This window comes from Mucilaginibacter litoreus (genome assembly GCF_042676805.1).
GTDB classification, from domain to species: Bacteria; Bacteroidota; Bacteroidia; order Sphingobacteriales; family Sphingobacteriaceae; genus Mucilaginibacter; species Mucilaginibacter litoreus.
Window position 1 is genome coordinate 115,344 of sequence record NZ_JBHTHZ010000005.1, and the last position, 115,343, is coordinate 230,686.

104 protein-coding genes (2 of these 104 cut by a window edge) are annotated in these 115,343 nt (G+C 41.6%); 56 read left to right on the top strand and 48 right to left on the bottom strand.

Annotated elements, in window-relative coordinates; all coding sequences use genetic code 11:
• From ACFQZX_RS08620 to ACFQZX_RS08630, 3 genes are all read left to right on the top strand, one after another.
• A protein-coding gene (locus tag ACFQZX_RS08620) for a M16 family metallopeptidase (RefSeq protein ID WP_377113830.1) crosses the window boundary here: on the top strand, positions 1–700 show its 3' portion. It extends 581 nt beyond the left edge of the window; the window shows 700 of its 1,281 coding nt (coding positions 582–1,281); its start codon lies off the left edge, out of view; its stop codon occupies positions 698–700.
• Positions 701–839: 139 nt separating this feature from the next.
• On the top strand, positions 840–2,309 hold the full coding sequence (gene guaB / locus ACFQZX_RS08625) for an IMP dehydrogenase (RefSeq protein ID WP_377113833.1): 1,470 nt from the start codon (positions 840–842) through the stop codon (positions 2,307–2,309).
• Between the two features lie 99 nt (positions 2,310–2,408).
• Positions 2,409–2,993 carry an LOG family protein gene (locus ACFQZX_RS08630; RefSeq protein WP_377113835.1) on the top strand — a complete coding sequence of 195 codons (585 nt, stop codon included), beginning with the start codon at positions 2,409–2,411 and terminating at the stop codon, positions 2,991–2,993.
• Here ACFQZX_RS08630 and ACFQZX_RS08635 read toward each other — a convergent pair.
• The gene (locus tag ACFQZX_RS08635; protein WP_377113837.1) at positions 2,990–3,592 is read right to left on the bottom strand and encodes a hypothetical protein; all 603 of its coding nucleotides are present in this window, start codon (positions 3,590–3,592) and stop codon (positions 2,990–2,992) included. The two genes, ACFQZX_RS08630 and ACFQZX_RS08635, sit on opposite strands and share 4 nt — an antisense overlap.
• Before the next feature lie 59 nt (positions 3,593–3,651).
• On the opposite strand from ACFQZX_RS08635, the gene ACFQZX_RS08640 reads away from it, so the two are divergent.
• From ACFQZX_RS08640 to ACFQZX_RS08655, 4 genes are all read left to right on the top strand, one after another.
• Positions 3,652–4,824: a dipeptidase gene (locus ACFQZX_RS08640; protein ID WP_377113840.1), complete on the top strand. Its 1,173-nt coding sequence runs from the start codon at positions 3,652–3,654 to the stop codon at positions 4,822–4,824.
• Positions 4,825–4,930: 106 nt separating this feature from the next.
• Positions 4,931–5,887 carry a thioredoxin-disulfide reductase gene (gene trxB / locus ACFQZX_RS08645; protein WP_377113843.1) on the top strand — a complete coding sequence of 319 codons (957 nt, stop codon included), beginning with the start codon at positions 4,931–4,933 and terminating at the stop codon, positions 5,885–5,887.
• A gap of 190 nt (positions 5,888–6,077) precedes the next feature.
• Complete coding sequence (locus ACFQZX_RS08650; protein WP_377113845.1) at positions 6,078–8,390, top strand: family 20 glycosylhydrolase; 2,313 nt, start codon at positions 6,078–6,080, stop codon at positions 8,388–8,390.
• 11 nt (positions 8,391–8,401) lie between these two features.
• A complete protein-coding gene (locus ACFQZX_RS08655; RefSeq protein WP_377113847.1) occupies positions 8,402–9,145 on the top strand; it encodes a hypothetical protein in 744 nt (247 codons plus the stop codon).
• A 3-nt stretch (positions 9,146–9,148) separates the two neighbouring features.
• Here the strand turns inward: ACFQZX_RS08655 and ACFQZX_RS08660 are convergent, their stop codons facing one another.
• Positions 9,149–9,916 (bottom strand): DUF72 domain-containing protein, encoded by a 768-nt coding sequence (locus tag ACFQZX_RS08660; protein WP_377113850.1) that lies wholly within the window; start codon positions 9,914–9,916, stop codon positions 9,149–9,151.
• Positions 9,917–10,018: 102 nt separating this feature from the next.
• On the bottom strand, positions 10,019–11,572 hold the full coding sequence (locus ACFQZX_RS08665; RefSeq protein WP_377113853.1) for a M20/M25/M40 family metallo-hydrolase: 1,554 nt from the start codon (positions 11,570–11,572) through the stop codon (positions 10,019–10,021).
• 98 nt (positions 11,573–11,670) lie between these two features.
• Between ACFQZX_RS08665 and ACFQZX_RS08670 the strand changes: the two genes are divergently transcribed.
• The 4 genes from ACFQZX_RS08670 to ACFQZX_RS08685 are packed head-to-tail and all read left to right on the top strand — an operon-like array spanning position 11,671 to position 16,256.
• Positions 11,671–13,725 carry a BatA domain-containing protein gene (locus ACFQZX_RS08670; RefSeq protein WP_377113856.1) on the top strand — a complete coding sequence of 685 codons (2,055 nt, stop codon included), beginning with the start codon at positions 11,671–11,673 and terminating at the stop codon, positions 13,723–13,725.
• Positions 13,726–13,747: 22 nt separating this feature from the next.
• Positions 13,748–15,001: a dihydroorotase gene (locus tag ACFQZX_RS08675; protein WP_377113859.1), complete on the top strand. Its 1,254-nt coding sequence runs from the start codon at positions 13,748–13,750 to the stop codon at positions 14,999–15,001.
• A gap of 7 nt (positions 15,002–15,008) precedes the next feature.
• The gene (locus ACFQZX_RS08680) at positions 15,009–15,677 is read left to right on the top strand and encodes a hypothetical protein (RefSeq protein WP_377113862.1); all 669 of its coding nucleotides are present in this window, start codon (positions 15,009–15,011) and stop codon (positions 15,675–15,677) included.
• A 27-nt stretch (positions 15,678–15,704) separates the two neighbouring features.
• Entirely contained in the window at positions 15,705–16,256 is a 552-nt protein-coding gene (locus ACFQZX_RS08685; RefSeq protein ID WP_377113865.1) for a DUF4199 domain-containing protein, read from the top strand.
• Between the two features lie 78 nt (positions 16,257–16,334).
• Here the strand turns inward: ACFQZX_RS08685 and rseP are convergent, their stop codons facing one another.
• The 6 genes from rseP to ACFQZX_RS08715 all read right to left on the bottom strand — a co-directional run bounded on the left by rseP (position 16,335) and on the right by ACFQZX_RS08715 (position 23,116).
• Positions 16,335–17,666 carry an RIP metalloprotease RseP gene (rseP, locus tag ACFQZX_RS08690; RefSeq protein ID WP_377113867.1) on the bottom strand — a complete coding sequence of 444 codons (1,332 nt, stop codon included), beginning with the start codon at positions 17,664–17,666 and terminating at the stop codon, positions 16,335–16,337.
• Between the two features lie 20 nt (positions 17,667–17,686).
• Positions 17,687–18,886 carry a 1-deoxy-D-xylulose-5-phosphate reductoisomerase gene (locus ACFQZX_RS08695; protein WP_377113870.1) on the bottom strand — a complete coding sequence of 400 codons (1,200 nt, stop codon included), beginning with the start codon at positions 18,884–18,886 and terminating at the stop codon, positions 17,687–17,689.
• A 4-nt stretch (positions 18,887–18,890) separates the two neighbouring features.
• Entirely contained in the window at positions 18,891–20,390 is a 1,500-nt protein-coding gene (locus ACFQZX_RS08700) for a GH3 auxin-responsive promoter family protein (RefSeq protein WP_377115314.1), read from the bottom strand.
• 2 nt (positions 20,391–20,392) lie between these two features.
• Positions 20,393–21,097 (bottom strand): hypothetical protein, encoded by a 705-nt coding sequence (locus tag ACFQZX_RS08705; protein ID WP_377113872.1) that lies wholly within the window; start codon positions 21,095–21,097, stop codon positions 20,393–20,395.
• A gap of 9 nt (positions 21,098–21,106) precedes the next feature.
• Complete coding sequence (locus tag ACFQZX_RS08710) at positions 21,107–22,075, bottom strand: glycosyltransferase (RefSeq protein ID WP_377113875.1); 969 nt, start codon at positions 22,073–22,075, stop codon at positions 21,107–21,109.
• Between the two features lie 90 nt (positions 22,076–22,165).
• Positions 22,166–23,116 (bottom strand): glycosyltransferase family 2 protein, encoded by a 951-nt coding sequence (locus ACFQZX_RS08715; protein WP_377113877.1) that lies wholly within the window; start codon positions 23,114–23,116, stop codon positions 22,166–22,168.
• Positions 23,117–23,373: 257 nt separating this feature from the next.
• On the opposite strand from ACFQZX_RS08715, the gene ACFQZX_RS08720 reads away from it, so the two are divergent.
• Both ACFQZX_RS08720 and ACFQZX_RS08725 read left to right on the top strand, forming a co-directional pair.
• Positions 23,374–25,875: a T9SS type B sorting domain-containing protein gene (locus tag ACFQZX_RS08720; protein WP_377113880.1), complete on the top strand. Its 2,502-nt coding sequence runs from the start codon at positions 23,374–23,376 to the stop codon at positions 25,873–25,875.
• Between the two features lie 17 nt (positions 25,876–25,892).
• The gene (locus tag ACFQZX_RS08725; protein WP_377113883.1) at positions 25,893–26,867 is read left to right on the top strand and encodes a TonB family protein; all 975 of its coding nucleotides are present in this window, start codon (positions 25,893–25,895) and stop codon (positions 26,865–26,867) included.
• 37 nt (positions 26,868–26,904) lie between these two features.
• Here the strand turns inward: ACFQZX_RS08725 and ACFQZX_RS08730 are convergent, their stop codons facing one another.
• Entirely contained in the window at positions 26,905–28,404 is a 1,500-nt protein-coding gene (locus tag ACFQZX_RS08730; RefSeq protein WP_377113886.1) for a malate:quinone oxidoreductase, read from the bottom strand.
• A gap of 307 nt (positions 28,405–28,711) precedes the next feature.
• Between ACFQZX_RS08730 and ACFQZX_RS08735 the strand changes: the two genes are divergently transcribed.
• Together ACFQZX_RS08735 and ACFQZX_RS08740 are read left to right on the top strand one after the other, a co-directional pair.
• Positions 28,712–29,230 (top strand): hypothetical protein, encoded by a 519-nt coding sequence (locus ACFQZX_RS08735; protein WP_377113889.1) that lies wholly within the window; start codon positions 28,712–28,714, stop codon positions 29,228–29,230.
• Between the two features lie 270 nt (positions 29,231–29,500).
• Positions 29,501–30,511, top strand: coding sequence for a glutamine synthetase beta-grasp domain-containing protein (locus ACFQZX_RS08740; RefSeq protein WP_377113892.1), 1,011 nt, complete (start codon positions 29,501–29,503; stop codon positions 30,509–30,511).
• A gap of 22 nt (positions 30,512–30,533) precedes the next feature.
• Here the strand turns inward: ACFQZX_RS08740 and ACFQZX_RS08745 are convergent, their stop codons facing one another.
• The gene (locus ACFQZX_RS08745) at positions 30,534–30,965 is read right to left on the bottom strand and encodes a gamma-glutamylcyclotransferase family protein (protein WP_377113894.1); all 432 of its coding nucleotides are present in this window, start codon (positions 30,963–30,965) and stop codon (positions 30,534–30,536) included.
• Positions 30,966–31,231: 266 nt separating this feature from the next.
• Here ACFQZX_RS08745 and ACFQZX_RS08750 point away from each other — a divergent pair, with 266 nt between their 5' ends.
• The 10 genes from ACFQZX_RS08750 (at position 31,232) to ACFQZX_RS08795 (ending at position 41,909) form a co-directional block, all read left to right on the top strand.
• Positions 31,232–32,590, top strand: coding sequence for a glutamine synthetase family protein (locus ACFQZX_RS08750; RefSeq protein WP_377113897.1), 1,359 nt, complete (start codon positions 31,232–31,234; stop codon positions 32,588–32,590).
• A gap of 109 nt (positions 32,591–32,699) precedes the next feature.
• Positions 32,700–33,737, top strand: coding sequence for a hypothetical protein (locus ACFQZX_RS08755; RefSeq protein WP_377113899.1), 1,038 nt, complete (start codon positions 32,700–32,702; stop codon positions 33,735–33,737).
• 57 nt (positions 33,738–33,794) lie between these two features.
• On the top strand, positions 33,795–34,664 hold the full coding sequence (locus ACFQZX_RS08760) for an HAD-IIA family hydrolase (RefSeq protein WP_377113902.1): 870 nt from the start codon (positions 33,795–33,797) through the stop codon (positions 34,662–34,664).
• 3 nt (positions 34,665–34,667) lie between these two features.
• Positions 34,668–35,702 carry a glycoside hydrolase family 43 protein gene (locus ACFQZX_RS08765; RefSeq protein ID WP_377113904.1) on the top strand — a complete coding sequence of 345 codons (1,035 nt, stop codon included), beginning with the start codon at positions 34,668–34,670 and terminating at the stop codon, positions 35,700–35,702.
• A gap of 19 nt (positions 35,703–35,721) precedes the next feature.
• Positions 35,722–36,900, top strand: a complete 1,179-nt coding sequence (locus ACFQZX_RS08770; RefSeq protein WP_377113907.1) for an aldose epimerase family protein — start codon at positions 35,722–35,724, stop codon at positions 36,898–36,900.
• Positions 36,901–36,992: 92 nt separating this feature from the next.
• Positions 36,993–37,979 carry a GTP 3',8-cyclase MoaA gene (gene moaA / locus ACFQZX_RS08775; RefSeq protein ID WP_377113910.1) on the top strand — a complete coding sequence of 329 codons (987 nt, stop codon included), beginning with the start codon at positions 36,993–36,995 and terminating at the stop codon, positions 37,977–37,979.
• A gap of 3 nt (positions 37,980–37,982) precedes the next feature.
• Complete coding sequence (locus tag ACFQZX_RS08780; protein ID WP_377113913.1) at positions 37,983–39,188, top strand: molybdopterin molybdotransferase MoeA; 1,206 nt, start codon at positions 37,983–37,985, stop codon at positions 39,186–39,188.
• Positions 39,189–39,224: 36 nt separating this feature from the next.
• Positions 39,225–39,695, top strand: a complete 471-nt coding sequence (gene moaC / locus ACFQZX_RS08785; RefSeq protein ID WP_377113915.1) for a cyclic pyranopterin monophosphate synthase MoaC — start codon at positions 39,225–39,227, stop codon at positions 39,693–39,695.
• Complete coding sequence (locus ACFQZX_RS08790) at positions 39,682–40,848, top strand: NTP transferase domain-containing protein (protein ID WP_377113918.1); 1,167 nt, start codon at positions 39,682–39,684, stop codon at positions 40,846–40,848. Before moaC ends, ACFQZX_RS08790 begins: the two co-directional genes overlap by 14 nt.
• Positions 40,845–41,909 (top strand): ThiF family adenylyltransferase, encoded by a 1,065-nt coding sequence (locus ACFQZX_RS08795; protein ID WP_377113921.1) that lies wholly within the window; start codon positions 40,845–40,847, stop codon positions 41,907–41,909. Before ACFQZX_RS08790 ends, ACFQZX_RS08795 begins: the two co-directional genes overlap by 4 nt.
• An 87-nt stretch (positions 41,910–41,996) precedes the next feature.
• Here ACFQZX_RS08795 and ACFQZX_RS08800 read toward each other — a convergent pair whose 3' ends face one another.
• The 4 genes from ACFQZX_RS08800 to ACFQZX_RS08815 form a co-directional block, all read right to left on the bottom strand.
• On the bottom strand, positions 41,997–42,416 hold the full coding sequence (locus ACFQZX_RS08800; protein WP_377113924.1) for a molybdenum cofactor biosynthesis protein MoaE: 420 nt from the start codon (positions 42,414–42,416) through the stop codon (positions 41,997–41,999).
• A gap of 1 nt (position 42,417) precedes the next feature.
• Positions 42,418–42,660, bottom strand: a complete 243-nt coding sequence (locus ACFQZX_RS08805) for a MoaD/ThiS family protein (protein ID WP_377113926.1) — start codon at positions 42,658–42,660, stop codon at positions 42,418–42,420.
• Positions 42,661–42,719: 59 nt separating this feature from the next.
• A complete protein-coding gene (locus tag ACFQZX_RS08810) occupies positions 42,720–43,124 on the bottom strand; it encodes a pentapeptide repeat-containing protein (RefSeq protein ID WP_377113929.1) in 405 nt (134 codons plus the stop codon).
• Positions 43,125–43,213: 89 nt separating this feature from the next.
• Positions 43,214–43,636 carry a secondary thiamine-phosphate synthase enzyme YjbQ gene (locus ACFQZX_RS08815; RefSeq protein ID WP_377113931.1) on the bottom strand — a complete coding sequence of 141 codons (423 nt, stop codon included), beginning with the start codon at positions 43,634–43,636 and terminating at the stop codon, positions 43,214–43,216.
• A gap of 101 nt (positions 43,637–43,737) precedes the next feature.
• Here ACFQZX_RS08815 and arsN2 point away from each other — a divergent pair, with 101 nt between their 5' ends.
• The gene (gene arsN2, locus ACFQZX_RS08820; RefSeq protein ID WP_377113933.1) at positions 43,738–44,175 is read left to right on the top strand and encodes an arsenic resistance N-acetyltransferase ArsN2; all 438 of its coding nucleotides are present in this window, start codon (positions 43,738–43,740) and stop codon (positions 44,173–44,175) included.
• A gap of 29 nt (positions 44,176–44,204) precedes the next feature.
• The gene (locus ACFQZX_RS08825) at positions 44,205–44,477 is read left to right on the top strand and encodes a DUF4342 domain-containing protein (protein ID WP_377113936.1); all 273 of its coding nucleotides are present in this window, start codon (positions 44,205–44,207) and stop codon (positions 44,475–44,477) included.
• Here ACFQZX_RS08825 and ACFQZX_RS08830 read toward each other — a convergent pair.
• Positions 44,474–46,444, bottom strand: a complete 1,971-nt coding sequence (locus tag ACFQZX_RS08830) for a tetratricopeptide repeat protein (RefSeq protein ID WP_377113938.1) — start codon at positions 46,442–46,444, stop codon at positions 44,474–44,476. The genes ACFQZX_RS08825 and ACFQZX_RS08830 overlap by 4 nt on opposite strands.
• A gap of 215 nt (positions 46,445–46,659) precedes the next feature.
• Between ACFQZX_RS08830 and ACFQZX_RS08835 the strand changes: the two genes are divergently transcribed.
• From ACFQZX_RS08835 to ACFQZX_RS08845, 3 genes are all read left to right on the top strand, one after another.
• Positions 46,660–46,962 (top strand): hypothetical protein, encoded by a 303-nt coding sequence (locus ACFQZX_RS08835; RefSeq protein ID WP_377113940.1) that lies wholly within the window; start codon positions 46,660–46,662, stop codon positions 46,960–46,962.
• A gap of 400 nt (positions 46,963–47,362) precedes the next feature.
• Positions 47,363–47,581 carry a hypothetical protein gene (locus ACFQZX_RS08840; RefSeq protein ID WP_377113943.1) on the top strand — a complete coding sequence of 73 codons (219 nt, stop codon included), beginning with the start codon at positions 47,363–47,365 and terminating at the stop codon, positions 47,579–47,581.
• Positions 47,582–47,944: 363 nt separating this feature from the next.
• Positions 47,945–48,544: an FISUMP domain-containing protein gene (locus tag ACFQZX_RS08845; RefSeq protein WP_377113946.1), complete on the top strand. Its 600-nt coding sequence runs from the start codon at positions 47,945–47,947 to the stop codon at positions 48,542–48,544.
• Between the two features lie 13 nt (positions 48,545–48,557).
• On the opposite strand, the gene ACFQZX_RS08850 is transcribed toward ACFQZX_RS08845, so the two are convergent.
• The 8 genes from ACFQZX_RS08850 to ACFQZX_RS08885 form a co-directional block, all read right to left on the bottom strand.
• On the bottom strand, positions 48,558–49,172 hold the full coding sequence (locus ACFQZX_RS08850; protein WP_377113948.1) for an SOS response-associated peptidase family protein: 615 nt from the start codon (positions 49,170–49,172) through the stop codon (positions 48,558–48,560).
• 67 nt (positions 49,173–49,239) lie between these two features.
• Positions 49,240–50,493 carry a Y-family DNA polymerase gene (locus ACFQZX_RS08855; protein WP_377113950.1) on the bottom strand — a complete coding sequence of 418 codons (1,254 nt, stop codon included), beginning with the start codon at positions 50,491–50,493 and terminating at the stop codon, positions 49,240–49,242.
• Positions 50,477–50,911 carry a LexA family protein gene (locus ACFQZX_RS08860; protein ID WP_377113952.1) on the bottom strand — a complete coding sequence of 145 codons (435 nt, stop codon included), beginning with the start codon at positions 50,909–50,911 and terminating at the stop codon, positions 50,477–50,479. Before ACFQZX_RS08860 ends, ACFQZX_RS08855 begins: the two co-directional genes overlap by 17 nt.
• Positions 50,912–51,037: 126 nt before the next feature.
• On the bottom strand, positions 51,038–51,151 hold the full coding sequence (locus ACFQZX_RS08865; protein WP_377115317.1) for an SDR family oxidoreductase: 114 nt from the start codon (positions 51,149–51,151) through the stop codon (positions 51,038–51,040).
• A gap of 35 nt (positions 51,152–51,186) precedes the next feature.
• The gene (locus ACFQZX_RS08870) at positions 51,187–51,312 is read right to left on the bottom strand and encodes a hypothetical protein (protein ID WP_377113955.1); all 126 of its coding nucleotides are present in this window, start codon (positions 51,310–51,312) and stop codon (positions 51,187–51,189) included.
• A 161-nt stretch (positions 51,313–51,473) separates the two neighbouring features.
• Positions 51,474–51,752, bottom strand: coding sequence for a UBP-type zinc finger domain-containing protein (locus ACFQZX_RS08875; RefSeq protein WP_377113957.1), 279 nt, complete (start codon positions 51,750–51,752; stop codon positions 51,474–51,476).
• Between the two features lie 90 nt (positions 51,753–51,842).
• Positions 51,843–52,922 (bottom strand): DUF3667 domain-containing protein, encoded by a 1,080-nt coding sequence (locus ACFQZX_RS08880; RefSeq protein ID WP_377113959.1) that lies wholly within the window; start codon positions 52,920–52,922, stop codon positions 51,843–51,845.
• Positions 52,923–52,930: 8 nt separating this feature from the next.
• Complete coding sequence (locus ACFQZX_RS08885) at positions 52,931–54,190, bottom strand: nucleoside permease (RefSeq protein WP_377113962.1); 1,260 nt, start codon at positions 54,188–54,190, stop codon at positions 52,931–52,933.
• A 148-nt stretch (positions 54,191–54,338) separates the two neighbouring features.
• On the opposite strand from ACFQZX_RS08885, the gene ACFQZX_RS08890 reads away from it, so the two are divergent.
• Positions 54,339–54,956 carry a porin family protein gene (locus ACFQZX_RS08890; RefSeq protein WP_377113965.1) on the top strand — a complete coding sequence of 206 codons (618 nt, stop codon included), beginning with the start codon at positions 54,339–54,341 and terminating at the stop codon, positions 54,954–54,956.
• A gap of 55 nt (positions 54,957–55,011) precedes the next feature.
• On the opposite strand, the gene ACFQZX_RS08895 is transcribed toward ACFQZX_RS08890, so the two are convergent.
• The 3 genes from ACFQZX_RS08895 to ACFQZX_RS08905 are packed head-to-tail and all read right to left on the bottom strand — an operon-like array spanning position 55,012 to position 57,385.
• A complete protein-coding gene (locus ACFQZX_RS08895; protein ID WP_377113968.1) occupies positions 55,012–55,611 on the bottom strand; it encodes a bifunctional nuclease family protein in 600 nt (199 codons plus the stop codon).
• A 29-nt stretch (positions 55,612–55,640) separates the two neighbouring features.
• Positions 55,641–56,618, bottom strand: coding sequence for an electron transfer flavoprotein subunit alpha/FixB family protein (locus tag ACFQZX_RS08900; protein ID WP_377113971.1), 978 nt, complete (start codon positions 56,616–56,618; stop codon positions 55,641–55,643).
• 29 nt (positions 56,619–56,647) lie between these two features.
• Complete coding sequence (locus tag ACFQZX_RS08905; protein ID WP_377113974.1) at positions 56,648–57,385, bottom strand: electron transfer flavoprotein subunit beta/FixA family protein; 738 nt, start codon at positions 57,383–57,385, stop codon at positions 56,648–56,650.
• Between the two features lie 67 nt (positions 57,386–57,452).
• On the opposite strand from ACFQZX_RS08905, the gene ACFQZX_RS08910 reads away from it, so the two are divergent.
• Entirely contained in the window at positions 57,453–57,797 is a 345-nt protein-coding gene (locus tag ACFQZX_RS08910; protein ID WP_377113977.1) for a tetratricopeptide repeat protein, read from the top strand.
• Between the two features lie 97 nt (positions 57,798–57,894).
• On the opposite strand, the gene dnaB is transcribed toward ACFQZX_RS08910, so the two are convergent.
• Positions 57,895–59,454: a replicative DNA helicase gene (dnaB, locus tag ACFQZX_RS08915; protein ID WP_377113980.1), complete on the bottom strand. Its 1,560-nt coding sequence runs from the start codon at positions 59,452–59,454 to the stop codon at positions 57,895–57,897.
• Between the two features lie 283 nt (positions 59,455–59,737).
• Between dnaB and rlmB the strand changes: the two genes are divergently transcribed.
• A complete protein-coding gene (rlmB, locus tag ACFQZX_RS08920; protein WP_377113982.1) occupies positions 59,738–60,502 on the top strand; it encodes a 23S rRNA (guanosine(2251)-2'-O)-methyltransferase RlmB in 765 nt (254 codons plus the stop codon).
• A gap of 91 nt (positions 60,503–60,593) precedes the next feature.
• Here the strand turns inward: rlmB and ACFQZX_RS08925 are convergent, their stop codons facing one another.
• Positions 60,594–61,679 carry a mannose-1-phosphate guanylyltransferase gene (locus tag ACFQZX_RS08925; protein WP_377113984.1) on the bottom strand — a complete coding sequence of 362 codons (1,086 nt, stop codon included), beginning with the start codon at positions 61,677–61,679 and terminating at the stop codon, positions 60,594–60,596.
• A gap of 236 nt (positions 61,680–61,915) precedes the next feature.
• Here ACFQZX_RS08925 and recQ point away from each other — a divergent pair, with 236 nt between their 5' ends.
• Together recQ and ACFQZX_RS08935 are read left to right on the top strand one after the other, a co-directional pair.
• On the top strand, positions 61,916–64,108 hold the full coding sequence (gene recQ, locus ACFQZX_RS08930) for a DNA helicase RecQ (protein ID WP_377115320.1): 2,193 nt from the start codon (positions 61,916–61,918) through the stop codon (positions 64,106–64,108).
• A gap of 87 nt (positions 64,109–64,195) precedes the next feature.
• Positions 64,196–64,630 carry a hypothetical protein gene (locus tag ACFQZX_RS08935; RefSeq protein WP_377113987.1) on the top strand — a complete coding sequence of 145 codons (435 nt, stop codon included), beginning with the start codon at positions 64,196–64,198 and terminating at the stop codon, positions 64,628–64,630.
• A gap of 21 nt (positions 64,631–64,651) precedes the next feature.
• Here the strand turns inward: ACFQZX_RS08935 and ACFQZX_RS08940 are convergent, their stop codons facing one another.
• Both ACFQZX_RS08940 and ACFQZX_RS08945 read right to left on the bottom strand, forming a co-directional pair.
• Positions 64,652–66,556 (bottom strand): OmpA family protein, encoded by a 1,905-nt coding sequence (locus ACFQZX_RS08940; protein WP_377113989.1) that lies wholly within the window; start codon positions 66,554–66,556, stop codon positions 64,652–64,654.
• 42 nt (positions 66,557–66,598) lie between these two features.
• Complete coding sequence (locus ACFQZX_RS08945) at positions 66,599–67,222, bottom strand: 7-carboxy-7-deazaguanine synthase QueE (protein ID WP_377113991.1); 624 nt, start codon at positions 67,220–67,222, stop codon at positions 66,599–66,601.
• Between the two features lie 170 nt (positions 67,223–67,392).
• On the opposite strand from ACFQZX_RS08945, the gene ACFQZX_RS08950 reads away from it, so the two are divergent.
• Positions 67,393–68,172 (top strand): hypothetical protein, encoded by a 780-nt coding sequence (locus ACFQZX_RS08950; protein WP_377113993.1) that lies wholly within the window; start codon positions 67,393–67,395, stop codon positions 68,170–68,172.
• 6 nt (positions 68,173–68,178) lie between these two features.
• A complete protein-coding gene (locus tag ACFQZX_RS08955) occupies positions 68,179–68,511 on the top strand; it encodes a Rieske (2Fe-2S) protein (RefSeq protein WP_377113996.1) in 333 nt (110 codons plus the stop codon).
• Positions 68,512–68,593: 82 nt separating this feature from the next.
• On the opposite strand, the gene ACFQZX_RS08960 is transcribed toward ACFQZX_RS08955, so the two are convergent.
• Both ACFQZX_RS08960 and lepA read right to left on the bottom strand, forming a co-directional pair.
• A complete protein-coding gene (locus ACFQZX_RS08960; protein WP_377113999.1) occupies positions 68,594–69,475 on the bottom strand; it encodes a bifunctional 5,10-methylenetetrahydrofolate dehydrogenase/5,10-methenyltetrahydrofolate cyclohydrolase in 882 nt (293 codons plus the stop codon).
• 67 nt (positions 69,476–69,542) lie between these two features.
• Complete coding sequence (gene lepA, locus ACFQZX_RS08965; RefSeq protein ID WP_377114002.1) at positions 69,543–71,330, bottom strand: translation elongation factor 4; 1,788 nt, start codon at positions 71,328–71,330, stop codon at positions 69,543–69,545.
• 84 nt (positions 71,331–71,414) lie between these two features.
• On the opposite strand from lepA, the gene ACFQZX_RS08970 reads away from it, so the two are divergent.
• Positions 71,415–72,278 carry a fructosamine kinase family protein gene (locus ACFQZX_RS08970; RefSeq protein ID WP_377114004.1) on the top strand — a complete coding sequence of 288 codons (864 nt, stop codon included), beginning with the start codon at positions 71,415–71,417 and terminating at the stop codon, positions 72,276–72,278.
• Here the strand turns inward: ACFQZX_RS08970 and ACFQZX_RS08975 are convergent.
• From ACFQZX_RS08975 to ACFQZX_RS08995, 5 genes are all read right to left on the bottom strand, one after another.
• On the bottom strand, positions 72,275–73,924 hold the full coding sequence (locus ACFQZX_RS08975; protein ID WP_377114007.1) for a hypothetical protein: 1,650 nt from the start codon (positions 73,922–73,924) through the stop codon (positions 72,275–72,277). The genes ACFQZX_RS08970 and ACFQZX_RS08975 overlap by 4 nt on opposite strands.
• Before the next feature lie 90 nt (positions 73,925–74,014).
• Positions 74,015–75,349: a DNA polymerase Y family protein gene (locus ACFQZX_RS08980; RefSeq protein ID WP_377114009.1), complete on the bottom strand. Its 1,335-nt coding sequence runs from the start codon at positions 75,347–75,349 to the stop codon at positions 74,015–74,017.
• Positions 75,350–75,395: 46 nt separating this feature from the next.
• Positions 75,396–75,920 carry a DinB family protein gene (locus tag ACFQZX_RS08985; RefSeq protein ID WP_377114011.1) on the bottom strand — a complete coding sequence of 175 codons (525 nt, stop codon included), beginning with the start codon at positions 75,918–75,920 and terminating at the stop codon, positions 75,396–75,398.
• 48 nt (positions 75,921–75,968) lie between these two features.
• A complete protein-coding gene (locus tag ACFQZX_RS08990; protein ID WP_377114014.1) occupies positions 75,969–77,408 on the bottom strand; it encodes a TonB-dependent receptor in 1,440 nt (479 codons plus the stop codon).
• A gap of 79 nt (positions 77,409–77,487) precedes the next feature.
• Positions 77,488–78,870, bottom strand: coding sequence for a sigma-54-dependent transcriptional regulator (locus ACFQZX_RS08995; protein WP_377114017.1), 1,383 nt, complete (start codon positions 78,868–78,870; stop codon positions 77,488–77,490).
• Positions 78,871–79,070: 200 nt separating this feature from the next.
• Between ACFQZX_RS08995 and ACFQZX_RS09000 the strand changes: the two genes are divergently transcribed.
• Positions 79,071–79,595 (top strand): DUF4142 domain-containing protein, encoded by a 525-nt coding sequence (locus ACFQZX_RS09000; protein ID WP_377114019.1) that lies wholly within the window; start codon positions 79,071–79,073, stop codon positions 79,593–79,595.
• Here the strand turns inward: ACFQZX_RS09000 and ACFQZX_RS09005 are convergent.
• The 3 genes from ACFQZX_RS09005 to ACFQZX_RS09015 are packed head-to-tail and all read right to left on the bottom strand — an operon-like array spanning position 79,587 to position 83,378.
• A complete protein-coding gene (locus ACFQZX_RS09005; RefSeq protein ID WP_377114021.1) occupies positions 79,587–80,789 on the bottom strand; it encodes a DUF763 domain-containing protein in 1,203 nt (400 codons plus the stop codon). The genes ACFQZX_RS09000 and ACFQZX_RS09005 overlap by 9 nt on opposite strands.
• Positions 80,790–80,808: 19 nt before the next feature.
• Positions 80,809–81,270: a DUF4268 domain-containing protein gene (locus tag ACFQZX_RS09010; RefSeq protein WP_377114023.1), complete on the bottom strand. Its 462-nt coding sequence runs from the start codon at positions 81,268–81,270 to the stop codon at positions 80,809–80,811.
• Positions 81,270–83,378, bottom strand: coding sequence for a glycoside hydrolase family 3 C-terminal domain-containing protein (locus ACFQZX_RS09015; protein WP_377114025.1), 2,109 nt, complete (start codon positions 83,376–83,378; stop codon positions 81,270–81,272). The genes ACFQZX_RS09010 and ACFQZX_RS09015 overlap by 1 nt, the downstream gene beginning before the upstream one ends.
• Positions 83,379–83,531: 153 nt before the next feature.
• Between ACFQZX_RS09015 and ACFQZX_RS09020 the strand changes: the two genes are divergently transcribed.
• From ACFQZX_RS09020 to ACFQZX_RS09030, 3 genes are read left to right on the top strand one after another with little or no spacing between them, the layout of a single operon-like run.
• On the top strand, positions 83,532–85,010 hold the full coding sequence (locus ACFQZX_RS09020; protein WP_377114027.1) for an alpha-L-fucosidase: 1,479 nt from the start codon (positions 83,532–83,534) through the stop codon (positions 85,008–85,010).
• Entirely contained in the window at positions 85,010–85,342 is a 333-nt protein-coding gene (locus ACFQZX_RS09025; protein WP_377114030.1) for an SMP-30/gluconolactonase/LRE family protein, read from the top strand. Before ACFQZX_RS09020 ends, ACFQZX_RS09025 begins: the two co-directional genes overlap by 1 nt.
• 5 nt (positions 85,343–85,347) lie before the next feature.
• Positions 85,348–85,896: an SMP-30/gluconolactonase/LRE family protein gene (locus ACFQZX_RS09030; protein WP_377114033.1), complete on the top strand. Its 549-nt coding sequence runs from the start codon at positions 85,348–85,350 to the stop codon at positions 85,894–85,896.
• Here ACFQZX_RS09030 and ACFQZX_RS09035 read toward each other — a convergent pair whose 3' ends face one another.
• The gene (locus ACFQZX_RS09035; RefSeq protein ID WP_377114035.1) at positions 85,897–86,343 is read right to left on the bottom strand and encodes an acyl-CoA thioesterase; all 447 of its coding nucleotides are present in this window, start codon (positions 86,341–86,343) and stop codon (positions 85,897–85,899) included.
• Between the two features lie 134 nt (positions 86,344–86,477).
• On the opposite strand from ACFQZX_RS09035, the gene ACFQZX_RS09040 reads away from it, so the two are divergent.
• The gene (locus ACFQZX_RS09040; RefSeq protein ID WP_377114037.1) at positions 86,478–86,915 is read left to right on the top strand and encodes an Hsp20/alpha crystallin family protein; all 438 of its coding nucleotides are present in this window, start codon (positions 86,478–86,480) and stop codon (positions 86,913–86,915) included.
• Positions 86,916–87,020: 105 nt separating this feature from the next.
• Here ACFQZX_RS09040 and ACFQZX_RS09045 read toward each other — a convergent pair whose 3' ends face one another.
• Entirely contained in the window at positions 87,021–87,512 is a 492-nt protein-coding gene (locus tag ACFQZX_RS09045; RefSeq protein ID WP_377114039.1) for a YajQ family cyclic di-GMP-binding protein, read from the bottom strand.
• Positions 87,513–87,663: 151 nt separating this feature from the next.
• Between ACFQZX_RS09045 and ppk1 the strand changes: the two genes are divergently transcribed.
• The 13 genes from ppk1 (at position 87,664) to ACFQZX_RS09110 (ending at position 104,308) form a co-directional block, all read left to right on the top strand.
• A complete protein-coding gene (ppk1, locus tag ACFQZX_RS09050; RefSeq protein ID WP_377114041.1) occupies positions 87,664–89,715 on the top strand; it encodes a polyphosphate kinase 1 in 2,052 nt (683 codons plus the stop codon).
• A complete protein-coding gene (locus ACFQZX_RS09055) occupies positions 89,712–90,599 on the top strand; it encodes a Ppx/GppA phosphatase family protein (protein ID WP_377114043.1) in 888 nt (295 codons plus the stop codon). Before ppk1 ends, ACFQZX_RS09055 begins: the two co-directional genes overlap by 4 nt.
• Positions 90,600–90,762: 163 nt before the next feature.
• Complete coding sequence (locus ACFQZX_RS09060; RefSeq protein WP_377114045.1) at positions 90,763–91,326, top strand: UbiX family flavin prenyltransferase; 564 nt, start codon at positions 90,763–90,765, stop codon at positions 91,324–91,326.
• A gap of 172 nt (positions 91,327–91,498) precedes the next feature.
• Complete coding sequence (locus ACFQZX_RS09065) at positions 91,499–91,990, top strand: DUF6265 family protein (protein WP_377114048.1); 492 nt, start codon at positions 91,499–91,501, stop codon at positions 91,988–91,990.
• A gap of 259 nt (positions 91,991–92,249) precedes the next feature.
• The gene (mtaB, locus tag ACFQZX_RS09070; protein ID WP_377114051.1) at positions 92,250–93,569 is read left to right on the top strand and encodes a tRNA (N(6)-L-threonylcarbamoyladenosine(37)-C(2))-methylthiotransferase MtaB; all 1,320 of its coding nucleotides are present in this window, start codon (positions 92,250–92,252) and stop codon (positions 93,567–93,569) included.
• A gap of 29 nt (positions 93,570–93,598) precedes the next feature.
• The gene (locus ACFQZX_RS09075) at positions 93,599–94,771 is read left to right on the top strand and encodes a prolipoprotein diacylglyceryl transferase (protein ID WP_377114054.1); all 1,173 of its coding nucleotides are present in this window, start codon (positions 93,599–93,601) and stop codon (positions 94,769–94,771) included.
• 12 nt (positions 94,772–94,783) lie between these two features.
• A complete protein-coding gene (locus ACFQZX_RS09080) occupies positions 94,784–95,578 on the top strand; it encodes an inositol monophosphatase family protein (protein WP_377114056.1) in 795 nt (264 codons plus the stop codon).
• Between the two features lie 318 nt (positions 95,579–95,896).
• A complete protein-coding gene (locus ACFQZX_RS09085) occupies positions 95,897–96,766 on the top strand; it encodes a hypothetical protein (RefSeq protein WP_377114058.1) in 870 nt (289 codons plus the stop codon).
• Positions 96,763–97,938 carry a Kelch repeat-containing protein gene (locus tag ACFQZX_RS09090; RefSeq protein ID WP_449288928.1) on the top strand — a complete coding sequence of 392 codons (1,176 nt, stop codon included), beginning with the start codon at positions 96,763–96,765 and terminating at the stop codon, positions 97,936–97,938. Before ACFQZX_RS09085 ends, ACFQZX_RS09090 begins: the two co-directional genes overlap by 4 nt.
• Positions 97,886–99,859 (top strand): hypothetical protein, encoded by a 1,974-nt coding sequence (locus ACFQZX_RS09095; protein ID WP_377114063.1) that lies wholly within the window; start codon positions 97,886–97,888, stop codon positions 99,857–99,859. The genes ACFQZX_RS09090 and ACFQZX_RS09095 overlap by 53 nt, the downstream gene beginning before the upstream one ends.
• A gap of 99 nt (positions 99,860–99,958) precedes the next feature.
• Positions 99,959–102,229, top strand: a complete 2,271-nt coding sequence (locus ACFQZX_RS09100; RefSeq protein ID WP_377114066.1) for a GH92 family glycosyl hydrolase — start codon at positions 99,959–99,961, stop codon at positions 102,227–102,229.
• Positions 102,230–102,245: 16 nt separating this feature from the next.
• Entirely contained in the window at positions 102,246–103,373 is a 1,128-nt protein-coding gene (locus ACFQZX_RS09105; RefSeq protein ID WP_377114069.1) for a glycoside hydrolase family 76 protein, read from the top strand.
• Positions 103,374–103,522: 149 nt separating this feature from the next.
• Positions 103,523–104,308 carry an alpha/beta fold hydrolase gene (locus ACFQZX_RS09110; RefSeq protein WP_377114072.1) on the top strand — a complete coding sequence of 262 codons (786 nt, stop codon included), beginning with the start codon at positions 103,523–103,525 and terminating at the stop codon, positions 104,306–104,308.
• 58 nt (positions 104,309–104,366) lie between these two features.
• Here the strand turns inward: ACFQZX_RS09110 and ACFQZX_RS09115 are convergent, their stop codons facing one another.
• The 5 genes from ACFQZX_RS09115 to ACFQZX_RS09135 all read right to left on the bottom strand — a co-directional run.
• Positions 104,367–105,812, bottom strand: a complete 1,446-nt coding sequence (locus ACFQZX_RS09115) for a TolC family protein (RefSeq protein ID WP_377114076.1) — start codon at positions 105,810–105,812, stop codon at positions 104,367–104,369.
• Position 105,813: 1 nt separating this feature from the next.
• Positions 105,814–108,981, bottom strand: a complete 3,168-nt coding sequence (locus ACFQZX_RS09120; protein WP_377114079.1) for an efflux RND transporter permease subunit — start codon at positions 108,979–108,981, stop codon at positions 105,814–105,816.
• A gap of 46 nt (positions 108,982–109,027) precedes the next feature.
• The gene (locus ACFQZX_RS09125) at positions 109,028–110,176 is read right to left on the bottom strand and encodes an efflux RND transporter periplasmic adaptor subunit (protein ID WP_377114081.1); all 1,149 of its coding nucleotides are present in this window, start codon (positions 110,174–110,176) and stop codon (positions 109,028–109,030) included.
• Positions 110,177–110,270: 94 nt separating this feature from the next.
• A complete protein-coding gene (locus ACFQZX_RS09130) occupies positions 110,271–110,660 on the bottom strand; it encodes a hypothetical protein (protein ID WP_377114084.1) in 390 nt (129 codons plus the stop codon).
• 260 nt (positions 110,661–110,920) lie between these two features.
• Positions 110,921–115,343 carry the 3' portion of a chemotaxis protein CheB gene (locus tag ACFQZX_RS09135; RefSeq protein ID WP_377114087.1) on the bottom strand. The gene runs 416 nt beyond the window's last position, so the window shows 4,423 of its 4,839 coding nt (coding positions 417–4,839); its start codon lies off the right edge, out of view; it ends in the stop codon at positions 110,921–110,923.

Below are 115,343 nucleotides of genomic sequence, written 5' to 3' on the forward strand. Positions count from 1 at the left end.
GTATCAACCGGCCAATTGTACAATAATTATAGCTGGTAAGGCAGGCAATGAAGTTGTAACGGCTGTTGCCAATACATTTGAAAATAGTTGGAGTGATAATAACGAATCAGCGGATATATCGCAACCTGCTACACAACCGGCTACAGAAAAGTTTATTTACCAGGAGCGGCCGGGCGCTTTACAATCGGCTATCCGTTTGGGGATGCCTATTGTACAACTCTCACATCCTGATTTTCCGGCATTACAAGTACTTAATACAGTTTTAGGCGGTTACTTTGGCTCAAGGCTGATGAGTAACATTCGTGAGGATAAAGGTTATACCTACGGCATTGGCTCAGGTATGGCTTCTTTTAAACAGGCAGCTTCATTCTTTATTGCATCAGAAGTTGGCGCCGACGTTTGTAAAGCCGCATTAACTGAAGTTGAAAAAGAAGTTACAGGATTAAAAAACGAGCTGATACCTGATGATGAACTTTCTTTAGTACGCAATTTCATGTTGGGCTCGTTATTAGGCAGTCTGGAAAATGTAATGTCTCATGCCGATAAATTTAAAAGCCTTTATTTTTCCGGCCTGGGTTATGATTATTACGATCGTTATACCGAGATCGTAAAAAATGTGACTGTTGAGCAATTACAGCAGCTTGCAAATAAATACTACAACTTCGACGATTTTTATAAAGTAATAGTAGGTAAATATTAAGTACCTAAGATTTTTAGAAGTACGATTTCAGATTTATCAAGAAACTGTAAGGTTTATCAAATCTGAAATCGTAATTCGTAAATCCAAAATAAAAGACTATCTTTGCCCGGCAAATAATAACTCCAAATAATTATTTGCTATGCAGTTAGACCCATCAAAATTTGTCGCCGAAGGATTAACTTATGACGACGTACTTTTACTCCCCGCATACTCTGAAGTACTACCACGCGAAGTAGATACCAGTTCATTTTTAACGAAAAAGATAAGGGTTAAAATACCTTTGATATCGGCAGCAATGGATACTGTTACCGAATCAAAACTGGCTATTGCCATTGCACAGAATGGTGGTATTGGCATGCTGCATAAAAACATGAGCATACAGCGCCAGGCCGACGAAGTACGCAAAGTAAAACGTTCAGAAAGTGGGATGATACAGGAGCCGGTAACGCTGCATGAGGCTGCTACTGTAGGCGATGCCTTAAAGATCATGAAAGAATATCACATTGGTGGTATTCCGGTGGTTGATAACGAGGGTAAATTGAAGGGAATCCTGACTAATCGCGACCTGCGTTTCCAGAAAGACATGAAAATGCCTATCGACGGCATAATGACCAAAGAAAACCTGATAACCGCGGTAAAGGGAACTACGCTTGGCCAGGCTGAAGAAATACTGCAGGAGCATAAAATAGAAAAGTTGCCGGTTGTTGATGGAGACGGTATGCTGATCGGTCTGATCACCTTTAAAGATATTCAGAAATTTAAGAATTACCCTGATGCCTGTAAAGACGAGCATGGCCGTTTACGTGTAGGCGCTGCTGTTGGCGTTACCGCCGATACCATGGAGAGGGTAGATGCGCTTGTAAAAGCAGGTGTAGATGTAATAGCGATAGATACTGCTCACGGTCATTCAAGGGGGGTTATTAACCAGGTAAAAGCGGTAAAAGAAAAATATCCTGATCTGCAGGTTATTGCAGGAAATGTTGCTACCGGTGATGCCGCTAAAGCACTTGCTGAAGCAGGCGCCGATGCTGTTAAAGTAGGTATTGGCCCGGGTTCTATCTGTACTACACGTATTATTGCCGGTGTAGGTGTTCCACAATTATATGCGGTTTATGAATGCGCCAAAGCGCTCGAAGGAACCGGTATACCGGTAATTGCCGATGGTGGTATTAAGCATACCGGCGATATAGCGAAGGCTATAGCTGCAGGAGCAAGCACGGTAATGGCAGGTTCACTGTTCGCAGGGGTTGAAGAATCGCCCGGTGAAAGCATTATTTATGAAGGCCGCAGGTTTAAATCATACCGTGGGATGGGATCTATAGAGGCTATGGAGCAGGGTTCAAAAGACCGGTACTTCCAGGATGTAGAAGATGATATTAAAAAATTGGTACCTGAAGGTATAGTTGGCCGCGTTCCTTACAAGGGTATGCTTGCAGAAGTGATCTACCAGTTTGTTGGCGGTTTACGTGCCAGCATGGGTTACTGCGGTGCAAAAGATATTACCACGTTGCAAAAAGCGAGATTTGTACGTATCACTACGGCCGGTATGCGCGAGAGCCATCCGCACGATATCACAATAACTAAAGAAGCACCTAATTATTCAAGATAAGTAATTAGTGAATGGTTGATTAAGTGAGTAGTTTTACTTTTCATTTAATCAACCATTTTTTTTAACAACCATTTTCCACTCACCTAATCAACTACTCACTTGAAAAGTATTTGCGTTTTCTGTGGCGCCAACTTTAATGGCAATCCTGTCCTTCAACAAGCAATAGAACAACTGGCAGAGATATTTGTAGCAAAGCAGATCAAACTTGTTTACGGAGGGGGTAAGGTAGGTGTTATGGGCTTGCTTGCCGATGCTGTACTTGGTCGCGGCGGAGAAGTAATTGGCGTTATTCCTCAATTCTTAATGGATAAAGAAGTTGGGCATACCGGCATTACGGAGTTGCACGTGGTAGACAATATGCACCAGCGTAAACAGTTGATGAACGATCTGAGTGATGGTATTATTATGCTTCCTGGTGGTTTTGGCACGCTTGAGGAATTTTTTGAAGTACTGACCTGGCTGCAACTTGGCTTGCATAACCATCCCGTAGGGATTTTAAACGTAAACGGCTTTTACGATAGTTTGCTTATGCAAATGGATGTTATGGTTGAGCAACGTTTCCTGAAGCCGGCCAACCGGCAACTGGTATTAACCTCGGCCGATGCGATTGAACTGGTTGACCTGATGGAGAAAATCGACATTAAACCGGATGAAGTTTGGTTTAAAGACCGCAACCTTACTTAACGGCTGTCGGTATTAGTTTGCCGTACATACATCCTAATGCGGTGTGTAGGCATTATGCTTACAATACCGTTATTTACTTGTTTGTTAGACAGGGCGATATACATCTCTACTTCAATTCCATTTTTAACAAAAATATCCTTTCTTTTGAACCTCCCGGTTTCAATTAATGAAGTATTATCCAAAGAGCCGGTAGTTTCCGGGTTGCCAAAATCAGCGCTAACTTTAGCCAATAAGGCTTTGTATCTACTAATATACTGCTCCAGCTTAGCCGCCGGTTGTTTAACCGCCTGTGCATCTTTAGCGAAATTTGCCTCGTCCCACTCATATAAAATATAATTGATGGTAGAGTCTTGCACGTTCGGGAAATAATAAACCAACAGATCGGGTACATTAGCCTCTGCACGACGGTAAACTACAGGTTGGGCTACATCCGGAGGGTTAATGTAATGTGCAGATAGCGTAGTGATCTTTCCTTTTGCTGACTTTTCAAAGCCTTTTACATAACTGAGATTTTTTCCTTTGATATCAAATATAAATTGGGCGAATGATGCCTTGCAAATAAATAAAAGGAATACTAAAGCGAATAACTTACGCATCATGGCACAAAGGTATGATATTGTACTGCCATATAAATGCAGTAAATTACTAACTTAACAGCATGAAAACGCTTTTATTGTCCTTATTCATATTGTTATCCACAGTAACTTTTGCTCAGCAGGCAAATAAAATCCACAATAAAGCCATATTAGTTGATACTCATAACGATGCTTTATCCAACGAGTTAATAACAGGTGTGGATCTGGCCAAGTTGCAGGCCGATGGTAATTTCGATCTTGTTCGTGCTAAGCAGGGCGGTTTAGATGTACAGGTATTCTCAGTATGGTGCGGCGAGCAGCATGCCGATAAAGACGCTTATGCCTTCGCTAACCGGGAGATTGATTCATTGTATGCGCTTATACAGCGAAATCCAGACAAAATAGCAGTGGTTACTGAAAAGTCGGGCTTAAAAAAGGCGGTTAAACAAGGCAAGCTTGCAGCGATGATAGGGGTGGAAGGTGGTCACATGATTGAGAACAGGCTGGACTATATCGATAGCCTTGCCAAGCGTGGAATGATCTATTTAACGCTGACCTGGAATAACAGCACCACCTGGGCTACCTCTGCCCGAGATGAGACTTTAAGAGGCGACTCGTTACCACATAAAGGCTTGACTGATTTTGGGAAACAGGTTATAAAGAAACTGAACGACCTGGGGGTGATGATAGACCTTTCGCACCCCGGCGAACAAACATTTAAGGATGTAATGGCGCTGACCAAAAAGCCTGTCATCGCATCGCATAGCTGCGCTTATGCATTGGCTCCGCATCGCCGTAACTTAAAAGACTACCAGTTAAAAGCCATTGCAAAAAATGGTGGCGTAGTATTCTTAAACTTTTACAGTGGTTTTCTGGATAGCACTTATGAAGCTAAGCATGAAGCGTACCTGAAACGGCATGAAACACAGCTCGATTCACTTATTAAGATTTATAATGATTACGATCTGGCAAGCATTCGCCTGAATGCTATCAATAAAACCGAGGCCGACCAAATGCGGCCGCCATTGAGCTTGCTAATTAAGCATATCGACTATATGGTAAAGCTGATGGGGGTTGATCATGTAGGCATAGGGTCTGATTTTGATGGCGCCGAATCTTACCCCTTGGGTTTGGACAGTGTTACCGATTATGCAAAAATAACTGCTGAATTGCTCAAATTGGGCTATAGTGAAAAAGATATTAAAAAGATTTTAGGAGATAATTTTTTGAGGGTTTTAAAGGCAAACAGAGGTTAGAACCTGTGATTGTTAACATAGTACATAGTAACGTTAATAAGTTTTACTAAGGCTTGACCTTCGTTTTTTTACTTTTTGTTAAATTCGCATCTTATTTAAGAAATACATGTCACAAGATACCGAACACGTTAAATGTTTAATTATAGGATCAGGCCCTGCGGGGTATACCGCGGCGATTTATGCTTCACGTGCCGATCTTAAACCTGTTATGTACACCGGTATGCTTGCCGGTGGGCAGCTTACCCAAACTACCGAAGTAGAGAACTTTCCGGGTTACCCAAATGGTATTATGGGGCCGGAGATGATGGAAGATTTTCGTAAACAGGCTGAGCGCCTGGGTACCGATATCCGGTTTGGTTACGTAAGCGCTGTTGATTTCTCTTCATTGCCGCACAAAGTAACCGTTGACGAAAGCAAAACTATTCTTGCTGATACGGTAATTATTTCAACCGGTGCTTCTGCAAAATGGCTGGGTTTGGAGTCTGAACAAAAATACAGTGGCTTTGGTGTATCAGCCTGCGCGGTATGTGATGGTTTCTTTTTCAAGGGACAGGACGTGGCTATAGTAGGAGCTGGCGATACAGCGGCAGAAGAAGCTACTTACCTGGCAAAAATGTGTAATAAGGTTTACATGATCGTTCGCCGCGATGAGTTTCGCGCGTCGAAAGCAATGGTACACCGCGTATTGAACACACCAAATATTGAAGTGCTTTACAATACCGAAACCTTAGAAATAATGGGTGATGGCATGAGTGTGAATGGTGTAAAAGTGATAAATAATCAAACAAACGAGGATACCGTGCTTGATGTTACCGGTTTTTTTGTTGCCATTGGCCATAAACCTAATACTGATGTTTTTCGCGGCTGGATAAACATGGATGAAACAGGATATATTATTACCCGCCCTGGCTCTACAGAAACCAATGTAGAAGGCGTATTTTGCTGTGGCGACGCACAGGATCATATTTACCGCCAGGCGGTAACAGCAGCAGGTACAGGTTGTATGGCTGCTATTGATGCGGAGCGTTACCTGGCAGCTAAAGAGCACGTGGTAACTGCGTAAATTTAAATAGCGACTCGGTACTAAGCGTATTAAGAATATCAAAGGCGCCGGGTATAGCGTCCTTATAAAGGCAGATCTGCATTAACAGATCTGCCTTTTGTGTTTAAACGTGTAATTTTTAGGTGATAATAGCTCATTATTTTCAAATAATGTTAATTTCACGGCTCTTATAACCAATAGTCGTCAAATTATGAATTTGAAGCGTATAGCTCTATTATCTGCTCTTTTATTTGTTTGCTCGTTAACCAAAGCCCAGGATACCGACCCTTATGCAGGTATCATACCGGCGCCCGTTTCATTAAAGAAGAATGCCGGTGAGTTTATACTGAGCCAGGAAACAAAAATACAGGCTGATACACCGGACAATAAAGCTGTAAAGTTCTTTTCATCATACCTGGCCGATAAAATGGCTTACAATAAACAAGTAGCTTTACGTAATGCCAGTGTGAGCACAACTACTATTTATTTAACATCCACAGGTACCGAAAACCTGCCTGCTGAGGGTTATCGTTTAACCATTACTCCAAAACAAGTTACAGTTGCCGGTAAAGGCGCTGGTTTGTTTTATGGCATCCAAACGCTGATACAACTAATCCCTTCCGAACGCGCCGCTACCGCTAAATTACCTTGTGTACAGATAGAAGATTACCCGCGTTTTGGTTATCGTGGGATGATGCTTGATGTTTGCCGCCACTTTTTTACGGTAGAGTTTGTAAAGCGATATATCGACCTGATGGCAGCCTACAAGCTGAATACTTTTCACTGGCACTTAACCGACGACCAGGGATGGCGCATTGAGATCAAGAAATATCCCAAGCTTACTTCGGTAGGTAGCTTTCGTAAAGAAAGCGTGATAGGCAACTATAAAGATCGCCAGCCATTACAATACGATGGGGTGCCGGTGTCTGGTTACTACACTCAGGACCAGATACGGGACGTTATTAAATATGCTTCTGAGCGTTACGTTACTATCGTGCCCGAAATTGAAATGCCAGGCCACGCATTGGCCGCTTTGGCTTCTTATCCCGAATTAAGCTGCGACCCAAGCCAGAAATATGAAGTAACCGGTAAATGGGGCGTATTTAATAATATCTTTTGCCCATCAGAACAAACATTTAGCTTTCTGCAGGATGTACTTACAGAGGTTATTGATCTGTTCCCGAGCAAATATATCCATATTGGGGGTGATGAAGCTCCAAAAGAGGTTTGGAAGCGATCTAAATATTGCCAGGATCTGATCAAACGTCTTAAACTTAAAGATGAGCACGGCCTGCAAAGTTACTTTGTACAGCGCATGGAAAAATTTGTTAACAGCAAAGGCCGCAGCATTATCGGCTGGGATGAGATTTTGGAAGGCGGACTGGCACCTAACGCCACCGTAATGAGCTGGAGAGGTGAACAAGGTGGTATTGAAGCTGCTAAACAACATCACGATGTGATCATGACCCCAAGCAGCCAGGCACTGTATTTTGACCATGCTCAAGGCAAAATTAATCAGGAGCCTGTAGGCATAGGTGGCAATGCGCCAATCCAGAAAACCTATGCTTATAACCCAACACCCGCCGCTTTAACGCCCGATCAGCAAAAATACATCAAAGGCGTGCAAGCTAACCTTTGGACAGAGTATATCACTACTGAAAACAAGGTAGAGTATATGATACTTCCGCGCATGCTGGCATTATCAGAAGTAGCCTGGACACCGCTATCCAACAAAAACTTTAAAGACTTTTACGAAACCCGCATGCCCGAACACCTGGCATGGCTTGATAAAGAAGGCTATAACTTCCGGGTGCCGCCAGCAATAGGGGCGACCGATACGGTGATGATCGGCTCTGCCATGACGGTGAATTTAAAATCGCCGGTAAAAGGTGCTAAAATATATTACACCATAGACGGTTATACACCGCGCGAAACGGAATTGTTATACACCAAACCGATGACCTATACTGTTCCGCTGAACGAGTACCGGGATCTGAAAACCATTGTTATCACACCCGCGGGCCGCCGAAGCGTGATCACCGCTGCAAAGGTGTTTAATAAAAACCCGTTGCCCCCGGTTTCTTACAATGGTACATCGCAAGGCTTAAAATACCAGGTATCAGAAGGTACTTATGTAAATACCACCCAGATCAATCCGGCTGCGGTTATAGATACCGGTGTGGCAAAAAGTTTCAGCACCGCACTAAGCGCATTCAAAAAAACGTTTGATAAATACGGTGTTGTCTTTAATGGTTATTTGCGTGCAGATGTTGATGGAAATTATGGCTTCTCAACAGCTTCATCCAACGGATCGGTATTACTGATTGACGATGTACCAATTGTTGACAATGATGGCCGCACCGGTCAGGTTGAGCAGCAAGGTGTTATACCGTTGCAAAGAGGTTTCCATAGGATAACTATCAAGTATGTGGATGCCAATTCATCTGCAAGCGGCCTGCGGGTTTATATGACCATACCGGCCAAGCCCAAAGGTGAAATTTCGCCGGACATGATGTACTACTGATTAATTTAAATATGTTTAAAGGTAACTATTGGTTGATAGCTGCGGCATGTACCCTAATTACAGCCTGCAGCAGTAATGATCAAAAACCTGCTGTAGCAGTTAAGCCTGCAAAAGCCGTGCTGATGGCCCCTTTCAGGTATCATAAAGCCATTGAGGTATCTCCTGGCCAAACGTATGATATTGTGAGTTGGGGCAGGGGGGCTACTGATGCAGGGGCCTTTGCTATATTGCATTCCGACTCGGCAGCTATTAAGTATACAACTACCACCGGCGATCTGGATGGCAGTATCAGCGACGTTTATAATGCCGATATGGATAATGATGGTAATCCAGAGATACTTATCCAATCCAAAGGAAAAGACACGGTTAATTATTCTAAAATTTACGCCTTTGAGTTTAATGGCAGCCAGGCAAATAAGCTCGATTTCCCTAAACTTACTTCTTCGCAACGCAAAGGATATCGTGGTAATGATAATTTTTATATACGCGAAGGCAAACTGATACGTGAATTCCCAATTTATGATAGTAATGACTCAACAGCTAAACAAACAGGTGCTAAGCGCCAGTTAGAATACAGCCTTCGTAGTAATAGTTTTTCTGTTAAGCAATTAAGTAAGGATTCTACTGATAATAAAAACACCGCTGCTGCACAACAGGCAAAGCAAGCCGAACCTGAAAAGAAGCAAACCGTTTCCAAGTCAAAAAAGCGCAGGCAAACAGAAAGCAGAAGAAAGCGTCGCAGAAGAAGAGGATAACCGCTATTTAAACAGGCCTGCTGTTTCTGTTACTTGATGTTCTGGTTTGGTTAAGCCCACCATTTCCATCATTTCTTTTGCATTGTAAATGGCATGGGTTTCCACATCGTTATTGAAATAGAACCACGCTTGCTTAATTTTGTGGTTTGCTTTAACTGCGTTCACAATATCTTGTAATTCTTTAGTGGAATATCGTGAGCGATACAATTGCTCCAGGCCATGAAACCTGTAATAAATAACCGGCGTGTTCTGTATGATATCCTGCGGCAGGGTAGGATGGCTCATGCCACTGAAAGCAATATTATGATCGGCTAAGCTTTTATATACATCGTCCCGCCACCAGCTGCTGTGCCGTGGCTCAAGCACATTGTTAAATGCCGGATTTAAAGCGTTAATTATCTTCTCCAGCTTTTCCTCAGTGTAATTATAGCTTGGCGGTATCTGAAAAAGCACTGGCCCAAGTTTGTCCTGTAAGCCTTCGCCAATGGTATCATAAAAACTGCTAAGTAACTCAAACGAATTGGTGAACTTTTTATAATGCGTTATAGCTCTTGGCGCCTTCACAGCAAATCTGAACTCCGGTGGAGATTTCTTGTACCAGGTTTGCAAAAACGAGAGTTGCGGAAAGCGGTAAAATGTAACGTTCAGCTCCAGTGTGCTAAAGTGCTGCGTATAAAAATCGAACCATTTTGTCATGGCAAGCTTTTCAGGATAAAATGTACCCCGCCAGTGTTTGTAATGAAAACCCGAGCAGCCGATATGCCATTCCATATTTCAATAAGAACTGGCACCGTACTTTTGTTTCCAAAAAATACCAAACAAAAAACCCGGCTGTTCGTGCCGGGTCTTTTGTTTGGTAAGTAAACGCAGTGCCTACAATCCGTCGAAAGCAAATATTTCTTTTGTTAGCGGTTTACGTGGCAGCATGTCTTTTTCCACACTGGTTTGATAAACAAATGATGCAATAATAATGGCTGCCTGTTTCAGGTCTTCAATCTGAAGGTGGTCGTAGTTATCCTGGTTACTGTGATGCGTTTTTGTTTCGTAATCAATAGGATCCTGTATAAACTGGAAGCCCGGAATGCCTGCCCAGTCGAAAGAAAGGTGGTCTGTAGAGCCGGTGTTTTTATCTGTAACGGTTTTAGCGCCTAAATCGTTAAACGGAGCAAACCATTTTTCAAAAATCGGCATCACCGCCTTATTATTCTGAGTAAATATACCGCGGATCTTACCGGTACCATTATCTAAGTTATAGTAAGCCGATACTTTTGCCTGTTCGGGCTTAAGTTTATAATCGGTACCCATAAAATGGTTTTTAGCATAACCATAAGAGCCATATACGCCCTGCTCTTCGCCGCCCCACAAGGCAATGCGTATGGTGCGTTTTGGCTTTAGGCCTAATGAGTCAAGCAGACGGACAGCTTCCATCATTACAATACATCCGGCGGCGTTATCCGTAGCGCCGGTAGCCGCTTGCCATGAGTCGAGGTGGCCACCAAGCATTACCAGTTGCGATTTTAATTTGGAGTCGGTACCCGGTATTTCGCCCACTACGTTATAACCCTTAGTATCATCTGTAGAGGTCTTAGCCTGTATATTTATCGCAAGTTCTACAGGGTGGCCGCTTTCAATAAGGCGTTTTATCTTCTGCCCATCCTCATAAGCCATGGTTAATTTAGGGACGGTTTCAGGTGCTGTAAGCTTATGCGCGCCATGCTCCTGTACAAACACAGCGCCATTGTTGTTGCTGGCCTGCGCGCCGATCATGCCCAGTGCGCCCGCCTGCTTAACCAGCTGATCAACTTTTGCAAATATTTTAAAGTAACCTGCGTAGCTTTCAATTTCTTTGTGGGTTACCATGTAGGTATCGGTCATCTTAGCCAGTTCGTCATCAGTTAAACGTTTGGCAAGTGGTTTAAAATTTACCAGCTTGTTGGCACCGCTACTGGTAGCTACCAAAATAAACTTTCCTTTAAAGTCATTCAAGTGTTGAGCCATGTAAACAGTATCCATGGCCTGCGCGGGTGTTATCAGGGTGACTTGCCCTTGCTGTAAGCCGTTGGTGCTGGCGCTCCATGGGTTAGGATAAGCCATAACCGGCTGCATGTATGGGGTTTTCATTACAATGCTGAAATCCTGCAGGTCCCACTGCTTGCCAAACTCGCCCCATGGTTCCATGGCAGCGTTTTTAAGGCCCCATTTGTTCATGGTTTCAACCGCCCAGGTGGCAGCACGTTTATAACCAGGGGAGCCGGTAAGGCGCGGGCCTGATACCTCTGTAAGATAATGGGCAATTTGAGGGATCTGCGAGCTGCTCATTTCCGCCTTGCGTATACGGTTAAAAACCGCGGTATCCGGCAATTGGGCAAAAGCAGTTACGCTGCCAAGCAAGCCGGCGGCAATTAGTTTAAAAGTTAGGTTTTTCATCTATTTTGGGTGCAGTTAAGTTTGTTTCTAAAATAAGTTATTAGGGGCATATTCACAAACAGGCTTAAATTATCCGCATTAATTTGCAAATTTGTTTAATGCATTTTGTTTACCCCGCTTTCCTGTTTGCGTTGGTTTCACTGGCAATACCCGTTATCATTCACCTGTTTAATTTCAGGAGGTACAAGAAGGTATATTTCAGTAATGTGCAGTTCTTAAAAGAGGTGGAAGAACAGCAGGCGGGTCGGCGTAATTTAAAAGATCGCCTGGTACTTTTAGCACGGTTACTTACACTTTTATTTTTGATACTGGCTTTTGCAAAACCACTTATAAGCAGTAATGATGCAGCCAGTGCGGGCAAACAGCATATCATCAGTATTTTTGTAGATAACAGTTACAGTATGCAATCCCTAAACCGGGAAGGCCCGCTGCTTGATCAGGCTAAGCAAAGGGCCAGGCAAATAGCCGCTGCATATAATGTAAACGACAGGTTTCAACTGCTTACACAGGATTTTGAAGGCAAACATCAGCGTTTATTAAATCGGGATGAATTTAATAGCGCTGTTGATGAGATAAAGATCAGCGCCCAAAGTCGGCATATAGACCAGATTGTTTCGAGGCAGCAAAGCTTACTCGGTGAAAGGGCCGATGCTGTAAAACAAAGCTATATCATATCTGATTTTCAAAAAAACATAGGCGTTAAAACTCCTCTTGATGTTGTAACAGGTACGGTTAACCTTGTCAGGTTGGCCGCTAACAAAGCACCTAATGTAACTGTCGATTCCGCCTGGCTTGTTAATGCAGTACACCGCCCCGGCCAAACAGAAAAATTAGTGGTAAAACTGGTCAATTACGCCGATAAACCAGCGGATAAAGTGCCGCTTAAGCTCACCATCAATGGCGTGCAAAAAGCTGTTGCCGGTTTCAGCATCGGGGCACATTCATCACAAACAGATACGCTTACTTTTTCTGGCTTGCAGGCAGGTTGGCAACGCGGTATGATCGAACTGCAGGATAATCCGGTGGTATTTGATAATCAATTTTATTTTTCATTTAAAACTGCCGGCCAGTTACCTGTTTTGCTTATCAACGGCGGTGAACCAAACAAATATCTCGGTGCTGTATTCGCCACCGATGGGTTTTTTAAAACCACTCAGGTACCATACGGTAATGTAAATTATACCGGTCTTGGCAGTTATCCCTTAGTTGTTTTAAGCGATGTAAAAAGCATTTCAGCTGGTTTAGCCCAGCAATTAAGAGATTATGCAGGCAAAGGCGGCACTTTGATCATCTTTCCGGCCGATAATGCTGATCTAAGCAGTTATCAGTCATTACTACAGCCGATGGGTGCTGCTTCCCCTCAAAAACGAATAACAGAAGCAACAAAGGTTTCATCGTTGAATATGCAAAGCAAGGTATTCAGCGATATTTTTGAGGCGCAGCCACAAAACCCCGATCTGCCCATTGTAAAAAAGTATTATCAACTGAGTAGCGCAAGCAACGGCGAGTATTTAATGAAACTGCAGAACGGACAGCCATTTTTATCGTCGTTTAAATATAAAAAAGGTAAAGTTTATACCTCGGCCGTTGCGCTTAGCGAAGATTACAGTAACCTGGTAGCACATGCCTTGTTTGTGCCCATCATGTTAAAAGTTGCCCTGTTGAGCGGGCAGGAGCAGCCTGTGTTTTATACCATAGGTAAAAACACTGCAATTGAAACAGTGCCTTTACAAGCCACAGAGAAAGAACTTGTAAAACTGGTAAGGAACAACGAAGTGATTATTCCGGAAGTAAGGCAGCAGGATGGAAGCACTGAACTTTATTTTCCTGATCAGTTGATAGGGCCCGGCCTATACAACCTGAAACAGCAGGATAGTACTGCAGCCGTACTGGCTTTTAATGATGATAAAAGCGAGTCGGACTTGACTTATTTAAGCAGTGCTGAGCTTGATAAAATGGTTGGTAAACATTCGCGGCAACTTAACGGCGAAAAGTTAACTGCAAGCGCCATTGGTACGGCTGCAAATTCGGGCATCCAATTATGGAAACTTTGTATAATTTTGGCGTTGGTATTTTTGGCTGCTGAAATTTTGCTGATAAGATATTTTAAGATAGCAGATAGAAGCGTTTTAAAGCCAATTGATGTTAGCTAAACCCACCTATAAAACAGCGCTGATGAATTTACTCGTTAAATCCGCCACAATAATTGACCCTCAATCGCCATTCAATAACCAGGTTGCCGATATTTTTATTAAAGATGGGCTAATCAGTAAGATTGGGCCTTCTTTGGATGAGGACGCAGACATCGTTGATGCCAAGGGCTACAATATCGCTCCCGGTTTTTTTGATTTGAACTGCAACATTGGCGAACTGGGTTTAGAAACAAAAGAAGATCTGCAAACCGGTACTGCAGCTGCGGCTGCCGGTGGTTATACAGGTATAGCGCTGATGCCCAATACACAACCTCCTGTACACTCAAAAACAGAGGTAGAATATCTGCTTAACCGCTCGCAAAAATCATTGGTAGACATTTATCCGCTTGGTACTATATCCCAAAAACGTGAGGGAAAGGACCTTGCCGAAATGTTTGATATGTTTAAAAGCGGCGCCAAAGCGTTTACAGACGGCAACCGCCCGGTGCAGGACGCCGGCTTGATGGAACGCGCTATGCTTTATGTACAAAACTTTGGGGCTAAGGTGATATCTTACCCGGAGGATACCTCTATTGCCGGTAAAGCAAAGGTGAACGAAGGCATTGTGAGTACCATGTTGGGCATGAAAGGTATACCGGCGCTTGCAGAAGAATTAATGATAGCCCGAGACCTTTACCTGGCTGAAGAGACAGGGGCCGCTATTCATTTTACCACGATATCCACCAAGCACGCGGTCGAGCTGATCCGCGAAGCTAAGCGTAAGGGCTTAAATGTTACCTGCGATGTAGCAGCGCATAACCTGGTGCTAACAGATGAGGCGTTAATGGGCTTTGACAGTTTGTATAAGGTAAAACCACCACTACGCACCCAAAAAGACGCTGACGCGCTTATTGAGGGCCTTAAAGACGGTACAATAGATGCCATTGTATCACAGCATACACCCCAGGAGATTGAATTTAAAGATGTGGAGTTTGAGGTTGCTGAATATGGTATGATAGCATTTCAAACTACACTCGCCTTATGTTTGCAAGCCGGCTTACCGGCTGAATTATTAGTGGAAAAACTGGCTGTCAATCCGCGGAAGATACTGAATGTTGATGCAGCCGCGATAACCGAAGGCGCCGTGGCAAACCTGGTTGTATTTAGCGTTAACACCAACTGGGATTATACAAAAGACAAAAATTATTCAAAAAGTTATAATTCGCCGTTTATAGGGCAGAACTTAAAGGGAAAAGTATTGTTAACGTGTAATAACAATCAAGTATTTAAATTTTAAATTTTATATGACAGACCCTAAAGTAAGCTCGGCTGTTGCGGCAGCATTACAGGCCTTCACAAAATATGGCAGCTTTGATGCTGTTTCGTTAAACTCCAGGTTCAATGATGTTTTCTTGTCTGATGAAAGCTTTATGAACAAAGTTGACCTGCTTGATGCAGTGTTTGATGATAATCCTCAGATTGAAGAATTGCGCGAAGTTTTTTTTGATCTGCTGATGATCAATTTTTTCAGTGAAGATGTAAAAAAACTTGAGGATGATTACCTGGAAACCCCGGAATGGGAGAGTATAGAGGAGCAAACATTGGATCGTGGTACAGAATTATTGAATTTGCTATTGTACCTGAACGAGTGCGAGGATGAAAATATCGATCCGGAATTGGAAGATTACCTGAAAGAGTTTTTACTGGTGGATGAAGATGAGTTTCAGGATGAGCACCGTATTTATGAGCCGGTAATTGCACACCAGATATTGGTTGAAAGCCCTGTAAGCGAAATTCACAAGATAGCTGATACCGTACCGGATGACTCGGAGGTTAAAGAGTTATTTTACCCGATGATGGTGTTTTTCCAGAATACAGATCCTGATGCGGAAGATAAGGCTTCAGTTGCAGACAACGCGGTAAATAAACCATTTGATATGGCTGTATTAGAAATATTGCTTAGCTTTAACTAATAAATAAATCTAAACACCTAATTAATTATGGAAACCGTTACGCCTAACCCTACCAAGATTGCCACTAAATGGGCTTTAATCTATGTATTGGTATCAATCGTGATTACTTATACTTTTCAATTTTTAGATATTGATCAAAACTCTGGTGCTAAATGGATAGGTTATCTGCCCTTTATTGCCTTCTGTTTTTTAGCTCAAAAAGAATATAAAGAACAATTGGGTGGCTTTATCACTTTTGGGCAGGCATTTAATCCTGGTTTCAGATATGCATTATTCGGTGGATTGCTTTTAGGGGTATTTGTGTTCATCTACCTGGGCTATTTAAGTCCGGAGATGCTCGTAAAAGGAATGGAGCAACAGGAGTCGCAAATGGCTGAGAAAGGTATGTCGCAAGAGCAGATTGACAAGGCGATTGAAATGGGTAAAAAATTAGGCCCTATGCTTGGTGGTGTTTTTACTGCCCTCAGCACCTTGATCTTTGGTTGTATAGTTAGCCTTGTAGGTGCAGCTATCCTTAAAAAGGAACGTACTGCTTACGATTTTCCAGACGATACACAACCAACTGAACCAACTGTATAATAATTAATTGACATTTAATACAAAAGCCCATCTGAATTGCTCAGATGGGCTTTCCTGTTTCACGGAATAAGCTATTGCCTATTTTTTCATTACCTGTTTAACTATATCGTTTCCAAAGGCAAATACCATAAGCGATATCAATAATACAAAGCCCACTATTTGAGCCCTCTCCAAAAATTTATCACTCAAGGGTTTTCCTTTTATCATTTCAATAATCAGGAATACGGTATGGCCGCCATCAAGGCCTGGGATAGGTAACAGGTTGGTTAATGCTAAAACCATCGAAAGAAAGCCTACAAGGCTCCAAAACCTGATCCAGTTGATATGACTGCCAAACATTACTGCGATGCCTATAGGGCTTGAAATAGCTTTACGTGCCTTTACCTGGCCGGTAAATATCTTGCCTATGCCTTTGGCATTATCAATAAACATTCCCCATGCCTTGGTTGCACCCACCGGTATAGCGGCAAAAAAACCGTAGTTAATGGTGGTATCTTTTGGCAGTACAACTTTAGGGGTAAAGCCCAAAACACCTTCATTGGTTAGCTGTGCAGTAAGTTGCTTTAAAGCTGTATCGCGTTTTATGGACAGGTCTATCTTCTTTCCTTTGTTTTGCTTCAAAAGCGCCTGCATTTCGTCGTAATAAACAACCTTTTTACCGTTTACAGCCAAAACGCTGTCGCCTCTTTTTAAACCCGCGTTAAAGGCCCCGCTTCGTGGTGCAACAGAGTCTATAGCAAACCTTGAGCGTGGTAAACGGCTGATAAACTCATCAATCCCGTAATCAGAAAGATCATTGAGTATAGTAGGCGGTACGGTTATATCAATATTTTTATCGCCTCGCTGCACATTTAATACGGTTTTATCCAGCAATACTTTGGAGCTGATAAGGTCTTCAAATTTATCTACCGGTTTGCCGTTAACGGCATAAATTTTATCACCGGCCTTAAGGCCCATTTTTTGGCCTATAATTCCGGGTACTATACCATTTTTTATTTCAGAATTTGGTGTGTATGTTTCGCCGAAGCGGATGGTAAGCACCCAAAATATGAAAATACCTACTATAATATTTACAATAATACCTCCAAGCATAACAATAAGCCTTTGCCAAGCCGGTTTAGCCCTGAACTCCCACGGCTGAGGAGGGCCCGCCAATTGCTCGGTATCCATAGATTCATCTATCATACCGGCAATTTTTACATAACCACCCAATGGCAGCCAGCCAATACCATATTCAACATCTTTATACTTAAATTTGAACAGGCTTACATTCCATGCATCAAAAAACAAATAAAATTTCTCCACTTTTATTCCGAAAGCCCGGGCAGCTATAAAATGCCCAAACTCGTGCAGTATCACTAAAATTGATAGGCCAAGTATTAATTGGCCGGCCATTATTAAAACGCTCATTAGTTGTCTTTATTAAGATATTAAGCCTTTAACGGCATATTTTGTATTAAATTTTGCGCAAATATGCGTGTTTCTTTATCAGTATTCAAATAATCTGACAGAGAAGGGCTTTCTAAAAATATTATTTGTTGCATACAGCTTTCAATAATATCACTCATATCCGTAAAACCGGTTTCATTTTTCAGAAAAGCATCTACGGCAACCTCGTTTGCGGCATTGATAATGCAGGGCATATTACCGCCATTTTCCAATGCCCTAAAAGCCAGTCCGAGGTTACGGAAGGTATGCATATCCGGCTTTTCAAACGTAAGATGCGGGTAATCTATAAAATTGAAACGTTTAAAACTTGTTTTTATACGGTTTGGATAGGTTAAGGCATATTGTATAGGCAGTTTCATATCCGGCAAACCCATCTGCGCTTTTATTGAGCCATCTTCAAACTGCACAAGCGAATGTATAATTGACTGCGGATGTACAATGACCTCGATTTGTTCGGCTTTAAGATCAAACAGCCATTTTGCTTCAATAACTTCCAGCCCCTTATTCATTAATGATGCCGAATCTATAGTGATTTTGGCACCCATAACCCAGTTAGGATGTTTAAGGGCATGTTCGCGGGTAACGGTAGCTAAATAATCACGGTCTCTCCCTCTGAAAGGCCCTCCGGAGGCGGTAAGGATGATTTTTTCAATCGAATTGTTTTGCTCACCTACAAGACACTGGAAAATGGCCGAGTGTTCACTATCTACAGGTAGTATATTGACACCGTTTTCCTTTGCAAGGGAAGTAATTAATTCACCGGCAACCACAAGCGTTTCTTTATTGGCCAAAGCGATATCCTTACCTGCTTTAATGGCATTTATGGTAGGCTCAAGACCGGCAAAACCTACCATTGCAGTAAGCACTACATCAATTTCCGGATGGGTTACCATATCCTTTATAGCCTGATGACCGGCCATGACTTTCACAGGCAGGTGTGCAAGGGCGCTCTTTACTTCCTGGTATTTACTCTCATCGCAGATGATAGCATACTCGGGCACAAACTCAATAGCCTGCTGAATAAGCAGGTAAGCATTAGAGTGTGCGGTAAGCATAAAAGCCCTGAACAATTGCTGGTTATCCTTAATAACCTCAAGTGTTTGTGTACCTATGCTTCCGGTAGACCCGAGTATAGCAATGGATTTAGGGGTGTTATATGGTTTGATTGTTGTATTGTTCAATGTACTAAGTTATATATGCTTTTAACTGATCAGCTATTTTCCGGTCGTTTGATAAACGGGGCACTTTGTTTTGCCCGCCTAATTTACCCTGTGAGCGCATATAATCTATAAAAGCATCTTTCTTTAAACTCCTGACGATTAAGGGTTGTAATATGTTACCCTCTATAAGGTCAAAATAGTAAATATTTTTTTGTTGTAAAGCCTTATCCACTTTTAGTGCAAAGGCTGGTAAATCTGCCGGCTCTCTTCCAAACTCAATAAACCACTCATGGTAGGGCAAGCTGCCCTGTGCAGGCGCTACCTGCGGGGCCACGGTAAATTCTGTTACTTCAACGCCTTCTGCGGCGGCTACAGTCATCAAAGCCTGTTCAACCTCTTCACCAATTACATGCTCGCCAAATGCTGATATATAATGTTTTATGCGGCCGGTAACTACAATCTTATACGGGTCTTTAGATACAAATTTAACCGTATCCCCCAAACTGTAACCCCACAGGCCGGCACTTGTATTTAATATCAAAGCATAGTTTTTGTTTAGCTCTACTTCCTTTAAATTGATACGGGTTGGGTTATCATTATAATATTCATCAGCCGGGATAAATTCGTAAAAAATACCGGCGTCAACCATTAACAGCAAGCCCTTTTCTTTTTGCGAATCCTGGAAAGCTATAAATCCTTCAGAGGCCGGGTAGGTTTCAATGGTGTCGATCTTGAAGCCTATGGTTTCTTCCATGCGCGCGCGGTAAGGCTCATAGTTAACACCGCCGTGCACATACAGCTTAAAATTAGGAAAGATATCTTTGATTTTTTTACCACCAGAAAGGGCCGACAGCCGGTCGAAATACATTTGACACCAGGGTGGAATACCCGATATCAGGCGCATATCCTCTTTTATGGTTTCATTCACAATGGCTTCAACCTTTTGCTCCCAGTCTTCAATGCAATTGGTTGAGTAGGATGGAAGCCTGTTTTTTTGCAGATAACCGGGTACATGATGCGCTACTATACCCGACAGACGACCGGTTTGTATACCGGCCTTTTTATCCAGAACCGGGCTTCCCTGTAAAAAAATCATCTTACCGTCTGCAAAATCTGCATTGCCGGTTTCATGAATATAACTTAGTAAAGCATTGCGGGCGGCTTTAATGTGCTCGGGCATGCTTTCTTTTGATATCGGGATATATTTAACACCCGATGTAGTGCCTGATGTTTTGGCCAGATAAGCAGGTTTGCCGGGCCAGGTTACATTTGCTTCGCCATGTACAATGCGCTCTATGTAAGGCCTTAGATCTTCATAATCGCGTACAGGTACCAGTTTTTTAAAGTCATCATAGTTATTGATCTTATCAAAACCATGATCGGTACCAAATGCTGTAGCTTTTGCCTGATGAATAAGCTGACTGAAGGTTTTTTGCTGCATGGCAATGGCATTTTGCCTGATGTTATCCAGTTGCCTGTTCACAAAAAAAGCGAACACTTTGCTTAAGGTTGCTTTTAAACCCATCATCAGTTGGTTTCGGCAATGTCGTCATCAACATCCTGATGGCTGTAAACCAGTTTACGGTAAGTAACTGCCAAAATGATGTTTACGAATGGTATTACCAGCACAATACCCACTACGGTTAATGAGCCGATGAAGATCAAAGCTTCAATCACCACAAAAAGTATCAGGTATTTAATAATATTTCCTTTGATCAGATGAAAGCTTTGAGCGACAGATTCAAACGGACCGGATTGATCATCGACTATATAGCACGTGCATAATGGAAAGTAAAACAAAAAGAAAAACTGAAAAAAGTATCCGGCAACTATTCCAAGTACACTTTGTGTGATACCTTCGCCTAAATTATCCTGTATGCCGTTGGATATAAAAACAGTTAAAGCACTCATCAACAATAGCAGCAAAACATAACTGCCAACCATGCGAAACGTTGGGATTATATCTTTTAGAGAAATTTCATGATACTGGTTATCCATCAGCTGAAAGATCAGCTTAATAAATGCTAAAAAGTTATAACTGATAATAATGAGCAAAAGCAAGGCCCCGGCTAACGCAATTGCAGTTTCTGACAGAAAAAAATAAACCAGGAAGGCAAATATAAGCACCACAAAAAGTGATATAACAGAATAAACTATTATAGTGATGAAATTCTTTTTTAACACATCCCATGCAGATTTTAAAGTATCTGCAACAGAAAAAGGGTGGTACATACTACGCTACTATGATCTTTTTAACACAACACGCTTCCAAAAATCCTGCATAAATCCTAACCCGTAGGCAACCAGTTGAGTGAAGGCGGATACTATGCTCAAAAATGCGATTTTTAACGATTTGTTTTTAATAAGCGAATGAAAAAATATTAAAATAATGTAAACAAGCACCAACAGGTTACATAACAAGGCAATACGCCAACGGGCAACATTAGCTATAATAGTAAAAAAAAGTCCAAGGGTTACAAGTGCCGGGAAAAAATGGACCGGTTTAAGCTGAGACGGGAAAAATTTATAGATATTGATACGTGCCCGCCCAAAAAAGTGTAGTTGCTTATAAAACTTTATAAAATCTGTACGGCGCTTATGATAAACAATAGCCTCCGGTATCAGCCCGATTTTAAAGCCCGCCGAATGAATACGTATGCTGTACTCGATATCTTCGCCCAGGCGGGTAATTATGAAACCGCCAACCTTTTGCCATACCTGCCTTGATACCCCCATATTGAAGCTGCGGGGATGAAACTGCCCTATACTTTTTTTGTTCCCCCGGATGCCGCCCGTGGTAAAAGGGGATGTCATGGAATAACTAATGGCTTTTTGTACAGGAGTAAAGGATTGATGGGCACCATCCGGCCCGCCATAAGCGTCCAGCCAGTTTTGGTTAAGCGAGCTGTTTACAATTTCCAGATAATCAGCCGGTATAAGGCAATCGGAATCAAAAATAACAAAGTAATCACCATTGGCCCGCTCAAAGCCAAAGTTACGGGTAAAGCCCTGGCCTTCATTTGGTTTTTCAAAATACCTGATGTTGATCTTATCTGCATAGCTCTTTACTATATCATCGGCTTTCAACTTTGAGCCATCTTCAATAACCAGTACCTCAAAGTCTTTATAAGTTTGCCTTGTAAGCGAATCAAGCAGTTCGTCAATCTCTTTCGGGCGGTTATATAAAGGGATGATGATGGAAAAAAACATTCGTATAAATAAGCAGATGGCTGATGTGCAAATGTGCAGATGTTTAGCTGCAAGTTAAAATTTGTTGATAACTAAGCTCATAATGAGCAACTACACCGTTTCTTCTATCTGATAATTATTCCTGTCTACCGAGTTGCGCGACACCAGCTCGGCCACAAAGCCGGTCAAAAAAAGCTGTGACCCTAAAATCATAGCTACAAGCGCTATGTAAAACAATGGGTTGTCTGTAACGTTGCGATATGCCCTGTTATGAGCAATGAGGTACAATTTTTCGCTAAGCATCCAGATGGTGATCACTATGCCTGCTAAAAAACTCAGTGTGCCCATGGCGCCAAAAAAATGCATCGGGCGTTTGCCAAACTTACCTACAAAGAATATCGAAAGCAGGTCCAGAAAACCATTGATGAACCGGCTCCAGCCAAACTTGGTTCTGCCATATTTGCGTGCACGGTGTTCAACAACCTGTTCGCCAATTTTTGTGAAACCCGCCCACTTGGCCAATACCGGGATATAGCGGTGCATTTCGCCGTAAACCTCAATGTTTTTAACAACAGCTTTGCGGTATGCCTTTAATCCGCAATTAAAATCATGCAGGTTATTAATGCCGCTCATTTTACGGGTAGCAGCATTAAAAAGCTTTGTAGGTATGGTTTTAGATAAAGGGTCATAACGTTTTGCCTTCCAGCCAGATATAAGGTCGTACTGATCGTCGGTAATACGGCGGTAAAGGGCGGGTATTTCATCCGGGCTGTCCTGCAGGTCGGCGTCCATGGTGATAATTACATTGCCATTAGCTGCAGCAAAACCAGTATTTAAAGCGGCCGACTTACCATAATTGCGCCTGAATTTGTAACCTTTAATAAAAGGATTGTTTTCTTTTAATTTCAGGATCATATCCCATGATCCGTCCTTACTGCCATCATCTACCAGGATAATTTCGTAGGTAAAACGGTTCTCATCCATTACCCGGCTTATCCAGGTGGTAAGTTCGGGTAATGATTCTACTTCATCATAAAGAGGTACAACAACAGATATATCCATTTATTTGACAGCCTTTAATAAAGGCAGATGCAAAAGTATAAAAAATAGGGGACGGTTGATAAGCTATATAAATGCTGAAAAAAGTCTTTTTGAGATTGATTAATTATTTGCATATTTAAGCTGTTGATTAAACCTTAATTCACATGAATAAACTGGTATCCTGCCACTACAAAAACTTATCATATCCTGATAAGGATTACTCCCGTTTTTGTTTGATTACTTCAGGTAAATTATAATACCCGCTTAAATTTAAATACTTGAAAAAGTTAATCATACTGGTACTTTTTTTCAGTACTATATCCACTTACGCGCAAAAGCAGGGAAACATCTGGTATTTTGGTTCTAATGCCGGTGTAAACTTTAATACCTCACCACCCACAGCACTAACCGACGGGCAGATTTCTACCTGGGAAGGTTGCGCAACCATTGCAAACGACGATGGTAACCTGTTATTTTACACCGACGGCATTACGGTTTACACCAAAAACCATACTGTTATGGAAAACGGATATGGTTTATACGGCGACCCATCATCCACACAGTCGGGGGTGATTATACCGCATCCTACTAACAAAAACCTTTATTATGTATTTACTGTAGCTTTACAGGGCGGCTCGCTGTATTATTCTATTGTGGATATATCCAAACAGTCAGGGTATGGAGAGGTAATCGAAAAGAATAATAAAATCCTCGACCTTTCTACCGAGAAAATAACTGCGGTTAAGCATAAAAACGGTACCGACATGTGGGTAATAGCGCATGAATATCTATCCAACAAATTTTATGCTTACCTCATTACAAAAGATGGTTTTCAGCCTACCCCTGTGATTACTGCAGTAGGTAGTGTAATGGGCATGAGCTATACAAGTACTATTGGTTACCTTAAAGCTTCACCCAAAGGTACCAAACTTGCAGCTGCCGTATATTTTCCGGATAAGCTGACCGAAGTTTATGACTTTGATAAAGGGACAGGAGTAGTATCTAACCCGGTGACCCTTACAAACTTTAATGGGTTTGGTGCTTATGGCGTAGAGTTTTCACCCAACGAAAAATTCTTGTATATAACTGAACATGATTCGGGCATTCCTTGTAACCTTTACCAGGTAAAACTGCCTGTTACCAGCGGCGATATCAAGGACCGCAGTGTATCTATTGCCAAGTTAGATGGCTTTGGGGCATTACAACTTGCTTCGGACGGTAAAATTTATGTAGACCAGGTTTACAGTCAGTATTTACATGCCATAGAAGAGCCTAACGAAGAAGGTGCAAAAAGTAAATTTAAAGAAAACGCGATCTATCTGGAAGGCCGTACCTGTACTTATGGGTTGCCTACCTTTAACCAAAGTTTTTTCGCCGAAGTTGGATTTAGCAATTCAGGCCAATGTTTGGGGGATATTACAACATTTAAACTTAAGTCATCCGTTAGTAACATTGATAGTGTAAGGTGGAATTTTGGAGATGCGGCATCCGGTAATAAAAACTCATCAAAGCAGCAAAACCCTACTCACCTTTATGAAAAGGCCGGCACCTATAATGTTACTGTAAATGTTTATTATCAAGGCACATTTGCAACCTATTCCAATAGTGTTAATGTATATGAATTGCCGGTTGTGAGCCTTGGAAATGACACTACGTTATTTTATGGACAATCCTTATTGCTTGATGCAGGCAACCCTGGCAGTATATATAAATGGAGCGACGGCAGCACCCAGAGAACCCTCCTGGTAAAATCACCCGGCACATATATCGTGCAATTGACAAGCCCTACGGGCTGCGGGGGTGCAGATACTATAAATGTTCATTACGACCAGGTCATCAATGTAGGTTTGAAGGCCGATACAACCATATGCGTTGGTGAAACCATTCAACTGAATGTTGCTTTACCGGGTGCAAGTTATCTTTGGTCTGACGGCAGCACCAATTCTTCTATAACAGTTAACCAAACCGGTAAGTACTGGGTAAAAATCACTAATGCTTATCAAAATCGTGTTAAAACAGATACCATCACTGTAAAGCACTATCAATTTAGTAGCATCGGCATTGTAAGCGACACCATTTTGTGCGAACCCCAATTGGCTACCATCACTGCAACCGGTGCAAAAAGCGGAGAAACCTACTCGTGGTTCGACAGTAACAAAACTTTCCTTGAAAACAACAACGGTACATTCCATACCGGGTTAATAAAAACCAATACCAACTTTTATGTACAGCTTACCAATGGTAAGTGTGTAGGCGATATGCGTAAAGTAAGTTTGATTTTTGATAAACCGGTTGCCACCATTGTTAATAAAGATACAATTATAGTACTTGGCTCAACAGTGAAACTCAACGGAAAAGGTGGTAAATACTACCATTGGGAGCCTGCTTTATATCTGGATGACACGGATATCCCTAACCCTGTATCGGCACCTGGAGATGATATCACTTATCAATTAATAGTTTTAAATGATAACGGATGTACAGACACCGCGACGGTTAAGATACTTGTCAGGAAACAGGTTTCTATACCCAATACGTTCACACCTAATGGCGATGGCGTAAATGATACCTGGACGATAAGGTATATAGACCGCTTACCCGATAACCAGGTATATATTTATAGCAGGCAGGGAAGTTTGATACGTAACTTCAGGAACTACAGTAACACCTGGGATGGTACAGGCAGTAACGGCCAGCCATTGCCTGCAGGGGTATATTACTATGTTATTTATTTAGACAAAAACACCAGGCAATCCGGTTATATCACTATCATCAGATAAGCCTGTTTAGATAACTTATGCGTAAACTGTTTTACTTTACATTATTACTCTTTGTTTGCGTCAAAAGCTACGCGCAAGAAGCAGATGACACAGCATGGCTTAAACATGATACTGTTGCTTACTACATGGCTGATGATTCTGTAATGGCCTATAGTGAGGCCGATGCGAAATTTTTAAGGTTAATTATAAAAGGGGATACTGGTTTATACCGAATAGAGGAATATTACCTTGATGCGAAACCTAAATTACTTGCAACTTCATATACACGGGATTTAAACTACCAGTCGGGCATGCAAGGTCCGTGCACAGAATTTTTTCCAACAGGTATTAAAAAAAGTGAATCTTACTATAAAAAGGGCAATTTAACAGGGTATCAACGGACTTATTATCCAAATGGAAAATTAAGCAATATCATTGAGCACCGGAATGACAGCCTTTTTTTAATTAGATATTCGGATTCTATCGGTAATGTGCTCGCTAATAACGGGGAGGGGAGATGGCGATTAAGAAACGATTTTTATTATGAGGAGTATTGGGATGGGCAAATTACTAACGGATTACCTAATGGTATTTGGAAGCAATATTTAACAGATACAGTTTTTAGCGCAGTTTATGATCACGGAAAGCTGATTTCTGGTCAGGGCCCCTTCATTGAAGGAAAGAAACTTTCATTTATTGCTGCAAAAGAACCTCCTAGATTTCCTGGCGGCGAAAAAGCATTTGGACATTTTTTGGGAAGGTACATAAGATATCCCCAAGCCGCTCGTGAACATAATATTCAAGGAAGGGTCATTTTAGCATTTTTAATAGATGAGGACGGATCACTCAAAGAAATTAAAGTCATTAGATCTGCGGGCAAAGAATTAGACGCAGAGGCTATTAGGGTGTTATCCATGTCTCCTAAATGGATACCTGCCCGAACAGATAATCGTCCTGTTAAAGTAAGATACAGTATGCCTATAGGCTTTGCACTTGAAATTGAGGAATTTTAAGGCTTCCTTTTGTATGTATTGAAACCATAGTAAGTTATTACCCCAACCCCAAAACCTTACTCGTCCGCTCACGTGTAGCATCGGCCAAAGCTTCATCCTTTGTAAGCGATTGTCCATAGGATGGTATCATCTGCCTGAATTTTTCTTGCCATTGCGCGCTTTGGGCGTGTTGCTTAAAACAACGGCTTATCAGATCAAGCATGATGGGCACCGATGTTGATGCACCTGGTGAAGCTCCTAACAAAGCAGATATGCTCCCATCGGCACTGGTTACCACCTCGGTGCCAAATTCAAGCACTCCGGTACGTTTTGCGTCCTTTTTAATGATCTGCACACGCTGACCTGCAATATCAAGTTGCCAGTCCTGCTGTTTAGCTTCCGGGAAATATTCCTGCAAAGCTTTTAACCTATCGGCGGGGGATTGCATTACCTGCGAGATCAGGTATTTGGTAAGCGCCATGTTGTCGCGTCCAACTGCTAACAGTGGTAATATATTAGTCAGCTTGATTGATTTGAACAGATCAAGCAATGAGCCTTTCTTTAAAAAGCGGGTAGAGAAACCTGCATAAGGGCCAAACAGCAGTGCTTTTTTGCCATCGATCATCCTGGTATCCAGGTGCGGTACCGACATTGGGGGCGAGCCCACCGAGGCTTTACCATAAACCTTTGCGGCATGCCTGTTAATTACCTCAGGGTTAGTGCAAACCAACCACTGGCCACTTACCGGGAAACCGCCAAAACCTTTACTTTCCGGTATTCCGGATTTTTGAAGCAGGGGCAAGGCACCACCGCCGGCACCAACAAAAACAAATTTAGCATTAAGCTTCCGGCTGCTGCCACCGGCGTTGTTGGTTACCTTTATTTGCCAGCTATTATCTTTATTACGTTTAATATCATCCACCTCGTGGTTTAAATTCAAATTTACCCCGGGTTTTTGTTTAAGCTTATCAAAAAGGCTGCGGGTAAGCGAACCGAAATTTACATCGGTACCAATATCCATATACGTAGCAGATACCTTTTGGCCGGGTTCACGGCCTTCCATAATAAGCGGGATCCATTTTTTTAGCTGGTCATGGTTTTCAGAGTATTCCATGCCTTTAAAAAAATGATGTTTGGTAAGCGCCTGCTGGCGTTTCTGTAGATATTCTACATTTTCGGCCCCCCAAACAAAACTCATGTGAGGTGTTTTGTTAATAAAGCTTTGAGGAGAAGCAACGTAACCGTTCTCAATCAAAAATGCCCAAAACTCTTTTGATATCTCAAATTGTTCGGCTATTTTAATGGCTTTGGTAATTTCTATCGAGCCATCTTTAAGTTGCGGGGTGTAGTTTAATTCGCAAAAAGCAGAGTGGCCGGTACCGGCATTGTTCATTGCATCAGAACTTTCGGCTGCAACGGTATCAAGTCGTTCAAAAATCTCAATGCTTAGGTCAGGCTGCAATTGCTTTAGCATTACTCCTAATGTCGCGCTCATTATGCCTGCGCCAATTAAAACTACATCAACCGTTGTGTTTGTACTGATACTGCCGTTATTCATGATATTATTGAATGCTAAAGATACATTCAAATAAATAATTAGGTGGATTTAATACTTAAAATACAGATCAAGCTATATAAAGTTTACAATTAATCTTTATTTACAAACTAAAGAAAATTAACGTAAGCCTCTACAACAAAATCAGGCAATTTTAATAATTTTTATAGAAAAACTTTCTGTTTATAGATGAATATTGAATAAAAACTCAATGTTTTTACATTACTACTAATCTAAATTAATTGAGCGTGTTTTATAAATAACACAAAATAACATACATAAGTGTTTAATAACAAACATTATACGAGCCATGGTCAGATATATCAGCTTATTCGCATTTTTAATTATTATCGGCACATCCTGCAACAATAGCACTAAACCCAAACCTGTTTCTGACGATATTACCAAAACTGCAGTAACCGTTAATGGGAAAAAAGACAGCATTATAAATAATCCACAAAAGAAATACACCAGTGTTGCCACCGTGCCCGATCCATGTATTAAATGCCTTATAGGGGTTATACAAAATACCCCTGAGTTTAAACAGCTTAAAAGCGGTGATCCTGGAAACATCAACTATATTATCAACTGGGAAAAAGCAGCTACCAGCGCCGATAGTGTAAGTAAGAGTAAAAGCACAAATGGATTACAAATAGTTTTGCAGGATAAATCTAAAAACATCCGCATGCCCCAATCTTTTATATATAGCAATAGCCAATTGAAACTTTACTCGGTGAATAATAACACTAAAACAGAAATTGCTGTAAAAAAAGCAGATTTGAACAGGATAAGAAATACTTGTTATTGGGGAGTGGCATCAGCAAAATAATAGTTAATCTCCATACTCATTCTTGTAACTGATATTTAAGTTAAATGCCCTATGTTTTATGTTAAAATTAAGTTGAGTTTATACTTAAAGCACTAACTACCCCTTACTAAGAGCATTTTTTTATTATTTTTAATTTTTATTGTAATTTTTTATAAAATTTCTCATAATTGCTACAAGATTTTAAAAAATAATCTAAATTAGCATTGTAAAAACTAACTGATCTTATAAAGAACTATATTAAACTTAAAAAATTACAAACAATCATTAAAAATGGCAACAAAACTCGAGTACATCTGGCTTGATGGCTATAAACCAACTCAAAGCCTTCGTAGTAAAACAAAAATTGTTAAAAGTTTCAGTGGCAAAGTAGAAGATCTTGATAACTGGAGCTTTGATGGTTCATCAACCGAGCAGGCACCGGGTGGCTCGTCAGATTGTATCTTAAAACCGGTTTTTGTTGTTCCGGATCCGCAAAGAAGAGATGCTTATCTGGTAATGTGCGAAGTGTTGGATTCAAAAGGCCAACCGCATGAATCAAACGGCCGTGCGCACATTGAAGATGACGATAATGATTTTTGGTTTGGTTTTGAGCAGGAATATTTTCTTTGGGACCCAGAAACCAACAAACCTCTTGGTTTCCCTGCAGGCGGTTACCCAGGTCCGCAAGGCCCTTACTATTGCTCTGTAGGTGCTAAAAATGCTTACGGGCGCGAAATTGTTGAAGAGCATTTAGACGCTTGTTTAGATGCAGGCCTTAACGTTGAAGGTATCAATGCAGAGGTTGCTGCCGGACAGTGGGAGTTCCAGATCTTCGCTAAAGGTGCTAAAGAAGCAGGCGACCAGATATGGGTTGCCCGTTACCTGCTTGAGCGTATCGGCGAAAAATACGGAGTTGCTATCAACTGGCATTGTAAACCGCTTGGCCAGTTAGACTGGAACGGTTCTGGTATGCACGCCAACTTCTCAAACTCGCTGCTACGTTCTGCTAACAGCGAAGAAAAATTCAAAGCGGTTTGCGAAGCGTTCCGCCCTGCAGTTGCCGATTGTATTGCAGTATATGGTGCTGATAACGATCAGCGCTTAACCGGCAAGCATGAAACTGCTTCTATCCATGATTTCAGCTATGGCGTGTCAGACCGTGGCGCTTCTATCCGTATCCCTCTGTATGCTGTTGAGCATAACTGGAGCGGTTACCTGGAAGATCGTCGCCCTAACTCTGCTGCCGATCCATATAAAGTAGCTGCGGTGATTATTAAAACAGTAAAATCTGCTAACGTTTAATATCCCTATACCTATTTGAAAATTAATCCCCCGCCTTATTAAGGTTGGGGGATTTTTTATTTAAATAGTTTATATAATCGCCGTCGGTTATCTTATATAAATTAGCAATGCTGCGGTTATAAATATATACCCATGCCTCTGCTGCATCCCCATCCGCCGAATTAACTATCACCTTCTGCCTAATATATAGGTTAGGCTGCTCCTCATTTGGGCCAACACCTTCGTACCAATCAAGCTGCTTTAAAACGCCATCAACATTGTCCATTTTATAAATACTTCCATAAACAAACTCATCCGGCAAATCAGTAAGTACAAGTCCGGGATAATCGCCCAAATCGTAAAGTTCGCCGTTTATTTTCCCTGTTGAAACAAAAGTGCAGTTAGCGCGCAGGTAAGCAGCAAAATCATTATCGGTTTGCAGCAATGTACCGTAAACAAAAAGCAGGCTGGTCATATTTTAAATATAATAAATTTAATTTTTTATGATTAATAACCATGCTGGAGTTATTAATGACACTGTTGTGTCACCGAAATTTTAAAATGTCTGACTATCAATTAATTACTCGTGTTCACGATGTTCGTATGTGTGTTCGTGAACAACCGGAAAAGTTGGCCTTTGTGGTTACATTAATATTCCCCAGTGCCGCCCGGAATTATAGAAGCACTAGTTTTGCCAGAATTCAATTTTCTTATTTAAATTGCCAATTCTATCCTATTACAATGAATAAAGAGCAGGTTATAGCCTATATAAACGATAACAATATTCAAAAAATCAAATTCGCCTTTGCCGATATTGATGGTGTTTTGCGAGGAAAGGTGATCAGCAAACAAAAGTTTTTAGATGGTTTGCAGGGTGGTTATGGTTTTTGTGATGTAGTTTTCGGGTGGGATATCAGCGATGCGCCTTACGACAATGTTGCGGTTACCGGCTGGCACAGCGGCTACCCGGATAAACAGTGTTATATAGATCTTTCAACCTTCCGGATGATACCATGGGAGGATAACATACTTTTTTTTCTGGCTGATTATACCAGGCCCGATAGAAAGGCTTTAGATGCCTGCCCACGTAGCCTGCTTAGGAAAATAGTAGCGGAGTGCGACGAACTTGGTTATCATGCCGAGTTTGCACAGGAGTTTGAATGGTTCAATTTCCTTGAAACGCCGCAAACACTGCAGGACAAAGGTTTTGCCAACATGCAGCCATTATCGCCGGGCATGTTTGGGTATTCGATCATCAGGCCTTCCCAAAACAGCGGCTTTTATAACGACCTTTTTAATCTGTTAACACAATTTAACATACCTATTGAGGGTTTACATACAGAAACCGGCCCAGGCGTTTACGAGGCAGCCATAACACATGCCGAAACCCTTGAAGCTGCCGACAGGGCGGTGCTATTTAAAACAGCGGTAAAAGAGATAGCAGCCAGGCATGGTATAACCGCCACCTTTATGGCCAAATGGAATGAAAACCTTCCCGGCTGCAGCGGGCATATACATCAAAGCCTGTGGACGAAAGATCTGTCGCAAAACCTGTTTTATGATGCTGCCGATATCCATAAAATGAGCGAGCTGCACAAGCAGTACCTGGCCGGTCAGTTGTATTGCCTGCCACACTTATTGCCCATGTATGCGCCAACCATCAATAGTTATAAACGCCTGGTAGAAGGAGCTTGGGCGCCAACCACTATTACCTGGGCTATTGACAACCGCACTACAGCATTGCGCGTTATCAACACTTCAGAAAAATACACCCGACTGGAAACCCGCATACCCGGATCTGATACCAACCCATACCTGGCCATCGCTGCGGCATTAGCCTCTGGTTTATATGGAATAAAAAATAAGCTGACACTTGATGTATCGCCTACCCAGGGAAATGGCTACGCTGACAAAGCCAACGGTAGCCTGCACACCAATCTTTACGATGCTGCGGTGGCCATGCAGCAATCTTCAGTAGCTAAAAATTTATTTGGTGAGGGCTTTGTGCAGCATTTTACCCAAACACGCCTATGGGAACATCGGCAATATGCTAAAAGTGTAAGTGACTGGGAGTTGAAAAGATACTTTGAAAGTGTGTGAAATTGATGTTTAACAAAAGTTACAAACAATAGTATCTTAGCCGTATTAACCAATATCAACTTAGGGCAACAGTATAAGTTATTGTATTTGCAGTCCCGGTTCAAAAAAAATGGATTTTCACCTAATCATCAGATCTGCCTGGGAGGGCTATGATAACTCAAAAATCATCAAAAGCATTGATGATATCAGTGCGATGGTATCCACCAATCATGTGTATCGCATCACATTTGATGACGACGATATAGTGATAGCCAAACTTTCCTTTTTCGGTAAATTTGAGCATTTCAAAGAAGACCATCGCATCATACAGTCGTTGTCAAACAATTTGTTGTATCCTTTCGAAAACCTGCTGTCAAAATCGTTATTAAAAAATAACCGTGTTTACATTTACAGGTATAAGCAGGGTAAAGACGATGCCTGGGTGGTGTTTTATAATCCCACACGCATGATGGAGCGGCTGCCACGGCGCCTGAATGATGACATGATCAGGAAATTAGGCAGCCAGTTAGGCAAGTTTCATAAAGCATGCTCAAGGGTAAAAAACGTATTGCCAAAGTCTTCCAAAACGTTGCGTACAGATATTTACGACCTGCAGCGCCGTTTAGAAAAAAATGGCGACGATTTTGGGACACCTGCACAGGTTGAAACTTTAAAACATCATTGTGAACAGTTTTTGAAAAACCGGTCGCGGTACACGATGAGTTCGTTCGAGATCATCCCGGTATTCATTGACTGGAATATTGGTAATTTCTCGGTTACGCCTGATCTGGAGCTTTACTCCCGCTGGGATTACGACTGGTTTAGGATGAGTTACCGCCTGCTTGATTTTTATTTTTTCAGCAGGGTAGTGTCTGATATCGGCGATCGCACAGTGTTTAGTTATGTGATAGGGCCTATGATGGAAGACCGTTTTATTCTTTTTTTGAAAGAATACCATGCGGTTAACCCAATCACCGCCGATGAGATAAGATTTTTAAAAGAAGCATACCGTTTTTTTATACTCAACTATGTAATAAAGGACGGGCAATACTTTTTTAATGAACAGTATGCAAAAAAACTTCAAGCTGAAGCCTTTGATATTTATTTGCCATCGGTAGATCGGGATTTTGATGCTGAAAAAATAATACAAGCACTTGAATTGCATTAATGTTGATTACAGATGGTTTTGTTATCTTGAACGACTCGATCAAATTATAACTGACAGATGAAGCGCATTGAGGATTTTAAATCGATTATTGACCGTTACGAGATTATATTTTTTGATGCATTTGGCGTTTTAAAAACACATAGTGGGTTGTTGCCTGGGATCGAGCGTACTTTTGCCTACCTGGAAGATCAAAAAAAAGAATACTATATAGTTACTAATGATGCGTCGCGCAGCCCGGCTCAATTGGCAGATTCCTATCATGTAAAGGGCCTGCACGCTATATCTGCCGATAGGATCATTTCATCCGGCCAGCTCACAAAAGAGTATCTGGAACTTAAGGTAGAGGGTGATTACGTAGCTTATTTGGGTACAGATGAGTCGGCGCACTATATTGAAAGCGCGGGTTTAAAGACTTTGCCGGTACGTGATGTCAATAACAGTAATATTGATAAAGTGAACGCGCTTGTTTTTTTAGATGATGAGGGCTTCAACTGGTTTGACGATCTGAACAAGGCTGTAAATATTTTACGAAAACGCACCATACCGGCAATAGTTGCCAATACCGATTATGCCTATCCGGTATCTAAACAGGATGTAGGCATAGCCATTGGCGGCTTGGCAGAAATGATAGAAACCATTGTGGGTAAAAAATTCATTCGTTTTGGTAAGCCCGACTCACAAATGTTTATGTTTGCGTATGACCTCATTCGCGAATACCGGCCAATTACAAAAAAAGAGATAGTGATGGTTGGTGATACTTTGGAAACAGATATAGTAGGGGGCAACAAATTTGGCTTGGATACAGTACTGGTGCTTTCAGGCAATACCTTGCCAAAAGATGCGGATAACCGCATACAAACTACCGGCATAGTGCCTACCTATATCTGCGATAGCGCAGTTTTGGGTCCGGAGGCATTAAATTTATAAATCATGAAAAAAGCTTTAACAAGCATAATATTCACTTTACTATCCTTAGCGGTTTTTTCGCAGCAAAAAACGTTTACAAACCCTTTACTGCCGTCAGGTGCCGACCCATGGGTTATCTATCATAAAGGTTATTACTATTATACCAATTCAACAGGGCATAACCTGGCGATATGGAAAACAAAAAACATGGCAGATCTTGCATCGGCTGAAAAAAAAGTGGTTTGGACTCCACCGGCTAATACCGAATATTCTAAAGAATTATGGGCGCCCGAACTGCATTTCCTAAATGGTAAGTGGTACATGTATTTTGCTGCTGATGATGGCGATAACAATCATCACCGTATGTATGTAATTGAAAACGCTTCTGCAGACCCAACACAAGGCAACTGGACGTTTAAAGGTAAAGTAGGTGACGACACCAACAAGTGGTCCATAGATGGATCTGTGTTTACACATAAGGGGCAATTATACATGATATGGTCTGGTTGGGAAGGCGATTATAATGGACAGCAGGATATTTATATCGCTAAAATGAAAAACCCCTGGACTATAGACGGCCAGCGCTCTAAAATTTCGGGGCCGCTTTATGATTGGGAAAAAAATGGCGATCTGGGTAAGGACAGTAATCCGCCGCATGTTAATGTGAATGAGGGGCCGGAGATACTGATGCATGGAGATAAGCTTTTCCTTATCTACTCCGCCAGTGGTTGCTGGACAGATTTTTATGCGCTGGGCATGTTGACCGCTTCTGCAAACAGCAACTTACTTGATCCAAAATCATGGACAAAATTAACAAAACCGGTATTTGAACGGTCTGTTAAAAATGCAGTATATGCTCCCGGCCATAACTCGTTTTTTAAATCTGCCGATGGTAAGGAGGATTGGATAATATATCATGCTAATTCAAAACCGGGGCAGGGTTGTGGTGGTTTCAGATCACCTCGCATGCAAAAATTTACGTGGAATGCAGACGGCAGCCCGATTTTTGGAGAACCAATAGCAGAAGGTGTTAAATTAGTTGCACCAACTGATAAATAAGATACATCAACAAAAAATTATGAGAAACACATTTAATAAAGCAACTTTGGCCGTGATGATCGCAGCCGGAGTTACATTTGCAGCCTGCAATCAATCTGCACAAAAAAAAGCATCTACAATGACAGACAGCACTAAGACCGAACCTCAATTACCGCCAGCATCAGCATTTGAAAAGACCATAAATGGCAAACAAACCCATTTATACATTATAAAAAATAAAAATGGAGTTGAAGCCGCCGTAACCAATTATGGCGGCCGCATAGTTAGCCTTTTAGTGCCCGATATAAATGGTAAGATGACAGATGTGGTCTTAGGTTTTGATAGTGTGGATGGTTTCATTAACTCTAAAGAACCTTATTACGGCGCCACTATCGGCAGGTATGGTAACCGCATTGCCAAAGGGAAATTTAAGCTTGATGGTAAAGAATACACTTTAGCTACCAATAATGGGCCTAATACTTTACATGGCGGCCACCCGGGCTTTCAGGAAGTAGTATGGGATGCTAAGCTGATAGACAGCGCTACTTTAGAATTAAGCTACCTGGCTAAAGATATGGAAGGTGGTTTTCCGGGTAACCTCAATGTTAAAGTAACCTATCAGATTACCGATGATAACGCCATGAAAGTGAACTACTCTGCTACTACAGATAAGAATACAGTGGTTAACCTTACCAACCATGCCTTCTTTAACTTAAATGGCGAAGGTAGCGGTACTATCTTAGATCATTCTGTACAAATAAATGCCGACAATTACACACCGGTTGATAGTACTCTTATTCCTACGGGAAAAATTGAAGCAGTAGCCGGTACCCCATTTGACTTTACCAAACCAACTAAAATAGGCGATCGCATCAACCAGGACAATATACAGTTGAAACATGGTAAAGGATATGATCATAACTTTGTACTAAGCGCCCATGATCTTACTGTACCTGTTGCAACCGTTATTGGCGATAAGAGCGGAATTAAGATGGAGATATTCACAGAGGAGCCGGCCTTGCAATTTTACAGCGGTAACTTTATGCAATCGCAAAACGCCATGAAGGGCGGTAAAAAAGACGACTTCCGTACATCTTTTGCGATGGAAACACAGCATTACCCGGATTCACCTAATCAGCCAACATTTCCATCCACTGAATTGAAACCCGGGCAGACATATAAAACACTGTCTATCTACAAATTTTCAGTTGTAAAATAAGGGTAAAAATCATTCTATTACAACACCTAAAGAGACGCGAATTAGTGTCTCTTTTTTTATATGTTACTTTGCGTAACTTGCGTTAATACATTATGCTGTTAGATAATCACGGAAGAAAGATCAATTACCTGCGCCTGGCCGTAACCGACCGGTGCAACCTGCGCTGCTTTTACTGTATGCCGGAGGAAGGATTAGACTGGCTTTCACGTACTGAACTAATGAGCTACGAGGAAATACTGCAAACATGCACATTGCTTGTTAAAATGGGCATTGATAAAATACGCATTACCGGCGGTGAACCCTTTGTACGTAAGGACATCATGCAGTTATTGACCACACTTTCAAAGTTGGATGGTTTAAATGAGCTGACATTAACCACAAATGGCGTGCTAACAGCGCCATTTGTACCTGAACTTAAGAAGATTGGTGTACGTTCGGTAAACTTAAGCTTAGATACGCTTGATGCGAATCGTTTTTTCTCGATAACCCGTCGTGATGAGTTTGCCAGCGTTATGGAAACCCTGGAGATGTTGTTGAAGCACAACATCGAAGTAAAAATAAACACCGTTGTAATGAGCGGCAAAAATACACAGGATATTATTCCGCTTGTAGAACTAACAAGGGTTTTGCCTGTAAGCGTTCGCTTTATTGAGGAAATGCCTTTTAATGGGGATGGTCATACACACAGCGGCATTGCATGGAATTATGTGCGAATATTTGAAGAGATGAGACACAGTTTTCCGGCTATTCAAAAAATCTCTGATCCTCAATTTTCAACATCATATAATTATCAAATACCCGGTCATAAAGGTACGGTCGGCCTTATAGCAGCTTACTCACGAACGTTTTGCGGCTCCTGCAACCGTATTCGAATTACTCCGCAAGGTGTGCTTAAAAACTGCCTGTATGATGATGGGGTTTTAAATATCAAAGATCTGTTACGCTTAAGTATCACTGAAAAAGAGTTGGAAAGAACATTACTTGCAGCCTTAAATACCCGAGAAAAAGACGGGTGGCAGGCAGAACGGAAGCGGCTCGAAAATCCGGCAAGCGAGTCTATGGCTACTATTGGTGGTTAAATAATGGATATGATATCGGTAGAGGAAGCTGAAAAAATTATCCTGGCGCAAGAACAGGAGTACGGTACGGAGGTTGTTCCTTTTGAGCATGCTTTAGGCCGGGTACTGGCCGAAAATATTGTTGCCGATCGTGATCTGCCACCATACAATCGCGCTACAATGGATGGTATTGCTATAACTTATCAGGCTTTTGTACAGCAAATAAATACTTTTACAGTTAGATCCACTCAAGCGGCGGGTGAAAGTCCGGTTAATATCATTAACATCAATGAGTGCGTTGAAATTATGACAGGTGCAGCGCTTTCAGCTTCAGTTGACACAGTTATTCGTTACGAAGACATTGAAATAAAGGGAGGTTTGGTTTTTGTGTTGATTGATCCTGCCAACATTAAACAAGGCCAAAACATCCATCAAAAAGGGAAGGACAAAAAACAGGGAGATATAGCAGCTAAAGCCGGCCTGCGTATTACCCCGGCCATTATCAGCTTGGCAGCATCGGTTGGTAAAACACGTTTAAAGGTGAAAAAGCTGCCAAAAATAATTGTTATATCATCTGGGGATGAATTGGTTGATGTGGTTGCTGAGCCTTTAACATACCAGATACGACGTTCTAATAACTATATGGTTAAAGCAGCACTAAGTCAGCATGGAATAATTGCAGATCTGCTGCATATACCGGATGATCCATTGATCATAGCAGTGAAATTAAAGGACTGCCTGCAAAAGTATGATGTGATATTGTTAAGCGGCGGCATCTCTATGGGTAAATTTGATTATATACCTGCCGCACTTGAAAATTCTGGGGCTGCAAAGCTTTTTCATAAAGTAACGCAGCGGCCCGGTAAACCCTTCTGGTTTGGCAAACACCCGGTCGGTACCCTGGTGTTCGCGTTTCCGGGCAACCCAGTTGCAACATTTATGTGCCTGCACCGGTATTTTTTGCCATGGCTTAATAGATCATTAAACCTTCCGCAACCTCCAACTATTTATGCACGTTTGGCAACAGATTTCACTTTTACACCGCCGTTGCAGTATTTTTTGCAGGTAAAGCTTAACTTTACTCATGAGGCTGTCCTTACGGCTACGCCTGTTGAAGGTAACGGTTCTGGCGACTTTGCAAACCTGGTTGATACAGATGCATTTATAGAACTGCCTGCCAACCGTACCAATTTTAAAGCAGGAGAGGTGTTTAAAGTATGGAAGTTCTGATATGATTAATTTTTTATCCAGCAAATCATAATTGCCATGCTTACACACTTAGATAATAAAAATCAACCCTCAATGGTTGATGTATCGGCCAAACAAGTAACCCACCGTACCGCCACAGCACAAAGCATTGTAGTGCTGCCCGGGGAAATCCTGTCACATTTAGTTGATGGAGAACTGCAGACAAAAAAAGGCTCGGTATTTCAGACTGCAATTATAGCCGGTATTATGGCTGCAAAAAAAACTGGAGAGTTAATCCCTCTTTGCCATCCAATTGGTATGGATAACTGTAAGATTACTATTGAGTTATCTGAAATAAATGAAGTTTTAATACAATGTACTGCAAGCATTACCGCAAAAACCGGAGTAGAGATGGAAGCGCTTGTTGGTGCATCTATGGCGGCATTAACCGTGTACGATATGTGTAAGGCCCTAAGCCACGATATTGTAATAAAGGAAACAAAACTAATTTTAAAAACGGGAGGTAAGAGTGATTTTGAACGAAAATAAAAATCATGCGGCCATCACTCGCCCGCTGATAGGCAACTTTGCACGAAACGAGTGGTCGATTGTTGGCGGGCCATGTACGGTTATTAAATTTTTGGCCGGACAGATCATTAAAGCGTTATCACCGAAATATAAATGTGCTTATGCAGACAGCTCGCACAGTGATGATATAACCCAGCTGCCGGGACGCCTGGCGGATAATGCCTATTTGGAGTATACGGATCAGATCAATTACTCTCAATTAAATTACAACGAACCGCTGACAGTTTTTAAGCAGCGTGAATTATTTAACAATGCGGATCTGGTATTGGTAAATGGTAACCATCAACAAGCAAAAGCCCAGGTAGTGATTGTTGATCTCAACAAAAGGGCATCCTTACAGAAACGGGTACAAGAGCTGACCAACGTGCAATTGTTTTTATTGGCCGACAATACAGATGATCTTTTTGATTTTATAAAGGAGTACATTACTAACTGGCAGGAAATCCCGGTTATGAGATTAAATGATGACGTGCCTGCTATTGTCAGTTTTTTTGAAAGCAAGCTTAAGGACACTAAACCTGTGTTGAACGGCCTGGTACTGGCAGGTGGTAAAAGCGAAAGGATGGGAGTAGATAAAGGCGCTATAAACTGGCATGGAAAAGAGCAGCGTTACTTTATGGCGGATATGCTTACGAGCTATTGCAACGAGGTATATATATCCTGCCGGGATGAAGCTCAACTAAGTCAGATAGATACCGCTTATCAAACCCTTACGGATACCTTTACAGGGTTAGGCCCCTTTGGAGCTATACTTACTGCTTTTCGGCACCAGCCGGATAGTGCATGGCTGGTAGTAGCGTGTGACTTGCCCCTTGTTGATAAACAAATACTTGATAGCCTAACCAATAATCGTAATACGGCTTATATGGCAACAGCTTTTAAGAGTAATTATAATGATTTTCCAGAACCATTAATAACTATTTATGAAACAAAGAGTTATTTAACTTTACTTCAATTTCTGCGGCAGGGTTATTCATGTCCAAGAAAGGCACTCATTAACAATGAAATTAACTTATTGCCAACACCTGCTAATGATGCGTTGGCTAATGTAAATACACCTGAAGATAAAGAACGAATAAGGCAATATTTTACAATAAAAAATAACGCCTCATGAGAGAAGATTGGTTGAGATACAGTTGCCAAATGGCCCTGCCTGGTTTTGATGAAAGAGTGCAGGGGCTGTTGCAAGCGGCAAGAGTGCTTATTATTGGAGCAGGCGGCTTAGGTTGCCCTGCTGCTCAATATCTGACAGCCAGTGGGGTGGGCACAATTGGGATAGCAGATTATGATGTTGTGTCAGAAAGTAACCTGCACAGGCAGATCTTATATGATCAATCAGATATTGGACTTTCAAAGGCAAGTACAGCTTGCCATAGGCTGCAAAAGCAAAATCCGGGAATAAAACTTATAGCTCATCAGGTAAAAATTACTTCATTAAATATAATTCAACTTGTTAATAATTATGATATTATAGTTGACTGTACAGATAATTTTGATGCCCGTTACCTCATTAATGATGCGGGGGTAATTACCGGCAAGCCGGTAATATACGGGGCCATTTATCAGTTTGAGGGACAGGTTGCGGTATGGAATGTTGCTAATGAAGATGGCACATGGTCGCCAAACTATCGCGACGTTTTTCCGCAGGTAAACGCCGCTCAGGTGCCAAATTGTTCAGTGGGCGGTGTTATACCCACTCTGGCCGGTATAATTGGTTGTATACAGGCTAATGAGGTAATAAAAATAATTACCGGTACGGGCGACCTGCTTGCAGGCAAGCTGCTTACGTTTGATGCTTATAGCATGCAAAGCAGGGTGATAAAAATAGGTTTAACCACTAAAACAATCATCAAGGAGCTTAATACAACTAATGAAGCACTGACTATTACCGCAGATGAAGCCAGAAAAGGCTTGGCCAGCGGCAACATTGTTTTGGTTGATGTTCGTACCGATCAGGAACATGATGAGATCAACATCGGAGGCCTGCATTTTGAGCTGGATGAAATAGCCGATAATCTTGGCGAATTCAGCGAGGGTAAAACCTATGTTTTCTATTGCTCATCAGGCAAACGCAGCGCAGAAGCTGTTAAATTAATGCTTGATAAAGCGCCTAATATCACCGCTTTATCATTGGAGGGAGGGTTAGGAAAATGGAAGCCAGGAGTTAAACTCTGATATTAAAATTCTAAAGGTTTAAATTGAGAGTCTACTATAGATTTAATTTAAGCCCCTACTATTCACACTAACTACTCACTAAATAGATTATGGATGCGCTGCAACCCAAACTTCTCCGTCTTCAAAAAACTCTTTTTTCCAGATTGGCACGGTTTGCTTTAAGGTATCTATAATAAATCTGCAGGCTTCAAAAGCAGCGTCCCGATGCGCTGCGGAAACGGCTATGATCACCGGAATTTCACCTATTTCAAGCGTCCCTGTACGATGGTGCAGAAGTGCCTTTTTAAGTGGCCATCTTTCAAAGGCCTGCTTAATTATTTTATGCATCTCGTTAATAGCCATTTGTTTATAGGCTTCAAATTCAAGCTTAATTACAGGCTTTCCTTTTGTAACATTACGAACTGTGCCAATAAAAACATTAATACCGCCGGCATCAGGTGATGTTACCCATTGTGTACAGGTTTGCACATTCAGTGGGCCGTCAAGTAATTCAATCAGGACTTCCATATCACCCTCCGCTTACTGGTGGAATAATTGCTATTTCATCCCTCGTGCTTAACAAAAGATCTTCGTCGGCATACTCATTGTTAACGGCCACCAAATAACTGGCTATAAGTTTTAATCGTGGAAAATGTTCTTCAAGAGCTTGTTTTAACTGAACGGTGTTGGCATCATCTGGCAAGCTTACGGATACCGATGAGCCGCCAAAAATATCCTTAGCAATACCAAACGCCAATACATTTACTTCCATAATTGCAAATATGCAACAATCTTTATAAACACTTATGAACAGAATATTTCAGGGCTATTTTACCTGTTTTTAAAAAGCGCTAACATTTCTTCTACAGGTATACCGTCAATGGTCATTCCTTTAATTTCACAATCCGTTAAGGCAACATTGCTTAAATCGCAGTTATTGATAGTGCTGCCATTCAAATCGCAATTTTCAAATCTAAGCGGTCGCTGTTTTGCATTCGGGTCGTGGTACGGGTGCCCTTTAGGCGGCATACCAATATTGTGCAGGTAAGCGCCACCCAGTTGTGCACCTTCAATTTCCAGATCGCTTAAATCAGCGTCGACTATTTTAACATTTACAGCAGACACATCACACAGTTGCAAATGATTGATACATGACATGGTAATCTTCGATTTTTCAATTCTTGATTCCTGTACATGTAACTGTTTGGAAGTATTGATGATTTCGATCAGTTCCATATTTTTCGTTTTTATTTACAAATCTCAATAATCATTCCCTTTGTAATACAGCGTGAATGCGACAATCAACAGGATTTTTGCGACATTAGTTATTCACCCCAGGCAGTAATTACTATGGTGCGTTCGCCGCCATGATCACGGTGTTCGCATAAATAAATTCCTTGCCAGGTGCCAAGTGCCAAACGCCCGTTGTGGATAGGGATAGTAACTGAGCTGCCCAGCATTGCTGCCTTTAAATGTGCCGGCATATCGTCCGGGCCTTCGTCATTGTGGCGGTAGTCAGGGTCATTTTCTGGCACAGCTTTGTTAAAATACATTTCAAAGTCCCGCCTTACGGTAGGGTCGGCGTTTTCATTAATACACAGCGATGCGGACGTATGTTGTATAAAAACCTGTAAAATGCCGGTTTTGATTTCTGCAATTTGAGGTAATGCACGTATTACTTCTGTTGTTATAATATGAAAACCACGCCTGTGTTGTGTAAGATCAATTATTTGCTGGTATACTCTCATACTTAAATATACAATCATGTGAAAAAAAAGATTGATGAGTTAACCCCTAAAACTCAGTACTTGTCTTACAAACAAAACCTCTAAGATTTTGCTGTACAAATATGGAAACAGAAATTAAACCAGCTGAACTTTATAAGGATGATGCCCTGATATTGCTTTTGACGGAAAACCTGCCGGCTGTAGATTTCACAGCGATAACGGGAGATTTTTATGTTGCTTTAAGTGATAATAAAACAATTGGCGTAATTGGCCTTGAAGTTTACAGTAATTACGGCTTGTTGCGTTCATTGGCGGTTAGCACATTGTATCGTAACAAAGGCATAGCATCACAATTGGTTAAACACATCGAAGAATTGGCCGCTAATAAAGGATTAGTCGCGTTATATCTTTTTACCACAACTGCTAAGGATTATTTTAAACGTATTGGTTATGAGCATATTGCAAGAATGGACCTGCCCGAGGCTATAAAGACTTCCGATGAATTCACGCATCTTTGTCCCGATACTGCTATTGCTATGCAAAAATCCATTGATGTGTAACATAACGTCCTGTTACACATCTAAATATTATGAAAACCAGGGAAACTTTCAACATCAACGGTAAAAATCTTGTAAACAAGATTAAAGAACTTATTGAAGAAGGAAATATCACCAGTATAACTATAAGTGATAGAACCGGCAAAGAAATCATGACATTCCCGCTGACTGTTGGGGTAGTGGCTGCAGTATTAGCCCCGGTACTTGCTGCAGTTGGTGCTATTGCTGTTATTGTAGGAGAGTGCAGCGTGACCGTAGAACGTGAAGTTACAGGGGTAACTGACGATCAAACTGTTGAATATTAAACAGATTGCAGGATTACAGTAAACTCAGATCCTTTTCCAAGTTCGCTTTTCACAGTTACTGTCCCGCCGTTAGCTTCAGCAAATTCTTTTGATAACAATAAACCCAATCCGGTACCTTTTTCGTTGCCTGTTCCGCGTGTGCTTGTATTGTTGATGTCAAAAATCTCACTCAGTTTTTCACCGGCTATCCCTATTCCGCTATCTTTTACACTTACTGCCACTTTTTTATCTGCCATTAAAACCGCATTTACATATACCGTGCTGTTGTTGCTGCTGAACTTTATGGCATTGGATAATAAATTGCGTATAATAAATTCAAAATGATCCACATCTGCCAAAACTTCTATATGGCTTCCTACGGTATTAATAATGGTAATAAGCTTGTTCTCTGCAACGGCCGATAAAAAAACAGCTGCTTTATCTATAACAGATTTCGCATTAAATCTGGAGGGATTAATTGGTATGCCTTTGATCTGTTTTTGCCCCCAGCGTAGCAGGCTATCCAAGGTTTCAAGCGATACGCGGGCATTCATGTTCAACTGATCAAGCAAGGCTTTACGTTGCTCAGGTTCAATGTCATCGTCAATAATTTCAAGCAGATTAATAACGGAGATAAAAGGAGAACGCAGGTCGTGCCCTAATACAGAGAACAGCTTATCTTTTACCGTATTTGACTCCCGTAGATCGGCATTGGTTTTATTAAGCAGTAAGTTAAGTTTACGAAGCCTAAAATAGTAAACAATCACTACCACAAGAATAATCAATGCCGCTGCGATTATACCATATGAAATTCTTTGTTCAAGTATTTGTTTATTATTGGCAAAACGTAATTCCTGTTCGCGCGCTTTAGATTGATTTAATTCATAAGCATTTTGCAGGTTTACTATCTGCTTGCTCATTTTTTTATAAAAAAACTCGTCGGCTATATGAAACTGCCTGGTTCGGGTATCATAAGCGGCTTTGAAGTTTTTTTCTTTCTCGTGCAACTCTGCTATGGCATTAAGTTCATCTACCTGCTCTTTATAAGCTTGCCGGCTTTGTGATAGTTTTAAAGCCTCCTGCCAGTAATAAAGTGATTTTTTTGTGTTTATACTTCCATAAGTGGTTGCTAAGCCTGTAAGGGTTTGTATCTGGCGTATGTAATTGTTTATTTTCCGGGCTTTTTTTAAAGCAAGTTCCTGTAGCTTTATAGAAGTTTGCTGCTCTCCGGCTTTAGCGTATACAGATGCGAGCGTATTAATAAGCGTAATATTTAAGCCCTGGTATTGTGGCGTATTGCTAAGCCCGATACCCTTAAATAAGTAAGGTTTTGCCTCATTTAACTTTCCTGTTTCACGGTAGGAGATAGCAATATCATTGAACAGGTTTAACGATAGGTTAGTAAAGGGCAAATGGTTGTTAAGATTTTCGGCAATTTGGTAATAGGCTAACGCCTTATCATGTTTTTTTTGGCCTGCATAAGCCTCGCCAAGAGTAATGTAGGCTTCCATTTGCCCGGCTTTGTTGCCGTTATGCTGGCTGATATCCAGGGCTTGTAAAAAGTAACCTATAGATTTATCATATTCGCCCTTACGCATCTCAACAACTCCCAGGCGTATATTTTCGGTTGCCATGCCTTTTGTATTGCCCGTTCTTTTATAAAGGCTAAGTGCTTTAATATATTTTTTTCGGGAGCTTTCAAAATCACCAATATTATCATCTATCATTCCCAACTGGTTAAGCATAATAGCCTGACCTGTAAAGTCTTTTAGTTGTTTGGCTAATTTAAGGCCAATGTTGGCAAAAAAAACAGCAGAATCTGGCTTATCGTATCTGTAGCGGGAAACCAACTTGTTATAAAACTCAATAGTATCTGCAGATGAGGATGGTTCTTTCGCTTTAGCAACAAGGTTAAAACTTAATAGAGCAGTTAAACACCAAACTATATTAAAAACCACATTTATAAGTATACGCGTGGGGAAATTCACGTTGAGTAATTTATTAGGGAGCTTTAGCAGCAAGCCAAAGATATTAAAAACAATAGCTGCATTTTCAAAATAATGCTATTTATTAAACAATAGTTAACAAATTGATAATCTTTATTTTAATAGATTTGCTTGCCCGGATGTTAAAAAAAACAAAAACGTTCAAACAAGTTTGATGTAATATTTGTCACTATAATATATTTTAAAGCCTAAGCGATATGGTAATCTTAAAAGTTGGTACAGAGAACGATACTGAAAAGCACGTAGAAATTGTAACAGAAAAAGGCGTTTGGGGAAGCGGCCTTTACAAGATTTTTTCTGCAAAATTTTTAAATAAATTAGCCCATAAAGAAATTCCGAACGAACCAATGGATGAAAATGACCCTAACTTTTTAGGTGCTATTACTATTGATAAGGAAAAAGAAAAGTGGGAATACAAGGGTAGCAAATTAAAGATACCCGAGTTAAAAAAAATAGTTGATTTTATTTTTGATTATAAAGCGCCAGACGCGGTATATTAATAATATTCGATAAAAACAGAGGAAGAGTATTTCCTCTGTTTTATCAAGTTTCCCTTTATAGGTAGCTTATAATTGGCACTGCGTTTATTTTTATTAAATACGTGGCAAGGCTTACTTTAAAGTTATACCTGCATAGATAAGTAAATTGGCCTTTACGCTGGCTCCGCAACCAATATTTCTCTTAATTACCTTTCTTATTCTAATACATCTGGTGTATTGATTTAATAATGACTATTTGCCATGATAATCAATACACTATTTCTGATTATGCAGTAGAAATATCTATGAGGTGTTTTTATGAAGATTAACATAGTTAATTCTAAATTAAAACCATCATTATCAGTGTGTGTTATATCAATGTTGGTTTTAACATTAAATAACAACATATAAATCACATACCATGAAAAAACAGATAGCTATTGCCTGCTTATGTATTTGCACAATTTTAACTGCATGTGGAGGCAGTAATAACCCGGAAGATAATGATACCAGCAGCGTAACTACCGATACCATGACTAACGGGCATCATTCAGGCCGTGGAGCTGGTTCACAGGATACTGCCGACAATAACGTTACCGATTCGGCTACCATTGCTCCTCCGGACACAACTAAGAAATAACTTATACTTAATAAAGTTTAAAAACCCAGCAAAAAGGATCCAAGTAATATCAATTATCTCCAATGTGTTTTACTGTCATTTTTAGGGTCAATAAGGGTATTACTTACTGTAAATTAATGGGCGACATGCATACTTTACTTTAAGTGTCAAATGTACCTCATCTTTACATTTAGGTGTACAATAAACATTTAGCCTTGAAGCCAATGAGTTTTGGGTAGTTGTATTACTTAAGGTAAATAATAAAGCTGGTTAAAAAACCAGCTTTATTATTTTATGGCTTTATGCTACCGAGTTATATTGTAATTATTTAATAAGTAACGTTTGCTTGTATAAATGTGTCATAGTGAAAAATTAACTTTCATTATGCGATCAAGGTACTACTTAACGGGCTTACTGTTCATTATTTTATTTAACTCATCATGTAAAAAGGAAGAAACGATAGATGACACGCATATAAAGCTGTATGGTAAGACTTATAATATTGTTAAAATTGGCGGTAAAAGCTGGACTAATGCTAATTTTGAAGGAGCTGAAGGTGTTTATCGCGACAATAATAATCATCCTGAATATGGAAAATTTTATACTTATGCTGAAGTAAAAGCACTGAAGCTGCCAAAAGGGTGGAGGTTGCCTACCAAAAAAGACTTTGTTGATTTAACTAAGGCAATTGGTGTTACGGATGTTAACGATCAGATTATTGATGTTACGTCGCTTAAAAAGCTCACATCATCTACGTTATGGAGATATATCCCTGGTAACAATCAATCCGGTTTTAATGCTTATCCCGGTGGCTATTATTTTGATAGTGTACCATCAATAGATGGCACTATTGCTCAGTTCTGGACAGCAGAAGGATTGGGATTTCGTATACAGGAAAATTACAATAACAATTTAAAGCTAATGTTTTACAGCGATAACGACGACCCCGGCATAAGATATAACATCAGGTTTATTAAAGATTGATATCAGGTATATGTTAACTTCGGTTGGGATCTTTTTCAGCCGTAATTTTAAGTTGATCTGAAGTGCATGGATGTGATAAAAGGTAACTAATGCGTTGCTGACCGGTATAAGTTGGGTCTATCCATGCTTTTATGTCGTTACGCTCCATCATAGCCGGCATGCGGTCGTGTACCTGGGCCATGGCCTCATTTGGAGGCATGGTCATCATTACAAAGGTAGGCAGTAAAATATTGGTTTTGATATCGAGCCAGATATCCCAAAGCCCGGCAATATAAAAAGGTTTACCATCTGTGCGCTCAATACGATACCTGACCTGCCTATCACGGTTAAACTCAAAAAATGCCTGTACCCTTACAACACAATGTTTGTGTCCAACTAATTCACGCCATAGCGGTACATGCAACAACGACTCGATACGTGCGTGCTTGTTCTTACTGTGTATCCGATCATCATCCAGCGAAAGCAGGCCCCATCTAAATTGCTGCACCTTGTCAGGCATTGCATCAGTTACCACCGGTAGCATGGATCCGGCGCTCGCTCCGTTATTATTCTTAGGAGTGTAAGCGCTGCCATCCCGCTTAATAATTTTGATATCCTTTTGTTCGCCTATCTCAACGTGTCCGCACATATAAAATAATTTAATTAGCAAAGCTAATATCTTTAGTAATTATAAACAAATTATCGTTTAAATAGAATTACTTAGTAACGATGATATCTTGCCATTTAGTGGTATACTGCTGGCTTAAGTATTCCTGCTTCATTACCCATTTTTTTTCATAACCTTCAGCAGCGATACGTACAGTACCACGCCCGTATCTGACATTTAGTTCATCTATCAATGAAGCAAGCCTTTGCTCTCGGGAATGGTCGTATCCGGTAAAAAGGTTGCATTGCACCTCGCCGGCCGGCACTATACCTGTCGCCCGTACTCCGGTTTTCAGATAATTAAACCCAGGTTGCCATATAGCTCTTAACGCCTGCAGACATACTCTTGTAAACGCATGATTACTGTTTGCAGCAAACGGAACCTTAACGGTAAGGCTGGGATAGTACTGGTCATGCTTAACATTATGCTTGTTAGTTCGCAGATAAACTGTAATGTTAAGCGCCATGCTATTTTGCTGCCTTAATTTAAGCGCAACGGTAGCAGCATGCATGCAAACGGCCTCTTCAATTGCCTCCAACGTTGTTTGATAAGTATTAAAGCTCTGGCTCGACTCGATCCCTTTTGAACGCTCTGCTACATCCCGGATGACGTTGCAGGGTTTGCCCCATAATTCCTGGTGAAGGCGCCATCCCTGTACAGTCATTTGCTGCCGCACCCAATCGGCCTTGCACCTGCGGAAATCGCCTGCTGTTTTAATCCCACTTTCTAATAGTTTATTAAAATAGGCAAGGCCTACTCCCCAAACGTCCTCTATAGGAAAATCTTCAACAATAGCATTTATTTTTTCTTCAGTATCTAAAACCAGGTAATCGCGCTTTTGCCGTTTGGCCGCCTTGTTTGCCATTTTAGCCAGGCTAAATGTCGGGCCAATGCCTATGGTTATAGATAGGCCGGTATTCTGCATTACTTCCCGGCTGATAGTAGCTGCATGTTCCTCCAGGTTAAGGCTGTGAATATTCCCTAAAGCCATAAAGGCTTCATCTATACTGTAAACCATCAAGGTATAAGTATAGCGTGCAAGGTTATTCATCAGGCGGGCGCTCATATCTGCATATAACGGATAATTGCTGCTAAATATCACGGCATTATGCTCAGACAGGTTTTTTCTGACCATAAATTCCGCATCAGCCATTTTTATGCCTATTGCTTTGGCCTCGTTACTCCGGGCTATAACACAACCATCGTTGTTGCTCAGCACAACAATTACGCGGCCTTTCAACTGTGGCTGAAAAAGCACCTCGCAGCTTACATAACAGTTATTGATGTCAACATGCGCAAACATCTATATACCTCCCTGTTTTTAAAGCCGGCGGCAGTACAGGGTTCAGTGTAAGTGTCACCACTCCCCAGCAATTCCAATGCTCAGTATGTACTATTTCAATGTTATCATCGGGTCTGTCTCCCCTTAAAACCAATCTATCCTTACCGGGGCAGTATTCACGAGTATAAAACTCGCCTTCGTGGAAAAATACTACAATGCAACCGGTTGCGGGCCTTAAGCTGCGATCAACCACCAGCACATGATCGGGTAAAATATGATAACTTGTCATTGCATCAGAACCCATGCGCATGAAAAAGGTATTGTCCGGATCCATTACGATAATATCGGTAACATCCAGTGGTGGTTCTTCATAAGTAAGCATCGGAAGCCTGAACCCCAGCACATCTCTTTTTGTCCTTTGTTTCCTAATACGCAGCATTTACTAATATTTTTAGCAAATTAAATTGAAATTACCGGTTTAATCAACTTTGTTTAACACAAAAATGCTATAAAGTAAAAAAGGCTCCATTAGGAGCTTTTAAGTTGTTATGGAAGTATTTTGTATTTAGGCTAATCCACCATCTACAAATAATTCAATACCTGTTATGTAGCTTGAATGGGCAGAGGCGAGGAATAAAGGTGCTGACGCAATCTCTTCGTATGTATCGAATCGCCCTATAGGTGTTTACTTGTAAAGGAATCTTTTACTTCCTGCTATACACCTTCGAAAGTAGCAGTATCTGTAGATACCCGGCTAATAATGTTCACACGGGTTTTATGTGCCTGAAGGTTCAAGTGTCCATGTACGGGCAAATGATCGTACAGCCGCTTTACTGGCATTGTAAACACCCATTCCTGGTTGGCAGCTTTAGTACATAACCTTTAAAAATCGAACACTATTATGTAAAATTAACCGCTAATGTAGAAAAGCCAAAAAATAGCCGGCGAATGTGTTTTTAGGGTAGTATATAACAATCATTATAACAAGGCAATGAATTTTGTTAATACTCTGCAAACTCTTCATCGACATAACACCACAACCATCTTTCGCCGGGTTGTGCCGATGCAATTACAGGGTGCTGCGTGGCGTGATAATGCTTGGTCATGTGCTGTTGTGGCGATTGATCGCAACACAGCGTTACACCACAAGTTTGGCAGGTGCGTAAATGAAACCAGGTAGTGCCTTGTTTAATACACTCTTCACAAACATGGTCGTCGCTTATTTTAATTTCAGTTATATCTTGCAGGTGTGCACAAAAGCTTGAGTCTATCTGGGGCATAATAAATCGTTATAATTATTCAATATACATATTAAGAGCAAAACTCGACATTAACAAATTAAACACTATCAAAACTAATAAGTGTTAGCATTATACCGTAGTTATGGCAGTAATTAACACTATCACAAATACGCTTAAACCAAATATTATAGAGTACATAAACGAGACCCCAAGCATTTTAGTGATGGTGCGCCACCTGCTTCGGTTGTATACTACACGCAGCGAACGATAAATGTACCAAATGATAGTTAAGGCTGCTAAAAACTCGAGCCAATCGGATATTTTATTCCAGTCATGCGGAATAATTAGTTTTAACAACAGTATCGCTATCAAAAACAGGAAAATAAAGCAATGTAAATGGATGGCATATATAATATGCTCAACGTAATATTTATGATTTTTATAAAATGCTATCTTTAATATCAGCGCAAACAGCGGCAAAAGTAAAAACATCACCTTAGGCGAATTATGCTTTAAAGCCTCAACAAACATTTCCTGCGCGTTTTTGCCCTGGCTTTGCCAGTCAAATGCTTTTTTGGCGATATATCTCTCTAAAATATTGTCTTTTTTCATAGGTGGCAAGCTATCCTGCCTTTTAAGATAGTCAGCATACGTTTTGTCATGTTCAAGTTTTACACCTAACATGTCCATGCTGCCATTTTGGTTATAATCCAGATTATATTTTACTTTTCCTTTTTCTTCAGATGTTGTAACAGTCACATGATCAGTAATAGCCGCTTTTTGTGCAGCACTAAGATTGCTGCTATTTTTAATGCTGTCTACAAAAGCCTTTTTAACACTATCCGCCTTATATATCGTTTCAGGGTTATGCTCAAGCTCCACTTCAGCCTTGTGGTGACTGCTTCCTCCAAAAGCTACCACAAAAAAAACTAAGCTAATAAAGATGTACATCTTTACGGGGTGCAGGTATTGTGCCCTGCGGCCGGCATTATATTCGTTGGTTAAATGGCCGGGCTTAAAAAACAGTGGTTTAAGCGTATGAAAAAACTGGTAGTCGAAGTGGAAATAATCACTTACAGCATGATTAAGCATGTGCCCAAAGCTTTCTTTCATCTGTAGGTTTTCCTGCCCGCAATTATGGCAAAAATTACCCTGTAAAATTGTTCCGCAGTTTAGGCAGTCGTTCTCTTTACGGTAATGCTTTTTCATGTGTTGGTCTAAGCGTGTTCAATGGCATGCTTAAGCGCCGCGTTATGTTTATACCTGAACACAAAGGGGAAAATAATGGATATAACCAATGCGTATATAGCAAAAGTAAGCCATATGCCATGCCAGTCCTTACTATTATCGGGCAAGGTAAAATATCTGTCAATGATGATACCGCTGGCAAAGCTGCCAAATAACGCCCCAAAGCCATTTACCATCATCATGAATAAACCCTGTGCGCTGCCGCGAATTTCGGGCGAGGCCTGGGTCTCTACAAACAACGATCCGGAAATGTTAAAGAAATCGAAAGCCATTCCATACACAATGCACGATAGGATGATCATCCACAAACCATTAGCCGGGTCGCCAAAGGCAAACAAGCCAAAGCGCAATACCCAGGCCAGCATACTGAATAGCATTACATATTTGATACCAAATTTGCGCAGAAAGAATGGAATTGCCAGGATAAACAGCGTTTCTGATATCTGGCTGATAGACATAATTATAGCAGGATATCTTACAGCAATAGTATCTTTATAAGCTGCTACGTTTTTAAAATCATGTATATAGGTATCCCCATAAGCATTGGTAAGTTGCAGTGCTGCACCCAAGAGTAAAGAGAACACAAAAAATATGGCAAAACGGGATGACTTAAACAATGCAAAGGCATTTAGCCCCATAACATCAATCCAGGATTTATTTTGCGTTTTTTTATTTAATGGTGGGCATTTAGGCAATGTAAACGCGTAAAGCCCCAGCGCAAATGCAACGGCGGCAGAGATATAAAACTGGTTAACCGATGTTTCGTTATGCGTTAAGCTAACCGTCCACAAAGCGGCAATAAAACCAATTGTACCCCAGGTGCGGATAGGGGGGAAAGCCTTAACTACATCTATACCCTGGCTTTTCAGGGCAGAGTAACCTACCGTAATAGATAGTGATAAAGTAGGCATGTAAAAAGCCATATTGATAAGCATCACCCAAAAAAAGGTTACAGGGCTGGTTACCATAGGTAGCACGCAGAGTGTTAAGCCACCCAGTATGTGCATTATTCCATATAGTTTTTCGGCATTAATAAATTTATCTGATAAGATACCGGTGAGTGTAGGCATCAGGATAGACGATATACCCATGGTGGAAAAAATAGCTCCGAACTGTGCACCCGACCATTGTTTATTTTGAAACCAGTATGCACCAATAGTGAGTAGCCAGGCCCCCCAAATAAAAAATTGCATAAAATTCATCACTATTAAGCGGACCTTAATATTCATATCAGCACTTGGTATTAACAGTTAATCAGTTTTTATCAAGGGCTGAAAATAGCAAAATATCGGCGAATGGTAAAGTGTTAAATTTGAAGCAACAATTAGGAAAAATGATTTAAAAACCTACTTTTGCCGACGAACTAAAATCACAATTATGTACAAAATTTTTACTGCAGTGGCTGCTGTATTATGCCTTTCTACAGCTGCGTTTTCTCAAACTAAAGGCACAACTAAATTTGGTTTACAAGTTGGTTACAATGCATCCACAGTAACAGCAAGTGGCTTAACTAACAGCGATTACCGCAGCGGGTTTAATGCAGGCGTTAGTGCCGACCATTTCTTTTCAGACTCCTGGAGTTTAAAAGTTAAAGCCCTTTACGACCAAAAAGGATGGGATAACGGGTATATAGCCGGTGGCATGGTTGGAGGTGCTACAATGATTACCAACTACAAACTTGACTACGTAAGCATTCCTGTACTGGCTAACTGGCATTTTGGCCGTACCAAAAACTGGTACTTAAACTTTGGCCCGTATGTTGGCATATTGCTAAATGCCAAAGAAACCAGAAGCGATATGGATTTAAAAGAGTATTTCAATACTGCCGACGTTGGCCTTGATGTGGGCATTGGCGTGCAATTTCCTGTATCTAACGCCTCAAGGTTTTTTATTGAGCTAAACGGCCAGGGTGGAGTTACAGATCTTATTAAAGATAATCAAGGTTCTACCTTAAGAAGTACTGTATCAAGCATTAATATCGGTATCAACTTCTAATCAGACAAGTTTAAAAGCAAAAAGGGAGTTACAATTAATCGTAACTCCCTTTTTGTTATGATGATTTTCGTTTATTAAGCTCATCTCTTATTTTAGCGGCCTTTTCATAAGCTTCTTCAGCTAAAGCCTCCTGCAAACGCGATTTAAGTTCATCGTCACTCAGGGCCGTATACGAGCCGGCTGTTGCGGCATGTGTTTTTTCTTCTGGCGTTTCATTAATGTTTTCAAGGTAAACAAAATCGTTTCCCTCAATAACAATACCTGCGGTTGAAAGTATAAACTCGTAAGTAAATATCGGGCATTCAAACCTTACCGATACGGCAATGGCATCAGATGTACGTGCATCTATCTCAACTGTGCGTTTACCATCAAAGCAAACAAGTTTAGAGTAAAATATACCATCTACCAGATTATAAATAATCACTTCCTGCACACTGATATTAAACGCCTGGCCAAGGCTTTTAAATAAATCATGTGTAAGGGGACGACTTGGGGTCATCTTTTCTATTTCGATAGCTATAGCCTGCGCCTCAAAACTGCCAATTATTATTGGAAGCCTGCGCCGGCCGCTTATTTCGCCTAATACTAAAGCATAGGCGCCAGATTGTGTTTGGCTGTAGGAGAGCCCAACAATATCCAGCTTTATCTTTTTCATATCATTCCCCATCACTGCAAATATACGCTTTAAGCCGATGCTTTATATTGTTTTACTGCCTCGATTAATTTCGGTACAATTTCAAAAGCATCACCAACTATTCCATAGTCGGCTACCTTAAAGAACGGAGCTTCGGCATCTTTGTTTATGGCAACAATAACTTTTGATGCGCTGATACCTGCCAGATGCTGTATAGCGCCAGATATCCCTATGGCAATGTAAAGGTTAGGGCTGACAGCAATACCGGTTTGCCCAACGTGCTCACTATGCGGACGCCAGCCTGCGTCAGATACCGGCTTTGAGCAGGCCGTAGCCGCGCCTAATAACTCAGCCAGTTCTTCGATAAGTCCCCAGTTCTCGGGGCCTTTTAATCCACGGCCGCCAGATACCACGATCTCGGCATCAGGCAGTGATACCTTATCTGTAGATTTTACTATTTCATTAAGCATTTGCTTAAAATCCGATTCTTTGAAATCCACAGTAAATTCTTCTACAACAGCTGTACCGCCTGTTTCAACTACTTTGTAAGAGTTTGGTGTAAGCGAAATTACTTTATTGGCCGATGTAAGTTCTACAACAGCATAAGCTTTACCCGAGAACGCTGTTTTTTTAACGGTGAATTTATCGCCGTTTTGCTCTGGCAATGAAACAGCCCCATCAGCAACACCGGCCTGTAATTTTACCGCTATGCGGGGTGCAAGGCCACGGCCGCTAAATGAGTTGGATAGTACCATGATATTTGCGCCTTCTGCCTTGGCAGCCTCGGCAATTACAAATGCATAAGCTTGGTTAACAAAGCTCTTGAGTTTATCGTTGCTAACGTTTAAAACTTTCTCTGCGCCGTATTTTCCTAAGGCAGCCAGTTCATCATTAGCAACATCGCCAATAGAAATGGCAATAAGGTTGGTGTTGTTTCGCCCAGCTATTGCCTTAGCGTACGATACCGCTTCGTAAGTAGATTTTTTAAACTTGCCGTCAGTATTTTCGGCATATATTAATATCGACATATATGAAATTTGGTAGTTGTAAAAATATGTTAGATAACCCTTGCTTCGGTATGCAGTAACTCAACAAGTTGGGCGGCATCAGCAGCCGGTATCAACTTCACCTGGCCGCGGGGTGCAGGTGTTTCATAACTAACCACTTCAGAAAAGGTTTGCACCTCAACAGCTTCAACCATATTAAGCGGTTTAGTACGGGCGCTCATGATACCGCGCATGTTAGGTATTTTGGGCTCGGCAACACCTTCTGCCGTTCCTGCAACAAAGGGAAGTGGAATGGTAATTACCTCTTTACCGCCTTCAATTTCGCGTTCAACAATTGCTTCATTATCAGTAATATCCAGTTTTTTAATGATAGATACCGACGGAATATCTAACAGTTCGCCCAGCATACCTGCAACTTTAGAGCCATTGTAATCTATAGATTCGCGGCCTGTTAGTATAAGATCAAACGGGTTTTGTTTAACATATTGAGCTATCTGGTAAGCTACGTACCATGCATCATGCGGCTTTGCATTGATCCTGACAGCATCAGTAGCGCCAATGGCCAAAGCCTTACGTATGGTAGGTTCGGTATTAGCTTCGCCTACGTTGATGATGGTAACACTGCCTTTACCACCATCGGTAAGTTCAATAGCGCGGGCAAGTGCAATCTCATCGTAAGGATTCAATATGAATTGAACGCCATTAGTATTAAATTGCGTGTTATTATCCGTAAAGGTTATTTTTGTCGTGGTATCCGGAACATTGCTGATACATACCAGTACTTTCATATAATTGGTTTTTATAGGTATGAGTTATTAGGGTAGGCAAATCTAAATAAAAAACAACGAGTTTAAAATGGACACAAGCAGATTGGAGAAGTTGCTGGCATTTATAGAAAACGAGCCCAATGACGAGTTTTTGAAGTATGCATTGGCTACTGAATACTTACGACTGAACGATACCGAAAGGGCATTGGCCTATTATGAGGACCTTGTAAACAATCACCCTGATTATACGGGCACTTACTATCACTTAGGTAAATTATATGAGGCCCTTAACCGTCGCGAGGATGCCATCAATATTTATCAAAAAGGTATTGCAATAACACGTGCTAAGCGTGATATGCATGCCTTATCCGAACTGCAGGGGGTATACAACAACCTGGTAGGTTTTGATGATGACGATGATGACGATTATTGAAGGAAGGGAAAAGGTGAAAAGAGAAGGGTAAAAAAGAAAGCTTGAAGATAAAAAAGGCGAGAGATCAATCCTTTCGCCTTTACCTTATCCTTGAACTTTAAAAAGGTGGTTCATCCTCTATATCATCCATCCTTGATGGGCGAATGATGAAGTTGCTTGGTTTTTCAAAATCCTGTGAAGGTGCCAAGCCTGAAAATGCGTTTCCCATAGGAGGAAAGCCGTCCATACTGGTTTCAAGATCCTGGAACTTAACGTATTTACCTACGAATTTCAACCTTACACGGCCGGTCTCGCCGTTACGGTGTTTGGCTATGATTACTTCGCCCACGCCTTGTGTAGGGTTATTATCTTCATCCACATCTAAGCCGTAATATTCCGGGCGGTAAAGGAAAAGCACCATATCTGCATCCTGCTCAATAGATCCCGACTCACGTAAGTCTGAAAGCATTGGACGTTTAGAGCCACCGGGGCGATTCTCTACGGCACGGCTTAACTGTGATAGTGCAATAACCGGCACATTAAGTTCTTTTGCTACGGTTTTTAGCGCACGTGAGATGCTACCGATCTCCTGCTCGCGGTTACCACCACCTTTGCCATCAGCCTTACCCTGCATCAATTGCAGGTAGTCGATAATGATCAGTTGTATATCATGCTGAGATTTTAAACGGCGGCATTTAGCCCTGAACTCAAATATATTTAATGAAGGCGTATCATCTATAATAAGCGGGGCCTGCTCCAGGCGACCGATCTTAGAGTGTATCTGCTGCCATTCCCATTCTTCAAGGCTGCCTTTACGTATCTTTTCCTGCTCAATCTCAGTTTCTCCGGATATTAAACGGTTAACCAACTGAACGGACGACATTTCAAGGGAGAAAACTACAACCGGCTTTGCAAAATCAACTGCAGCATTACGCGCACAGCTTAAAACAAACGCCGTTTTACCCATCGCCGGGCGGGCGGCAATAATAACCAGGTCTGATTTTTGCCAGCCGGAGGTCATGCGGTCAAGCTCGGTAAAGCCTGAGGCAACACCTGTAAGGCCGTCTTTTTTATCTTTCAGCGCCTCAATATCCCTAAGGGCCTCATGCATCAGGTCGTCCATTTTACGCGAGTCGCGACGCAGGTTATTCTGGGCTATCTCAAACAGGTTTTTTTCTGCTTTATCCAGCAAGTCGAACACATCGCTTGTATCTTCGTAAGCGTTACTTACAATATCAGTTGATATACGGATAAGCTCGCGCTGAATGAATTTTTGAATAATGATGCGCGAATGGTATTCAATATTGGCAGCAGAGGCAACACGGTTGGTAAGCTCTGTAATGTAATAAGCGCCGCCAACCATTTCCAGCTCGCCCTGCTGGCGAAGCTGCGCTGTTACAGTAAGTATATCTACAGGGGATGTTTTTTCAAAAAGGATGCGGATAGCATTAAATATCTTCTGGTGGTTATCCTTATAGAAAACTTCGGGCTTTAGAACATCTATAACTGATGAAAGTGCATCTTTCTCAAGCATTAATGCACCTAAAACAGCTTCTTCAAGATCAACAGCCTGAGGTGGTAATTTTCCTAAACCAACTTGCGCAGACGCAGTACTAAACCTTGTCCTGCGATCGGTTGTGCCAGGCTTGTAATTAGGGGACTCGTTCTCGAAAATCATAGCAAACAAAAATATACAAAATTTAACTTCACTTTAACAGATTTAGTCCACATAGTGTATTTACTGTTTAACAAAATCATTATCAGTGCTATAAAATTTGAACCTTGAAATTAACACTCAATGTTTAAAACGTGTTAATTACTATATAAGTGCCTGATCTATATTGATGTTAATAAATATAACCCGATGTTAATAATTACAAATTAAGTGAGGCACTCCAGATATTACTGTACTGGTTTAATCAGTTAATATAACTACTTTTGACGAAAAATTATTAGCAACAATGACATTCAATTCAAAACCTGCACGCGAAGGTAATCAGATGGTTTTTGGTATTAGGGCAGTTATCGAGGCTGTAAATGCAGGTAAAGAAATTGAGTCGATATATATACAACGGGGATTGGGAGGGGCATTACTGAATGAATTAAAATCAGTATTGCAAGACCACCGGATAATGGCGCAACAGGTGCCGGTAGAAAAACTTAACCGCATCACTCAAAAAAATCATCAAGGGGTTATTGCTTTTATATCCCCAATAATTTATCAGAAAATTGAAGATATTATTCCTGCCATATTTGAGAACGGGCAGGTGCCATTGATATTGATTTTAGATAGCATCACTGATGTCCGCAATATGGGCGCAATAGCCCGTACAGCCGAATGCGCCGGTGTACATGCTATTGTTATACCAGCAAAAGGGTCGGCTCAGATAAATCCGGATGCTATAAAAACGTCTGCGGGGGCCCTTTATAAGATACCGGTATGCCGGCATGATAATTTTTTGCAAACTGTAAGATTTGTTCAGGAGTCTGGCTTGCAACTGGTTTGCTGCACCGAAAAGACGACCGATTATCTTTATACACCCGATTATACGATGCCCACCGCTATTGTAATGGGTTCTGAAGAGGATGGTATACGTAATGAAATTATCCGCATCAGCGATCACCTGGCTAAGATACCTATGTACGGTGAGATAGAATCGCTCAACGTTTCGGTATCTACCGGTATAATTTTATATGAGGCAATAAGGCAGCGCTTTGTTGGTTAGTTTAAAAGTTGAGTAGTTGATTAGGGATAACTAATAGAGTAGTGGTGAGTAATGAATTTGTAATAACTCCTTACTCACCTTTCACTATTCCCTATATATATTTTGTTCCGAACTTACCTTTTACGTCAGCAACAACCTGTTTAATATTTTGCTCCTGGTCTCGCGGGCAGATCAGCAGGGAATTGTTTGATTCAACCACAATATAATCATGCAGGCCTTGTAAAATCACCAATTTATCGCTTGGTACGTTCACCATACAATTGCTGCTATCATACATAATCACCTTATCAGCCGGAATAACCGCATTTCCTACATAGTCCTTTTCGGCCAGCTGATAGATAGAGGCCCATGTACCCAAGTCGCTCCAGCCAAACTCCGAAGGTAATACGTACACGTTAGGGGCCTTTTCCATGATACCATAGTCTATAGAAATATTAATACAACGCTGGTAAACCCTGTGCACAAATTCTCTTTCTTCATCGGTGTTATAAACAGAGCGGGCTTCGGCAAATATCTCATGCATTTCCGGCAGGTGCTCGTCGAATGAGTTTACAATAGCTTTGGCCGACCATACAAATATCCCTGCGTTCCATAAAAAGTCGCCGCTTTGTATAAAGGTCTTTGCAATTTCAAGTGTAGGCTTTTCCGTAAAGGTTTTTACCTTATGAAATTCATTATTTAAGGTCTGATCGGTATATTGGATATAGCCGTATCCGGTATCCGGACGAGATGGCTTAATACCTAAAGTTATCAGGCAATTGTTTTCCGCTGCGGTTTTAAGCGATTTTTCTATAGCTGTTATAAATGCCGCCTCGTCAAGTATCAAATGGTCAGACGGTGCCACAACTATGGCAGCATCAGGGTTCATACTTTCTATCTTAAAACATCCGTAAGCCACGCATGGTGCGGTGTTCCTCATTACCGGTTCGGTCAGTATCTGGTTGTCAGCCATATCCGGCAACTGTTCTTTAACAAGACCGGTATAAATTTCGTTGGTTACTACAAAGATATTTTCTTTAGGGCAAACCTTTAAAAAACGCTCATATGTGTTTTGTATTAATGTTTTGCCGGTACCTAATATGTCTATAAACTGCTTTGGGTGTGAGGTTCTGCTTATTGGCCAAAATCGACTGCCAATACCGCCAGCCATGATTATGGCGTAGTAATTTTTATTCATCTGTAGAAAGATTTTTTGTTCGGCTAAAGCCCGCTAAATATGTATATAATTTTTAAATATTGTGACTTGAAAAATTAAAATATTTCATTCAAATTTCATTAATCCATTAATCTTCAAAAAACAAAATTGTTTTCAAAAGAATAATCATTTCTGTATAAAATTTTTAACAAAACCCGCCGTTTATTTATTAATTTTTGTTATTTTGAACCATAATTCCAAACGTACAATTAATAATGATTGAAACAAAAAAATCGCTTTTTGACAACCTTCAGAACTTCTTTGGTTTTGATAACTTTAAAGGTGAGCAAGAGGCGATTATTACCAATATTTTAGCGGGTAACGATACATTTGTTATCATGCCTACGGGCGGTGGCAAATCCATGTGTTATCAGCTTCCCGCACTCATGAGCGAGGGCACAGCGATTGTGATTTCCCCGCTTATCGCATTAATGAAAAACCAGGTAGATCAGTTAAGGGCTTTTGGTGGATCAGATAGCATCGCGCATTTCTTAAATTCCTCGTTAACCAAATCGGAAATTCTGAAGGTAAAGGATGATGTGCTTAGCGGTAAAACCAAATTGCTTTACGTAGCACCCGAATCTTTAACCAAGCAAGAGAACATTGACTTTTTACGCCTTAATCATGTATCGTTTGTGGCAGTTGACGAGGCCCACTGTATATCCGAGTGGGGGCATGATTTCAGGCCCGAGTACCGTAAGATACGGCAAGTTATAAGCAATATCGGAACCGATATACCAATTATCGCTCTTACAGCTACCGCTACCCCAAAAGTACAGCAGGATATTCAGAAAAACCTGCAAATGAACAATGCTACGGTTTTTAAATCCTCATTCAACCGTTCTAACCTTTTTTATGAAGTACGCGCCAAACGCAATGTCATTAAAGAAATCGTAAAATTTGTTAAGCAAAACCAAGGTAAATCGGGCATTATCTACTGCCTTAGCCGTAAAAAGGTTGAAGAGGTAGCAGAAGTGCTTAACCTTAACGGAGTACGTGCCTTGCCTTATCATGCAGGTTTAGATCCTAAGGTGCGTGCTGACACTCAGGATAAATTCCTGATGGAAGACGTTGAAGTAATTGTAGCTACTATTGCCTTTGGCATGGGTATAGACAAACCTGATGTAAGGTATGTGATACATCATGACATGCCTAAAAGCATGGAAGGCTATTACCAGGAAACCGGCCGTGCCGGCCGTGATGGCGGCGAAGGTGTTTGCGTAGCTTTCTACTCCGAAAAAGATATTGATAAGCTGCAGAAGTTTATGAAAGATAAACCTGTGGCCGAGCGTGAAATTGGTACGCAGATACTGAAAGAGGTGATTGATTATGCCGAGTCGTCTGTATGCCGCCGCAAGCAATTGCTGCATTACTTTGGCGAAAATTTTAATGAGGCCGGCTGTAATAACATGTGCGACAACTGCTGTGCGCCAAAAACTCATTTCGACGGCGAGGAGCATTTGCATAGGGTACTAAGCCTTATCAACCAGATAGGAGAGAAGTTTGATGATTGTCATATCATCAATATTTTAATGGGTAAGGATGATGCGCAGGTTAAAAACTATCAACATGATAAGCTCGATTATTTTGGATCGGGCATTGAGCAGGGTGAAAATCTATGGACATCCTTACTACGACAGGCGCTTTTAAGCAACTTTATTTCTAAGGATATAGATCAGTATGGTTTACTGCATTTAACTAAAACCGGAAAATCCTTTATTGACAACCCATACAGCATACGCTTTATTTTAAATCGCGATATGGGGCCAACTGATGATGAGGAAGGGGATGAAGGCCCTAAACAAGCCGGCGGTGCATTAGATACACAGCTATTGCAAATGCTTAAAGATTTGCGTAAAAAGCTGGCTAAACAAAAAGGCTTACCCCCGTTTGTTATCTTCCAGGACCCGTCTTTAGAAGAAATGTGTACGCATTATCCTATTAGTAATGACGAGTTGAAACAGATATCGGGCGTGGGTGCAGGTAAGGCCCTTAAATTCGGCGCACCGTTTCTTGATCTGATTAAGAAGTATGTTGAGGATAATGATATCGACCGCCCGGTTGATATGGTTATAAAAAGCGCAGCAAACAAGTCGGCACTTAAAGTTTTCATCATACAAAATATCGACAGGCACCTGGATCTGGGGGATATTGCAGCATCTAAAGGGCTTACTTATGAGGAGATTTTAAAAGAGGTGGAGACTATTGTTAACTCTGGCACCAAGCTTAATCTGAATTACTACATAGATGAAGTGATAGATGAGGATAAGCAGGAAGAAGTTTACGACTATTTTAAAAGTGCTGAATGCGATTCGATTGATAATGCCCTTGCCGAGTTAGGCTCCGACGATTATACACGCGAAGAAGTACAACTAATGCGGATAAAGTTTATGTCGGAATTAGGAAATTAAGCTTTAAAGAAGATTTACATGTGTTAGAAAGCATATTTATAAATGAATATGCTTTTTATTTATATTCACGTTTATACTAACCTTATTATGACATTAAAACAATCCTTTACAATTTTAGCTCTCTGTATACTGTCTCAAAGTTGTCAAAACACAACAAATAAAAATGGTAATGCCAAAATTGCTAAACCCGACAGCAGCAAAAAATATATACTCACAATATTACAGGATAGTTACAATGAGTCGGCCAACAAATTTAAGCCTGATAATTTAACAGATACGATAAGTGCTGCTAATGATACAGTTGCTTATTTAAATGCATTAAAGAGATTCTATGATAAAAAAATTGTTGAACGAAAAAATATGAATTATGGTCAGCCCAAATCTTTTACAATTACTGACCTGAACGGATTAGATTTGAAAGGAGTTTTACCACCCGCTGTAATAGCCACATTGAAGGAACAAGTGACAAGTATCCCTGATGTTAAAAATATGATAGAAGAATACAGAAAGGATAGTCTTTAATAGCTATCCTTCTGCCTGATGTCATTTTGCAATAATCATAAACTCTGTTCTTCTATTTAACGCGCGGTTTTCATCAGATGTATTCGGCGCTATGGGCTTTGCTTCTCCGTAACCTTTATAAACCAGTCTGGCTGCGCTTGTACCACCTGCTGTTAAGTACTCATAAACAGATTGTGCCCGTTTTTCGGAGAGTGTTTGATTGGCCTGATCATTACCCACATCATCAGTATAGCCTGATATTTCAATCCGGATGGCAGGGTTCATCTTCAAAAATTCTGACAACTTTTGCAGTTCGGCTTTCGACTCTGCTTTTAACTCAAATTTACCGGTATCAAAAAATATGTTTTTCAGGATAACTTTATTACCCACATCTATTGGAGATAGTGCTACAGCCAGGTTAAACGCTTTTTTATCCTTAAGCCCGGTAAGTGAAAAATTTTCAGAATAAAACAAGTAACCCTGTTTGGAAATATTTAAGCCATAATTTTTACCTGCAGGTAAGGTAGCCAGAAATTCACCTGCATCGGCAGAGGTATAATCCTGGTAAATAGGCATGTTTTTTTGAAGATCAATTATTTCAACGGCTGCCTCAAGGGGCGCTTTTGTTTTCCCATCCGTTACGGTGCCTTTTACATACGTTACCATATTGGGGCGCAGGGCTACCGGTAGTTCAAACATATAAATATCATATCCACCAAAGCCCTTAAGATTGTTTGAAGAAAAAAAAGCATAAGTTCCGTTTGCCGTTAAGGTCAATCCGTTCTCGTCACCGCTGGAGTTGATAGGATAACCCATATTCTCGGGCTTTTGCCATTTGCCATCCTTACCTAAACGGCTAACAAATAAATCGCGGCCGCCAAGCCCGGGCCAACCGTTACTGCAAAAATAGAATGTGCTGTCATCAGGGTGTATAAAAGGCGACTGCTCATCATACATGGTGTTTATCTCGGGGCCCATATTTTCCGGAGCGCTCCAGCCGTTTTCTGTTAAGTGCGACTTCCAAATATCGTATCCACCGTAACCGCCTTTACGGTTGCTCACAAAGTATAGCGTACGGCCGTCGGCGCTGATGGATGGTTGTGCTTCCCAGCCTGTGGTATTTACCGGCGCACTAAGGCTAAAGGGCTTGGCCCAGTCGTTACCACGCTTTTGAGCAATGTAAATATCACAACGCCCAAGCCCGTCTGGCCGGTTACACCCCGTAAAAAACAGGTAGCGGCCATCCTGCGAAATAGACTGCGCCCCCTCGTTATATGCAGGTGTGTTTATAACGTTGCTTAAGTAAACAGCGGTTTTCCACTTATCTGCTGATTTTATGCTTTTATAAAAATCTTCGTTGTTGTTGGTTTTGCGTGTAAATATCAAAGTGCTTTCATCGGCAGTCGCAACGGGCAGATATTCGTCGTCAGCGGTATTGATCTCGGCACCCATATTAATCGGCTGAAATGATACCGGGTGTGCAATGGCCTGTAAACTGAACTGGCAATCGGCTATTAACTTTTTAGCATAAGCCAGATTTTGTGGGGTGAGGTTAGGATAGCTAATATATTTTTCCAGGTGATGCAGTGCGGATTCATAGGCACCCAAAGCAATCTCACAATCGGCAGCCTTTAAATAAACGGCGCGGTTATACTCCGGAGAAAGCGAAAGCACCTTAATGTAATGAGTAATTGCAGGTTTAAAATTGCGCTGCATGCGTAATATATCGCCGGCAAGCGAGTGCGCTTCTACAAAGTTATTATCAAGTTCTGTCGATTTTTCCAGCTGCGCTATGGCCTCATCATATAAGTGTTCGTCCAGGCTTCTGTTAGCTTCGGCGTAATATTTTATAGCCTGCTGATTGGTGGTAGAGTATTGCCTGTTCTGAGCATTTGCACCTATATATATAAAGAGCAAAATTATAAGCGGTAGGTAGATCTTGTGCATCAATAACTCTTTACGTTATTCAATACACTAAGTTACATCACTTTACGGAATATTTAAGTATTTATGGGTTTGTAATGAAATTTCCCATTGAGGATTGGCCATTACATAATCAACAATAAGCGGGGTCATTTCCTGATGTTTAGACCATTCTGGCTGCAGGTAAAGTTTGCAATTCGGCTCAACCAGTTTTGCATGATGTTCGGCAAAAGCAAAATCCGACTTGTTGAATATGATTACTTTCAATTCGTTAGCCCTATCGGCAACATCCTGCATTGGGGCTTTGAATTTTTTTGGTGACAGACAGATCCAATCCCAATGCCCAGAAAGGGGATAAGCGCCGGAAGTTTCAATAAAAGTTTTAATGCCTTGTTGTTGCAGGCTTTGGGTAAGATAATCCAAATTATATATAAGCGGTTCGCCGCCTGTTACTACAACCGCTTTTGACGGAAACCGGCATGCATTTTCAACGATGGCGTCGGCAGGAGTAAGAGGGTGGGTTTCTGCATCCCAGCTTTCCTTTACATCGCACCAGTGGCAGCCCACATCGCAACCGCCAAGGCGAATAAAATATGCTGCTTTACCGGTATTATATCCCTCGCCCTGTATCGTATAAAATTCTTCCATTAAAGGAAGCAATGTGCCATCTTCCGGAACCTGGTGTGCCATAATTATTAAGGGTGCAAAGGTAAGTGTTTTGAAGAGAAAGAGAAAGCTCTGACACGAAAGTAGCTTAATATGATATTTAAAAGATAATGATATTAACTAATTGCAAAGCTTTAGTAGTAAAGCTTTTAGCTTTCAGCTGTTTTTGTTATAATTACATAATTTTAGGCCGCATGAAAAAGCTATACATTCCAATAGTATTTTTAGCACTTATATGCCTTAGTTCATGCGTTGATATTGAAGAGCACTACGATTTTAAAACAGACGGATCATGTAATGTTATTTACGGGTTTGATATGGGTAAAGCCGTATCAATCCTTACTAATTTGATGAGCGATTCAGTCCGTTCTACGCCTCAATTTAACATCGTAAAAGATACCACACTTAGCTTTTATGACGCTTTGCCCGATACTTCTGCTGCTAAACTAAACGCAGAAGAAATTGCCATGGCAAAAAACAGCCAACTCTCGGTGAAAATGAATCTTAAAAAAAACGTCATGAAAATGGAGATGAGCCATCTGGCTAAAACCCCTGCCGAGCTTGAGTATTTTTTACAACACATATCAACCGTATCAATAAACAGCCCGGTTGATTTGGGAGCGCCTGAAAACAGTAAAAAGGATAAATCACCTTCCAACGCCTTTACTATGCAGCGGTTTGTAGCAGGGCAGGATTATTACATATATGAGGTTACACCGCATAGTTTTTCAAGAATTATCGATAAAATTAAGTTTGGCAAATTTCTAAAGAAAACACAATCCACACTTGCGATGGCAAAGGCAATGCTAATAGATATGCCTTACAAAGTTGTGATGAACTTTGCGCATCCTGTAAAAAAAGTGAGTAACCCCAAAGCTATTCTTTCAGCAGACAGGCGTAGCGTTATCCTGGTTACTACCATGGATGATGTTATTAAGAACCCCAATTTGATGAACCTTAAAGTCGACTTTTAAAACCGTATGAAATGGTATCCTCTGCCGGGTATTGAGCTTACCAATGAGCCGTTCATCAAAAAGGTTAAAGTCGGCGGTAAGAACATTTGTGTTGTAAGTTACCAGCAAAACTTATATGCAGTAGGAGCAACCTGCCCGCACGCCGGTGCCGAGCTAAGCGGAGGCTGGTGCAAAGATGGTAAGATCATCTGCCCGTTTCACCGTTATTCTTACGACTTGGAAACAGGCAAAGGCAGCCCTGGTCAAAATGACTATATAGATAGCTACCCGATAGAAACCAAGGAAGGACAGGTATACGTAGGTATTGAATCCTTTTGGGATAAGGTGTTTGGTAAGTGACCTTACAGGTGGCAAAGCAGGGTTTATATATCTCAAATATAAACCCCTACCAAACCCTCCCGAGGGAGGGAATAATGTATTTCTATTGGTAAACTTCCTTGTTGGCGGATGCTAATGTGTTTTTTAGCAGGCCGATAATGGTCATTAAGCCTACACCACCGGGAACCGGGGTTATCCATGAGGCTTTTGGCGCTACGTTCTCAAAGTCCACATCGCCATACAGTTTGAAGCCAGATTTGGTAGTTGTTGATGTTTCGCGGTTCATGCCTACGTCGACTACTACAGCACCCTCTTTAACCATATCTACGGTAATAAAGTTCTTTTTTCCAATAGCTACTATCAGGATATCTGCATCTAAAGTAAACTTTTTGATATCAGGTGTGCGGCTATGGCAAATGGTTACTGTACAATTACCAGGTATAGTATTACGTGCCATTAATATGCTCATAGGAGAGCCCACAATATTGCTGCGCCCAACTACTACGCAATGCTTACCGGCAGTCTCAATACCATATTCTTTTAGCATTAAGGTAATACCGTAGGGCGTTGCAGGAATAAACGACGGCAGGTTACGCTGCATGCGGCCTAAGTTAACAGGATGGAAACCATCTACATCTTTTTTAGGGTCGATACGCTCGGTTACTTTTTCAGGATCGATATGTTTTGGGAGCGGAAGCTGTACAATGATGCCGTCAATATCTGCATCAGCATTTAACTCAGTTACTTTGGCTAATAATTCTTCTTCGGTAACAGTATCTTCATATCGTACAAGGGTTGATTTGAAGCCTACTTTTTCGCAGTTTTTCATTTTGCTGGCCACGTAAGTTTCGCTGCCACCATCATGGCCAACCAAAACTGCAACGAGATGAGGCTTACGGCCGGTACGCTCTAATATTTTAGCCGCTTCTTCCGCTATTTCACCTTTAAGTTTTTCTGATACGTATTTTCCGTCGAGTAATTGCATTTCTATGAATATTGATAAAAGAGAAAGGATAAAAGATGTCACTCCTTTGTCCTTTATCTGTAAGTCCTTAATCCAGTTTAAGCACCGCCATAAATGCGCTTTGTGGTATTTCTACGTTACCTACCTGGCGCATACGTTTTTTACCTGCCTTTTGTTTTTCCAACAATTTACGTTTACGCGAGATATCACCACCATAACATTTAGCGGTCACATCCTTACGCATAGCTTTAACCGTTTCGCGTGCTATAATTTTTGCACCTATCGATGCCTGTATGATGATCTCAAATTGCTGGCGGGGTAGAAGCTCTTTTAATTTTTCGCAAATCTTTTTACCAAAGTCGTAAGAGTTGCTGCGGTGTATAAGTGATGAAAGCGCATCTACAGGTTCGCTGTTCAAACGAATGTCCAGTTTAACCAGGTCGCTCTGGCGGTAGCCTATCTGATGATAGTCAAAAGAAGCATAGCCTTTTGAAATGGTTTTTAACTTATCGTAAAAATCAAAGACAATCTCTCCCATTGGCATTTCAAAGATCAGCTCCACACGATCTGAGGTTAGGTATGATTGATTTACTATCATGCCGCGCTTCTGAATACAAAGAGACATCACCGATCCTACAAAATTCGCTTTTGTAATGATGGTAGCTTTAATAAAAGGCTCTTCTACAAAGTCTATTTTTGAAGGATCCGGAAGATCTGATGGGTTATTAACCGTATATTCTTCGCCTTTGGTACTGTGTGCTATGTATGATACGTTAGGTACAGTCGTAATAACTGTCATGTTAAACTCGCGTTCCAAACGTTCCTGGATGATCTCCATGTGCAGCATCCCCAGGAAACCGCAACGGAAACCAAAGCCAAGCGCCGCAGATGATTCTGGTTCAAATACCAGCGATGCGTCGTTCAGCTGCAATTTTGCCATCGATTCACGCAGCTCTTCGTAATCTTCTGTATCAACAGGATAAATACCGGCAAATACCATTGGCTTCACCTCTTCAAACCCCTGAATACCCTGCGCACAAGGGCGGTCTACCTGCGTAATGGTATCCCCAACCTTTACCTCACGTGCTTCTTTAATGCCCGATATGATATAACCTACGTCGCCGGTTTTAATAACATCCTTAGCTACTGGGCGAAGTTTTAAAGTGCCCACTTCATCGGCAAGGTATTGTTTTTCTGTAGCTACAAATTTTACTTTATCGTTTTTGCGTATCTCGCCGTTAACAACTTTAAAGTAAGCTATAATGCCGCGGAAAGAATTAAATACCGAATCGAAGATCAACGCCTGTAACGGTGCATCAGGATCGCCGACAGGCGCAGGGACGCGTTCTACGATAGCACGTAAAATATCATGCACTCCCATACCTGTTTTGCCGGATGCTGCAAGGATATCTTCACGCTTACAGCCAATCAGGTCGACGATCTGGTCTTTTACTTCCTCTGGCATTGCGCCAGGAAGGTCCATTTTATTCAAAACCGGGATAATCTCCAGGTCGTTTTCAAGGGCCAGGTAAAGGTTTGATATGGTTTGCGCCTGGATGCCTTGTGCCGCGTCAACTATAAGCAAAGCTCCTTCGCAAGCCGCTATAGAGCGCGAAACCTCATAAGAAAAGTCTACGTGTCCGGGCGTATCAATCAGGTTTAGTGTATATTTCTCCCCATCAAGCTCGTAGTCCATTTGTATGGCATGGCTTTTTATGGTGATACCGCGCTCGCGCTCAAGGTCCATATCGTCAAGCAATTGGGCCTGGCTTTCACGCTGGGTGATTGTATTGGTATATTCTAACAACCTGTCGGCAAGGGTACTTTTGCCATGGTCGATATGTGCTATTATACAAAAATTACGTATGTGCTTCATTCAGCCGCAAAAATAACTTTTTAAGCCGATAATTTGTTATAGTTTAAGCTATTTAATAAGAGCCTGTAAAGGCAATACAAAAACATGATTTCTACGGCTATTTTAACATATATCAATGGCGTTTTAAACGATGAGATTACTTCTCAAACTCCCGTTGACGGCGGCGACATCAACGCTGTTTATTGTATCGAAACAAAAAGTGCGCAATACCTGCTTAAGCTCAATTCTGCTAAACGGTTCCCGGATATGTTTAAGTACGAGGCTGAAGGCCTGGAAGCTATCATGCAAACTGCCACTATAAAAGTACCAAATGTGATCGCCCAGGCGGATGTTAATGAAGATAGTTTCCTGTTGATGGAGTGGATTGAAGCCGGAGTGAAAAATGCCGCGGCAATTGAGTTGCTTGGCCAGAAACTTGCCTTGTTGCACAGGCACCAATCAAAGCATTTTGGTTTTCAATCCAACAATTATATTGGCTCTTTAAATCAAAGCAACAAGCAGCATAGCAGTTGGAGCAATTTTTTTATTGAAGAACGACTTGAGCCATTGCTTAAACTGGCTATAGAGAACAACAAATTACAGGCAGATGATAGCCGGAAGTTTGACGTACTTTTTTTGAAACTATCCGATCTGTTTGATGAAGAAGCGCCCTCACTGATACATGGCGATCTGTGGAGCGGTAATTACATTATTGATAAAAGCGGAGAACCTTGGCTGATAGATCCTGCCGTTTATTACGGGCACAGGGAAATGGACATAGCCATGAGTGCCTTGTTTGGCGGTTTTGGCAATGGCTTTTATAACGCGTATAACGAAGCTTACCCTTTAGCACAGGGTTGGCAGAAAAGGATAGACCTTTGGAATTTATACCCGCTACTGGTGCATGTAAATTTGTTTGGTGGCAGCTATGTACTACAGCTTAAACAAAACCTTGCAAAATACATTTAGTTGTTCGTTATTTCTATAAATTGTGGCGTTTCAGTAGCGGTAATAAGTAATTTGCCTTTTTTAATACTTACACTCTCTTTAGCCATGGCATCAGCCCCAGGTTTAAGCCTATAAAGATTCGCCGTTTTGGTGGCTCCCAAACTTAAGGTATAATTGGCTGTTCGTCCTTTCTGATCGGGCACGGTAAGCACATAAATAGTGCTTTTTCCATTTTGATATTTATCTACAAGCGGATCCGCGTTTATGGTGCTAATGTATTTGTAGTTGCCCATCAGTTTGTTGGTCTGTAGAACATAATCGGCAGCCGGTCGGCGTTTAGGGCTTTCGGCAAGACCGGATGTCATGTACTGCTCGGGGTTATCGGGCGAAGCATCAAATAGCTGATAAAAGAAAAGACGATTTATGCCATGACGCATATATAGCAATGAGGAACGCAGGATCCAGTCGGCCTGTGTCATTAAGGCTGATTTTTGGCCTATCGCCGGCGCATGCTGATAACTTTGCGAATTGATATCATAGCCAGTTTCGGTTACCCATACCTGTGGTTTGTTTTTGATGCTATTAGCTAATTTTATGAAGCTATCTGCAACTCGCCCCGAGCCGGAAAGTTCTGGCGCTACACCGGTTGTGGCTTTTTGATGTGTAAACACACTGCCATTGTTAGAGTACAGGTGATAATTGATTACATCGAAGCACAAGTTGATGCTCCCATCAGCACGCATGCCACGGTTGTTCTTGCACCAGTTGATTATTCGCCGCACATAAGTGGTGTCGGCGGTAGCCAATCCTCCCATCACAACAACCATATCCGGGTCTGCGGTTTTAACGCCGGCATTGTTACCAAGAGTCCCCTTATGCCCATCATAAAAAGCCGACATATTCGCCGCGTATTCCTCCGGAGTTTGGGTTGCTTTATCGCCTTTCCACCAACGGTCGTTCTCGTTACCGCACTCGATGTACTTAATAAGCCCCAAACCAATTTTAACGGTGTTAACCACATCATTTGCCCAACGCGGGCGGCTATCAACCTTTACCAGGGCCGGATTAATGCTTTTGTTTGAGCCATAACGTGCCGCAAACTGAAAGGCGGTACGTGCTTGTATTATATACGAAGCCGGGGTGCCTTTTTCGGCACCATAAGGTACTGGTGCATTTTCATCATCCCGCTGATCGGCAGGGTAGGTGTTCATCATCCAAACCGGTAGATTTTTCAGATCGGCTAAAACCATGATGCTATCACGCTTGCAGCGCTCATACATTACATCATAGTACCAGCTGCCATCATTTGTAGGATTATAAGTGTAACTGCCTTCGGTGTTTTCCAGCTTCTTCCAGTTCATGTAATGCCTTACCGCACTAAAGCTTTTAAAGAGGTCCATGTTAGCTTCGTATATGTGGTTTCGGTCGTTAGGAGCAGCCGGGTTTTCCAGGAAGTTCCATTCGTACGCATTAATACCAAACATGTTTTTCAATGGAGGGCGGTTTGAGTCATCAAGAATATTTTGATTGATATTTCCGGGAGTATCTGCAATTATCCTGATCGTGTCTTTAACGGGGTGTGCGTTATTTTGTACCCGGCATTGCGAAAAGCCAAGGAAAGTAATCAAAATAAGAGAAAAGTATTTATTATATAACAGTAAGTGCATGCAGTATATTGATAAAGGCGACTTAGAATATTTATATAAAATAGTCTATTAAATGATGCTAAATATAGCTCAATGATACTGTAATAAACATTATTTATAATCAAGATCGGTAAGGTCTTTTACAGACCCAAAACCTATTACATCTTTAATAACTTTACCGTCTGTCATCTCTACCGCCCTGATCAGCTTGTCTGATCCAAACTTATCTTTAATCTGATGCATTGTTTTAAGCGCGGTCTCCTTTCTATCCATATCCTCAAATAAACTGTACAGCATATTGCCGTTGTTAACAAAATTGGTTACGGCAACCCGCATTTGTATAATATCTGTATTGATGATCGGGCCGCTACTTGTAGCAGCCTCAAACTTTTCAATACGGCTGCGAATCATACGCATAAGACTGATAGCATCCTGCACGGGTACGCTTATTGTAAAGGCATCATCCCAACGGGTGTTATCTGCGTAGCGGGCAGTAAACCCTACAGATTTACAATAGAACTTATGATGCACCATGCGTTTTTCCAAAGTAAGGCACAGGGTCATAAAAAGTTGGTCGATGTAGTTAATATGCTGCCTTTTCTCGGCTGATATCTGGCGCATGGCCTGCATACCCCGGTACTCATGCGCTACAATATTGGTTTCAATGAAGTTGAGGCGATAATGCCAGTAGATACCGTCTATGCTTTTAAAAATTGATTTAAGGCGCTGTGGGGGGCAGTAGCGCATTTCTAAAGGTGTTTTAACGTCAGCCCGCTCCAGCCGGTAAGCCATGTTTGCGCCAATGCCGGGTAAGTCACCAAGTTTCAGGCCACTTAAAACCTCATCAATGTTTTGCGGGCTTATCATCATTAAGCCGCCCTGTTTCTTCCCTCTAACTGATGCAAGCTTAGCCAGAAAAGCATTTGGGGCTATACCAACCGAACAGGTAAGCCAGTCGCCAACTTTGCTGAGTATATCGGCTTTGATGCTCACAGCGACCTTCATTGGATCGGCATGGTCATAATTTGTTAAATTAATAATAGCTTCATCTATGCTTTTGGGCACCACATCATTGCAATACTGGCGCATTACATTGATTATTTTTTTATGGAAATCCCGGTAGCGAGCAGGGTTACTTTCTACCGGCACCAGGTCTGGGCAGATAGCCATCGCATCATTAAGCCGCATACCTGCTTTCAATCCGCGGTCTTTGGCTTCGGTAGACAAAGAGATAACGCAACCATATTTACCGGTATAAACACAAACGCCAACAGGCCTGTTGCGCAGCCAGTAATTTACCTGCTGCTCGCAACGGGCAAAATAGCTGTTCATATCTACAAATAATACCCGTGGCTCGGCTTTTATTTCTGTTGAGTTCTGGTTCACATTAACAAAAATGCTAATTATTTTAGCAAATATCAAATATGTAGAAAATAAAAAAGCCATTCCTTAACGTTGTTAAAGAATGGCTGTTACCTGGGTTTTTTGGTTTTTAAAAAAGCATCTCGTTTGGTGGAGTAACACCTTTTAAACGTAAATAAACAGTGGTTTGGCCACGGTGATGGGTTTGGTGTTCAAAAGCTTTTGCAAGCAGTACACCTTTCTGCACCTTCATATCTTTGCCCATGGTAACTTCTTCTTTAAACTGCGCATCTGTCATTCCCTGTATAGCGCTGATTGCAAAATCATAACTTGCCATAACAGCTTTGGTTACTGCTTCCTTGTTTTGCTCTACCGTTTTTTCAATAGAAGTTCTGCCAATCGGGCTTTCCTTGCCGCTGATAGTGCCTAAAAAGAAGTAATTGGCATCACCAAGATGAAGCATCTGCTCGGCAAATGATTTAACCTGAGGCGTTGCTTTAAAGGTGTAACCATCGGCAGGCATTGCATCCAAATAAGCCTGGGTATACTTTTTCGCGCGCTGCCATTCGGCAACAATCTGATCTTTGCTCATTTGAGCAAACACTGATGTGCAGGCAAACGCCATCATCACCAGCAGAAATGATAATTTTTTCATGATTAAGGTTAACTTAGTTTTTACGAAGATAGCAATAGTGTTACGATTTTATAACTGCTCATTTTTTGACCCATATCCAAACAGGTTGCGCATTTTAATCATCGCTGAAACCTCAACCGGCATGTATTGCTCCCAACCTTCGCTATCATTTTTTATCATTTGAAGCACACTGTCTGTTTCTACTTCCAGATTGTTTTTATTGTAAGTTTCTATATCTGCAATTTTATCGTTAATAAGCAAGTAATCGTAAAGGTCGATCAGGTTCGGCGGAAGCGAAAATCTTTTGCTGTCCCATATCTCACCGTTGCGCAGGGTAGGGTAAATGAACAGTTTCACCGCCCTGCTAAAGAGCGTAGCAAATGCTTCCAATATCCCGCCGGAAAGATTTTTATAATGATTTTCAGAAAAGATATATTCCAGGTTTGGATATCCCAGTACCACCCCCAATTTTAACTTGGTAAATTTAGACAGGTAGGCGACCAGTTTGTAATACTGGTAAAAATTAGAGATCAGTACCGTTTGCCCTAAGGAGCAAAGGATGTCCACCCGGTCCAGAAAGTCTTTTTCATTTATTTCAGCACCATCATCTGCATTCCGCTCTTTTAATGCCTGTAATGTGAGTTCTGTAATTAAAATAACATTCTCCTTATTGACATCAGGCTCCGACATGAATTTCTCAACTCCGGTATTTATCATGTCAAGATGTACATTTATCAACGGCCTGAACCTGCCACGCACTACCACAACGTGTTTTTTATACAACACCTCTGAAGGCTGAAGATTTTTACCATCCGGGCCAAATAGGGCAGCATCTGTAAAGCCCAGTTTTACCAGGTGCAAACTCATCAGGCGGTTATCCACCTTCGCGAAGCCGGTTCCTTCAAATCTTATCATATCAATCTGGATGCGATCCCGGCTCAGATCGTCCATCAGCGATTCGATAAAGATGTAAGGATATTCGTTATAGTTATAGCAGGCATAAATTAAGTTCACCCCAAAAATACCGGCTGCCTGCTGTTGCAGGTTATTATCATTATCCAGTAAGTTTACATGCAGTATCACATCATTATAATCGCCGTTTGGCTCCATCTGAAACCTTAAGCCAATCCAGCCATGCCCATCATTGGTTTTGTGATAATTAAGGGCTGCAAAAGTAGCGGCAAAGGCAAAAAAAGTAGTGGTTTCTCCGCGCAATGCTGCAAGCCTTTCAATAAGAAGGCTATACTCATGGTTAAGCATAGAGATCAATCTGGATTCGCTTACGTAACGACGCGTTTGCTGTACACCATATATAGAGTCGGAAAAGATCATGTCGTAAGCCGACATAGTTTTGGCGATGGTACCTGCAGCCGCCCCGGCTTTAAAAAAATGTGCAGCAACATCCTGCCCGGCACCAATCTCGGCAAATGAGCCATAAATTTTAGTATCGAGATTAATGGTAAGCGCCTTTTGTTTTGTTCCAATATCTTTTCTGTGGATGATATTCATGTTATTTGGTTTGCGGGCCTTGCACGAGCCGGTAAACAAAAAAGCCCGATATTTCTACCGGGCCTGAGCCAATTTGTTATTACTCACCGCGCTTTAAGCCGAATTTTTCAATTTTACTATAAAGGTGGCTTCGTTGTATATCAATGTCATCAGCCGTTTTAGATACATTCCAGTTGTTTTTTTCAAGCTTGAATTTGATATACTCGCGCTCGGCAAAATCTTTATACTCCTGAAAATTAGCAAAGCGGTCATAATCAGTTTGTGGTGCAGTAGCTACGGCAGCCTCGGTAGGTGTTACTGATGCTGACGGATTAGCGAACGCTTTAACATCATTATCAGTGATGATCTTATCGCTCAGGATTATCAAACGCTCAACCATGTTACGCAACTCGCGGATATTACCTGTCCACGGTAGCCTTTTAAGTTCTTCAAGCGCTGCTTCTGATATCTTTTTAGCAGGCATGCCATACTCATTACAAATCTCTTCTAAAAAGCTTTGTGTCAGTAGTGGGATATCATCTTTACGTTCAACCAATGGAGGCACATGTATCAGGATAACACTCAGACGGTGGTAAAGGTCCATACGGAAGTTACCGGCTTCAATCTCTTTTAACAAGTCCTTATTGGTTGCCGCTACAACACGTACATCTACATCTATTTCCTTTTCGCCGCCTACACGGGTAATCTTACTTTCCTGCAGTGCCCGCAGTACCTTTGCCTGTGCCGACTGGCTCATATCACCAATTTCATCCAGAAACAGGGTACCGCCGTTTGCCGATTCAAATTTACCTATGCGCTGTTTGATGGCTGATGTAAAGGAACCCTTTTCGTGCCCGAATAACTCGCTTTCAATTAACTCCGAAGGTATAGCTGCGCAGTTAACTTCTATAATTGGCCCGTTAGCACGGTTAGATTTTTCGTGCAGCCAGCGGGCAACCAGTTCTTTACCGCTACCGTTGGCACCGGTTACCAATACTCTTGCATCAGTAGGGCCTACACGTTCTATAGTTTCTTTTATACGGACAATTGCCTGAGATTCGCCCAGTATAGGCCGTACTTTCGATACTTTTCGCTTTAAGGTCTTGGCTTCAACAACAAGGCTTCCTCTGTCGAGGGCGTTACGTACGGTTATCAAAAGGCGATTAAGATCGGGTGGTTTGGATATAAAGTCAAACGCGCCTTTTTTGCTGGCCTCAACCGCAGTTTCAACCGTACCATGGCCAGATATCATGATAAAAGGCAGATCTGGCTTTATAGCAAGACCTTCGGTAAGTACTTCCATACCGTCCATTCGGTTCATCTTGATATCGCAGAGCACCAGATCATAATCGTTTTTACGGATCAATTCCAGGCCGTCAACACCATTATCTATATCTTCAACGGTATAGTCTTCGTACTCCAATATCTCGCGGAGGGTGCTGCGGATAGCCCTCTCATCATCAATAATTAAAATTTTAGCCATGTGTTTTAAACTGAATTACAGGTAGAATGTTTGCGGCTAATATATAAAATTGTATAGAAAAAGAAACACTTTAATTAAACGATTGATACTTAATATACTGTGTGATTATATAAACACCTTTTAACAATTAAATTCCTTTTAATTAAACATGAGGCGCTAAAAATTGTTAAGTATATATTAATAAATTTCACTCGTGGATAATGAAGAAAATATTAGCAATATGTTTTGTGTTAACAGTTATATTGGTGTGGGCATGTAATAATCGTAGAGGTAAAAATTACAATAAGACATCGGCTGATGAGAATGCGGTTTCATTTATGAAAGAGGCTGCCGAATCCGGGCATGCGGAGATAGTGCTTTCTGAACTTGCACTAAAAAAATCTAAAGATACATCCATATTAAATCTGGCCAAAATGATCATCCATGATCATAAAAATGCAAATAAACAATTGATCAAGATTGCATCTGAAGAAAATGTAATCATCAAGGATACTTTAAGCGCTGCACATAAACAACTGATGAATGATTTGCTTGGGAAGAATGGTAATGATTTCAACCTGGCCTATAGCCAGGCAATGGTAAATGACCATGAAGTTGCTATAAAGCTGTTTAAAAACGCGGCATCTTCAACAGCTGCTAACATACAGGATTTTGCGCAACAGGTTTTGCCAAGGCTGCAGCAGCATTTTAATGAAGCAAACAGTATTTGTATCGAATTAAAATAATTTCAACTGCTGATTTACAGGCGGTATGACCTTGCCGAATACTGTGCGGCCTCCGTACCTCCATGAGTCGTTTCTTTCCTTTTCAATCACCTTATCAAAATCGGCGTTGGGAGTAAAATCTTTTTCAGCTGCCTGGGCAATGTTAGTTAAGCGTTTTATCGCTTCATTCTTTTCGTTATTGCCCAGTTTAGCTTTATGGATAGCCGTTTGCAGCGTACCAATGGTTTCATCATAAACTTTGGTTGGAACCGGGAAGGGGTGCCCATCCTTGCCGCCATGTGCGAAAGAAAAACGTGCCGGATCTTTAAATCTTGATGGTGCACCATGTATCACTTCACTTATTAATGCAAGCGATTGTAAAGTGCGGGGGCCAAGCCCCTGCAGCATCAGCAAGTCTTCAAAATCTTTAGGTTGCGTTTCCTGGGCCATCCAAAGTACAGCGCCAAGCCGTTTTAAATCAACATCTTTAGCCCTAACATCATGATGGCCGGGCATTATTAACTTATTGATTTCTTTTAGCATCAGATCAGGCTTTTCAGCAGCTATCTGCATCACCGCTTTGCGCGAGCCATCTGCCTGTCTGTCGGCCATATTCAAAATATAACCCGTGCTTTTGCCATAGATGGAGGTATGCGGATCTTCAACAAAAGAAGTAAGCTGCTCCGAGTGCCAGTGATAGCGCCGGGCGGTGCGGCTGGCATCGCTCATGCCTTGCTGTACAACTGCCCATTTGCCGGTATCGCTCAGGATAAAATTATGGGTATATAACTGAAAGCCATCCTGTATAGCGGTATTATCAACCTTGGCGCTCAGCTTACTGCACCTTACAAGGTAATCACCGTTTAACCCGGTGATATTACAAACATTTATTAATTCTGCCGGGGTTTTAGTGGAGTGTTTCCCTTTTCCCCCACAAATGTAGATGCCCAACTCCTTACTATGTGGATTGACGGCTTTTTTTAGCGCTCCCATGACCGATGTGGTGATGCCAGAGGAGTGCCAGTCCATACCCATGACAGCGCCAAGGCTTTGAAACCAGAAAGGGTCGCTCAGGCGGCGCAATACTTCGTCCTTGCCATAATCAAGCACAATGTTCTCTACAACGGCAAGGCCAAGCTTAGCCATACGCTCGGCAAGCCACAAAGGTACATAGCCATAATGTAAAGGCAGATCGGCACTTCCGGAACGCTTCATGCTAACAAAGTTAGCAAATTCATACACTTACACCAAACGCATATTTAACATCACTCCAAAATTCATCTAAAGCAATAATGCGTGGCTTAAAAAAAGATATCAGTTGCGACCAGTCGCTCTGCTGATATATGCTTACAGATGAAATTTCTTTGTATATGCGGCTAATGGTTTTGCCATACTCATCGGTGGTATGTAATTGCCATTCCCAATTTTCGGCAAGCGTGGCGTGTAGGATATTTTTATAGGTAAGAAATTGCTCAAAAAACAACTCCTGAAGTTCCAGATCCGGATGAGCTATATCTATCGATATGCCGGCCGATTTAGTTTCTGCCTGCATACGGAAGTAGATGTGCTTAACGCCGGTTTTATAATTTATCCAGTTGATTTTTAAGCCTTCGGCAGATGGTATAGGCCCCATATATTGACCGAAAGCCGTCCAGAAAGCCTGGCGTAATTGCGATGCCTGTTCTTTACTATACATTAATTCCCGGTCACCTTAAAGCTTTTTACAATTTTTTCATCCTGCGAATTTCCCCCAAGTACCAACTTATAATTGCCGGTATAAATGTGCCAGCTGTTTTTGTCCAGATCCCATTTTTGAAGTTCTTTTACAGGAATGTTAAGTGAAACACTTTTTTGACCTCCTTTGGCAACACTTACACGTTTAAACGCTTTCAGCTCTTTAAACGGCATGCGTTCCATATCAGGGTATTGTATATAGGCTTGTACCACTTCATCGCCGCTGTAATTGCCGGTATTATTTACCTGTAAATTCACAACAATCGTATCTGCCGATCTATAATCGCTTTTCAAATTGTTTTCGATTTTATAATCGAAAGACGTATAGCTTAAGCCAAAGCCAAAAGGATATTGTACTGCGCCATTGTAATAGCGGTAAGTACGTCCTTTCATGTTATAATCTTTATAATCTGGCAGGTTGCTTAAGCTCTTGTAAAAAGTAATGGGCAGGCGACCTGACGGCGAGACGTCTCCAAAGAGAATATCAGCAAGCGCATTGCCACCTTGCTCACCCGGATACCAGGCTAATATAACGGCATCGGCATATGGCGCTATCGCATCTATATCAACATCGCTGCCAGCTGTTACAACCGCTATTATGGGCTTTTTTATACTTTTTCTAAGGCTTTTTAAATATGCTATATGGCTTTGGGGGAGGCTGATGTTCAGCCTGTCGCCACCACCGGGAGCTAAAAAGGCATCGCCTTCTTCACCTTCGTTCACTGGCGATAAGCCTAATACCGCTATGGTAACATCGGCATTACCTGCAGCCCAGATACCACCAAAGTGGGTGGTATCGCGATTATCAGCACCCATGTCATATTCAACACGGGCAGCAGGGCCCACTGCCGATGTAATACCTTCTACAAAGTTAATTACTTTGCCCGCCCCATGATAGTTTCCGATCAGCGCATCATAGGAAGTAGCGTTTGGCCCAACCACCATATAGCTGCTGTATTTTGATTTGCTCAAAGGCAAAACGTTATTTTCATTCTTTAGCAGCACCATGCTTTGTTGAGCTACTTTGCGTGCCAGTTCTATATGTATTGGGTTATGCACGCTATCGGCACCGTAGGCATGGTAAGGATTCTGTCCAGCATCATCATAAAAACCCAATTTAAACTGTGTGCGTAATGTGGCTGCCAAGGCTTTGTCAATATCGCCTGGCTTCAGTAATCCACGTTTTACAGCTTTCATTACATCATTTTGCAGCAGGGTAGAGCAATCAAGATCTATACCCGCTTTTATGGCATCTGCTGCAACAATAACCTGGTCGGGTTGGCTTTTATGTCGCAGATAAATATCATCCAGGGCGCCGCAATCGGTAACCACATTGCCTTTAAATTGCCACTCTTTCATTAAAATATCCTTTAACAGGGTATTGCTTGTGCAGCAAGGTTCGTCGTTAACGCGGTTGTAGGCACACATTACACTTTCCACGCCGCCATCAACCAAATATTTAAAAGAGTACAAATAAGTTTCGCGCAAGTCTTTCTGGTCAATAATTGCATTAAACTCATGTCGGCCAGCTTCGGGGCCACTGTGTACAGCGTAGTGCTTTGCGGTTGCACTCGCTTTCAAATAACGCGGATCATCGCCCTGCAAACCCTTAACAAAGGCAGCGCCCATTCGCGAAGTAAGAAATGGGTCTTCGCCATAAGTTTCCTGGCCGCGACCCCAGCGTGGGTCTCGAAATATGTTGATATTAGGAGTCCAGAAAGTAAGGCCCATGTATTGCAAACGCCTACCCATACCGGTAGAAAGGTTATATTTAGCCCTTGCCTCGGTTGATATGACCGTTGAAACCTGCTTTAGCAAGTCGTCATTAAATGTAGCCGCCATGCCAATGGCCTGCGGAAATATGGTAGCCTCGCCGGCACGCGCCACTCCATGCAGGGCCTCGTTCCACCAGTTGTAAGCGGGGATACCCAAACGCGGTACAGCCTTGCTGTTGTAGCCTAATAAGGATATTTTTTCTTCAAGGGTTAGCCTTTTAAGCAGATCTTTTACGCGGGCACTAAGAGGCTGCTTACTATCCTTGTACACAATATTTTGCTGTGCTAATGCCATTATCGGCATCATACAGATCACGAGAATGCAGAGGATACGGCTTTTCATATGATAGTATAATGGAAAGGCTAACTTAAAAGAAATAGCCCGCACTGCCAATTATTTTCCATGTAAATGTTACTTTAGCGGTAGTGTGTTACTCAACCCTGCCCGATGAAATATTTATCATTTTTGTTGATCTTTTTATCATCCGTCTCATTTTCTCAAACAGCGCCAAAGCCTTATGGCCCCTTACCTACACAAGGGCAATTAAATTGGCAGGAAACAGAAATGTATTGCATTATACACTGGGGACCTGATACTTATACTGATAAGGAATGGGGATATGGCGACGAAGACCCTAAGCTGGTAAATCCCTCTAATTTTGATGCAATGCAAATTGTAGGCGCAGCTAAAGCCGGTGGTTTTAAAGGCATTGTAGTAGTAGCCAAGCATCACGATGGTTTTTGCCTGTGGCCAACCAAAACTACTGAGCACAATATTTCTAACAGCCCTTACAAAAATGGCAAAGGAGATATCTTACGTGAATACCGCAATGCCTGCGACAAACTTGGTATGAAGATGGGCGTTTACTGTTCGCCCTGGGACAGAAACAGTCCGTTTTATGGAAAGCCCGAGTATGTTACAGAAGTGTACCGGAAACAACTGGAGGAGCTTTATACCAATTACGGCCCTTTATTTATTACCTGGCATGATGGCGCAAATGGGGGCGACGGTTACTATGGCGGTGCAAAAGAAGTAAGAAAGATAGACCGATCAACCTACTATGGCTGGGCAGATACCTGGGGCATTGCCCGTAAGCTGCAGCCAAACCCAGTTATTTTTGGTGATGTGGGGCCAGATGTGCGTTGGGTGGGTAATGAAAAGGGTATGGCTGGTGAAACCTGTTGGGCTACTTATACGCCGCATGCACCAGATGAAGGCAAACAACCTGGTAACGGCTATGTAAAGGACTATGAAGGAACAGAAGGGCATCGGGAAGGTAAATTTTGGATGCCTGCAGAATGCGATGTATCATTAAGGCCCGGATGGTTTTATCATCAGCGGCAGGACGATTCTGTTAAGACGCCGGAAAAGTTACTTGAGCTATATTATAAAAGTGTTGGTAGAGGTGCGGCGCTTGACCTGGGCCTGTCGCCCGACAGAAACGGACGGCTAAACGAAAATGATGTGGCTACGCTAAAAACATTCGGCAGCATTTTAAGTAAGACTTTTGCAGTCAATCTTGCAAAGGGGGCTACACTTAAAGCAAGTAACATCCGAGAAAAAACCAATCATAAGTATGGCCCGGAAAACTTGGTCGATAATGATCGTTACAGCTACTGGAGCACAAATGATGATTTAACCACACCCGAACTGCTAATTGATATGCACAAGCCACAAACTTTTAATGTAATCAGGTTAAGAGAAAATATAAAATTGGGGCAGCGTATAGACGAGGTTGCTGTTGATGCCTGGCAAAATGGTAAATGGCAGCAAATAGCCAAAGCAACCAGCATAGGTGGGAACCGATTGATTAAGCTTGAAGAAAAAGTAACTGCGCAGAAAGTAAGGCTGCGTATCACCAAATCGCCGGTAAGTATTGCTCTTAGCGATTTTGGTTTGTTTTTACAGCCGGATAGTTCTAATTAATGAGAAGACAAGCATTATATATCGCCGCGTTACTTTTATTTCTAACTACAAAATTATTTGCACAGGAGCTTTTTGATAAAGCAGCGAAGCCAATACTTGTATCCCGGCAATTTACATTTACCGAAGGCCCTGCTGTAGATAAGCAGGGTAATATCTTTTTTACCGATCAGCCCAACAACCACATCTGGGAGTCTGATATCAACGGAAAATTATCAGTATTTATAGATAAGGCCGGGCGTGCCAACGGAATGTACTTTGACACTAAAAATAACCTGATAGCTTGCGCCGATGAACATAATCAGGTATGGCAGATCAGCCCGAATAAAAAATAAAAGTATTGCTTACCGCATATGAAGGTAAATTATTCAATGGCCCTAATGATTTATGGATCGACCAGAAAGACAATATCTACTTTACTGACCCGTATTACCAGCGCGATTACTGGGCCCGTACAAAACCGGACCTGAGCAAACAAAGTGTGTATGTGCTGCTGAAAGGAAAAAGCAAACCGGTTCTTTTAGATAGCACGTTAAAGCAGCCTAACGGTATTGTAGGCTCACCAGATGGTAAAACACTTTATGTGGCGGATATTGGCGATGGCAAGATATATAAGTATGCAATTAACCCAAACGGCTTATTGAGCGACAGGCAATTGTTTTTTAACAAAGGCGCAGACGGTATTACGCTCGACGAACGGGGAAACTTGTATCTGGCGGGTAATGGTGTTACAGTAATCAATACAAAAGGGCAGGAGATTGCACATATTGATATTCCTGAACCCTGGACATCTAATTTATGCTTTGGTGGCAAAAACAGGGATAAGCTTTTTATTACCGCATCAAAGGCAGTTTACATAATGCAGATGAATGTTAAAGGTGTAGAGTAATCAATTTGTGTTCAGTATCAGCCCCGGCTCATCATAAGTTATCATATTTTTTCGCCCTTCAGCAGGTATGGGTACCGATTTGCATGCTTTATAATCATAACTTATGCAAACCGTTTTGCAGGTAGTGCATATCTCTTCAGTACCGTCAGCCTGTTTAACCAGCACGTGCATTACATCAAAGCTGCTGTTGCCTATACGGGTTACCCGTACATAACATGCTAACGTATCATCGATAGTTACGGGCTTTAAATAGTTTATTTCAGATCGCCCTACGATAATGCCGTTTTCCTTAATATTCCAACCGGCAACTTCGCGCCAGTAATTGAAACGAGCTACTTCAAAATATGTTAAGTAGACCGCATTGTTCACGTGGCCAACAGAATCGATATCTGAAAACCTGATTGCAATGCTGGTTTTAAATTTATAATCTGATAACTTTTCAGCCATTTTAAGACAGTTTGTCTGTTAAAAACATTTATCACGGACAAAATGTCGCGCAATAACTCCAAAGCACTTATTGGTATAACAGTTGAATAACCTATTGCGAATTTAATAAACAAAAAACTCAGGAGGATAAAAAAATGACTTTAGTTAAATTTAACAACGGGTTAAAAAACAATGCGAACCCATTATTTGGTGATGTTTTCGATTCATTTTTTAACGACTCTTTCTTAAGCGACAGGTTAGTATCAAGAGTACCTGCAGTTAATATTGCAGAGAACGACAACGAATTCCATATAGAATTAGCTGTGCCAGGCTTAAGGAAAGAAGATTTCAAGATCAATCTTGATAAGAATGTGCTTACCATTTCTGCCGAAAAGAAAAGCGAAAACACCCAGGAAACTAAAAAATACAGCAAACGCGAGTACAGCTATAATTCATTCGTAAGGTCATTCACCTTGCCAGAAACTGCTGACCACGGTAAAATTGAAGCTGACTACACCGACGGTATACTTAAACTTACCGTAGCAAAAAGAGAAGAAGCTAAATTTCAATCAAGAGAAATAGCTATCAAATAAGTAAAGCCAGGCGCTTTAAATAAAAGATTTGTTTTCATAAAAGTTGGTTTAGTTAAAAAGCCGCCCTGTAAAAAGGGGCGGCTTTCCTTTTATAGCCAACTCAGCTTAATTTCTCATATTAATATATTGCAGGGGCTGGCCAAAATCTTCGCCGCGGCAAAGGCTGATAACCGCCTGCAGATCGTCAATCTTTTTACCTTGTACACGTACCTGGTCGTCCATGATAGAAGCCTGCACTTTGAGGCCGCTATCTTTTATCTTTTTTACGATCTTTTTAGCGGTCTCCTTATCAACACCTTCTTTAATTTTTATTTCCTTGCGGATCATATTGCCTGATGCGGCATGTTCTTCGCCAAAATCCAGGGCTTTAGGGTCAAGATTTTGTTTTACCATTCGGCTGATGATGCTGTCTTGTATGGCTTTCAGCCGCATGTCATTCTCGGTGACAATGGTTACCGTATTGCTTTTTTTATCAAGATCGACCGTACTTTTCGAATCATTAAAATCATAGCGGTTCAATATTTCCTTTTTAGCATTATTGATAGCGTTATCAAGTGTTTGTCCGTCTATCTTGCTCACTATATCAAAAGAAGGCATAAGTAAAGTGTTAAGTTTATGCAAAAGTAATTTACTCTTGTATAAGCTACAATATTATTATTTGTTCTGCTTATCATCTCAAACACTTAAAATTCCGATTAGTTAATATTAACTTAACAAATAAATAAGCAGTTTTGCAATTACAGGCCTTATGGACAAGAACATTCCGCTAATAAACAGAGAAATAAGCTGGCTATATTTTAACGACAGGGTTTTACAGGAAGCTGCCGACCCAACTGTACCACTTATAGAGCGGATAAAATTTTTAGCCATTTTTTCATCAAATCTGGATGAGTTTTACCGGGTACGCGTAGCCACCCTTAGCCGCCTGGCCAACCTGAATGAAAAGGCTAAAGAAATATTAGGATATAATCCCAAAAAGATATTAAGCCAAATAAAAAATATTGTTGTAAAACAGGAGCGCAAGTTCAACAATCTTTATGAAAATATCATAGTTAAACAACTGGCTGAAGAAAAGATCTTTATTCTTAACGACAAACAACTGAACGTTACAAGAGGTGAATTTGTTAAGAATTTTTTTCGGGAAAGGCTTTTATCTACACTGGTACCCATTATGCTTGATGATGACGTGCCGATGCCTGAACTGCGCGACCGTGCTATTTACCTTTTTGTAAAGCTTACCAGGAATAAAAAATCAAGGTTTGCGCTGATAGAGTTTCCGGATAACCTGCCCCGTTTTTTAGTACTGCCAGAAACTAATAACCTTAAGTTCATCATTCTGCTGGATGATATCATCCGGTATAGCTTAGAGGATATCTTTTTCATTTTCGAGCATGATTCAATGGAGGCATATTCATTGCAGCTTACCCGCGATGCGGAGCTTGATCTGGATAAAGAAGTAAGTGTAAAGTTTATTGACGCGTTAGCCAAAAGCCTTCAGAAAAGACGTAAGGGCAAACCAATGCGCTTATTATACGATAGCGAAATGCCGCCGGAAATGATAGGGTATCTTGTTAAAAAAATGAAGTTGGACAAAAGTAGCCTGATCCCGGGCAACCGTTATCATAACTTTAAAAACTTTATAGCGTTTCCTAACGTTGGTCGCCCGGACCTGGAGTACAAAAAGAACCCGGCATTACGGGTAGACAGTCTTTCTTTCGGTAAAAGCTTAATAGAATTGATCGCGAAAAAAGATTACCTGATCAGTACGCCATACCAGTCATTTGATTATATTATTCACTTTCTGCGCGAAGTAGCTATAGACCCCAAAGTACGCGAGATAAGCATAACCGTTTACCGGCTTGCCGAAAACTCAAAAGTGATACATGCCCTTATCAATGCTGCTAAAAACGGTAAAAAAGTAAATTGTCTTGTTGAACTACGTGCCCGTTTTGACGAACAAAATAATATTTACTGGAGTAACAGGCTTGAAGAAGAGGGCGTTAACGTATTGTACGGTATTGACGGATACAAGGTACATTCAAAAATTTGCCTGGTTACCCGAATGGAAAAAGGTAAACCCAAATATTACGCCTGCTTATCAACCGGTAATTTTAATGAAAAAACCGCAGCCATATATGCCGACCATACCATACTTACAGCTAACAAAAAGATCACTACAGATCTGATTTCAGTCTTTAAATCTCTGAGTCGGGGTGTATTACCTAAGGAGCTCAAAACGCTGATAGTATCGCCCATTGACAGCAGACCGGCTATATACAAGCTTATTGATAACGAAATAAAGATTGCCAAAAGCGGCAAAAAGGCGTACATGATATTTAAAATGAACAGCCTTGCCGATGAGCAGATCATCAATAAGCTTTACCAGGCAAGCAACGCAGGCGTAAAAATAAAGCTTATTGTACGGGGTATGTGCTGCCTTATACCGGGGATAAAAGGCTACAGTGAAAATATTGAGGTGATTAGTATTGTCGACAAATACCTGGAGCATGCCCGGGTGCATATTTATGGCAATGGCGGTGATGAACTGATATACCTCACCAGCGCAGACTTCATGACCCGGAATATTGACAACCGGGTAGAGGTTGGCTTCCCGGTTTTAGATGAAGACCTCCGTAAAGAAGTGCGCGACATTATTGATATACAGCTAAAAGATAATACCAAGGCACGGGATATCTCAGGAAACAGTATCAACAGATATCATAAAACCAAGACAGAAACCCTTACACGTGCGCAAATAGACATTTACACCTATCTGAAAAATAAAAATATTTTACCTTGAGATACGCAGCAATAGACATAGGATCAAACGCCGTAAGGTTGTTAATTGCCGAAATAATAGAAAACAACGGTTCGGTGTCATTTAAGAAAAACACACTTATACGCGTGCCGGTACGGCTTGGCGACGATGCTTTTTTGCATAAAAACCTATCCGACAAAAAAATTAACGACCTGCTTAAATCCATGCAGGCCTTTCGCAATTTAATGGATGTTTACAAAGTGACCGATTATATGGCCTGCGCCACATCGGCCATGCGCGAAGCAAAAAACGGGCAACAGGTAGCCGACCGCATCAAAGAAGAAGCTGGTATAGACCTGCAGATTGTGCATGGTGAAGTGGAAGCTAAAATTATTTATGCGAGCCACGCCGAGGTAAACATAGATAAAGCCAAAAACTACCTGTATATAGATGTAGGCGGTGGTAGTACCGAGCTATCATTGTTCAGCAATGGCGAATTACTGGCGTCCCAGTCTTTCAATCTGGGTACTATCCGCATACTGGATAACCAGGACCGCGACGAAACCTGGAATGAGATGAAAGATTTTATACGCGAGCAAACCCGCGGGCTAAAAAATGTTTATGGCATTGGTACAGGCGGGAACATCAACAAATTATACCGCTTGTCGCAGGAAAAAGATGGCACGCCAATGAGCTATGTAAAACTGCGTGCCCTGTATAATTATCTTAATTCATTCTCGCTTAAAGACCGTATTAATGTACTTGGTTTAAACCAGGACAGGGCAGATGTTATTATACCCGCCTGTGAAATATATCTTACTGTACTTAAGTGCGCTAATATAAAAAGTATATATGTCCCAACAGTAGGTATGGTAGACGGTATCATTCAGACACTTATCGAGAAAAATTATTCAACATTTAGTTAAATTTATTTTAACAATTTGTTTGAAAAAATTTAAAACACTTGTATATTTGTACTGCCCGCTCAAAGGGCATGTTTTTCATAGGTAGATGTAGGGTCGAGTACGAGTTATTCGACCCTTTTTTGTGCCCCTAACTTTTTATTGGTTACTTTGTTGCCTTACTATCATGAACAGAAAAATAGTTGTAGCGGTTACCGGGGCCAGCGGTTCTATTTACGCCAAATTATTATTAGATAAACTGCAGCAGTTAAAGCAGCAAATAGCCGAAGTTGCTATTGTTATGAGCGATAACGCCAAACAAGTTTGGGAATTTGAACTTGATGATGCTGCGCATGGCAGCTATCCATTTAAATACTACGCCAAGAACGATTTTATGGCACCGTTTGCTTCAGGGTCGGCAAGGTATGATACTATGGTGGTGGTGCCTTGTTCTATGGGTACTTTGGGGCGCATCGCCTCTGGCGTGTCCGACGATCTGATAACCCGTGCCGCTGACGTAATACTCAAAGAGCGCCGTAAATTGATACTGGTAGCACGAGATACGCCATTGAACCTGATCCACATCCGCAATATGGAAACAGTGACTGAGGTTGGCGGTATCATCTGCCCTGCAATACCATCTTATTACAGCAAACCCAAAACCATTGAAGAACTGGCCATGACTGTTGTAAACAGGGTTATCGACCTGATAGGCCTGGAAAACGACAGTTACCGGTGGGAGGGGATCTGATTGATACTTCGTGTTCACGAACACACAAGTGAACATCGCGAACACTCGTAAATCACTCACTATCAGAAAAATATAAATAATGGTGGCAAAACCATGTCACCGCGGGGCTTTTTACGTATAAATCGCTCATTATAAGGTTAAAACGCTTATATTGCACTCATAACCTTACCCAATGAAAAAACTTAGCCTAATCGTAATCATTTTAATTAATACAGCAATCTCAGCCTTTGCTCAAAAAGGTAAAGCCAGCATTAGTGATCTTAACTTTATGACCGGCACCTGGACACTCAAACATAAATGGGGCGACATGGAAGAAATATGGAGCAAGCCCATGGGCGATAACCTTATGAGCACATTCAGGTGTGTGAAAGATGGCAAGGTTGTATTTTACGAGTTTATGGTTGTAGAACAAGCCGCAAGTGGCCCGGTGCTGATACTCCGGCATTTTAACAAAGGTAGCATCGGCTGGGAAGATAAAGATAAGCCGTACCTGATGCCTGCTGTTGCTGTAACAAAAAATCAGGTGGCGTATTTATCAAAGGATAAGAAAGTTCTTATCACCTACAAACGTTTAAGTACGCAAAGGCTGGATTGTATTTTAGATGAAGAAGGCAAAGACGGAAAATGGACTCAGGAAGTGTTTAGTTATACTTTGAACAATTGAATACATTAGCTTTAATTGCTTTTTGTCATAATAAGCCTGTCGAACCATTAGCAACGCGGACAAGTCTTCGACAAGCTCAGACTGACAAATCAAAAAGAGTCATGGTGAGCCTGTCGAACCATTAGACAGGTCTTCGACAAGCTCAGACTGACTAAGGCCGAAAATTCACTCTTCCCACTCATTTTTACACTTCCATTAACAACCACTTTATAAAACAATAATCCAATAAATCAATAATTACTATCTTTGCGGCTTGCAAATGAATAAGAAAGTCGCATTTTATACACTTGGCTGCAAGCTCAATTATTCGGAGACCTCATCTATCGGTCGGCTGTTTAATAACGCCGGCTTTGATACGGTTGAGTTTACCGACACGCCCGACGTGTTTGTGATCAACACCTGCTCTGTTACCGAAAATGCCGACAAAAAATGCAAGAGGATAGTTAAGGAAGCCCTTAAGATATCTCCCAATGCTTTTGTAACCATTGTTGGTTGCTATGCCCAGCTGAAGCCACAGGAAATTGCCGAAATACCCGGCGTTGACATGGTGTTGGGAGCCGCAGAAAAATTCAGGCTGGTAGATTATATAACCGATCTGACCAAAAAGCCTAAAACCGTAGTATATAATCAGCCGGTGACCGAAGCTAATGAGTTTGTACCCTCTTTTTCATTTGGCGACCGCACGCGCACCTTTCTTAAAGTACAGGATGGCTGCGACTATTCATGTACGTTTTGTACCATACCGCTTGCCCGTGGCTCCAGCCGTAGCGATACCATTGAGAATGCTGTTGAGCAGGCAAGGCAAATTGCTGCATCAGGGGTAAAGGAAATTGTTTTGACAGGCGTAAACCTTGGCGACTTTGGTATTCGCGATGGTAAACGCGAAGACAGGTTTTTTGACCTGGTAAAGGCTTTGGATGAAGTGAAAGGTATCGAACGGATACGTATATCATCTATAGAACCTAACCTGCTCAGTAATGATATCATTGAGTTTGTGGCCCAATCCAAACGGTTTGTGCCTCATTTTCATATACCGTTGCAATCGGGTTCAAATAAAATACTGGGCTTAATGCGCCGCCGCTACCGTCGCGAATTATATGCCGACAGGGTAGCAAAAATAAAAGAGCTGATGCCTCACTGCTGTATCGGCGTGGATGTTATAGTTGGCTTTCCGGGTGAAACCAGGGAGGATTTTATTGATACTTACAACTTCCTGAACGGGCTTGACATTTCTTACCTGCACGTTTTTACTTATTCTGAACGGGAAAATACACCGGCTGCCGAAATGGGCGGCGTTGTACCCGGCTCAACCCGTGCCGAAAGAAGTAAGATGCTGCACATACTTTCTGACAAAAAGCGCCGCGCTTTTTATGACACACAGATAGGTAAAACCGATGAAGTTTTGTTTGAAGGCGATATTAAGGATGGCTTTATGCATGGCTTTACACGCAACTATGTTAAGGTAAAAACCAAGTATGACCCTGTACTGGTAAACGAAATAAAATCAGTATACTTAATGACAATTTCACCCGATGGTGATGTTGAAATAACAGAAAGCGACGAAATATTAGTGCATTAACTATTATATTCGCAGCACAAATACTTATTATGTTCCCAACTCTTTCGTCACTGATAGACTATCTTTTCGGTGTAAATATCCCGCTGCCTATACAAACTTTTGGGTTTTTTGTAGCTATCGCTTTTATGGCCGCTTACTGGGCTTTTTCTCAGGAATTTAAACGCAAAGAGAAATTAGGTTACATACATCCGTTTGAAAAAACAGTAACTGTTGGCGAGCCAATCTCTGCCGGTGAACTGGTTGGTAACGGCATATTTGGCTTTATTTTAGGTTACAAAATACTGGATGCCGCTTTACATTATAACGCTTTGATAGAAAATCCGCAGGATTTTTTACTCTCTTTAAAAGGTAATATAATAGGCGGCATTTTAGGTGCAGCGGGCTTTGCTTACTGGGCTTATGCAGAGAACAAAAAGCAGGTTTTACCCAGGCCGGAGAAACGCCGTGTTACCGTACACACGCACGAGCTGATGGGTAGCATACTTTTATGGGCTGCCATATTTGGCTTTGCTGGTGCCAAAGTATTTAACGCGCTTGAGAACTGGGGCGAGTTTATGCGCGATCCTGTTGGTATGCTGATAGGTTTTAGCGGCTTAACCTTTTATGGCGGTTTGATATGCGGAGGTGCAGCAGTACTTTACATAGCTAACAAAAACGGCGTAAAGCCTTTTACCATGCTTGATATAGGTGGCCCCGGCATGATGCTTTCATACGGCGTTGGCCGCGTAGGCTGCCAAATGGCAGGCGATGGGGATTGGGGGATACCAAATTTGGCGGCAAAACCCGGATGGTTAAGCTGGGCGCCAGATTGGATGTGGAGCTTTAAATTTCCGCATAATGTTGATACGGCCGATCCGGGCAACCGCATACCGGATTGTGTGGGTAAATTTTGTAACGAATTGAAGCTGCCGGTTTACCCAACCTCTTTTTATGAATCGGTTGTTTGTATCATACTGTTCCTGATACTGTGGCAGCTTCGCCACAAGTTTAAGGCACCCGGTGTGTTATTTGGCATATATATGATATTGGCAGGTATTGAACGTTTTTTTATAGAACTGATTCGTGTTAACACTAAGTATGTAGTAGGTGGTATCTCATTCACCCAGGCCGAAATGATATCGGTAATTATGGTTGTTGGAGGCCTTTTACTTATTTATTTTGGCAGGAAACGTTTTGCCGAAACCGGGGCTACAAACGCATAAACCCGTTGCATCATGAATTTCAATCAAATAACAGAGCAGGTTGTTGGGGTTTCAAAAGAAGCAGGCTACTTCATTAAACAGGAGCGGAAAACTTTTGATGATAACAAGATTGAATATAAAGGACTTAACGACCTGGTATCGTACGTTGATAAAGCCGCCGAACAAAAGATAGTTGCAGCGCTTGAAAAAATATTACCGGAGGCTGGTTTTATTACCGAAGAAAAAACCACAACTAAACTTGGGGATCGTTATAACTGGGTAATTGACCCTTTGGACGGCACTACCAATTTTATACACGGTTTGCCCACGTTTTCGGTAAGTATTGCCCTGCAGGAGTTTGAAAAGCCGGTGCTGGGTGTGGTTTATGAAATTAACCAGGACGAATGTTTTTACGCGCATCAGGATTCTGCCGCTTATTTAAATGGCAATGAAATTAAAGTAAGCAACAAACCAACTATTGCCGATAGCCTGATAGCCACCGGTTTCCCTTATTATGATTTTAGCTACCAGGAAAGGTACGTTAAACTTTTTACCGAGCTGATGCGCAACTGCCATGGCCTGCGCAGGCTGGGTTCTGCAGCCGTTGATCTGGCATATACTGCATGCGGGCGCTTTGAAGCGTTTTATGAATACAACCTGAACCCGTGGGATATAGCTGCAGGTATTGTAATTGTACAGCAGGCAGGAGGGGAGGTGGTAAATTTTAAAGGAGGTACCGAAGTGCTTAAGTCCAGAGAGTTGCTGGCTACCAATACACATATCACCACAGAAATGCTTGATTATATCAACAAATACTTCAATATTTAATATATCCAAATAGCCCTCCTGAAGGTCTTAATTCTCCTTATTTTTTTTCTGATACAACTTACCGTAGTTTAATACACCAGTTCCCTACATAGTGTATCGAAGATAAAATATTGGCTTTTTTGGTTCACAAAAAAAGCTAATTTTGTAGGCTTGTTCACACTCATTATCCATCGTTTCGGCCCAAAAATGAAAGTACGCAGTACAATTTTATTGCTGGTAAGATCAGTATATAAAATTATTGGTGTATTGTTACTTATATCGTGCTTATGTACGTATGTTAAAGCACAAGGGCTGCAATTCAATTCAAACGACAGCTTAATGAGCAAACGTACCTCATACGTTGTTTTTGCGGAGGATGCCCCAACATTTCATGACCGCTTAATAATCGACTTTGATCTGTCGCTTTGGGATAATGATCATCTGGGTTATGTATTCAACATCATTGATAATAAAAATAACTCGTACAGCCTTACCTATATTTATAATTATAATGGTAAGCCTACTTTAAACTTTAATATCGATAGTAAGAGCAATAAAATAGAAATACCCTTAACGCTTGAGCAATTAAAAAAACGAAAGTGGTTAAAAGTAAAAGCCGATATTGATTTGAATGCCCAAACGGTAAGCTTTTTAATTAACAAAAAAAAGTATAAAGCAAGCGGCTTCAATTTTGAAAATAGCATAACGCCAAAAATCACTTTCGGCAAAAATCCGCATTACTCTGATGTGCCAAACATGGCCATTAAAAACCTGAAAATTGCTGATGATGATAAAAGCTATTTCTTTGCACTTAATGAATGGAAAGGAAAGGTAGTACACACCGATGATGGTGACGCATTGGGCTATGTGGATCATCCGGCCTGGTTGATTAACGAATCATATTTCTGGACACTTAAATATAAGCGTGTTTTTAAAGAGGTTGCAGGGCTAAATTTTGATGCAGGCAGGCAGGCCCTGTTCATGTTTAAAAAGGATTCGCTTATTCGCTATAACCTTGCCGAAGATAACTTTTCAGCAAAGCCCTTTCAAAATAAGCTGCCTGTAACCTTATTGCTTGGCAAAAGTGTCATCAACACAAAAACCAACCAGTGCTATGTGTATGAAGTGTTGCCGCCCGACACCATGCATAGCATAGCATCGCTCGATCTGAATACTTTGAAATGGAAAGATGAGGCAAAGCATTTATAAAAGAACAACGGCATCACCATAACGTATTTTTTGATAAAGATCAAAACAACTTTTATTTGTTTGGTGGTTACGGTTCGTTTTCCTACCACAAAGATTTTTATAAATATATTGAAGCTACCGATACCTGGCAGAAGATCGAATTCAGGGGCGATACAATTTCCCCCCGCTTTTTTGCGGGCAGCAGCCAGGCTGATGAGCACAATAATGTTTATATTTTTGGAGGTTATGGCAATCAATCGGGCAATCAGATAGTTGGTGGTAAGCATTATTATGACCTGTACCGTGTCAATCTAACTGATCGTACCATAAAAAAATGCTGGGAGATCAATCCCGGGGAAGAACCATTTGTATCAGCCAATAACCTGATCATATCCAAAGACAAAAAATATTTCTATGCCCTTTGTTACCCGCACGAAAAGCCAAAAACAAACCTGCGGCTCTATAAATTTTCGATAGCCGATGGTTCATACGAAATAGTGAGCGGTACCATACCCGTTACGTCCGAAAGGATTGAAAGTGACTTTAACCTGTTTTACGATACCCGCCAGGATCAATTCATTTGTACTGCGCAGGAGTTTGTGTCTCCGGCGCAATCAGCCGTACGTATTTACACCTTGACGGCTCCTCCTGTTAGTCAGCAGGCTTACCTTAACTCGCAAAAGCCTGAAAGTTCGGGGTATAATAATTTATATCGGTATCTGGGTGGCTTATTATTATTTGGTCTTGCAGTATTCGCTTGGTTCAGGATTAGGAAAAGAAAGCTTAATGCTATAAATGAAACATCAGAAAATGAAAACGCTGATGTTATGGAAAAGAAACCTAAAACCGAAAAAAAGCCCAACGCAATTTATTTACTCGGCGAGTTTACTGCATACAATAAGGCAGGTAAAGATATCAGCTATCTTTTTAGCCCTAAGATAAAACAGCTTTTTATACTAATACTATTAAACAGTAAAAACGGACAAGGGGTTGTTTCTAAACGGATATCTTCCATTTTATGGCCCGATAAAGAAGTTGCTAAAACTAAGAACATTAAAGGGGTAACTATCAATCACCTCAGGAATATAATTGCCGATATAGAAGGTATTGAGCTTACCTTTTTGAACAACAAGTACAATCATGGCGAGACCATGCTATCAAACCCAGTTTATGACAGGCATTGCCTGGGGTAGTTATGAAGATTACTTTTTGGGCAAATGGGATGGCATAAACCATCTTGGCGTTGGGCAGGTAACTCAAAAAGGTGATACTATTTTTCACGGCAGAAACATGCCTTACGTTGTACCGGTAAAATCATTTATCGAGTACATGAAAACAGCCATCATTAAACGTGTGATTGACGCTGGTATTACAACCATATTTTTAGAGGAGCCAGAATTTTGGGCCAGGGCTGGTTACAGCGCACCCTTTAAGGAAGAATGGCAAAAATATTACGGCTTTCCGTGGCGCCCGCAACACGAGTCGCCCGAAAACACCTATCTATCAAGCAAATTAAAATATCACCTTTATTATGAAGCTATAAAAGAGGCATCAAACTATGCCAAAGCTTATGGCAAAAGTAAAGGCAAGGATATCAAAGTTTTTATCGCCACACACTCGTTGGTTAACTACTCATCCTGGAAAATTGTTAGTCCGGAAGCAAGTTTGGCATCTTTGCCAGGCATTGACGGCTACATAGCCCAGGTATGGACAGGTACATCCCGTGAGCCTACATACTTTAACGGTAAGGAGAAAGAGCGGGTTTTTGAGAATGCTTTTCTTGAATACGGTTCGATGGTATCTATGACCGCGCCTACAGGCCGTAAAATGTATTTCCTTACAGACCCAATTGAAGATTGGCCGCGCGACTGGGCTGATTATAAGAAAAATTACCAGGCAACATTTACAGCGAAGCTGCTTTACCCGATGGTAGATAACTACGAGGTAATGCCATGGCCCGAACGTATTTACACTCGTCCATACAAGCTAGCAAATAGCAATGAGAAGGTATTGATACCTCAATACTATTCCACCCAGATGCAGATCATGGTGAATGCGCTAAACAGTATGCCCTTATCGGCAAACAGGGTATCAGGCGAAAATGGCATTGGCGTTTTAATGAGCAACTCACTAATGTTTCAGCGTTTTCCTACGCATAATGGCTTTGAGGATCCGCAGTTCTCTAATTTCTACGGGCAAACATTGCCATTGCTAAAACGCGGTGTGCCTGTACAAACCGTACACATGGAAAACCTGCGGTACGCGGCTACGCTTAAAAACATAAAAGTACTGGTTGTAAGCTACTCCAATATGAAGCCGGTATCGGCTGATGTACACACCGCTTTAGCCAAATGGGTAAAGCAGGGAGGGGTGCTTATATATTGCGGCCGAGATGATGACCCGTATCAATCTGTAATGGATTGGTGGGATACAAAGGGAAATAACTTCAAGGCACCGTCTGAGCACTTGTTTAAATTATTGGGCATTCAGCCGCAGGCGGGTAAAGAACAATATAAAGCAGGCAAGGGCACCGTTTATATTTTAAGGGAAAACCCTAAAGAGTACGCCATGGCAGCCAACGCCGATGGTAAATTTGTGAATATTGTAAAACAAGGCTATGAAAAGGATGCTAAAGCGGGTTCACTCACTTTTAAAAATAGCCTTTACGTAGCGCGCGGGCCTTATGATGTGGTTTCGGTAATGGATGAAAACTCCGACACTAAGCCATATACCATCAAAGGCCCTGTTGTTGACCTTTTTGATCCGCAATTGCCGGTGCTTTCAGAAAAAGTAATTAATCCGGGCGAGCAGGCGCTACTATATAACATTAATCGCGTTAGCGATAAAAAACGCCCACAGGTCATAGCCGCTGCCGCCCGTGCCTACAACGAAAACATACAGGGAAACAATTATTCATTCGTAGTAAAAAGCCCTGTAAAAACATTAAACAGTATGCGTGTTTTGCTTCCTGCAAAGCCAAAGGCAACTAAGGTTACCGATAGTAAAGGGCAGGAGCAGAGTGATGTAAAAACATCATGGGACGCTTCTTCAAATACACTCTATCTGGGTTTTGCCAATTCCCCGGATGGAATTAAGGTTGATTTAAGTTGGTAAAATTGGGTTGGTTTAAGAACAGCTACGACTACCATACATGGAATATCGCCATGTATGCGTAGTTTAGCTGAAAATTAAACTCTATTAGTAAAACAATTAATGAAAAAACTATTAGCTACTCTCGCTTTTTTACCGATGCTTGCTTCGGCACAGGTAAATACAGCCAATCTTGCTGATCTGGTTAACCCATTAATGGGTACCGATTCCAAGCCTTCGCTTTCAAACGGAAACACTTACCCGGCCATAGCCGTGCCATGGGGCATGAACTTCTGGACACCACAAACCGGTAAAATGGGTAGCGGGTGGCAGTATACATATAACTCTGATAAGATTGTTGGCTTTAAGCAAACACACCAGCCATCCCCATGGATGAACGATTACGGCCAGTTTTCCATCTTCCCTGAAACCGGTAAAATTAAGGTAGACGAGGCCGAGCGCGCAAGCTGGTTCTCGCACAAGGCTGAAATTGCAAAACCCTACTACTACAGCGTTTACTTAGCTGATTATGATGTAACTACCGAGATTGCGCCTACAGAACGTGCGGCTAACTTCAGGTTTACATTTCCTAAGAGTGATAGCTCGCACATTGTTATAGATGCGTTTGACAAAGGATCTTATGTAAAGATCATTCCCGGCCAGAACAAAATTGTTGGTTACAGTACCCGCAACAGCGGCGCCGTTCCGGAAAACTTCAAAAATTATTTTGTTATTTATACAGACAAACCTTTTACCGCTTCAACATGGCATAACAAGGACATTGATAAGGGCGAACTTGAATATAAAGGAGACCATGCAGGTGCCGTTTTATCTTTTAAAACACAAAAAGGAGAAACTATCAACCTTCGCGTAGCTTCATCATTCATCAGTATAGAGCAGGCAGAACTAAACCTGCAGCGCGAAATTGGTAAAGAAAGCTTTGCTACCACCAAGCAAAAAGCAAAAGACGTTTGGAACAAAACTTTAGGCCACCTTACGGTTGATGGCGGCTCGGTAGATCAGGTACGTACATTCTATTCATGCCTGTACCGTATGCTGTTCTTCCCGAACAAGCTATATGAGTTAGATAATAAAAATCAGATTGTTCACTACAGTCCCTATAATGGTAAAGTACTGCCGGGCTACATGTTTGCCGGTACCGGCTTCTGGGATACTTTCCGTGCTCTGTATCCATTCCTTAACCTGGTATTCCCATCTATCAATAAAGAGATGCAGGCAGGTTTGGTTAACGACTATAAAGAAGGCGGCTGGTTGCCTGAATGGAGCAGCCCTGGTTATGCCGACGTGATGGTGGGCAACAACTCGGCATCTGTAGTTGCTGAAGCGTATTTAAAAGGCGGTCGTGGTTATGATATCAATACCCTTTATCAGGCATTGTTGCATGGTGCAAACAATGTGGGCCCTGATGCTACCGGCCGTTTAGGTGTTGATTATTACAACACTTTAGGGTACGTACCTTATGATGTTAAGATCAATGAAAACGCCGCACGTACCTTAGAATATGCTTATGACGATTTCGCGATATACAAATTAGGTAAGGCTTTGGGCCGCCCGGCTTCAGAAACCGAGATCTACCGCAAACGCAGCATGAACTATAAAAATCTTTTTGATACGTCTACAGGCTTAATGCGCGGTAAAAACAAGGATGGCAAATTTCAGTCGCCGTTTAATCCGTTTAAATGGGGCGACGCCTTTACAGAAGGTAACAGCTGGCACTACACCTGGAGCGTGTTCCATGATATACAAGGTTTAATAGACCTGATGGGTGGTAAACAAAAGTTTGTAGCCAAGCTCGATTCGGTATTTACTATGCCACCGATATTTGATGAAAGCTACTACCGCTCTGTAATCCACGAGATACGCGAAATGCAGATTGCCAACATGGGCCAGTATGCACATGGTAACCAGCCTATACAGCACATGATTTACCTTTACAACTATGCAGGCGAACCTTGGAAAACACAGTTGCACGTACGTGATGCAATGGACAAATTGTACAAAGCTACTCCTGATGGTTACTGTGGCGACGAAGATAACGGCCAGACATCTGCATGGTATATTTTCTCTTCAATGGGCTTTTACCCGGTTACACCTGCCAGCGATCAGTATGTATTGGGTGCTCCGTTATTCAAAAAAGTTACAGTGAACCTTGAGAACGGTAAAAAGATCAGTATCACTGCAGCAAATAACAGCGCTCAAAACCGCTATGTAAACAGCTTAAATGTAAACGGAAAACCTTACAGCCAAAACTGGCTTAGCCACTCAGCCTTGTTGAAGGGTGCTACATTGAACTTTAAGATGTCGGCACAGCCAAATAAGCAAAAGGGGATTAAGCCTTCTGATGCGCCGTATTCGTTATCCAACGAGAAATAAATTATAACATCTACCTATGAAAAAAACCATCTATGTGTTGTTGACGAGCCTTTTTATTACAGCGGCAAGCTGTAGCAAAGGCAGTGAGGGAACCAAAACGCCTGGCAAAACAACCGGCGGTAAAACAGAAACTGAAACGCCCTCATTTACCGCGGCTGATGCAACAACCGCTTACACCGCTTTTAACCGGTATTACTATAATCCAACGGCCAGATTGTATTATAGTACCACGTTACAAGACGGCTTAGGCGCTATCTGGACACAAGCTATTTACTGGGATATGGCCATGAATGTTTACGAGCGCACCAAAGACAATGCGCAACTTAACATGGTTAAGGACATGTACCAGGGCGGCTTTAACCAGTACGATGGTTATAACTGGGATAACACCACTACCTGGTTTATCTATGATGATATGATGTGGTGGGTAATGGCACTTGCTCGTGCCCATCAGCTTACCGGCAACCAGGAATATTTGCAAAAAGCGATTGCCGGTTTCAATAGGGTATGGGATGGTTCTTACGACCCGGTTGACGGTGGTATGTTCTGGGATTTTAAGCATAGCGGTAAAAACGCATGCATTAATTTCCCAACGGTTATTGCGGCCATGCGTTTATATAAAATAACCGGTGATGCCGCTTATTTTGACAAAGCCAAGTCTGTTTACAACTGGGCTAAAACCAACCTGGTTGACGCCAACGGCCGCGTAGCCGACCATAAAATTGGTAATAATGCTCCAGGTTACGAGGATTATACCTATAACCAGGGTACCGCCATAGGAGCTGCTTACGCGCTTTACAAAGAGACCAAGGACAATGCTTTTATGGCCGATGCCAAACTATATGCCGATTACACTAAAAATAAAATGTGCACCAACGGCATTTTACCTGCCGAAGGCGACTTTAACGAGCAGGGTGTGTTAAAAGCAATTTTTGCGCAATACATTACGCAGCTGATAAACGAAGGCGGCCAGACACAATATCTCGACTGGATAAAGACCAACGTTAATACCGGCTGGAATAACCGTGATAAAGCACGCAATTTAACCTGGCGAAATTATGCGCTGCCTGCAGCAACTGGTGTAATGCAGTCCTACGAGTCGAGCAGTATAGTTACATTTATGCAGCTGGTGCCCACAAAATAATTGCTAAAAAACTCACAACTAAATGCCGGAAAACCTCCGGCATTTTTTTTGCAATTTGCGGCAGCTGCATTAGAGTAATATATACATTTGAAATTTACGATAATGATTATATTGTTGATTTTTAAGGCAAACCTATAAACAATCATATTATGCAACCCCAATTTATCACAGGCTATGCGCCGGTTAATGGCATTGATATGTATTATGAGATACATGGAGACAACAGTATACCATTAGTGCTTATACATGGCGGCGGCTCTACAATAGAAACCAATTTTGCCGCTATACTGCCGCTGTTTGCAAAAACACAAAAAGTTATAGCTGTTGAATTGCAGGCGCATGGCCGCACCAGCGACCGCAATGAGCCTGAATCTTTTAAGCAGGATGCAGCAGATGTTGCCGCATTACTGAAACATCTGAAAATTGAAAAGGCTAATATTTTAGGTTTTAGCCACGGAGGATGCACTGCTTTACAATTGGCCATTGATCATCCCGGGCTTATTCATAAGATGATAATTATTTCTTCAAACTACAGCCGTGCGGGCATGGTACCAGGTTTTTATGAGGGGATGGAAAATGTGACCTTAGCGGATATGCCTCAGCCGCTTAAAGACGGATTTTTGAAAGTGAATAATGATCCTGCCAAGCTGTTAAACATGTTTAATAAGGATAAAGCTAAATCCATAGCCTTTGAAGACTTTAAAGAAGAGGATATAAAATCCATAAAATCTCCGGCACTAATAATGGCAGGGGATAAGGATGTTATCCTTACGGAAGAGATAGTTAAGTTAAGCCAGCTTATACCCAATGCCCGGCTGATAATTCTACCGGGTTTTCATGGCACTTTGCTGGGTGAGGTATGCAGTATTAAGCCAGGCAGTAAACAGCCGGAAATCACTGCCACTTTAATTGATGAGTTTTTAAATGCTGAATAAATAAGCCGCACATCCTCGCGATGTACGGCTCCAATCATTAAAACACGAGTAGAAAGATTTATCTCCAACCGCCGCCTAACGCCCGGTAAAGATTTACATCCGTTATAAAAATGTTCTTTTTGGTGTTAGCCAATTCAAGTTCGGCGTCCAATACATCACGCTGTGCCGTAATAACCTCCAGGTACGTGGCCCGGCCAACTACATAAAGGTCATTGGCTACATCTACCGCATTTTTTAAAGCGGTTACCTGTTGCTGTTTATGAGTAAAATACTGCGAGTAATTTTCCATCCCTTTCAGGTTGTTCATTACCTCCTGGTATCCGGCCAAAACCGTTTTTTGATAATTATACAGTGCCTCCTTTCCCTGCGCTATCTTATATGCATAATCAGCTTTTATACGTCCGCGATTAAGCAAAGGTGCTGTTAAGCCTCCAATAAGCCCATATACCGCTGATCCCGGATCGAACAATAAAGCCGCTCTGAAAGAATTGTATCCTACGTACGGCGACAAAGTTAGCGACGGAAAAAACGCTGCGCGGGCACTTTTTATATCAGCGTTTAAGGCGGCAAGTTCAAGCTCGGCTTGCTTTATATCGGGCCGGTTAAGCAACATTTGAGAGGGGATGCCCGTGCCCAGTTTTTCAGGCATATTAAGTGTCAGTAATGAGGTGTCGCGTGCTATAGGTGCATCAAAAGTGCCCGTTAACAACCTTAACTGGTTTTCTGTTTCGGTGATTTGCTGAGCAGTGCTGTACTTAAGGCTTTTAGTGTGGCTAAGCTGGGCGGCAAACTGTTGCACGGCCAGTTCGGTAGCCCTGCCGCCAAGCTTTTGTACCTTTACAATTTCAAGCGCGTTTTCCTGTAGCTTGATGTTCTTATTAATAATATTCTGCTCAACCTCCAACGCTAACAATTCATAATAAGCAGTGGCAATTTGCGCTGTTAGCTCGGTTGTGAGTAACCTGTAAGCGCTGCGCGATGCCAGGAACCTGGCTAAGGCGGCATTCTTTTGGCTCCTCAGTTTCCCCCACAGATCAATTTCCCATGAGCTTCGGAAACCGATAAAATAATCGGGAGTGGGATTTGGAATACGCTTATCGCCATTAACGTTTGGTGAAAGGTTGGTATCGTAATTACCAACGCCGTTCATCGTATAATCTCCATAACGCTCTAAACCTGCCGTAGCGTTAAACTCAACGGATGGTAACAGTAACGATTTATTGTATTTAACATTAGCACCGGCCATTTCTACCCGCTGTAACGCCGCCCTCAGGTCAAGATTAGCCTTAAGGGCCGTGTCAATCAGTTTTAAAAGAAAAGCATCCTTAAAAAACGTATTAACAGGCAGTGCTGCGGCAGTCAGGGTATCCGCATTAGCATTAAAAGATGCCGGCATTGGTGAATTGGTTTGCGGCTCTATCGGTTTATATGCCTTGCATCCGGCCGCAAGGATAATTGCAAAAAGGGCAAGGTATTTATATATTGAAAGACTTTTATAATACATTTTAGTTTACATTTTCAGGAACTTCAATCAAATGCCCTTCGGGCTTGTGTCGCTTTTGCTTGGGTTTGCGGCTTGCTAATCCGGCGAAGATGACGTACAAACCAGGGATGAGTATCAAACCGAATATGGTACCAAATAGCATCCCCCCGGCGGCCGCGGTACCTATCGAGCGGTTACCTAAGGCACCGGCGCCACTGGCTATACATAGCGGTATCAAACCGGCTACAAATGCCAGAGAGGTCATCAGGATAGGGCGTAAACGGGATACTGCACCTTCAACAGCCGCCTGCAATACAGTCAGCCCTTCGCGCTGGCGTTGTACGGCAAATTCAATGATCAGGATAGCATTCTTACCTAATAAACCTATCAGCATCACTAAGGCTACCTGGGCATAAATATTGTTTTCAAGCCCTAAGATCTTCAGGAAGAAAAAAGCTCCGAAAATACCCGTAGGCAAAGACAATATTACCGGTATAGGCAGCAAAAAGCTTTCGTATTGCGCGGCAAGCAGCAGGTAAACAAATATCAGGCAGATAATGAAGATATATACTACCTGACTGCCTGAGAGAATTTGTTCCCTTGTCATGCCCGACCATTCAAACGTGTAGCCTTTGGGCAGGTTTTTTTCAGCTATCTGCTTAATGGTTTCAATAGCATCACCGCTGCTATAGCCAGGCGCGGCATCGCCGGTAACCATGGCAGAGGTGTACATATTATAACGCGTTAGCTGCTCGGGGCCAAAAACACGCTTCATGCTAATGAATGTGGAAAATGGTACCATCTCGCCATGCTTATTCTTTATCATGAGTTGCAAAACATCCTCCGGTTTTGACCGGAACTCTGGCGATGCCTGCACCATTACCTTATAAAGCTGCCCGAAACGGATAAAGTTGGACGCGTAGAAACTACCCATTAGTGTTTGCAGGGTAGACATGGCCTCATCTATTGTGATGCCTTTTTTGGCAGCCATCACCTGGTCTACAGATACCATGTACTGCGGAAAGCTTGCATCAAAATTACTGAACGCGCCTGCTACCTGCGGGGTATTATTAAGGGCATCAACAAAGGTATTGGTTACGGCTGCCGTTTTTTGCAGATCGCCGGTACCGGTTTTATCAAGTACACGTATCTCAAAACCACTGGAATTACCAAAGCCCGGCACCGTAGGCGGCGGAAAGAACTGTATGGATGCATCTGTTAGCATCCTGGTTTTTTCTTCCAGCTCATGTGTAATTGCTCCAATGGATGCCTTACGCTCTTCCCATGGTTTAAGGTTGATCATTACCATGCCGTATGATGCACCCGCAACACTGTTCACAAGGCTGTAGCCGGATAAGGTTGAGGTGGATTCGATATCAGGCATTCTCTTAGTTTGATCCTGAATGGCTGATAATACCTGTTCGGTACGCTCTACCGTAGCACCCGGCGGGGTGGTGATGTTTGCGTATATAACTCCCTGATCTTCTGTAGGAATAAAACCTGTAGGTAATATGGCACTTAAACCCCATGTAGCCGCAAAAAAGAATAGCAGCATGGCAACAGTCACCATCCTCCGGCCGGCTATTCGGGTAATTAAACCGGAATATTTGTTGGATAGGCCATCGTACCGTTTATTGAATCCTTTAAAAAACCGGGATAATAAGCCGGTGTGTTTTTCAGGGTCGTGGTGTTTTAATAAGATGGCGCATAACGCCGGGGTAAGGGTTACCGCGTTAACGCCGGATATAACGATAGATATAGCCAGAGTGAGCGAAAACTGACGGTAGAATACCCCTACAGGCCCAGTCATGAAAGCAACCGGCACAAACACTGCCGACATTACCAGTGTAATAGCCACAATGGCGCCGCTGATGCTCTTCATGGCGCTTAGGGTGGCATCCATTGGCGAGAGGTGCTCTTCGGCCATTTTTACGTGTACGGCCTCAACCACCACAATAGCATCATCCACCACAATACCGATGGCCAGTACCAGGGCGAACAAGGTTAACAGGTTGATAGAGAAACCCAGCATTTGCATAAAAAACAGCGTACCGATCAACGCGACAGGTACGGCAAGTGCCGGAATCAGGGTAGACCGGAAATCCTGAAGGAAAAGATACACTACAATGAATACCAGTATAAAAGCCTCAACCAGTGTACGTAACACTTCATGTATGGAAGCATCCAAAAACCGGGAAACATCATAGTTTACATTGTATTCCATGCCTGATGGAAAGGAGGTTTCCTTCAGCTCGGCCATGCGGGTTTTAATGTTGTTGATCACCTCGCGTGCGTTAGAACCGGGACGCTGCTTGATCATGATAGACGCAGAGGGGCGGCCATCTGTTTTAGAGACCATACCATAGGTTAAAGCCCCAAATTCCACATCGGCAATTTGCCGGAGCTTCAGTACCGTACCACTGCTGTCAGCACGCAGTACAATATTTTTATATTGATCAGGCTCAAAAAACTTACCCGGGTAACGCAATACATATTGCAGCAGTTGAGGGGATTTATCTGAACTTAGACCTGTAGAACCAGGCGCCGCCTCAACATTTTGCGCGCGGATGGCTGCTATTACCTCATCGGTAGATACGTGATAAGACGACATTTGATCGGGCTTTAGCCAAACACGCATGGCATATTCTTTGGCACCCATGATCTCGGCACGGCCAACACCATCAATCCTTTTAAGCTCCTGCAGTACGTTTATGTCTGCAAAGTTGTATATGAATTTTTCGTCCAATGTACTGTCCTTGCTCATTACGTTGAGGTACATCAGCATACTGTTTACCTCTTTTTCGGTAGTTACACCGGCTTTGATTACCTCTTCTGGTAATTCATCAATAATGGTCGACACACGGTTTTGTACGTTTACAGCCGCCTGATCGGGGTCAATACCCACATCAAAAAATATTTCGATCACAGTCAATCCGCTGTTGCTGCAAACGGTAGACATATAGGTCATGCCCGGCACGCCGTTTATGGCCCGCTCTAACGGCGTAGCTACAGCTTTAGCACAAACCTCGGCATTTGCGCCTGTGTAATTCGCGGTTACCGTAACCGAGGGTGGCACAATATCGGGGAACTGGGTTACCGGCAGCTTGATCAGCGCCAAAACACCCAGCAGCGTTATAATAAGTGAAATAACCAGTGATAACACCGGCCTTTTTATAAAAATGTCGAACATTTGTTATACAAATAGATAAATGAAATGTTAAAATAGTAGGACGCTATTAATTCATGGTCCTTAACTTCATGGCAAGCGTATTGCCAGGGGTTGCCACCGGTTTGATAGTCATACCGTCGCGCGCGCTCTGCGTTCCTTCGAGTAGTATTTTTTCACCGGGCTTAAGGCCTTCCTTTACCACGTAGTAATTTGACAGCCTTGTAATAGGTGTAAAGGCACGCATGTGCAGCTTATTACCTGCATCTACAGTGTACACATAGCTTTTATCCTGTATATCAAATACCGATTGCTGCGGAACAAGTACTACATCATTGATATCTGAGGTAATATAGAGTTTTGCAGATGCGCCGTGCCTTAAAAGCTTGTTCGGATTAGGGAACCTGGCCCGGAAATCAATTGATCCGGTAGTTTGTTCTATCTGTCCTTCAACGGTTTCTATTTTACCTGGATAAGAATATTTGCTGCCATCAGAAAGCACAAGGTTAACCTGCTGATTATCTTTACCAGTAGCGCTACGACGAGAACGTTCATATTGCAGATACTCATTTTCCGGGAAACTGAAATAGGCAAACACCTCGCTGATGTCTGATAAACTGGTAAGCAACACGCCCTCTTCAAGAAGGCTGCCTGCTTTAAGTGGTATTCTGTCTATAATTCCATCAAAAGGTGCCCTGATACTGGTATAAGCAATGTGGTTATTAGCGCTTTGTACTGCAGCACGTGCCTCTTCAATAGTTGCTTTATCAGCATTTAGTTTAGAATGGGCTACATCAAGCTCAGATTTTGATATTACTTTTTTATCAACCAGCAGTTTAATACGTTCTGCTTCAACCTCTGTTGCACGGGCATCAGCAACGGCATTGCTTAAAGCAGCCTTGGCTTTGCTTAGCATAACACGATACTCTTCGTCGTTGATTTTAAAAAGCACCTGGCCTTTTTTTACGGCCATTCCTTCATCAACGTATATTTTTTCAAGGAAACCTTTAACACGTGTACGTATCTCTACATTTTTAATAGCCTGTATATCGGCCACATAACCAGTTTGTAAAACAGTATCTTTCTGTTCAAGTGTGTATACCGGGAAACTTGGTGTTTCAACGTTTTTTTTATCATTAGCGTTACCGCCGGTGCATCCGTAATTTAATATTATCAAAGCTGCCAGTAAGACAAATACCGGCGCATATATTTTTTTCATTAGATTTTACTGTAAAAAAATTTGGGGCAGCAAGTGCTGCATAAACCATTAGATAAGCTGCTGTAAGCAGTTTAGGATAAGGTATTTACAGTATTTAGAAAGGGCTTAACCTGAACAGGTTTTGATATTGTGCAAGTGCAAAAGTGCGGTACTCTAAAAAACTATGACTGCTTGCACGCAGGTGCTGTATTAAATTGGTAAAACTAAATGTTTCGCAAACAGGCAGATTGGTAATAAAATTTAACTGGCTGTTTGTTGTATAACGATTTCGGGCACTGATTTTATGCTGGGCCTGAATATCGCTTTTTTTACACTTACCCGGGTAGTTGATAAGAAAAGACAGCAGTGTATTATCGGAAAAACAATTTCCGATATTGCAATGGCCATCTATGCGGTGATTTTCAAACGGATTAGTAGGATGGAAGCAAACCAGTGCATTTATCAGCCATGCACAAAGTATGATATTTGTCCATTTTTTCAGCATCGTTCAAGCTAATAACGTAATAACACACATTTTGTTTTCCTTATTGCGAAATTAACACATAAAAATGGACTTTTACACCAGATGCTGCAAAATAATTTAAATATTTATGTAAAAAAAGTGATAGATATGGGTTTTTGTTAAAATAATTGTTATTTGGCTTATAATAAACCATTAATGGTATGAATTGCAAAAGTGTGTCTTAGCAACTTACATTGGTTGAAGGCGAAGTATACTACGCTTGTGAAATGAAAAATTAGATTTTACTTAACCGGAATAGTGAACCAAAAGACAGAACCCTGGTTGCTGGTACTTTCCACGCCTATATCACCCTGATGCCTTTTAATGATCTCCGCAGATATATAAAGGCCAAGGCCAAGACCGGAAACATGACTGGACGATTCCTGTACGCGATAGAACCTGTCAAATAAAAATTCCTTTTTATCATCGGGGATGCCAATTCCAAAGTCTTTAACAGCTAATTTAAATTTCTGATCGTCTACATCACAGGTAACTACCACTTTATCGCTTTTAGGAGAATATTTGATAGCATTGGTTAAAAAGTTGGTCACTACCTGCTCAAGCCTTACTCTATCAGCATGAACTTTCATTTCGCAGCTTGCATTGTACTCAATGTGGTATGCAGGGTTTTGAGCCTGTACCTCATCAAGGCACTCCTTAACCATAACAGCGGCATCAAAATCTGAGTAGTTAAGCACCATTTTACCTTCCTGTATCTTAGTTACATCAAGCAGATCATCTACAAGTGTTGTAAGTTTGGCTGTTTGCTTGTTAGCCTTCTCGATAAATGAGGTAAGAGCCGGATCATGGCCATTCAAAGTATTGGCCATGCGTTGCAATATCTGCAACGAACCTTTGATACTGGTTATAGGCGTTTTAAGCTCATGGCTGGCTATGCTCATAAACTCATCTTTTTTTTGCATCAGCTCTTCGGCAGCTTTACGCCCCATTATCAGGTCGGTAACATCAAAGCCAAAAAAGGCAATACCGTCAACATTATTATCTTCGGCATAAACAGGGGTATAAATAAAATCAAACCAGCAATCTTTTCTTTCACCTGTCCTGTGGTCATAACGATTAACATGAAAGGCATTTTTTACAATGGTTTTACCCGTTTTAAGCACCTGCCGCTCAACCTTTGCAAGCTCAGAATCAATCATCTCCGGGTGTACATCTGCGCTCTTGCGGCCCAGGTAACTACGCTGGCCGTCAAATTTCTCAAAGGCTTTGTTTACAAATTCATATATCAGCTCTGGGCCACGCTTTATAGTAATCAATGCCGGCGCATTGGTAAATATGCTGTAAAACTCGTCCTGCTGTTTCTTAACCAAATGCAGCAATTCCGCGCGGCGGCTTTCTGCCTGCTTTTGTTTAGATATATCAATAATATAACTTACCGAATTAATATCACTATCATTTTGCTGCAATAAGGCCGACCCCATTAGTACCGGCAGCCTGTCGCCGTTCCGTTTTTTATATTGCTTTTCAAACGGTGGAACTATACCATTTTCCTTTAGCTGTGCAACTGCCTGGTCGGTTGCTTCCCTATAATCATCAGGCGTTATTTCTATCCAGTTAAGCGGGTTGTGCTCAATTTCGCTACGGCTATAACCAAGCATGTTCAAAAACGCATCGTTTGCTTCTATGATACGCCCGTCCATATTTGAAAACACCATGCCTATCATATTACTTTCAAATACCTTGCGGAATTTGCTCTCGCTTTCTACCAGGCGCTTCTCTGTTTCGCTTAAACGTGTTATATCAATTATTGACCCTACCAGCCTGTAAGGCGTTTTAAATTCATCTTCAAGTATGCTGCACCGGTCAAGTATAGTGGCATATTTACCATCTGCTTTTAATAAGCGGTACTCTGCCGACCATTGCTTTTGATGGGTGTTGATGGCATCGTAAATGCTTTGCTCTACACGTCGCCTGTCATCCGGATGCACTTTTTCAAACCAGAAACTTATATGGGTGCTTTCCTGGCTTAGTTCGTAACCAAACATAGTGGTAAAGTTTTCGCTTCGCCACATAGTGTTATCAACCAGGTTCCAATCCCAAATGGTATCGTTAGTAGCCTTGGCAACAAGCTTAAAACGCTCTTCACTTTCAGCCAGTTCCTTCGTACGCTTTAATACTCTCTCTTCCAGCTCGTTATTAAGGTTACGTAAACCTTCGCGTACGGTGATAAGCTCGTTATAATTTTTCTTGAGTTTCTGCTCAGCCTGTTTACGCTCAGTAATGTTGGTTAAACTTATTACAAAGCCATCATTCATCTTGGCTACCACAACCTGATGCCATTCGTTGGCAGGGGTTTTTAGTTCTGTTTGGATAGGCTTTGATCCTTCTGATATTTTTACATACTGTTCAAAGTTCATTAGGTTAACCAGATCCGGAAAATTTTTGATAGATGGGTGCCCATCCATTTCTTCAGTATTCTTTTTAAACAGAACCATGGCCGCATGGTTATAGGCCATACAGGTAAAATCTTTTATAGCCCGGCCGGCATTACGCACCTCCTTAAAAGCCAATATAGCAGCAGAGCTTGCATTAAATACACCTGCTATCATGTTATTTAGCTCGGTAATAACAGATATATCAACAAAGGTTATAACAACACCATCGCTGGTTTTATCCTTTTTTAGATAAGGCATTATCCGCATCAGGTTGTTTTTGCCGTTGTTCAGCTCAATTTCTTTTTCAATAACCTGTTCGCGGGCAAGTACGGCGTGTATATCATTGATCAGGTTATCGTACCTTATATTGCTCGAGATATGGTTGATAGGCCGGCCTATGTCCGCTTCTATCAAGTTAACCATCTTAATGGCTGCCGGGTTAAACTTGCGTATACGCAGATTAGCATCAATAAATATCTGGCCAATATCTGTACTCCTGAAATAATTATCCAGATCGTCGTTCAGCTCAATCAGCTCTCTTATTTTTAACTGATGTTCCGTATTCAGTGTATGCAGTTCCTCGTTAAGCGATTGCAGCTCCTCGTTACCCGATTGCAACTCCTCATTGGCAGATAGTAACTCCTCGTTACTGGATTGGAGCTCTTCGTTAGTGGTCTCCATCTCTTCAATGGCCATCTGCAGGTTAATGCGGGTTTCACTTAATTCGGCCTCCATTTCCATCATGTATTCAGCCTGGTGTTCACCAGGTACCGGAGGCAACTCAATACCATCTTTAATGACATTCTCGCCCTTTACCTCGGAGAACATCAGTAAAGTGTATCCGTTAGGAGATCGTGTATCGGGTGGTTTAACCGTTATCTGTAATAAAATATCTGTACCGGCACGTTTAAAACGCACACGGTTTAAGCGTACTTTTTTACTTTCTTTCCAGGCTTTTCGGATAGCAGTGTTGAGCACAATGGATACTTCCCGGCTCACCATGTTAAGAATACTCAGGTCAAGTTTTTTATCGGGCAGCGATAAAAACTGATTAAAGTTTCCTATGGTTTCTTTAATAGTATACGTCTTATCAATAAATATCCCTACCGTATCAAACTCCTCGATCATCAGGTCCCGAAACTCTTCTTCGAGGCTTCGTACCGGTTCGTTGTTTTGTAAAAGGGATTTTTTTTCGTTGTATCTTAAGCCCGAGGTTACTGCTGTATAAGTATGATGCAGGCCATAATTAATGGTACCTGTTTTTTGGAATATTTTCCATTTACCGCTTATTTCTGTAAGGCCCTCCTTTATACTTGATGTGTTTTCGCTTGAACCGAGAAAAAGATAACCGTTTTGATTGAGCGAATAATGAAAGGTGGCTATTACTTTTTGCTGCAACAGATTATTCATATAAATAAGCATGTTACGGCACGTAACCAGATCATTTTTTATGAACGGTGGCGATTTGATAACGTTGTGCTTTGCAAATACAATTTGCTTGCGAATAGAGGGTATAACAGAGTAGCTTTTATTTTCTTTGATGAAATATTTTTTTAACAGATCTGCAGGTATCTCTTTGGCAATAGATAGCGGATAGTTATTGCGCGATGCAATATCGATACTTGATTCATCTACATCGGTAGCAAAAATCTTAACCTCCAGTTTTTTTCCTGTTTTCTGCAGATAGTCATTAATGAGTATGGCAACAGAGTAGGCCTCTTCGCCGGTACTGCATGCGCAAACCCAAACCTTTAGCATTTCGCCTTCTGTTTTTCCCTCAACTATTTTAGGTATAACATCCTTAGCCAGTATATCAAAAGCCGGTTTGTCTCTAAAAAACTTGGTCACACCAATCAAAAAGTCCTTGGCAAGAGTTTTTACTTCAGCAGGTTTTTCGTGCAGTACATTTATGTAATCCTCAAGCTTCTTAATACCAAGGGTAACCATGCGGCGGTCTATACGCCTTAAAATAGTAGGGGTTTTATACAGGTTAAAATCCTGGCCGCTGTTATTATGTACCAGCCTGAAAATTTCATTCATCAGGCTGTCGTCCAGATGGCTCTCTTCAAGTAAGGGTTTATGATTTTGATTTACATAATTATATACTTCTTCATGCATTTTAGCTGGTGGGAGTATATAATCTGCATTGCCGGATGTTATTGCGCTGTTAGGCATACCATCAAACTTAGCGGTTGAGGGGTCCTGCACTATCACCATACCGCCGCATTCTTTAATCACCTCTATACCCTTTGTACCATCAGTACCTGTG

What these genes read in the sequence shown, in the direction of transcription:
- guaB (WP_377113833.1), top strand. Translation starts at nt 840, where the DNA reads ATGCAGTTAGACCCATCAAAATTTGTCGCCGAAGGATTAACTTATGAC.
- ACFQZX_RS08635 (WP_377113837.1), bottom strand. Translation starts at nt 3,592, where the DNA reads ATGATGCGTAAGTTATTCGCTTTAGTATTCCTTTTATTTATTTGCAAG.
- ACFQZX_RS08640 (WP_377113840.1), top strand. Translation starts at nt 3,652, where the DNA reads ATGAAAACGCTTTTATTGTCCTTATTCATATTGTTATCCACAGTAACT.
- trxB (WP_377113843.1), top strand. Translation starts at nt 4,931, where the DNA reads ATGTCACAAGATACCGAACACGTTAAATGTTTAATTATAGGATCAGGC.
- ACFQZX_RS08650 (WP_377113845.1), top strand. Translation starts at nt 6,078, where the DNA reads ATGAATTTGAAGCGTATAGCTCTATTATCTGCTCTTTTATTTGTTTGC.
- ACFQZX_RS08655 (WP_377113847.1), top strand. Translation starts at nt 8,402, where the DNA reads ATGTTTAAAGGTAACTATTGGTTGATAGCTGCGGCATGTACCCTAATT.
- ACFQZX_RS08660 (WP_377113850.1), bottom strand. Translation starts at nt 9,916, where the DNA reads ATGGAATGGCATATCGGCTGCTCGGGTTTTCATTACAAACACTGGCGG.
- ACFQZX_RS08665 (WP_377113853.1), bottom strand. Translation starts at nt 11,572, where the DNA reads ATGAAAAACCTAACTTTTAAACTAATTGCCGCCGGCTTGCTTGGCAGC.
- ACFQZX_RS08670 (WP_377113856.1), top strand. Translation starts at nt 11,671, where the DNA reads ATGCATTTTGTTTACCCCGCTTTCCTGTTTGCGTTGGTTTCACTGGCA.
- ACFQZX_RS08675 (WP_377113859.1), top strand. Translation starts at nt 13,748, where the DNA reads ATGAATTTACTCGTTAAATCCGCCACAATAATTGACCCTCAATCGCCA.
- ACFQZX_RS08680 (WP_377113862.1), top strand. Translation starts at nt 15,009, where the DNA reads ATGACAGACCCTAAAGTAAGCTCGGCTGTTGCGGCAGCATTACAGGCC.
- ACFQZX_RS08685 (WP_377113865.1), top strand. Translation starts at nt 15,705, where the DNA reads ATGGAAACCGTTACGCCTAACCCTACCAAGATTGCCACTAAATGGGCT.
- rseP (WP_377113867.1), bottom strand. Translation starts at nt 17,666, where the DNA reads ATGAGCGTTTTAATAATGGCCGGCCAATTAATACTTGGCCTATCAATT.
- ACFQZX_RS08700 (WP_377115314.1), bottom strand. Translation starts at nt 20,390, where the DNA reads ATGGGTTTAAAAGCAACCTTAAGCAAAGTGTTCGCTTTTTTTGTGAAC.
- ACFQZX_RS08705 (WP_377113872.1), bottom strand. Translation starts at nt 21,097, where the DNA reads ATGTACCACCCTTTTTCTGTTGCAGATACTTTAAAATCTGCATGGGAT.
- ACFQZX_RS08710 (WP_377113875.1), bottom strand. Translation starts at nt 22,075, where the DNA reads ATGTTTTTTTCCATCATCATCCCTTTATATAACCGCCCGAAAGAGATT.
- ACFQZX_RS08715 (WP_377113877.1), bottom strand. Translation starts at nt 23,116, where the DNA reads ATGGATATATCTGTTGTTGTACCTCTTTATGATGAAGTAGAATCATTA.
- ACFQZX_RS08725 (WP_377113883.1), top strand. Translation starts at nt 25,893, where the DNA reads ATGCGTAAACTGTTTTACTTTACATTATTACTCTTTGTTTGCGTCAAA.
- ACFQZX_RS08730 (WP_377113886.1), bottom strand. Translation starts at nt 28,404, where the DNA reads ATGAATAACGGCAGTATCAGTACAAACACAACGGTTGATGTAGTTTTA.
- ACFQZX_RS08735 (WP_377113889.1), top strand. Translation starts at nt 28,712, where the DNA reads ATGGTCAGATATATCAGCTTATTCGCATTTTTAATTATTATCGGCACA.
- ACFQZX_RS08740 (WP_377113892.1), top strand. Translation starts at nt 29,501, where the DNA reads ATGGCAACAAAACTCGAGTACATCTGGCTTGATGGCTATAAACCAACT.
- ACFQZX_RS08745 (WP_377113894.1), bottom strand. Translation starts at nt 30,965, where the DNA reads ATGACCAGCCTGCTTTTTGTTTACGGTACATTGCTGCAAACCGATAAT.
- ACFQZX_RS08750 (WP_377113897.1), top strand. Translation starts at nt 31,232, where the DNA reads ATGAATAAAGAGCAGGTTATAGCCTATATAAACGATAACAATATTCAA.
- ACFQZX_RS08755 (WP_377113899.1), top strand. Translation starts at nt 32,700, where the DNA reads ATGGATTTTCACCTAATCATCAGATCTGCCTGGGAGGGCTATGATAAC.
- ACFQZX_RS08760 (WP_377113902.1), top strand. Translation starts at nt 33,795, where the DNA reads ATGAAGCGCATTGAGGATTTTAAATCGATTATTGACCGTTACGAGATT.
- ACFQZX_RS08765 (WP_377113904.1), top strand. Translation starts at nt 34,668, where the DNA reads ATGAAAAAAGCTTTAACAAGCATAATATTCACTTTACTATCCTTAGCG.
- ACFQZX_RS08770 (WP_377113907.1), top strand. Translation starts at nt 35,722, where the DNA reads ATGAGAAACACATTTAATAAAGCAACTTTGGCCGTGATGATCGCAGCC.
- moaA (WP_377113910.1), top strand. Translation starts at nt 36,993, where the DNA reads ATGCTGTTAGATAATCACGGAAGAAAGATCAATTACCTGCGCCTGGCC.
- ACFQZX_RS08780 (WP_377113913.1), top strand. Translation starts at nt 37,983, where the DNA reads ATGGATATGATATCGGTAGAGGAAGCTGAAAAAATTATCCTGGCGCAA.
- moaC (WP_377113915.1), top strand. Translation starts at nt 39,225, where the DNA reads ATGCTTACACACTTAGATAATAAAAATCAACCCTCAATGGTTGATGTA.
- ACFQZX_RS08795 (WP_377113921.1), top strand. Translation starts at nt 40,845, where the DNA reads ATGAGAGAAGATTGGTTGAGATACAGTTGCCAAATGGCCCTGCCTGGT.
- ACFQZX_RS08800 (WP_377113924.1), bottom strand. Translation starts at nt 42,416, where the DNA reads ATGGAAGTCCTGATTGAATTACTTGACGGCCCACTGAATGTGCAAACC.
- ACFQZX_RS08805 (WP_377113926.1), bottom strand. Translation starts at nt 42,660, where the DNA reads ATGGAAGTAAATGTATTGGCGTTTGGTATTGCTAAGGATATTTTTGGC.
- ACFQZX_RS08810 (WP_377113929.1), bottom strand. Translation starts at nt 43,124, where the DNA reads ATGGAACTGATCGAAATCATCAATACTTCCAAACAGTTACATGTACAG.
- ACFQZX_RS08815 (WP_377113931.1), bottom strand. Translation starts at nt 43,636, where the DNA reads ATGAGAGTATACCAGCAAATAATTGATCTTACACAACACAGGCGTGGT.
- arsN2 (WP_377113933.1), top strand. Translation starts at nt 43,738, where the DNA reads ATGGAAACAGAAATTAAACCAGCTGAACTTTATAAGGATGATGCCCTG.
- ACFQZX_RS08825 (WP_377113936.1), top strand. Translation starts at nt 44,205, where the DNA reads ATGAAAACCAGGGAAACTTTCAACATCAACGGTAAAAATCTTGTAAAC.
- ACFQZX_RS08835 (WP_377113940.1), top strand. Translation starts at nt 46,660, where the DNA reads ATGGTAATCTTAAAAGTTGGTACAGAGAACGATACTGAAAAGCACGTA.
- ACFQZX_RS08840 (WP_377113943.1), top strand. Translation starts at nt 47,363, where the DNA reads ATGAAAAAACAGATAGCTATTGCCTGCTTATGTATTTGCACAATTTTA.
- ACFQZX_RS08845 (WP_377113946.1), top strand. Translation starts at nt 47,945, where the DNA reads ATGCGATCAAGGTACTACTTAACGGGCTTACTGTTCATTATTTTATTT.
- ACFQZX_RS08850 (WP_377113948.1), bottom strand. Translation starts at nt 49,172, where the DNA reads ATGTGCGGACACGTTGAGATAGGCGAACAAAAGGATATCAAAATTATT.
- ACFQZX_RS08855 (WP_377113950.1), bottom strand. Translation starts at nt 50,493, where the DNA reads ATGTTTGCGCATGTTGACATCAATAACTGTTATGTAAGCTGCGAGGTG.
- ACFQZX_RS08860 (WP_377113952.1), bottom strand. Translation starts at nt 50,911, where the DNA reads ATGCTGCGTATTAGGAAACAAAGGACAAAAAGAGATGTGCTGGGGTTC.
- ACFQZX_RS08870 (WP_377113955.1), bottom strand. Translation starts at nt 51,312, where the DNA reads ATGCCAGTAAAGCGGCTGTACGATCATTTGCCCGTACATGGACACTTG.
- ACFQZX_RS08875 (WP_377113957.1), bottom strand. Translation starts at nt 51,752, where the DNA reads ATGCCCCAGATAGACTCAAGCTTTTGTGCACACCTGCAAGATATAACT.
- ACFQZX_RS08880 (WP_377113959.1), bottom strand. Translation starts at nt 52,922, where the DNA reads ATGAAAAAGCATTACCGTAAAGAGAACGACTGCCTAAACTGCGGAACA.
- ACFQZX_RS08885 (WP_377113962.1), bottom strand. Translation starts at nt 54,190, where the DNA reads ATGAATATTAAGGTCCGCTTAATAGTGATGAATTTTATGCAATTTTTT.
- ACFQZX_RS08890 (WP_377113965.1), top strand. Translation starts at nt 54,339, where the DNA reads ATGTACAAAATTTTTACTGCAGTGGCTGCTGTATTATGCCTTTCTACA.
- ACFQZX_RS08895 (WP_377113968.1), bottom strand. Translation starts at nt 55,611, where the DNA reads ATGAAAAAGATAAAGCTGGATATTGTTGGGCTCTCCTACAGCCAAACA.
- ACFQZX_RS08900 (WP_377113971.1), bottom strand. Translation starts at nt 56,618, where the DNA reads ATGTCGATATTAATATATGCCGAAAATACTGACGGCAAGTTTAAAAAA.
- ACFQZX_RS08905 (WP_377113974.1), bottom strand. Translation starts at nt 57,385, where the DNA reads ATGAAAGTACTGGTATGTATCAGCAATGTTCCGGATACCACGACAAAA.
- ACFQZX_RS08910 (WP_377113977.1), top strand. Translation starts at nt 57,453, where the DNA reads ATGGACACAAGCAGATTGGAGAAGTTGCTGGCATTTATAGAAAACGAG.
- dnaB (WP_377113980.1), bottom strand. Translation starts at nt 59,454, where the DNA reads ATGATTTTCGAGAACGAGTCCCCTAATTACAAGCCTGGCACAACCGAT.
- rlmB (WP_377113982.1), top strand. Translation starts at nt 59,738, where the DNA reads ATGACATTCAATTCAAAACCTGCACGCGAAGGTAATCAGATGGTTTTT.
- ACFQZX_RS08925 (WP_377113984.1), bottom strand. Translation starts at nt 61,679, where the DNA reads ATGAATAAAAATTACTACGCCATAATCATGGCTGGCGGTATTGGCAGT.
- ACFQZX_RS08935 (WP_377113987.1), top strand. Translation starts at nt 64,196, where the DNA reads ATGACATTAAAACAATCCTTTACAATTTTAGCTCTCTGTATACTGTCT.
- ACFQZX_RS08940 (WP_377113989.1), bottom strand. Translation starts at nt 66,556, where the DNA reads ATGCACAAGATCTACCTACCGCTTATAATTTTGCTCTTTATATATATA.
- ACFQZX_RS08945 (WP_377113991.1), bottom strand. Translation starts at nt 67,222, where the DNA reads ATGGCACACCAGGTTCCGGAAGATGGCACATTGCTTCCTTTAATGGAA.
- ACFQZX_RS08950 (WP_377113993.1), top strand. Translation starts at nt 67,393, where the DNA reads ATGAAAAAGCTATACATTCCAATAGTATTTTTAGCACTTATATGCCTT.
- ACFQZX_RS08955 (WP_377113996.1), top strand. Translation starts at nt 68,179, where the DNA reads ATGAAATGGTATCCTCTGCCGGGTATTGAGCTTACCAATGAGCCGTTC.
- ACFQZX_RS08960 (WP_377113999.1), bottom strand. Translation starts at nt 69,475, where the DNA reads ATGCAATTACTCGACGGAAAATACGTATCAGAAAAACTTAAAGGTGAA.
- lepA (WP_377114002.1), bottom strand. Translation starts at nt 71,330, where the DNA reads ATGAAGCACATACGTAATTTTTGTATAATAGCACATATCGACCATGGC.
- ACFQZX_RS08970 (WP_377114004.1), top strand. Translation starts at nt 71,415, where the DNA reads ATGATTTCTACGGCTATTTTAACATATATCAATGGCGTTTTAAACGAT.
- ACFQZX_RS08975 (WP_377114007.1), bottom strand. Translation starts at nt 73,924, where the DNA reads ATGCACTTACTGTTATATAATAAATACTTTTCTCTTATTTTGATTACT.
- ACFQZX_RS08980 (WP_377114009.1), bottom strand. Translation starts at nt 75,349, where the DNA reads ATGGCTTTTTTATTTTCTACATATTTGATATTTGCTAAAATAATTAGC.
- ACFQZX_RS08985 (WP_377114011.1), bottom strand. Translation starts at nt 75,920, where the DNA reads ATGAAAAAATTATCATTTCTGCTGGTGATGATGGCGTTTGCCTGCACA.
- ACFQZX_RS08990 (WP_377114014.1), bottom strand. Translation starts at nt 77,408, where the DNA reads ATGAATATCATCCACAGAAAAGATATTGGAACAAAACAAAAGGCGCTT.
- ACFQZX_RS08995 (WP_377114017.1), bottom strand. Translation starts at nt 78,870, where the DNA reads ATGGCTAAAATTTTAATTATTGATGATGAGAGGGCTATCCGCAGCACC.
- ACFQZX_RS09000 (WP_377114019.1), top strand. Translation starts at nt 79,071, where the DNA reads ATGAAGAAAATATTAGCAATATGTTTTGTGTTAACAGTTATATTGGTG.
- ACFQZX_RS09005 (WP_377114021.1), bottom strand. Translation starts at nt 80,789, where the DNA reads ATGAAGCGTTCCGGAAGTGCCGATCTGCCTTTACATTATGGCTATGTA.
- ACFQZX_RS09010 (WP_377114023.1), bottom strand. Translation starts at nt 81,270, where the DNA reads ATGTATAGTAAAGAACAGGCATCGCAATTACGCCAGGCTTTCTGGACG.
- ACFQZX_RS09015 (WP_377114025.1), bottom strand. Translation starts at nt 83,378, where the DNA reads ATGGCATTAGCACAGCAAAATATTGTGTACAAGGATAGTAAGCAGCCT.
- ACFQZX_RS09020 (WP_377114027.1), top strand. Translation starts at nt 83,532, where the DNA reads ATGAAATATTTATCATTTTTGTTGATCTTTTTATCATCCGTCTCATTT.
- ACFQZX_RS09025 (WP_377114030.1), top strand. Translation starts at nt 85,010, where the DNA reads ATGAGAAGACAAGCATTATATATCGCCGCGTTACTTTTATTTCTAACT.
- ACFQZX_RS09035 (WP_377114035.1), bottom strand. Translation starts at nt 86,343, where the DNA reads ATGGCTGAAAAGTTATCAGATTATAAATTTAAAACCAGCATTGCAATC.
- ACFQZX_RS09040 (WP_377114037.1), top strand. Translation starts at nt 86,478, where the DNA reads ATGACTTTAGTTAAATTTAACAACGGGTTAAAAAACAATGCGAACCCA.
- ACFQZX_RS09045 (WP_377114039.1), bottom strand. Translation starts at nt 87,512, where the DNA reads ATGCCTTCTTTTGATATAGTGAGCAAGATAGACGGACAAACACTTGAT.
- ppk1 (WP_377114041.1), top strand. Translation starts at nt 87,664, where the DNA reads ATGGACAAGAACATTCCGCTAATAAACAGAGAAATAAGCTGGCTATAT.
- ACFQZX_RS09060 (WP_377114045.1), top strand. Translation starts at nt 90,763, where the DNA reads ATGAACAGAAAAATAGTTGTAGCGGTTACCGGGGCCAGCGGTTCTATT.
- ACFQZX_RS09065 (WP_377114048.1), top strand. Translation starts at nt 91,499, where the DNA reads ATGAAAAAACTTAGCCTAATCGTAATCATTTTAATTAATACAGCAATC.
- mtaB (WP_377114051.1), top strand. Translation starts at nt 92,250, where the DNA reads ATGAATAAGAAAGTCGCATTTTATACACTTGGCTGCAAGCTCAATTAT.
- ACFQZX_RS09075 (WP_377114054.1), top strand. Translation starts at nt 93,599, where the DNA reads ATGTTCCCAACTCTTTCGTCACTGATAGACTATCTTTTCGGTGTAAAT.
- ACFQZX_RS09080 (WP_377114056.1), top strand. Translation starts at nt 94,784, where the DNA reads ATGAATTTCAATCAAATAACAGAGCAGGTTGTTGGGGTTTCAAAAGAA.
- ACFQZX_RS09085 (WP_377114058.1), top strand. Translation starts at nt 95,897, where the DNA reads ATGAGCAAACGTACCTCATACGTTGTTTTTGCGGAGGATGCCCCAACA.
- ACFQZX_RS09095 (WP_377114063.1), top strand. Translation starts at nt 97,886, where the DNA reads ATGGCGAGACCATGCTATCAAACCCAGTTTATGACAGGCATTGCCTGG.
- ACFQZX_RS09100 (WP_377114066.1), top strand. Translation starts at nt 99,959, where the DNA reads ATGAAAAAACTATTAGCTACTCTCGCTTTTTTACCGATGCTTGCTTCG.
- ACFQZX_RS09105 (WP_377114069.1), top strand. Translation starts at nt 102,246, where the DNA reads ATGAAAAAAACCATCTATGTGTTGTTGACGAGCCTTTTTATTACAGCG.
- ACFQZX_RS09110 (WP_377114072.1), top strand. Translation starts at nt 103,523, where the DNA reads ATGCAACCCCAATTTATCACAGGCTATGCGCCGGTTAATGGCATTGAT.
- ACFQZX_RS09115 (WP_377114076.1), bottom strand. Translation starts at nt 105,812, where the DNA reads ATGTATTATAAAAGTCTTTCAATATATAAATACCTTGCCCTTTTTGCA.
- ACFQZX_RS09120 (WP_377114079.1), bottom strand. Translation starts at nt 108,981, where the DNA reads ATGTTCGACATTTTTATAAAAAGGCCGGTGTTATCACTGGTTATTTCA.
- ACFQZX_RS09125 (WP_377114081.1), bottom strand. Translation starts at nt 110,176, where the DNA reads ATGAAAAAAATATATGCGCCGGTATTTGTCTTACTGGCAGCTTTGATA.
- ACFQZX_RS09130 (WP_377114084.1), bottom strand. Translation starts at nt 110,660, where the DNA reads ATGCTGAAAAAATGGACAAATATCATACTTTGTGCATGGCTGATAAAT.